Genomic DNA, 105,346 nt, shown 5'->3' with positions numbered 1-105,346 from the left:
ACGCGGACGCCCCCGCGGCGGCACCCGCCTCCGCCCCGCGGGCCACGGGTCGTGCGCAGCCTGAGGACGCGGCGCCGGAACCCGCACCCGTCCCGCGTGCGACCAACAGCGTCGAGGCACTGTTCTCCGCGGCTCAGCACGACGGCGAAGAGCGTGCCCGGATCGAGCGCCACCAGCGCGACCGGCGCAAGAGCCGCATCGCCGGGTGGGTGATCTTCGGGGTCGTCCTCGCGATCCTCGGTGGCATCGCCGGCGGGGGCCTGTACGTCTGGAACACCTACGAGGACAAGATCCGCGCCTTCATGGGCTGGGAGGAGCCGAAGGACTACGAGGACGGCATCGCCGAAGGCGACGCGTCTGTCACCATCGTGACGGGCGACACGGGGGCGACGATCTCCACGTCGCTGTACCAGGCCGGCGTGACGAAGACCGACAGCGCCTTCTACGACTACCTCATCAAGACCGCCCAGAACCCCGAGTTCCAGCCCGGCGTGTACACCCTCAAGCAGAAGATGTCCTCGGCCGCCGCCCTGACCCTCCTCAAGGACCCCGCGAGTCGTCGCGAGAACACCGCCCAGCTTCCCGAGGGGCTCACGCTGGAGTCGACCCTGACGCGGGTCTCCGACGGCACCGGCATTCCGCTGGCGGACCTCCAGGCCGCCGTCGCCGATCCGTCGGCGTACGGTGTCGCCGCGTCGTCGTTGGAAGGCTGGCTCTTCCCCGCGACCTACACGTTCGACCCGGGGACGACGCCCCAGCAGGTGATCCAGACCATGGTCGATCGCACCGTGCAGTCCCTCGACACGGCCGGGGTGCCCACAGACCAGCGCGAGCGGATTCTGACGGTCGCGTCGATCATCCAGCGCGAAGCGAGATTCACCGCGGACTTCTACAAGGTCTCGCGCGTCATCGAGAACCGGCTCGCGCCGGAGAACGACGAGACGCACGGCTTCCTCCAGATGGACTCGACCGCGCAGTACGGGTATAACGAGATCAACAAGGGGACCGCCAGTTCGTCCGCCGAGGCACTCGCGGACGACAACCCGTGGAACACGTACCTCCACCCGGGGCTCCCGGTCGGCCCGATCGCCAACCCGGGGGATCTCGCGATCGATGCCGCCATGCATCCGGCCGACGGTCCGTGGCTGTACTTCGTGACGGTCAACCTCGACACCGGCGAGACGGTCTTCACGAACACCTACGCGGAGCACGAGAAGGCCGTCGCGCAGTGGCAGGAGTGGTGCGCCGCCAATGCCAGCGACGACTGCTGACCTGCCGACCGGGACGACCGCGCCGACGGGGACGACCCTGGAGGTCTGGGGCGACCCCATCGCACACAGCCTCTCGCCGCGGATCCACGCGGCCGCGTACGCGCACCTCGGGTGGGACTGGTCCTATGGCCGCAGGCAGGTCGACGCTGCGGGCTTCCGCTCGGCGCTCGACGGCCTCGACGCGAGCTACCGCGGCCTGTCGCTGACCTTCCCGTTGAAGGCGGAGGCGTTCCGGGCGGCGACGGACCTCGACCCTGCGGCGGAGCTGACCGGCGCCGTGAACACCCTCGTCTTCGCCGGCGGTCGGCGCCTCGGTGTCAACACGGACGTCGGCGGGATCGTCGCCGATGTCCGTGCGCAGGGCCTCGACACCCTCGAGGTCGCCCGCATCGTCGGGGCGGGCGCGACCGCCACCTCGGCGCTGGTCGCCCTCGCGCAGCTCGGCGCCCGGGCGGTGGAGGTCGCGGCGCGGCGCCCGGATGCCGCGCAGCCCCTCGCCGCACTGGGGGACCGGCTCGGGGTGGCCGTGTCGGTCGCCCCACTCGAGACGGTGGCCCCGGCATCCGTGCCTCTCACGATCTCGACGCTGCCCGGCGGCGCGGCTCTGCCCGCGGAGGCGGCGGAGCGGCTCGCCACGGGCGGGGGGCTGCTGTACGACGTGGTCTACGGACACTGGCCGACCCCGCTCGCGGATGCCTGGCAGCGGGCGGGCGCGCCGGCCGTCAGCGGCCTGGGGATGCTGCTGCGGCAGGCCGTGCTCCAGATCCGCGCCTTCGCGACGGGCGATGTGGCCGAGCCGCTGCCCGACGAGGAGTCCGTCGTGGCCGTCATGCGCTCCGCGCTCGTGGGAGACTAGACGGATGCTCCGCGTGCTCACGGCCGGCGAATCGCACGGCCCCGAACTCGTCGCCTTCCTGGAGGGACTGCCCGCCGGCGTCCCCATCTCCCGCGCCGCGATCCAGGCGGATCTGGCGCGCCGCAAGCTCGGCTATGGCCGGGGATCGCGGATGAAGTTCGAAGAGGACGAACTGACCATCTCCGCCGGCGTGCGCCACGGCTTCAGCATGGGCAGCCCGATCGCCCTGCGCATCGGGAACACCGAGTGGCCCAAGTGGATCGAGGTCATGAGCGCCGAACCGGTGGAGCTGACCGAGAAGTCGCGAGGCCGCGGCGCCGCCCTGACGCGCCCGCGCCCCGGCCACGCCGACCTCGTCGGCATGCAGAAGTACGGCTTCGACGAGGCCCGCCCGATCCTCGAGCGCGCGAGCGCGCGTGAGACGGCGGCGCGGGTGGCGCTCGGCGCCATCGCCCGCGCCTTCCTCGCCGAGCTCGGCATCCGCCTGGTCAGCCACACCCTCTCGATCGGTCCGGTGCGCGTGCCCGACGGCGCGGCGCTGCCCGTGCCCGATGACGTCGACGCGCTCGACGCCGATCCGCTGCGCTGCTTCGACGCCGCGACGTCGGCCGCGATGGTGGCCGAGGTGGATGCCGCGAAGAAGGACGGCGACACCCTCGGCGGGATCGTCGAGGTGCTCGCCTACGGTGTGCCCCCGGGGCTCGGGTCGCACGTGCAGTGGGACCGGCGCCTGGACGGCAGGCTCGCGCAGGCCCTGATGTCGATCCAGGCGATCAAGGGCGTCGAGGTCGGCGACGGCTTCGAGACGACCCGCCGCCGTGGGTCCGCCGCCCACGACGAGCTGTTCGCGGCATCCGAGGGCATCACGCGCGCCTCCGACCGCGCCGGCGGTACCGAGGGCGGCATGTCCACGGGCACCGTCCTGCGCGTCCGCGCGGGGATGAAGCCGATCGCGACCGTTCCGCATGCCCTGCGCACGATCGACGTGGCCACCGGCGAGGAGGCGACAGCGCACCACCAGCGCTCCGACGTCTGCGCCGTCCCCGCGGCCGGCGTCGTCGCCGAGGCGATGGTCGCGGTCATCCTGGCCGAGGCGGTGCTGGAGAAGTTCGGCGGCGACGCCGTCGCGGAGACCCGTCGCAACCTCGAGGGATACCTCGCCGCCATCCCGGACACGCTCCGTACGTCGCCCGACAGCGACGACGCGCTCGGATGACGTCATCGATCGTCCTCGTCGGCCCGATGGGCGCGGGCAAGACGAGCGTCGGACGACGCGTCGCTCGGGCCCTCGGGCGACCCTTCGCCGACACGGACAAGGTCGTCGTGCGTGATCACGGGCCCATTCCGCGGCTGTTCGCCGAGCACGGTGAAGAGCATTTCCGCGCCCTCGAGCGCGCCGCCGTCGCCGAGGCGCTCAGCGCGGGCGGCGTCGTCGCGCTCGGCGGAGGGGCGGTCCTCGACCCGCAGACGCGCGCCGCGATCGCCGACCACCGCGTCGTCCTGCTGACCGTGTCGGACCAGGTGGTCGCCGGACGGATCGGCGGCGCCGGCCGCCCGCTCCTCGGTGGCGATGACGCCGGTGCGGAAGGCCCGATCGGACGGTGGACCCGCATCTACGACGAGCGCCGCCCGATCTACGAAGAGGTGGCCCACGTCACCTTCGACACCTCCTCCGGCCCCCTGATCGATGTCGTCACCCGCATCGTGGAGTGGGTGCGCGAGAACGAGACCCCCCAGGAGAGCGCATGACCGACACGACCGTCATCAGCGTCGCGGGCGATGCCCCCTACGACATCACGATCGGCCGCGGCATCCTCCCGCTCGTCGAAGGCGCTCTGCCGGACGCGGTGCGAAAGGTGCTGATCGTCCACCCGCCGACGCTCTCCGCCCAGGCCAGCGCGCTGCGCGAGCTCCTCCAGAGCTCCGGCCGGCGTCAGGTGCTGCTCGCCGAGATCCCGGATGCCGAGACCGGCAAGCGCGTCGAGGTCGCGGCATTCTGCTGGCAGGTCATGGGGCAGGCCGACTTCACGCGCACCGACGCGGTCGTCGGCTTCGGCGGGGGAGCGGTGACCGATCTCGCGGGCTTCGTCGCGGCGACGTGGCTGCGCGGAGTCGCCGTGGTGCAGGTGCCGACGACGGTGCTCGGCATGGTGGATGCCGCGGTCGGCGGCAAGACCGGCATCAACACCGCCGAGGGCAAGAACCTCGTGGGCGCGTTCTGGCCGCCGGTCGCGGTGATCTGCGACCTCGAGATGCTCGACACGCTGAGCCGAAATGAGCGCGTCGCGGGTTTCGCCGAGGTCGTGAAGGCGGGCTTCATCTGGTATCCGGAGATCCTCGACCTGATCGAGGCGGATCCCGAGGCGGCCGTCGACCCGGCATCCCCCGCCTTCCGGCGCTGCATCGAGCTCGCCATCGAGATGAAGGCGCGCGTCGTCGGCGAGGACCTGCGCGAGGCAGGGTTGCGCGAAGTGCTCAACTACGGCCACACCCTCGGCCACGCGATCGAGCACGCCGAGCGCTACCAGTGGCGCCACGGCGCGGCGATCTCGGTCGGCATGATGTTCGCGGCCGAGCTGTCGCGGCTCGCGGGGCGGCTGTCGGATGCCGCGGCGCAGCGTCACCGCGACATCCTCGAGCTGCTGGGCCTGCCGACGACGTATCGCGCGGGGGCGTTCCCCCAGTTGCTCTCCTCGATGCAGCGGGACAAGAAGACCCGCGGGTCGATGCTCCGCTTCATCGTCCTCGATGACATCGCCAAGCCGACCGTGCTGCAGGCGCCCGACGAGTCGCTGCTCTTCGCCGCGTACCAGGAGATCGCGGCGTCCTGACCTCTGGTCAGCCCGTCGTCCCACCCCGGCCACCCCTCGTCCCACTCCGAGTGAGGCATGTCCCTGAAACGGTCGGTTCTCACTGCGGGAAACAGCCGTAAAGGGGACACGCCGCCGCCCCGCCGCGGAGCGGGGGCAAGGGGGTTCCGGATGGTTGAGGGGAGCGGGGGAGCGAGGGCATAGGGTGTTCGCGTGACCGCGTCCCACCGCCTCCTCCTCGTCAACGGCCCGAATCTGAACCTCCTCGGCATCCGGGAGCCGGCGATCTACGGGCACGAGACGCTCGCCGACGTCGAACGCCTCGTCACCGACACCGCGGCCGAGCGCGGCGTCGAGGTCCGAGCGATCCAGAGCAATCATGAGGGCGTGCTGATCGACGCGATCCATGCGGCGCGAGAGGACTGCGCCGGGATCGTCATCAACCCGGGCGGGCTGACCCACACCTCGATCGTGCTGCGGGACGCGCTGTCCGGCGTCGCGCTGCCCGTCGCGGAGGTGCACATCTCCGACGTCCGAGCGCGCGAGGAGTTCCGGCACCACTCCTACGTCGCCGACATCGCCGTCGTGCACGTCATCGGTGAGGGAGTGGCGGGCTACGCGAGGGCGACCCGCCTGCTCCTGGACGTCATCGCGGGTGCCGCCGAAGGCTGAGCGGCTTGCACGCGGCGATCGTCGCCGCAAGGGGGAGTGGCCGCGGATGCCGCCGGCGTAGCATCGCGATGTCGCCCCGAGCGGCGCCATCCGACGCCCCGCGACGAGTCGGACGGGCCCGCGGCCGCGGGCGTGAGAGGAGCGATCATGCGCAGAAGGATCGCCCTCTGGGGCGTGCTGCTCGCCGCCGGATTGAGTCTTGCGGGGTGTGCGGGAGGGGGCGCTTCGGACGGCACGGCGACGGAGGCCGCGCCCCCGTCGGTCACCTCCCCGTCTCCGACACACGCGACGGCGTCCTCGACACCGACCTCCTCAGCGACACCGTCGGCATCGGCGACGCCGGCGCTCTCGCAGATCGGGGGCACGTGGTGCCGCGCGGATGACCCGGGCACCTGCATGACGGTCGGCACCGGCGGGGCGCCGATCGCCTCGGCGCCGGACGAGATGGGCGTCACGCCCTGCCTGGCGGTGATCGTGGGAGACGATGGAGGGGCGCGCGGAATCTACTGTCCTGCCGGCGCCCGGTCGGGCGCTCCGCTGACCACGACGTCGGACGACGCCCGCTACGACCGCCTCTTCACCTCGCAGGCGCCGCCGAACGAGCAGACGTGGTACCGCGAAGCGGACGTCCAGGCGGCCACACAGGGGTGATCCGTCGCCGCGCGCGACCGTCGGCGGGCCCCCCCTACCGGCGGGACGCCCGGCATCCCGTAGAATCGGATGTCGGCCGTTCGGTCGCTTCTCACACGAAACGGAAACTCCACACTCATGGCATCGACCGCAGACATCAAGAACGGCGTCGTCCTCAACATCGACGGACAGCTCTGGAGCGTCGTGGAGTTCCAGCACGTCAAGCCCGGCAAGGGTGGCGCGTTCGTCCGCACGAAGCTGAAGAACGTCATGACCGGCAAGGTCGTCGATCGCACGTTCAACGCGGGCGCCAAGGTCGAGCTCGAGAGCGTCGACCGCCGCGACTTCACCTACCTGTACAACGACGGCGACAGCTTCGTGTTCATGGACGTCGACAACTACGACCAGCTCTCCGTGGGCGCCGCCACCGTCGGCGATGCCGCGAACTTCCTGCTCGAGAACCAGCAGGTGCAGATCGCGCTGAACAACGAGAACCCCCTCTACGTCGAGATGCCCGCGTCCGTCGTGCTGGAGATCACCTACACCGAGCCGGGCCTGCAGGGCGACCGCTCGTCGGCCGGCACCAAGCCTGCGACGGTGGAGACCGGCTACGAGATCCAGGTGCCGCTGTTCGTCGAGCAGGGCACGAAGGTCAAGGTCGACACCCGCACGGGCGACTACCTCGGCCGCGTCAACTGATTCCCGGGGCCTGAAGCGATGAGCGCTCGGTCCAAGGCGCGCAAGCGCGCCCTCGACATCCTCTTCCAGTCCGACGTCCGCGGCGACGACCTCGCCGTCACGCTCGCCGCCGAGGCGAAGCGCGCCGCCAGCGAACCGGCGCGCGAGGCCTCCTGGCTCTACGCGCGCGAGGTCGTCGACGGCGTGATCGACAACCACGAGGCGATCGACGAGCAGATCGTGACGCATGCGCGCGATTGGAAGCTCGAGCGGATGCCGGCCGTCGACCGCGCCATCCTCCGCATCGGCGTCTGGGAGATCCTCTTCAACGACGAGGTCCCGACGGCCGTCGCGATCGACGAGGCGGTGGAACTCGCGAAAGAGTTCTCCACCGACGACTCGGGTTCGTTCGTCCACGGCGTGCTCGCCCGCATCGACCGCGCCGGCTGATCCCTCGGCATCCGCGCCGTGAGGAGCGGGATCGGAGGAACGCGCTCAGTTGAGGGCGTCGAACACCCCTCCGACAACCTCCAGCGCGTCGCCGCCGGAGGAGACGAGGTCGGCGACGGCGAAGCCGATATCGGCGAGATCGCCCAACGCCTCGGCGACCAGCAGGAGGTCGGAGGCGTGGGACAGGGTCTCCTCGATCAGGCGCCCGTCCACGTTCTGATAGGCGATCTTCAGGTGGGCGAGCCAGCGCCGCTCGATCCCGAAGATGACCGCGTACGGCAGCAGCTTCTCGTCGAGGACGTATGCCGCGAGCGCGCCATCGGCATCGGCTGCCGCCCCGGCGGCGATCGGCGCTGACAGCGCGCCCTCCGGCGACTGCAGGAAGCGGATCCGGTCGGCCTCGGCGAGGACCATGTACTGACGCAGCCCGTCGAGGTGGCGTCGTCGCCGATCGCCGTCGAGTGTCGGTCGCCGTCGTTCGCCGGGAGGGAGGAGCCAGAGCGCCGCCACGGCGAGGGCCACGGCGGACGCGCACAGCGCTCCGGGCAGCCACACCCCGGCGACGAGGAGGATCGCGGCCGCGGGGACGACGATCAGCAGCAGGATGCCGCACGCGACGCGCAGGACGAGGCGCGCGGGAACGCCGTCCGGGCGGAGGAGACCGCGACGTCTCAGCACCGCCGCGCGACGGTCGACGAAGGCGCGCACGCGCCGGCCCACCGCGCGCCGGTCCTTGGAGAACCGGCGCACCCTGCCCTGAGGATGTCCAGGGCCGAAGAGGGTCTCCAGGAGCTCCGTGTCCTCCTCGGTGAACTCCGCACCCTCCACCACCTCCACGCCGACCGCGGCTCGGCCGCGCGCGGTCGTCTCGGCGACGAGTCGCACCTTCCGCGAGGTGGCCAGATGCAGGAGGCCCGCGGCGACCGCGCGCCGATCCCGGCCCGCGAGGATGGCGTCGCCGACCGGGCCGGCCGCCCGCTTCGGGGGCTGCACGGGGGAGTACTCGGCGGTGAGCGAGCGGGGGAGGGCGAGTGCCCGGCGCCGTGCGATCGACGCACAGACGAACAGGACGAGCGCGATGAGGGCGAACGCGATCGCGAGGGGCATCCGCTCAGTGTAAGACGGGCAGGATGGATGTCATGGACTCCTGGCGCTCGGTGCTGCTGCCACCCGCAGCGGATGCCGGGGACACCCTCGCGCTGGGCGTCGAGCTCCGCCGTCGCGAGTCGGCGGCCACGGCCCACTGGGGGCCGCGCCGCGTCCGCGCGGCCACCGCGGAGGACCTCGGCGACCGCGATGCCGATCTCCTGGTGGGCCTGAGGCCGCTCGCACGCGGAGAGTCCTCGCGCGGGGATCCCTGGGGCCGGGACGGCGGCGCGTGGGTCCGCGGCGGGGTCTCGTGGGACCGGCTGCGGCGCGGGGCGGGGGCGGTCGCCGCGCGCCAGCGGGCGTGGTTCGTGGACCTGTACGGCCTCGCCCACGATGCGCGGCTGCTCGCGGCGCTCCGGGACGACTCGGAGTGGGTCACGCTCGACACCGTGACGTCGCCTCTCCTCTGGCCGCACCTCGCGTCCGCCCAGGCCCTCGGCATCCCGATCGTCTCCGCGGCGAAGGCGCAGCGCGTGCTGCTCGCATCCGATGCGGCGACGACCGTGCGGGTGGCGCCGGCGCGCGGCGGCGCGGTGACGGTGACCGCCGAGGTGCTGCTCTCCGGCGGCACCCTCGATCCGCGCAGCATCCACCCCGTCGGCGAGGCGGGTTTCTACGCGGCCGTCGCGGAGCGCCGCGGCATCTCGCTGACCCTCGCTCCCGCGGACCTGGGTGAGGGGTTCCGAGCGCTCCTCGCCGCGGAAGGAGGGCTCCGCGTCCCGGCGGCGGACGTGCCGGCCTTCGCCCGGGAGGCACTGCCGCGCCTGCGCCGGGAGAGCGCCGTCGCGACCGACGGGGGCCTCCGCCTGCCCGAGCCCGACCCCACGATCCTCGTCGTCACGGTGGCCTTCGAAGAGGACGACGTCCTCGACTATCGGCTCGAATGGCTGCGCGAGGGCATCGACCGGGACCCGTGGGCGGAGATTCGTCCGGACGACGTCGTCGAGGAGGAGCTGCGCGCGGCAGTCGACGCCGCGTGGAGGCTCGCACCGGAGGTCGACTTCGCCGCCGAAGCGCGCCTGGAGGGGGTGGATGCCGCGGAGTTCGTCGCGCGCATCCTTCCCGCCCTCGAGGAGAGCGACCTCGTCCGTGTGGAGACCCGCGGGCGGCGCCCCGCCTACCGCGAGCTGCTCGGCGACCCGCGCATCACCGTCTCGACCGTCGAGAGCCCGGACCCGGACTGGTTCGACCTGGGTGTCATCGTCGAGATCGACGGGCGGCGCATCCCCTTCAAGCCCCTGTTCACCGCGCTCGCTCAGCACCGCAAGAAGCTCCTGCTCGTCGACGGCAGCTACTTCTCCCTCGCGCACCCGGCGCTCGATCGCCTCCGTGATCTCCTCGAAGAGGCCGCAGAGATCGCCGAGTGGGAGACGGGGCCTCGTATCGGCCGGTACCACTTGCCGCTGTGGGAGGACTTCGAAGACCTCGCCGACGAGGCGGTTCCCGCCATCGCCTGGCGCGAGGCGGCGCGGGCGCTCCGCGAAGGAGGGGCTCCGACGCGGGTGCCGCTTCCGGCGGGGGTCGACGCGGAGCTCCGCCCCTACCAGCGCGAGGGCCTCGACCGGCTTGCGCTGTGGTGGCGGCATCGCCTCGGCGGCGTACTCGCGGATGACATGGGGCTCGGCAAGACGCTCCAGGTGCTGGCCTTCCTCGCCCACGTGCGCGCGGAGGGGGAGCGTCGCCCGTTCCTCGTCGTCGCTCCGACGTCGGTGATGGATGCCTGGAGGTCCGAAGCCGCACGGTTCACGCCCGGCCTCCGGGTGCACGTGCAGGGCGCGACCCTCGGGAAGACGAGAACGCGGCTCGCCGACCTCGACGCCGACATCGTGGTGACCTCCTACGGACTGCTCCGCCTGGACGAGGATGCCTACGCGGCGGCATCCTGGGCGGTGGTCGTGCTCGATGAGGCGCAGTTCGTGAAGAACGCGGCGACCCGTCAGCACCGCGCGGCGGCGCGGGTGCGTGCCGATATGGTGCTCGCTGTCACCGGAACGCCGTTGGAGAACTCGCTCACCGAGCTGTGGGCGATCCTTTCGCTCACCTGCCCGGGGCTCTTCCCTTCGCCGCGCCGCTTCCGCGAGGAGTACGTCGGGCCGATCGAGCGCGGGAAGGTCCCCGAGAACGCGGAGGGATCCGGCTATCGCGATGCCCGCCTCGCCCGGCTGCGCGCCCGGCTGCGGCCGTTCGTCCTGCGTCGGACGAAGGAGGTCGTCGCGCCCGAGCTCCCCGCGCGTCAGGAGCAGGAGTTGCGCGTGGAGCTGGGCGCCGCGCATCGGGCGATCTACGACGCGGTCCTCCAGCGCGAGCGCCGGAAGGTGCTCGGGTTGCTGGAGGATCTCGATCGGAACCGCTTCATCGTGTTCCGCTCGCTCACTCTCCTTCGTCGTCTGGCGCTGTCGCCGCTGCTGGTGGATGCCGCCCCGGCGACCCCGTCCGCGTCCCGAGGCCCGGGGGACGGCGGGGAGGGCGGTGACGGCGAACGTGGCAGTGCGCGGGCGCCGCGCGGCATCCGCTCGGCAAAGCTCGACGCCCTGCGCGAGCGCCTGCACGAACTCATCGCCGAGGGTCACCGCGCTCTCGTGTTCAGCCAGTTCACCTCGTTCCTCGACCTCGTGCGCGCCGACCTCGATGCGCACGGGATCGCGCACCAGGACCTCGACGGTGCCACGCGGCGGCGTGATCAGGTGGTACAGGCCTTCCGCGAGGGGGATGCGCCCGTCTTCCTCATCAGTCTCAAGGCGGGCGGATTCGGGCTGACCCTCACCGAAGCCGACTACGTCTTCCTCCTCGACCCGTGGTGGAACCCGGCGGCCGAGGCGCAGGCCGTGGACCGGACGCACCGGATCGGGCAGACGAACCCCGTCACGGTGTACCGCCTCATCGCCAACGGGACGATCGAGGAGAAGGTGCTCGCGCTCCAGCAGCGCAAGGCGCGCCTGTTCCGCTCGGTCATCGACGGCGATGACGGTCTGCTCGCGCGCGAACTCACCGCCGACGACATCCGGACCCTGCTCGAGCCCTGAACGGCAGGACGAGAACGGCGGCCGGCGGCGCCGCGGCGCTATTCCCGGCCAGCCGACAGGCTCCGCGCTCCGCCCCCGCGTAGACTCGTCGTCGCTCGTCCCCAGGAGGTCATCAATGCGCATCACAGGTCTCGGTCACGCAGGCATGTTCATCGAAACGGCCGGTGGATCGATCCTCTGCGACCCGGTCAAGGGGCCGAGCTTCTTCGGCTCGTGGTTCCCGTTCCCCGACAATCGGGGCCTCGACTGGGAGCGTTTCGGTCAGGCCGACTTCCTGTACATCTCGCACCGGCACCGCGATCACTTCGACCCGGCGCTGCTCGAGCGCTACGTCCCGAAGGACATCCAGGTGCTGCTCCCGGCGTACCCGACGGACGACCTCGAGAACGATATCCGCGCGCTCGGATACGAGAACATCGTCTACACGCAGCCCGGCGAGACGCTCGAGTACCCGGGCGGGCTGAAGATCATGGTCACGCCGCTGCGCGCGCCGAGCGACGGACCGATCGGCGACTCGTCCCTGTCCGTCGACGACGGCACCGCGTCGATCCTCAACCAGAACGACTCGCATCCGCTCGACCTGGAGAGGCTGCTGTCGTTCTCGAAGCCCGACGCCTACTTCACCCAGGTGTCCGGCGCGATCTGGTGGCCGATGGTCTACGACCTGCCGCAGGAGGCGAAGCAGAACTTCGCGCAGCTCAAGCGCGACGCGCAGAACAAGCGTGCGATGTACTACATCGAGAAGGTCGACGCCGAGCACGTCTTCCCGATGGCGGGGCCGCCGATGTTCCTGCGCGAAGAGCTCTTCCGCTTCAACGGGTACGGCACGGAGAACGACTCGATCTTCACCGACCAGCGCCAGTTCCTCGCGCACATGCGCGCCGAGCGCCCCGCGCAGAACGGCTATGAGTTCGTCCCGGGCACGCAGGTGGACCTCGATGGCGGCGCCCTCACGGTCACCCAGACGCTGTACACGGCCGAGGAGATCGACCGCATCTTCGACGAGAAGTGGGACTACCTGGCATCCCAGCGCGACGCGCGCCAGGACGAGGTCGCCGCGGAGGTCGCGCGCCGCGCCCCGATCCTCCCTCCGCAGGAGATGCTCACCGCGATCAAGGAGTGGTGGGAGCCCCTCCTGCGCCGCGCGCGGACGATCCGGATGGGTGTCGGCGGCAACGTCCGCTTCCGCATCGGCGAGCTCGACATGGTCGTCGACTTCCCCAAGGCGAAGGTCCGCGAGTACGCGGGGGAGGAGTGCATCTACTGGTACACGATTCCTGCCGACCTCGTCTCCACGAACATCGCCGACGGTGAGATCGACTGGTCGAACTCGATCTTCCTGTCCATGCAGTTCGAGGTGGGACGCTCGGGCAAGTTCAACGAGTTCCTGACCACCTTCCTGAAGTGCCTGTCGCGCGACCGGATCGAATACGTCGAGAACTGGTACGCGGAGCAGTCCGACCAGACCGAGGATGCCGAGATCGACGGCTGGACCGTGCAGCGCCGCTGCCCGCACCTGCGCGCCGACCTCACCAAGACCGGCAAGATCGAGGACGGCGTGCTCACCTGCGCGCTTCACGACTGGAAGTGGGACCTGGCGTCGGGGCAGTGCATCACGACGCCGGGACACCCGATCCGCGCGTCGCGGATCGTCGAGACCGCGTCCTCCGCCGCCTCCTGACCCGCCCCCTCGGTCCCCGAGCTCGTCGAGGGGTCGTCCCGGCCCCTCGCCCGGTCGCCGAGCTCGTCGAGGGGTCGTCCCGGCCGTCGCCGGTCCCCGAGCCTGTCGAGGGGTCGCCCCACCGCTCAGGTCTTCAGTAACCGCTTCCTGAGTCGCACCGGCGAGGTGGTGACGGCCCGCCATCGGTGATCGATACCGAACCATGGGGGTGCCTTGATCTCTGGGACACCCGCGTTCATCCGGAGCTGCCAGCCGATCCGATCGAGGAATCGATGGTGGTACCAGCAGAGCAGCACGCCGTTGTCCGTGTGGGTCGTGCCCCCTCTGGCGTGCTCGGCTACGTGGTGGATCTCGCACCAGCCCGCGGGGACGCCGCAGCCGGGGATCACACATCCGCCGTCACGGAGCGCGATCGCGCGACGCTGGTGCCGGTGGAAGACGCGCTCTTCCGTGCCGATCGCGACGATCCGTCCGTCGGGACGTGTGGAAATCCGCTGAATCACGCCACCACACGCGATGTGGCGGGCGACGCCGATGCTCACGGGCTGCTCATCGCCCTGCAGATGCGCGTACCCGCGGCCGGAGACGAGGTCCTCGGCGTCGACGGATACGACGAGCGTCGGCGCGTGCCCGCCGATCGTCGGCAGAAGACCGCTGGATGCCGCGACGGCGAGCGCCGCAGCGAGGGCATCGTGCTGCTTCTGCGGCCGGGTGCGCTCATCGCGGGGATACGGGGCCGGGCCGTCACCGCCCGAAGCATCCGCGCACGGGTCGTCGAACACGACGGCGGGGGCGAGGTGGGCGTCGAAGATCGTCTGCAGCTGCGCCGCCACCTCCGGCAACAGCGTGCCCCGCACTGCCCGCGCCGCGCGCTGCAGCCGCGCCGCGGACCGGCCGTCGTTCCGGGTCAGTGTCTGGAGCAGTTCGCCGACATCACGGCATCCGAGGTGCGAGGTCATCCGCTCATCGCGGACAGGATTCTCCGACCGCCGCAGGATCTCGCCGGTCGCCTCGACGAGGAGAGCCTCGATGAGACGCTGGATGCCTCCGATCGCGCCGAGCTGCTGCGCGAGCTCGCTCACTGAGGCGCGTCGCAGAGAGCGGGTCGACAGGCATCCGGCCAGCACCCCGGCGACCTGCGCGTGCAGATCGTCAAGCGGGTGCGTGAGGAGGTCCGTACCCCTCTTCTGCCGAGGCGGTCCGACACTCCAACGCGCAAGATAGACCTGATCAAGATCTGTAATTCGCCCGCCCTGCGCCCGCCCCGCACGCAACCGGATAAGGTGCACGCCATGAGGATCACCTCGCTGGATGTCGTCGACGTGTTCGTCTACGTCGTCATCCTGAACCTGGCCGTCCAGTTCGTGCCGGGCGTGATCTCCGAGAGCTTCGCGACGTCGCTGCTGACGGCGATCGTGCTGAAGCTCGTCCTCGAGGGCGTCCTGCGCCTGAAGAAGGCGGTGCTCTCGCGGCTGCGCGCAGCCTCGGGCCCGCTGCGGCGGGCGACGTCGCTCGTGATGCTCGTGCTTCTTCTGCCGGGAAGCAAGTTCGTCGTCCTGTGGCTCGAAGACCTCCTCTTCGGCGACGCCGTCAGCCTCGGCGGGTTCTGGTCGGTCACGCTGCTCTTGGTGACGCTGACCGTCTCGCGTGCCCTCGTCCGACGTCTCCTCGGCGCCCGCGACCCCGCCCTCTGAGTCCGGTCGGGCGACACTCCGACTCCCGGGGTCACACGGCCCCGTGGTCTGCCTGCCCGCCGCTATCGTGAGCCGCAGAACACCGGGGCATCCGCGCCGGCGTCGTCGCGAAGGAGTCGTCATGAGTGATCAGAACCCCCCGCCCATTCCCCCTCAGCCCGGATCCGGGTCCGGGCCTGCGGGACCCCCGACGCCGCCGCCGACACCCGGTCAGAACGAGTGGGAGAACGTCGCGAGCGGTGCGGCGCAGTCCTTCGGCAACACGATCTCGGGAGTGAGCACGCCCGGCTTCTTCGCGGGTCTGTTCGACTACAGCTTCTCCAAGTTCATCACCACGAAGGTCCTCGGCGTGCTCTACGGCCTCGTGACGGTGCTGATCGTGATCGGCTACATCATCGCGGTGATCTCCTCGTTCGCCGCGAGCGTCTGGCTCGGGCTCGTGGTGCTGATCCTCGGCCCGCTGATCGCCCTCGTCTACCTGATCTTCGCCCGCATCACGCTCGAGTTCTACGCGGCCGCGATCCGGACGGCGAGCAACACCACGACCCTCGTGGACCAGGGCGGACTCCGACGCTGATCCGATCCGCGTGGTCCGTGGCCGGTCGCCCTCGCCCTGCGCGCGGGGGCGACCGGCCACCCCGCTGGCGCCTCCGGCGGCAACCGGCCAGACTGGCCGGATGAGAGGCGCGGACAAGATCGTGACGTCAGCGGCGATCATCACGATGGACGATGACGCCCCGCGGGCGGAGGCGGTCGCTGTCGACACCCGGAGCGGGATGATCGTCCAGGTGGGGACCCGATCCGAGCTCGTGGCCGCGCATCCGGGCGCGGAGGCCGTCGATCTCGGCACGGCGGTCGTCGTCCCAGGATTCATCGACGCGCACAGTCATCCGCTGTTCAGCGGGATGGTCTGCATGCCGCCGACCCATTGGATCGCCCCCTACGTCGGCTACGGCAGCTACGACGAGGTGGCGGCGCTGTTCCGCACTCTCGACGCGCAGACGCCGGCGGGCAAGGCCCTCGTCTTCAACGGGCTCGACCGCATCCTCCAGTCCGCCCCGGAGATCGGGCGGGATGAGCTGGACCTGTTCTTCCCGTCGCGGCCCGTGCTCGTCCTCGACAACTCGGGCCACGAGGCCTACTTCAATACGGCGCACATCACGGCGCTCGGCTGGGACGGTGCCGAGCCGCCGGTCGACCCCACCGGAGGGCGCTACGGGCGCCGCGCGGACGGACGGTCCGACGGTCGTGCCTACGAGATGCCCGCGGTGATGGCGGTCGCTCTGCCGATGATCGCCGCCGCCGGGCTGGACCCCCTCGCCGGAGCGGCCAAGTGGTACCGCCTGATGGCCGAGAACGGCATCACGGCGACGACCGACCACACGTTCACGAGCGCCCTGCTGCCCCTCGTCGTGGCCCTCGGCGCGCACCACGACACGCCGCTGCGGCTCTCGCTGTACCACATGTCCACCGACAAGCGGGCGCTGCACGCGCTCCCGGGTCTCGTGCACTCGGACATGGTGCGGAAGGTCGGCATCAAGATCTGGGCCGACGGGTCGCCGTGGGTGGGGAACATCGCCTCGACGTATCCGTACGCCGACACCGAGACGGTCCGCGCAGCCGGCATCCCGATCGGTCCCTCGCGGGAGGCCGCGATGAACTACACACCCGCTGAGCTCGACGCGCTTCTGGAGCGGTTCGCGGGCACCGAGTGGCAGTTCTCGATCCATGTGAACGGCGACTATGCGCTGGATCGCGTGCTCGACGCCTACGAACGCGCCCTGGATGCCCGCTCGCTCCGCGGCACAGATCATCTCTGGCGCGTGGAGCATGTCGGCGGTGCCCGCGCGGATCAGTTCGCGCGCGCCGCTCGGCTCGGCATCGCGGTGTCCATGGCCCCGTTCCAATTCCTCTACTGGGGCGACGTCCTGGACGGAGAGCTGTTCCCCCACGAGATCGGCTCCCAGTGGCAGCGCTTCTCGGACGCGATCACGGCGGGTGCCTCGGTGAGCTTCCACAACGACGGATCGGTGAGCCCGCCCGTGCCGCTCCGCAACATCCAGGCCGCCGTGACCCGGCGCACCTCCTCGGGGCAGGAGCACGGACCGGAGCAGCGCATGAGCGTGGAGGACGCCCTGCGTGCGCACACCCGCGTCGCGGCCGCGCACATCCGCCGGCCCGACCTCGGCGTCATCGCCGCGGGCAGGCGCGCCGACTTCACCGTCCTCTCCGCCGACCCGACCGCCGTCGACCCGTTGCGCCTCACGGAGGACGTCACCGTCGTCGAGACGTGGCGCGACGGACGTCGCATCGACCTGGATGCCTTCGACGCGCAGGTCGCACGGCTCGATCGTCGCACCCATGTGCTCGAAGAGGTCGCCGTCGCGCTCCTCGGCACGATGGCCTCGCACAGGTCACGCTAGAATGGTCGTCATCAGCAACCTTTAACCCCGTCCCGTGAGGCGGAGAAGGGAGCAGCGCATGGTCTCGCCCGATTCGGTTCGGACCGTCATGCACGCCGCCGACATCGCCCGTGCCCTCACTCGGGTCTCCCACGAGATCCTGGAGTCCAACAAGGGCGCGGACGGACTCGTCCTCCTGGGCATCCCCACCCGCGGCGTCACCCTCGCCGAGCGCATCGGCGCGCTCCTGGCCGAGATCGCCGGGGCCTCCGTCCCCGTCGGGGCGCTGGATGTCACCATGTACCGCGACGATCTGCACCGCAACCCCACCCGGACGCCGCGACCGACGTCGATCCCGGCCGGGGGCATCGACGGCAAGACGGTCGTCCTGGTCGACGACGTGCTCTTCTCCGGCCGCTCGATCCGCGCCGCCCTGGACGCGCTCGGCGACATCGGCCGTCCCGCTGCGGTGCGCCTCGCGATCCTCGTCGACCGCGGCCACCGCGAACTGCCCATCCGTCCCGACTTCGTCGGCAAGAACCTGCCGAGCGCGCGCAGCGAGCGGGTCAACGTGCACCTCGCCGAGAACGACGGCATCGAGGAGGTGACGATCGCGTCATGAGGCATCTGCTCGACACCCGGACGCTCGGACGCGCGGAGGCGCTCCGCATCCTCGACGTCGCCGAGGACATGCGCGACACGCAGTCCCGGGAGATCAGGAAGCTCCCGACGCTCCGCGGCAAGACGATCGTGAACCTCTTCTTCGAGGACTCCACGCGCACGCGCATCTCCTTCGAGGCCGCGGCGAAGCGGCTCTCGGCCGACGTCATCAACTTCTCCGCGAAGGGCTCGTCGGTCAGCAAGGGGGAGTCGCTCCAGGACACCGCGCAGACGCTCCAGGCGATGGGGGCGGATGCCGTCGTCATCCGCCACGGCGCCTCCGGTGCGCCGCACACGCTCGCGACGAGCGGCTGGATCACCGCCGGCGTCGTCAACGCGGGCGACGGCACGCATGAGCACCCCACGCAGGCGCTGCTGGATGCCTTCACGATCCGCAAGCGCGCGTTCGGGCACGCCAGCCGTGGGCGCGATCTCTCCGGCATCCGCGTGACGATCGTCGGCGACATCCTGCACTCGCGCGTCGCCCGCTCGAACGTCTGGCTCCTCACGACGCTCGGCGCCGAGGTCACCCTCGTCGCCCCGCCCACCTTGGTCCCGCAGGACGTGTCGGCGTGGCCGACCTCGATCCGCTACGACCTCGACGAGGCGATCGCGGCGCGCCCCGACGCGATCATGATGCTGCGCATCCAGCTCGAGCGCATGAACGCCGCCTATTTCCCGACCGAGCGGGAGTACGCCCGTCGCTGGGGCCTCGACCCGGCACGCCTGAACGCGCTGCCGGAAGGTAGCATCGTCATGCACCCCGGGCCCATGAACCGAGGGCTGGAGATCTCCGCCGACGCCGCCGATTCCCCGCGGTCGACCGTGCTCGAACAGGTGGCGAACGGCGTCTCGGTGCGGATGGCGGCCCTCTACCTGCTGCTGGCCGGGGAGCGCGACGACCGGGACGACCAGGGCAGAGATGATCAGGGCGCCGCCGACGCGGCGGATGCACCGGGCCGGCCCGCACGAGAGGAGAGCGCACGATGACCCTTGGACAAGCGCAGGGATCGGAGTTCCTCATTCGCGGAGCGAGCATCGAGGGCGGGGATGCCGCGGACCTGGTGATCTCCGGCGGTGTCATCGTCGAGGTCGGCACGGGACTCAGCCGCGCCGGCGCGACCGTCGTCGACGCGGACGGCCTGATCGCGCTGCCGGGACTGGTCGACCTGCACACCCACCTGCGCGAGCCGGGGTCCGAGGCTGCCGAGACGATCCTCACCGGATCGCGCGCCGCGGCCGCGGGCGGCTTCACGACGGTGTTCGCGATGCCGAACACCTCGCCCGTCGCCGACACCGCGGGCGTCGTCGAGCAGGAGCTCGCGCTCGGCGAGGCGGCGGGCTATGTCCACGTGCAGCCGATCGGCGCCGTCACGGTCGGGCAGAAGGGCGAGCGTCTCGCCGAGCTCGGCGCCATGGCCTCCTCTCGCGCCCGCGTGCGCGTCTTCAGCGACGACGGCTCCTGCGTCTTCGACCCGCTCATCATGCGCCGCGCGCTCGAGTACGTGAAGGCGTTCGATGGCGTCGTGGCCCAGCACGCGCAGGACCCGCGTCTGACCGAGGGCGCCCAGATGAACGAGGGCACGGTGTCGGCCGAGCTCGGCCTCGCCGGCTGGCCTGCCGTCGCCGAGGAATCGATCATCGCCCGGGATGTGCTCCTCGCCGAGCACGTCGGGTCGCGGCTGCACGTCTGCCACCTCTCCACGGCGGGCTCCGTCGACATCATCCGGTGGGCGAAGAAGCGCGGCGTGAACGTCACGGCCGAGGTCACCCCGCACCACCTGCTGCTCACGGAGGAGCTGGTGCGCGGCTACGACGCGCGGTACAAGGTGAACCCGCCGCTCCGCCGCGATGAGGACGTCAAGGCCGTCCGCGAGGGCCTCGCCGACGGCACGATCGACATCGTCGCCACAGACCACGCCCCCCACCCCGACGAGAACAAGACGTGCGAGTGGCAGGCGGCGGCCCACGGCATGGTCGGGCTCGAGTCCGCCCTCCGGGTAGTCCACGCCGCGATGGTCGAGCCCGGCCTGCTCGACTGGGAGGGCGTCGCACGGGTCATGTCCCTCACGCCCGCCCGGATCGGCCGACTCGAGAACGCCGGCACCCGCCTCGTATCCGGGGCTCCGGCCTCGCTGACCCTGTACGACCCGTCCGCCGCGCGACCCTTCACGCGGGACGACCTGCGGGGTCGGAGCGTGAATTCGCCCTACCTCGGCCGCGAGCTGCCGGGCGAGGTCCGCTGGACCTTCTTCCGCGGCGCCGTCACCGTCTCGGACGGCGTCCTGACTCCCGAGATGGCCCCCGTGGGAGGCCGCGCATGAGTCGTGAGGGAGCGCTGCTGGTCATCATCGGCGTCGTCGTCGTCCTCATCGGCCTGGGCGTCCTCGCGTGGCGCCGTCGCACCCGCCGCGACGCCGAGTACGCCGCGCCACTGGGCGGCATCCCATCGGGGGCGCGGTCCCTTTCGGCAGCGTCCGGGTTCTACGTGGCCACGACGCGCCACGACGAGCCGCTCGAACGCCTGGCGATCTCGGGCCTCGCCTTCCGCGCCCGCGTCGATGTCACCGTGACCGACCGGGGCGTGGGCCTCGACCTCGCCGGGTCGGATCCGATCTTCCTCCCGGCCGCCCGCCTCGTGTCCGTCGACCTCGCACGCGTCGCGATCGACCGCGTCGTCGAGCCCGGCGGCCTCGTGCGCCTCACCTGGCGCGCCGATCGCAGCGCGGGGGAGACCGCGCTCGTCGACAGCTATCTCCGACCCCAGGATGCCTCGGCACGGGCCCTCGCCGACGCGATCGGCGCGACCCTGACGCCCCCCACCGAGGCATCCGGCCCCACGACCTCACCGACCGCCAGCCCGACGGGAACCGACGCATGACCCGCACCACCTCCTTCTCGACCGACCCCGCCGTCCTCGTCCTCGAGGACGGATCGCGCCACCCCGGCCGCGCCTACGGCGCGCGAGGAACGACGCTCGGCGAGGTCGTCTTCTCCACCGGGATGACCGGCTACCAGGAGACGCTGACCGACCCCTCCTACGCGGGGCAGATCGTCCTCCAGACGGCGCCGCACATCGGCAACACCGGAATGAACGGCGAAGACCCCGAGTCGCGCCGCATCTGGGTCGCCGGATACATCGTGCGCGACCCCTCGCGCGTCGTCTCGAACTGGCGCGCCGACGAGTCGCTCGACGACGCGCTCGTGCGCGACGGCATCGTCGGCATCTCGGGCGTCGACACGCGCGCGATCACGCGCGTGCTCCGCTCGGCGGGCTCGATGCGCGGCGGGGTCTTCTCCGGCGACGCCGCGGCCCTGGATGCCGAGGAGCAGCTGCGCATCGTCCGCGACGCGCCGGCGATGTCGGGGCAGAACCTGTCCGCGGCGGTCTCGGTGACCGAGGTCGAGATCACGCCTGCAGCCGATGGCGTCGAGCGCCTGGGCACGCTCGCCGTGCTCGACCTGGGCGTCAAGCGCGCCACCGTCCTGAACCTCGCCGCCCGCGGGTTCGACGTGCACGTGCTCCCGCAGTCGGTGACGATCGAGGAGGTCCGCGCGATCGATCCGGTCGCGGTGTTCTACTCGAACGGTCCGGGCGACCCGGCGGCATCCGATGACCACGTCGCCCTCCTGCGCGCCGTGCTGGATGACCGGACCCCGTTCTTCGGCATCTGCTTCGGCAACCAGCTGCTCGGCCGCGCCCTCGGATTCGGCACGTACAAGCTGCCCTTCGGTCACCGCGGCATCAACCAGCCGGTGCGCGACAAGCAGACCGGCCGCGTCGAGATCACGGCGCAGAACCACGGGTTCGCCGTCGACGCCCCCCTCGAGGGCGAAGTGGAAAGCCCGAACGGCTACGGCCGCGTCGAGGTGAGCCACATCGGCCTGAACGACAACGTCGTCGAGGGGCTCCGCGCCCTGGACCTGCCCGCGTTCAGCGTGCAGTACCACCCCGAGGCCGCCGCCGGGCCGCACGATGCCAACTACCTCTTCGACCGCTTCGCCGACATGGTGCGCGCGAATTCCCGGCAGCGTGTCCCAGAAGTGGGTGCTTCTGGGGGCCCGGAGCAACCGGAAGTGGGACAATCTGCGCCCGAAGTGGGACACGACGAGCTGAAGGACAAGAACTGATGCCCAAGCGCGACGACATCCACAGCGTCCTCGTCATCGGCTCCGGCCCGATCGTCATCGGCCAGGCCTGCGAGTTCGACTACTCCGGCACCCAGGCGTGCCGCGTGCTCCGCGAGGAGGGGGTCCGGGTCATCCTCGTCAACTCCAACCCCGCGACGATCATGACCGATCCGGACTTCGCCGATGCGACCTACATCGAGCCGATCACCCCCGAGGTGATCGAGACGATCATCGCGAAGGAGAAGCCGGACGCCATCCTGCCGACCCTCGGCGGCCAGACGGCTCTGAACGCCGCGGTGGCGCTGCACGAGCAGGGGATCCTCGAGAAGTACGACGTCGAGCTCATCGGCGCCAAGGTGGACGCCATCCGCAAGGGCGAGGACCGCCAGATCTTCAAGCAGCTCGTGCTGGATGCCGGGGCCGACGTCGCCCGCTCGGTGATCGCCCACACGATGGACGACCTGCTGGCCGGGGCCGACGAGCTCGGCTACCCGCTCGTCGTCCGCCCGTCCTTCACGATGGGCGGGCTCGGCTCGGGCTTCGCCTACGACGAGGACGACCTCCGTCGCATCGGCGGCGCGGGCCTGCGCGACTCTCCCACGACCGAGGTGCTCCTGGAGGAGTCGATCCTCGGATGGAAGGAGTACGAGCTCGAGCTCATGCGCGACACGGCCGACAACACGGTGGTCGTCTGCTCGATCGAGAACGTCGATCCGGTCGGCGTGCACACGGGCGACTCGATCACCGTCGCACCGGCGCTCACCCTCACCGACCGGGAGTACCAGAAGCTCCGCGACATCGGCATCGACATCATCCGCGCGGTGGGCGTCGACACCGGCGGCTGCAACATCCAGTTCGCCGTGGACCCCGCGACCGGGCGCATCATCGTCATCGAGATGAACCCGCGCGTCTCGCGCTCGTCGGCGCTCGCGTCCAAGGCGACCGGCTTCCCGATCGCGAAGCTCGCCGCGAAGCTCGCGATCGGCTACCGCCTCGACGAGGTGCCCAACGACATCACGAAGGCGACGCCGGCGAGCTTCGAGCCGACCCTCGACTATGTCGTCGTCAAGGTGCCGCGCTTCAACTTCGAGAAGTTCCCGAACGCCGACACGACGCTGACGACGACCATGAAGTCGGTCGGCGAGGCGATGGCGATCGGGCGCAACTACACGACGGCGCTCCAGAAGGCGCTCCGCTCGCTGGAGAAGCGCGGGTCGAGCTTCCACTGGGGCGACGAGACGCGCTCGGTCGACGAGCTGCTCGAGATCGCGAAGAAGCCGACCGACGGCCGGATCGTCGTGCTGCAGCAGGCCATGCGGTTCGGGGCGACCGTCGAGCAGGCGTTCGAGGCGACCGCGATCGACCCCTGGTTCCTCGACCAGATGGCGCTCATCAACGAGGTCGCCGCATTCGTCGCGGACGCGCCGGAGCTGGATGCGCAGACCCTGCGCATCGCGAAGGAGCACGGCTTCAGCGACGCGCAGCTCGCCCAGTTGCGCGGCGTCTCCGAGGCGGAGATCCGCGGCATCCGCCACGGTCTCGGCATCCGCCCCGTCTACAAGACGGTCGACACGTGCGCGGGGGAGTTCCCCGCGCTGACCCCGTACCACTACTCGAGCTACGACCACGAGACCGAGGTCACCCCGTCGGAGCGCACGAAGGTCGTCATCATCGGATCGGGCCCGAACCGCATCGGGCAGGGCGTCGAGTTCGACTACTCCTGCGTGCACGCGTCGTTCGCCCTGTCGGACGCCGGGTACGAGACGGTCATGGTCAACTGCAACCCCGAGACGGTCTCGACCGACTACGACACCTCCGACCGGCTCTACTTCGAGCCCCTCACCCTCGAGGACGTCCTCGAGGTGCTGCACGCGGAGGCGCAGTCCGGCACGATCCTCGGCGTCGTGTGCCAGCTGGGCGGTCAGACCCCGCTCGGTCTCGCGAAGGGCATCGAGGATGCCGGCTACACGATCCTCGGCACCTCTCCCGCCGCGATCGACATCGCCGAGGAGCGCGAGCTGTTCTCGCAGCTGCTCGACCGCGCCGGGCTCATCGCCCCGCGCCACGGCACCGCCACCGACGAGGCGGGCGCGATCGTCATCGCCGAGGAGATCGGCTACCCCGTCCTCGTGCGCCCGAGCTTCGTGCTCGGCGGGCGCGGGATGGAGATCGTCTACGACACCGAGAGCCTGCGGGACTACTTCGTGCGGACCGCCGGCGAGGTGATCATCGAGGAGGGCAAGCCGCTCCTGGTCGACCGCTTCCTCGACGACGCGGTCGAGCTCGACGTCGACGCGCTCTACGACGGGAACGAGCTCTACATCGGCGGCGTCATGGAGCACCTGGAGGAGGCCGGCATCCACTCGGGCGACTCCTCCTGCACGCTCCCGCCGATCTCTCTCGGCCGCACCGAGATCGACCGCGTGCGCTCGGCGACCCTCGCCATCGCCGAGGGCGTCGGCGTCCGGGGTCTCCTCAACGTCCAGTTCGCGGTCTCGGCCGGTGTGCTCTACGTCATCGAAGCGAACCCCCGCGCGTCGCGGACCGTGCCGTTCGTGTCGAAGGCCCTCGGCATCCCGCTCGCGAAGGCCGCGAGCCGGATCATGGCGGGCGCCACGATCGCGGAGCTGAAGGACGAGGGCCTGTTGCCCGCGCAGGACGGCTCGCGGGTGCCGCTGGATTCGCCCGTCGCCGTGAAGGAAGCCGTGCTGCCGTTCAAGCGGTTCCGCACCGCGGACGGGCACACCGTCGACTCGGTCCTCGGCCCCGAGATGCGCTCGACCGGCGAGGTCATGGGCATCGACCGCGACTTCCCGACCGCGTTCGCGAAGAGCCAGGCCGGCGCCTACGGCGGGCTCCCGACATCCGGCACGGTGTTCCTCTCGGTCGCCGACGACGACAAGCGCGCCGTCATCCTGCCGGCCCACCGCCTGCAGGAACTCGGGTTCCGGCTCCTCGCGACCGAGGGCACGGCCGAGATCCTCGCGCGCAACGGCATCCGGGTCGACATCGTGAACAAGTACTCGGCGACGCAGGAGACCGGGGAGCGCAACGTCGTGGACCTCATCAACGCCGGCGAGATCGACATGGTCGTGAACACCCCGTCGGGGGGCATCGCGCGCGCCGACGGGTACGAGATCCGCGCCGCGGCGGTCGCCGCAGACAAGGCGCTCTTCACCACCATGGCCGTCCTGGGTGCGGCCGTCAGCGCGCTGCCGGTCCTCCGCGAGGGCTTCGCGGTGAGGAGCCTCCAGGAGTACGCGGCGGATCGGGCCGCGGCTCTGGTCGGCACATGAGCGGCTTCGGGCAGCGCCTGCGCCAGGCGATCGATGCCTTCGGCCCCTTGTGCGTCGGCATCGACCCGCATGAGGCCCTGCTGCGCGCGTGGGGGCTGGATGCCTCCGCCGCCGGCGCCCGCGAGTTCGGTCTGCGCACCGTCGAGGCGGCGGCCGGCCGGGTGGGCATCGTGAAGCCGCAGGTCGCCTTCTTCGAGCGCTACGGGTCCGCCGGGTTCGCCGCTCTCGAGGACGTGCTGGCGGCCGGCCGCTCGGCCGGGCTCGTCGTCATCGCGGACGCGAAGCGCGGTGACATCGGGACGACGATGGACGGGTACGCCGCCGCCTGGCTCGAGCCCGGGTCGCCGCTCGAGAGCGACGCCGTCACGCTCAGCCCGTACCTCGGCACGGATTCGCTGCACGGTGCGCTCACGACGGCGCTCCAGCACGACAAGGGCGCGTTCGTGCTCGCCGCGACGAGCAATCCGGAAGCCGCGCTCCTGCAGCAGGCCCGCGTCGACGACGAGGAGAGCGTCGCCGAGCGCGTCGCCCACGATGTCGCGGCGCGGAACATCGGCGCGCCCGGATCCCTCGGACCGATCGGGCTCGTCGTCGGGGCGACCGTCGAGCGCCGGGCCTTCGGCCTCACGGACATCGTGCTCGCCGGCACCCCGATCCTCGCTCCCGGCTTCGGGGCGCAGGGGGCTGAGCCCGAGGACCTTTCCCGGCTCTTCGGCTACGTCGCCTCGCAGGTGGTCGCGAGCGAGAGCCGCAGCATCCTCGCAGCGGGCGCCGCCGGCCCCGAGGCCCTCGCCGCCCGCATCGACGAGCGCGCGGCCCTGTATCGGAGCCCGGCCGCGCGCTGAGCCCCCACCCTCCGGCGGTCGGGGTGTCCGGGCACGGCGGCGGAGCGACTACCGTAGAGGGTGATGACTGAGACGCGCCGCCCACCCGAGGTCGACCGCGCCGCGGCATCCCGACGTGCCGTCGCGGCCCGTCGGGAGAGAGCGGCCCTCAAGAAGGATGTCGCCACGCGCGTCCTGACGCCGCAGGCACTCCTGCGGCGCGCTGAGGAGCGCCCGGACACGCCCGCCGGCGCGATGCGCGTGACCGAGTTCCTGACCTCCCTGCCGGCCATCGGGGAGGGCAAGCGCGACCGGATCCTCGCCGACCTGGGGATCTCGCCGGTCAAGCGCCTGGGCGGTCTGGGGCCGCGCCAGCGCGCGGCGCTCTCCGGCTGGCTGGGGGAGCGCTTCCCGGTGCGCGTCCCGCGCGCGGGACGCAGCCGACTCGTGGTGCTCGCCGGTCCCACCGCCGTCGGCAAGGGGACCGTGGCCGCCCACGTCAAGGAGCACCATCCCGAGATCCTGCTGTCGGTCTCCGCGACGACGCGAGCGCCCCGCCCCGGTGAAGTCGACGGCGAGCATTACTTCTTCGTCGACGACGCCGAGTTCGACCGCCTCATCCGCGACGGCGAGCTCCTCGAGTGGGCGACCGTGCACAACGCGTTCCGCTACGGCACCCCGAAGGCGCCGATCGAGAAGGCCCTCGCCGAGGGGCGCACCGTGCTCCTGGAGATCGACCTCCAAGGCGCCCGGCAGGTGCGCCGGGCCGCGCCGGATGCCGCCCTCGTCTTCCTCCTCCCGCCGAGCTGGGACGAACTCGTCCAGCGCCTGGTCGGGCGCGGCACCGAGGACGAGGAGGAGCGCGCGCGACGCCTGCGCACCGCCCGCACCGAGCTCGCCTCGCAGGGCGAGTTCGACTACTTCGTCGTCAACGACGACGTCGCCCGCGCCGCTGCGGAGGTCGCGGCGCTTGCGCGCTGATAGAATGGTCGGATGCCGCGGCATCCTGCGGCCCGCGACTTTCTCGCCACCTGCTTTCCACCGCCATCCGATCCTGGAGGTTCATCATGGCCGGACGTGACAAGGGCATCATCGACCCGCCCATCGACGCGCTGCTCGACAAGGTCGACTCCAAGTACCAGCTGGTGATCTACGCGTCCAAGCGCGCCCGTCAGATCAACGACTACTACTCGGACCTGCACGAGGGGAACCTCTTCGACAACGTGGGCCCGCTCGTCGACTCGAGCGTCGAGGACAAGCCTCTGACGATCGCGCTCCACGAGATCCACGAGGACAAGCTGCGCCTGCGCCACGCCGAGTGATCTCCGCGTCCACGGCGGTCTGTGACCTCCCGTGGCGCGCTCCATGCCCGCGTTTCCCGTTGTGTCGGGAGCCGCGGGCATGATCGTGTGAGAACCCGTCCACCCCGACCTGCACCCTGGAGGATCCGATGAGCGGCCTGCGTCTGTTCACGTCCGAGTCCGTGACCGAGGGTCACCCGGACAAGATCTGCGATCAGATCTCCGACTCGGTCCTCGACGCGCTCCTGTCCGTCGACCCCACCAGCCGTGTCGCGGTCGAGACCCTCGTCACGACCGGCCTCGTCCACGTCGCCGGAGAAGTGCGCACCGACGGCTACGCCGACATCCCGGGAATCGTCCGTCGCGTGGTGAACGGCATCGGCTACACCTCCAGCGAGACCGGCTTCGACGGCGACTCGTGCGGTGTGACGGTCTCGATCGGCGAGCAGTCCGGCGACATCGCCGCGGGTGTCGACACCGCGATCGAGCACCGCGAGGGCGGCTCGATCGACCCGATCTCCGCGCTCGGGGCGGGGGACCAGGGCATCATGTTCGGCTACGCGACGACCGAGACGCCGCAGCTCATGCCGATGGCGATCTGGACGGCGCACCGCCTCGCGGAGCGGCTCACGGATGCGCGCCGGTCGGGCGCCCTCGGCTTCCTGCGCCCCGACGGCAAGACCCAGGTCACGCTCGGCTACGACGGACAGACGCCCCGCACCGTCGACACCGTCGTGCTCTCCACGCAGCACAATCCCGACATCTCCCTGCCCGCCCTGCGCGCCGCCGTGCAGGCCGAGGTCATCGACCCGGTGCTCGCGACGACGGGGCTCGACACCTCCAGCGTCCGCTACGTCATCAACCCCGCGGGCCCCTTCGTGATCGGCGGTCCCAAGGGCGACGCCGGGCTCACCGGCCGGAAGATCATCATCGACACCTACGGCGGAGCGGCGCGCCACGGCGGCGGGGCGTTCAGCGGCAAAGACCCGTCGAAGGTCGACCGCTCGGCCGCGTACGCCATGCGGTGGGTCGCCAAGAACGCCGTCGCCGCGGGGCTCGCGGAGCGGCTCGAGGTCCAGGTGGCGTACGCCATCGGGCGCGCGGAGCCCGTCGGCCTCTACGTCGAGACCTTCGGGACCGGCGCGGCGTCGGACGAGACCATCACGCGGGCGATCCGCGACGTGTTCGACCTGCGCCCGCAGGCGATCATCGACGAGCTGGACCTGTTGCGCCCGATCTACGCCAAGACCGCCGCGTACGGACACTTCGGCCGCGAGCTCCCCGAGTTCACGTGGGAGCGGACGGACCGCGTCGACGAGCTGCGCGCGGCCGCCCGGCTCTGACGCGGACCATGTCGCTCGTCGCGCGCGTCCTGATCGACTCGCCGCTGCCGCAGCTGGACCGTCTGTTCGACTACGCGATCCCGCCCGCCCTCGAGGCGGAGGCGGTCCCTGGCGTCCGCGTCAAGGTGCCGCTGCGGACCGCGGGACGCGTCGTCGAGGGGTACCTGGTGGAGACAGTGGATGCCGCCGATGCGGCGCGCACCTCCAAGCCGCTCTCCGAGGTGGACGCCGTGGTCTCTCCCGTCCCGGTCCTCCCGCCCGCGCTCTACGCCCTCGCCCGCAGGGTCGCCGACCGGGCGGCGGGGTCGGCCAGCGACATCCTGCGCCTCGCGGTCCCGAAGCGGATGGTGCGCGCCGAGAAGGCGTGGCTGATCGCGCAGGCGGAGGGGGGGCGCGAGGCCGCGCCGGAGGCGAGTGCGCAGGCGCAGGCGTGGGCCGCCGGCATCCTGGGCGCGTATCCGGACCTCGGCCCGGCGCTGACCGACGGTGGACGGGTCGCGGTGGACGCCCCGCCGCGACCGGCGACGGCTTCGGGGGAGGGGCGAGAGGTCCCCGTGGGGGCATGGGCTGAGCTCCTCGCCGCGATGGCCCTCGACACGCTCGCGCGCGGTCGCAGCACGCTCATCGTCGTTCCCGATCAGCGCGACGAGGACCAGGTGCTGCAGGTGCTCGAGGGCCGGGCCCCCGCGGGCGCCGTGGTGCGCGATGACGCCCGGCGGTCCGGTCCTGAGCGCTACGCGAGCTACCTCCGACTTCTCGGCGGCGTCCCCGCCATCGTCGTGGGGAACCGTTCGACCGTCTACGCCCCCGCGGCCGAGGTGGGCACGGTCATCGTCTGGGATGACGGGGACCCCCTTCTCGCCGAGCCCCTGAGCCCCGGGGTGCACGCCCGCGATGCGGCGCTCGTACGCCAGGAGCTCGAAGGGTCGGCGCTGGTGTTCGCCGGCCACACCCGCACCTCGGACGTCGAGCGTCTCGTCCAGCTGGGCTGGGTGCGCGAGGCACCCGCGCGGCGGCGCGAGAGCCCCGCCGTCGTCCTGTCCGCCACGCGCGAGGGCGAGTCGCGTGGCCAGCGGGTGCCATCGGCGGCCTTCGCCGCCGCACGCGCAGCGCTCGCGCACGGGCCCGTGCTGGTCCAGGTGTCCCGTCCCGGCTATGCCCCGGTCCTCGTCTGCGCCTCGTGCCGGATGCCCGCACGCTGCCCGCACTGCACGGGGCCCCTGCGCGCGCGACGTCCCGGTGCGGCGCCCGACTGCGGATGGTGCGGCCGCACCACGCTGTCGTGGACCTGCCCGCACTGCCAGGGGACCACCCTGCGGATGGCGTCATCGGGGAGCGAGCGCACGGCGGACGAGCTCGGCCGCGCCTTCCCCCACACCCGGGTCATCCTCGCCGACGGCGAACACCCCGTCACGAGCGTCGACGGGCGCCCCGCTCTCGTCGTCGCGACGCGCGGCGCGGAGCCGCAGGCCGCGGGCGGCTATCACGCCGTCATCCTCCTCGACGGCGACCGGATGCTGCTCGCCGAGCAGCTGCGGATCGGAGAGTCCGCCCTTCGCTGGTGGTCGAATGCCGCGGCGCTCGCGCGCCCGAAGGCTCCCGTGCATCTCGTGGGGGTGACCGGGCCCGTCGCCCGTGCGCTGGCCACCTGGACCCAGCCTGCCTACGCCCGCGCCGAGCTCGCTGATCGCGGCCCGCTGCACATGCCGCCCACCGTCCGCGTGGCCGCGGTGGAGGGAGCCGTCACGAGCGTGTCGACCGCGCTCGCGGCGCTCCGAGAGGCGGTGCCCTCGCTGGATGCCGCGGCGATCCTCGGGCCCGTCCCCCTCGCGGCGGGAGGCGTCCGCGCGCTCGTCCGCTTCGATTACGCCCACGGCGGTCCGGTTGCCGAGAGCCTGCGGGCCTCCGTCGTCGCCGACGCGCTGAGCGGGCGGCGGGCGCGCGCCCGGAGTGACCGCTCGGCGCCGCGGACTACGCTGAAAGTGCGACTCGACGTGCCCGAGCTCGACCTCTGATCATGCCGACACCCCCGAGGAGCCCCATGCGCATCGTCTTCGCCGGCACGCCGGCGCCCGCGGTCCCGAGCCTTCACGCCCTGGCAGCCTCCGCGCACGAGGTCGTCGCGGTCGTGACGCGCACCGACGCGCCGCGGGGACGCAAGCGCGTGCTCACCCCGTCGCCGGTCGCGGGCGCGGCCGAAGACCTCGGCATCCCGGTCATCAAGGCGGACCGGCTGGATGCCGCGGCGACGGCGGCGATCGCCGAGGCGGCGCCCGACATCGGTGTGATCGTCGCGTACGGCGGGCTCGTCCGCGAGCCGCTCCTCTCGCTCCCGCCGCACGGCTGGATCAACCTGCACTTCTCTCTGCTGCCCCGCTGGCGCGGCGCGGCCCCCGTCCAGCACGCGCTGATCGCGGGGGACCGGACGACCGGTGCCACGGTCTTCCAGCTCGTCCCGGCGCTCGACGCGGGGGACGTCTTCGCAGAGCTCCGTTACGACGTGCCGCGCGGTGCGACGGCGGGGGAGGTGCTGAACGCCCTCGCGGATCGCGGGGCCGACCTCGTCGCTGGCGTGGTCGGCGCGATCGCCGCAGGTGAGGCGCATCCCGTGCCGCAGGAGGGTGAGGTGACCCTCGCGCCGAAGCTGACGCTGGCTGACGGTGCCCTGGATCTCTCGGCATCCGCGGACGTCGTCCTCGACCGCTACCGCGGCACGACCCCGGAGCCGGGCGCGCACCTCGTCGTCGCGGGCCAGCGGCTGAAGGTCCTCGACGCGTTCCGCGGCCCCGACCTCGAGCTCGCCCCCGGGGCGTTCGTGCTCTCCGGGCGCGATGTCGTCGTGGGCGCGGGCGACGGCACGCTCGTCCTGAAGACGGTCCAGCCCGCCGGCAAGGGGGCGATGGCGGCCGCCGACTGGTGGCGGGGCCTGCGCGGGGACGCACCGCTGGCCGAACTCTCGGAGGGCGCACGATGAGCGCCGCATCGGGTCGCACACCGCGCTGGGTCGCCTATGACGTGCTGCGCGCCGTTCACTCGTCGGACGCATACGCGAACCTGCTCCTTCCCCGCTCCCTCGTGCGCGCCGGTCTGTCCGGCCCCGATGCGGCCCTCGCGACCGAGCTGACCTACGGCACGCTCCGGCGCGAAGGGACCTACGACGCGATCATCGCCGATGCGGCCGGCAGGCCCGTCTCGGCGATCGATCCGGCCGTCCTCGACGCGCTCCGGCTCGGCGCACATCAGCTGCTCGCGATGCGCACGCCCACCCACGCCGCCGTGAACGAGACCGTCCGCCAGGTGCGGATGGCGGCAGGGACCTCGGCGTCGGGGTTCGCCAACGCCGTCCTGCGGCGCGTGTCCGAGCGCAGCCGCGAGGAGTGGCTCGAGCGTCTCGATGCGTCCGCGCGGTCGGACGACGAGCGGCTCGCGCTCCGCTACGCCCACCCCGTCTGGGTCATCCGCGCCTTCCGTCGGGCCCTCGCAGCCGAGGGGCGGGCGGACGAGCTGGACGCGCTGCTCGAGGCCGACAACGTGTCGCCGATTGTCACCCTCGCCGCGCTCCCGGGGCTCGCCGAGAGGCCCGAGGATGCCGTCGCCACGCCGTACTCGCCGATCGGCTTCCGCTCCGGCGGGGGTGACCCGGGCACGGTCGTCGCGGCATCCGACGGTCGGGTGCGGGTGCAGGACGAAGGGTCTCAGCTCGCCGCGCTGGCCCTGTCGCGGGCCGTGCCGGTGCAGGAGGGCGAGGTGTGGCTTGACCTGTGCGCCGCCCCGGGCGGGAAGACCGCGGTGCTCGCCGCCGAGGCGCTCGCCCACGGCGCGCGCCTCGAGGCGAACGAGGTGTCGCCCGCGCGCGCCGGCCTCGTGCGGGACTCGGTCGCGGGGGTGCCGCTGCAGGTCCCGGTGTCCGAGGAGGACGGCCGCACGCGCGCCGGACGGGGGCGCTACGACCGGATCCTCGTCGACGCGCCCTGCACCGGCCTCGGCGCGCTGCGCCGCCGTCCCGAAGCACGGTGGCGCAAGCAGCCGGCGGACGTCCCGGCGCTCGCGGCGCTGCAGTCGGAGCTGCTGGATGCCGCGGTCGAGGCGCTCGCACCCGGCGGAATCGTCGCGTACGTGACGTGCTCGCCCCACCTCGCCGAGACGGCCGGCATCGTCGCCGAGACGCTCCGCACCCATCCCGGCGAGCTCGAGGAACTGGACGCCCGCGCGGTCGTGGCGCGCATCTCCGATGCCCCGATCGACCTCGCGGCGGGCGATGGCGAGGGCGCGGGCGGCGCTCGCGCGCAGCTCTGGCCGCACCGTCACGGCACCGACGCGATGTCGATCTCGCTGCTGCGACGGCGCTGAGTCCGCTCCGTCCCCTCGGGTCACGGGCGGTCGACCCTCGGGTCCGCCGCTCGAGGTCTGCCTCTCCTCGACTCCCGAGCACCGTATCGGCCGGTCTCGGCCGCGTCTCGGAGAGGCGCGTCGTGTGTGGATAATGGGCCCGTGGCGCGAATCAACCCCAGCATCCTGTCGGCCGACTTCGTCAACATGCAGACGGACCTCCAGCGGATCGCGAACGCGGACTTCGTGCATGTCGACGTGATGGACAACCACTTCGTCCCGAACCTCACCTTCGGCCCGCAGATGGTCGAGCGGATCCAGGCCACGAGCCCCGTGCCCCTGGACGTGCACCTGATGATCACCGATCCCGACCGCTGGGCCCCCGGGTACGCCGAGATCGGGGCGGCATCGGTCACGTTCCACCTGGAGGCGGCGGCCGACCCGATCAGCCTGGCGCGGCGTCTGCGCGACATCGGCGCGCGCGCGGGCGTCGCCGTCAAGCCCGCGACCCCGGTCGAGGGCCTGTTCGAGGTGCTCGACGAGTTCGATCAGATCCTCGTCATGACCGTCGAACCGGGCTTCGGCGGCCAGTCCTTCATGTCCGATCAGATGCCCAAGCTCGCGCGCCTCCAGGCCGAGGCGCGCCGCCGCGGATCGCAGGTGTGGCTCCAGGTGGACGGTGGGATCTCGGCGTCGACCATCGCGCAGGCGGCGGAGGCCGGTGCCGACACCTTCGTCGCCGGGTCGGCCGTGTTCGGCGCCGCCGACCCCGCCGCCGCCATCGCGGCGCTGCGCGAGGAGGCATCCGCCCACGCCCACTGATCAGTCGACGCGGACCTCACCGCCCAGGCGCCCCACCTGCGCGCGGAGCACCGCGAGCGCCGCAGGATGCAGCTGCGACAGGCCGCGGACGTCGACCACCAGGTGCGGCACGTCGGCAGCCACCTCGATCCCGCGCAGGGCTGCGAGGACCCGCTCGGCGCCGCTGAAGGACAACTCGCCCTCGAGGCCCACGCGCATCGTTCCGTCGGAGTCGTGCTCGACCGACACGCGCGGCGTCGCGATCGCCGTGTGCTGATCGAACACGTGCATCCCGAGCTCGTCCGACAGTCGCTCCAGCACAAGGCGCCCCCGGGTGCTGTTGCCGTGGACGTCGAGGCGGGGGCTCATCACCGCGACGCCGAACTGGGAGGGAGCGAGCGCCAGGATGCCTCCGGACACCCCGCTCTTGGCCGGGAGCCCGACCCGGAGGAGCCAGGACCCCGAACCGTCGTACATCCCGCAGCTGGTCATGAGGGAGACGACGTCGCGCGCGGTCCGGGCTGAGATCACCTTCTCGCCGGTCACGGGATTGCGCCCGCCGAAGGCGAGGGTCCCCGCCATCACCGACACGTCCGTGACGGTGACGAGGGTCGCGCACTGGCGGAAGTACGCCTCGACGCTCACGTGCGGATCGCCGTGGAGGATGTCGTACGACCGCAGGAGGTGGGCGAGCGCACGGTTGCGCTCCCCGGTGGCGGACTCGGACGCGTACACGTCCTCGTCGACGGTGAGGCTCCGCCCCGCGAAGGCGGAGAGCCCCGCGACGATGCGGGCGGAGCGCTCCTCGAGGTCCGTGCCCGGGACGAGACCCGTCACGGCGATCGCGCCCGCGTTGATGAGCGGGTTGGCCGGGCGCCCCGTGGACTCCTCGAGGCTGATGGCGTTGAACGGCTCGCCGCTGGGCTCCACCCCGACATGGCGCAGCACCTCGTCGCGGCCGAGGGCGTCGAGCACCAGCGCGAAGACGAACGGCTTCGAGATCGACTGGATGGAGAACTCCGCGTCCGCGTCGCCCACGGCGATCGTCCCGCCGGCGGGGCCGGTGACCGCGAGGGCGAGCCGGGAGGCATCCGCACGGGCGAGCTCGGGGATGTAGTCGGCGACCGCGCCGGCGTCTTCACCGCGGACATCGGCGAGCACGTCCTCCAGCAGCTGCGTCACGGGGTCCATAGGGCGACCATATCGCCGCGACCTCGGGAGGTCGCGCGGACCGGTAGCCTGTCAGAGTGAAGACGTTCGACGGACTGTTCGCGGAGCTGACCGCCACCGCCGCTGCCCGTCCCGAGGGTTCGGGGACGGTCGCCCAGCTCGATCGCGGCGTCCACGCGATCGGCAAGAAGATCGTCGAGGAGGCGGCCGAGGTCTGGATGGCGGCCGAGTACCAGTCGGATGCCGAGACGGCGGAGGAGATCTCCCAGCTGCTCTACCACCTGCAGGTGCTGATGCTGGCCAAGGGCCTGCGCCTCGAGGACGTCTACCGACATCTCTGAGCGCGCCCTCCGCTCACCGACGCTCCCACTACGAAAGCTCCCGCGACATGCTGCGAATCGCCGTGCCGAACAAGGGGTCGCTCGCCGACACCACCGCCGAGATGCTCGCGGAGGCCGGGTACACCGGCCGCCGCGATCCGAAGGACCTGCACGTCATCGACCCCGTCAACGAGGTCGAATTCTTCTACCTGCGTCCCAAGGACATCGCGACCTACGTCGGGTCGGGCGCGCTCGATGTGGGCGTCACCGGCCGTGACCTGCTGCTGGATGCCCGCATGCCGGGCGCCCGCGAGATCGAGAGCCTCGGCTTCGCCCGCTCGACGTTCCGCTTCGCGGGGCGTCCGGGGGCGTACACCGATGTCGCCGACCTCGAGGGGGTCCGCATCGCGACCTCCTACCCGGGGCTCGTGGATGCCTTCCTCGACGGCCACGGCGTCGCCGCCGACCTCGTCCCGCTCGACGGGGCGGTGGAGTCGGCGATCGAGCTCGGCGTCGCCGATGCGATCGCCGATGTCGTCGAGACCGGCACGACCCTCAAGCAGGCGGGCCTGGAGGTCTTCGGACCCGAGATCCTGCGCTCCGAGGCCGTCCTCATCGGGTCGCCCACCGTCGGCGCAGACGCCGAGACGCTCCTGCGACGCCTGCGGGGCGTGATGGTCGCCCGTCAGTACGTGATGATCGACTACGACCTCCCCGCGCACCTCGTCGACGAGGCGGTCGCCCTCGCGCCCGGCATCGAGTCGCCCACGATCTCGCCGCTCCGGGACGAGGGCTGGGTCGCGGTGCGCGTCATGAGCCCGCGCCGCACGGTGAACCAGGTCATGGACGCGCTGTACGCGATCGGCGCGCGCGCGATCCTCGTGACCCCGATCCACAACGCGAGGCTCTGATGACCCTCGCCCGTCGGGTCATCCCGTGCCTCGACGTCGCCGCGGGGCGCGTCGTGAAGGGCGTGAACTTCGAGAACCTGCGCGACATGGGCGATCCTGTGGAACTCGCCGCGCTGTACTTCGCGCAGGGGGCGGACGAGCTGACCTTCCTCGACGTGACCGCGACGGTCGATGACCGCGCGACGACGTACGACGTCGTCCGCCGCACCGCCGAAGAGGTCTTCATCCCCCTGACGGTGGGCGGGGGAGTGCGCTCGGCCGACGACGTGGCGCGCCTTCTCGCGGTCGGTGCGGACAAGGTCGGCGTCAACTCGGCGGCGATCGCGCGCCCGGCTCTCGTGGGAGAGATCGCCGACCGCTTCGGTGCGCAGGTGCTCGTCCTGTCGCTCGACGTCAAGCGCGCGCCCGGCACCCACTCGGGCTTCGTCGTCACGACGCACGGCGGACGCACGCTGACCGCGCTCGACGCGCTCGACTGGGCGTGCGAGGCCATCGACCGCGGTGCGGGCGAGCTGCTCGTCAACTCGATCGACGCCGACGGCACCAAGGACGGCTTCGACCTCGAGCTCGTCGCGCTGATGCGTGAGATCTCCTCGGTCCCGGTGATCGCCTCCGGGGGAGCGGGCGCGGTGGGGGACTTCGCTCCGGCGATCCACGCCGGCGCCGACGCCGTGCTCGCGGCATCCGTCTTCCACTCCGGGCAGCTCACGATCGGCGATGTGAAGGACGCGCTCGTCGCGGACGGCATCGAGGTGCGCGCATGAGCGACCCCACCTCCGCGCCGACCCCGCTCCCCGCGCCGACCCCGGCCCCCGCGCCGACCCCGGCCCCCGAGCTCGTCGAGGGGCGCGTGTCCTGGAACGCCGACGGCCTCGTCCCCGCGATCATCCAGCAGCACGACACCCGCGACGTGCTCATGCTCGGGTGGATGGATGCCGAGGCGCTCCGTCGCACGCTCACCGAGGGGCGCGTCACGTTCTGGTCCCGCTCACGGCGGGAGTACTGGCGCAAGGGCGACACCTCGGGCCACGCGCAGTACGTCAAGGGCGCACGCCTGGACTGCGACGGCGACACGCTGCTCATCAGCGTCGAGCAGATCGGCGCCGCCTGCCACACCGGGGATCGGACCTGCTTCGACGCCGACGACCTCGCGCCCGTCGAGGGGCACCCCGGCGACGCACGGTCCGCATCATGATCGCTCGCGCCCGCGTCCTGGCCGTCCTGGCGATCGTCCTCGGGGGAGCGATCGCCATCGTCTCCTCCACCCAGACCTGGCTCGAGGTCACCCTGCGCGCGGGCGCGACCGAGCCGCTGCCCGTCTCCGGCGCGGCGGCGATGCCGCTGCTGGCGCCGCTGAGCCTCGCCGCGCTCGCCCTCGGTCTGGCCCTCACGGTGGTCGGGCGGGTGCTGCGGTACGCCTTCGGCATCCTCGCCCTCGTCATCGGCGCGGCCCTCCTCATCGGCGCCGTGCGTGTCGGGACCCAGCACCCCGTGGACGCGGTCGCCTCCGTCGTGACCACGTCGACGGGCCTCTCCGGGGCGAAGGCGATCGGCGACCTCGTCGAGGGGATCACCGGCTCCGCGTGGCCGTTCGCCGCGGCCGTCGCGGGCCTTCTCATCCTGGCCGGCGGGGTGTTCACGCTCGTCACCGCGCACCGGTGGCGCGCGGGCGGCCGCCGCTACGAACGCGAGGGCGCGAGCGAGCACGTGTCGGCCGGCGCGCGCCCGCACGACGCCACTCGCGACCGGGCGATCGATTCGTGGGACGATCTGTCGCACGGAGACGATCCCACCGCCCGCTAGACTGGGGAGCGCACCCGCCCCACGCCTTTTCGGCAGAAGGAGAATCATGAGCAGCATCGACGACCCCGGCCACGGACACTCCCCGGCCGCCTGGACCGCCGTTGTGATCATGCTCCTGGCGGTGACGCTCGGCACGGTGTTCTTCTGGTTCGACATGCCGGTGCTCGTCTGGGCCTCCGCCGGTCTGCTGGTCGTCGGCGCGATCGTCGGCTGGGCCATGGCCAAGGCCGGCTACGGCGCCTACGGCGACAAGTACAAGCCGAAGCAGCACTGATCATGCTGGCAGGCCTCACCGCCGGCGCGGTGGAGGATGCCGAGGCCCGCGCCGCGGCCCGACCGCTCGCCGACGTGGAGCGCGACGCGCTCGCTCAGGCGCCGGCGCTCGACGCCCTCGCTGCCCTCGCCCCCGCCGATCGCGTGAAGATCATCGCGGAGGTCAAGCGCGCGAGCCCGTCGCGCGGCGACCTCGCCGACATCCCCGACCCCGCCCTCCAAGCGGCGCGCTACGAGAACGGGGGCGCCTCGGCGATCTCCGTCCTCACCGAGGGCCGGAAGTTCAAGGGCTCTCTCGCCGACCTCGAAGCGGTGAAGGCCCGCGTCTCGGTGCCCGTGCTGCGCAAGGACTTCATCGCGACGCCGTACCAGGTGCTCGAGGCCCGGGCATCCGGCGCAGACCTCGTCCTCCTCATCGTCGCGGCGCTCGAGCAGCCCCTTCTGCGTGAGCTCCACGGTCTCGTCCTCGATCTCGGGATGACGCCGCTCGTCGAGACGCACTCGCGCGACGAGCTCGACCGTGCCGGCGACCTCGGCGCTCGGCTCATCGGCGTGAACGCCCGCAACCTCTCCACCTTCGAACTCGACCGCGACCTCTTCGGCTCGCTGGCCGAGCACTTCCCGGCGGACGCCGTGAAGATCGCGGAGTCCGCCGTGCTCGCCCCCGCCGACGTCGCGCACTACCGTCGCGCGGGCGCCGACGTCGTGCTCGTGGGCGAGGCGCTGGTGACGAACGATCCGGTGACCACCCTGCATGCCTTCCTGGAGGCCGGATCCATGCCCGTACCGAGTGAGCGAATCGAGTCGACGTGACCACGAGCCTGCGCGATGAGCACGGCCCCTTCTTCGGCGAGTTCGGCGGGCGCTACATGCCCGAGTCGCTCATCGCCGCGATCGACGAGCTGACGGCAGAGTACGACGCGGCGAAGGTCGATCCGGCCTTCGCCGCCGAGCTGACCGCGCTGCTGCACTCGTACGCCGGGCGGCCGTCCGCGCTCACCGAGGTGCAGAGGTTCGCCGAGCACGCCGGGGGCGCGCGGGTCTTCCTCAAGCGCGAAGACCTGAACCACACCGGCTCGCACAAGATCAACAATGTGCTCGGCCAGGCGCTGCTCACCCGGCGCCTGGGCAAGACCCGCGTGATCGCCGAGACGGGCGCCGGCCAGCACGGCGTCGCGACGGCCACCGCCGCCGCCCTGTTCGGCTTCGAGTGCACGATCTACATGGGCGAGGTCGACACCGAGCGCCAGGCCCTCAACGTCGCGCGCATGCGCCTCCTCGGCGCGGAGGTCGTGCCCGTCACGACCGGATCGCGGACGCTGAAGGATGCCATCAACGAGGCCTACCGCGACTGGGTGGCCTCGGTCGAGACGACGAACTACATCTTCGGCACGGCGGCCGGCCCGCATCCGTTCCCGGCGATGGTGCGCGACTTCCAGAAGATCATCTCGGAGGAGGCCCGCGAGCAGCTGCTCAACGAGACCGGACGGCTCCCTGACGCCGTCGTCGCGTGCGTCGGCGGCGGGTCGAACGCGATCGGCATGTTCGATGCCTTCCTCGACGACGAGGACGTGAAGCTGTACGGCGTCGAGGCGGCCGGAGACGGCGTCGACACGGATCAGCACGCGGCATCGATCGAACGCGGGCGTCCGGGTGTGCTCCACGGCGCGAAGACGTACGTCCTGCAGGACGAGGACGGCCAGACGATCGAATCGCACTCGATCTCCGCCGGGCTCGACTACCCCGGCGTCGGCCCCGAGCACGCCTGGCTCTCCGACATCGGGCGCGCGGAGTACATCCCGGCCACCGACGCCGAGGCGATGGACGCGCTGCGCCTGCTGAGCCGCACCGAGGGCATCATCCCGGCGATCGAGTCCGCGCACGCCCTCGCCGGCGCCCTCCGGATCGGGCGCGAGCTGGGTCCGGATGCCATCATCGCCGTGAGCCTCTCCGGTCGCGGCGATAAGGACATGGACACCGCGGCGCAGTGGTTCGGCCTGTACGACGAGGGGGCGGATCCCGTGCAGAGCCCCCCGCCGGCCGACGGCGCCAAGGGCGAGGGGACCGAGCTGTGAGCCGGGTCCACGACGCCATCGCGGCCGCCCGCGCGGCCGGGCGTGGCGCGTTCGTCGGGTATCTGCCTCTCGGCTATCCCGACCTCCAGACCTCGATCGACGCCGCGGTCGCCCTCGCCGAGGCGGGCGCCGACGTCCTCGAGCTCGGGCCGCCGTATTCCGACCCCGTGATGGACGGCCCGGTCATCCAGGAGGCCACTCAGGCGGCCCTGGCGGCGGGTTTCCGCCTTCGCGACACGTTCACCGCCGTGCGGGAGATCGCCGCGCGCGTCGACGTCCCGATCCTCGTCATGACGTATTGGAACCCGGTCCTGCAGTACGGCGTGGACCGCTACGCCGACGAGCTGGTCGCAGCCGGCGGCGCCGGCCTCATCACCCCCGACATCACACCCGATGCGGCCGCCGAGTGGATCGCAGCGTCGGAGCGCACGGGCCTTGACCGCGTGTTCCTCGCGGCGCCGACCTCGACCGACGAACGGCTTGCGACCATCGCGCGCGCCTCGACCGGCTTCGTGTACACGGTCTCGACGATGGGGATCACGGGGGAGCGCGCCGAATTGGATGCCGCCGCCCGCACCCTCGTCGCGCGCCTGCGCGAGCACGGCGTCGAGAACGCGTGCGTCGGAATCGGCATCTCCACCCCCGACCAGGTCGCCGGGGTGGTGGAGTACGCGGACGGCGCGATCGTCGGCACCGCCCTCGTGCGCGCGCTGCGCGACGGCGGCATCGACGGGCTCGCGGCCGAGGCGCGCGCGCTGGCCGCGGGGACCGCTCGGGCGTCGAAGTAGACTTCCCCTCGTGCTTGCCTCCCTTTCCGTCGCCGCGTCGATTCCCAGCCCGCCGATCAGCTCGTTCCAGGTCGGGCCGCTGACGATCCACTTCTACGCCCTGTGCATCCTCACGGGCATCGTGGTCGCGGCGTTCCTGACGAACCGCCGTCTGACCGCGCGCGGCGCCGAGCCGTGGGTCGTGATCGACATCTGCCTCATCGCGGTGCCGCTCGCCATCATCGGCGCCCGCATCTTCCACGTCGTCACCCACTGGGGGTTCTACTTCGGCGAGGGCAAGGACATCTGGGCGATCTTCCGCATCTGGGAGGGCGGCATCGCCATCTTCGGCGCCCTCATCGGCGGTGCGATCGGCGCCTGGCTCGGCTGCAAGTGGACCGGTATCCGCTTCTGGACCTTCGCCGACGCCCTCGCTCCGGGACTGCTGCTCGCGCAGGCGCTCGGGCGCTTCGGCAACTGGTTCAACCAGGAGCTCTACGGCCTCCCCACGAACCTCCCCTGGGGCCTCGAGATCGCCTACCCGAACCCGGCATGGCCCGCGGGACTTCCCGAGGGCACGCTCTTCCACCCGACGTTCCTCTACGAGGTCATCTGGAACAGCCTCGGCGTCCTCTTCCTCCTCTGGGCCGGGAAGCGCTTCACCCTGCAGTGGGGGCGGCTGTTCGCTCTCTATCTCATCTGGTACGGCGCGGGCCGCATCGTGTGGGAGTCGATCCGCATCGACCCGAGCGAGGTCTTCTTCGGCCTTCGCACCAACGTGTGGGCCGCGATCTTCGGCGTCGCGGTGGGCATCGTCATCTTCTTCGTGCAGAAGCGCCGCCACCCGGGGCTCGAGCCCTCGCCCTACCAGCCCGGGCGCGAGGGGAACCGCAGCGGGAATGTACAATCACAGAACACCGACGAGTTCGTCGACGTCAGCGCACCCCCGACGTCCGAGCTCGCTGCGGACACCGCCACAAGCGCCGTCGCCTCGAAGTAACACGCTAGACACCCTGCTTGACATACACCCTGCTTGATTTCGGGCCGACGTCGTCCCCAGCTTCAGCAAGATCATTGAGGACGGTTGGTATGGCACCGAGTACCCGTCGTGAGTCGACAATCCCCGGCGGTTTCCCCGCCAAGCAAGGGATGTACAACCCCGCATTCGAGAAGGATGCCTGTGGGCTCGCCATGGTCGCGACCCTGCGCGGCGAGCCGGGCCACGACATCGTGTCCCTCGCGCTCGAGGCTCTGCGCAACCTCGAGCACCGTGGCGCGATCGGTTCGGATGCGGGCACCGGCGACGGTGCGGGCATCCTCACGCAGATGCCGGACGCCTTCCTGCGCGAGGTGACGGACTTCGACCTGCCGCCCGTGGGCGAGTACGCCGCCGGACTCGCGTTTCTTCCGTTGGAGGAGGAGGCGCGTGCGGCCGTCAAGGCCGGTGTCGAGACGATCGCGGCATCCGAAGGGCTCACGGTCCTCGGCTGGCGGGACGTGCCGACCGAGGAGGAGCACCTCGGCAAGCTCGCGCACGCCGCGCGGCCCGCATTCGAGCAGCTCTTCGTCTCGCGCCCCGCCGTCGGCGACGCGCCGGCCCTGAGCGGGATCGAGCTCGACCGCCGCGTCTACCGGCTGCGCAAGCGCGCCCGCCGCGAGCACGACGCGTACTTCGTCTCGCTGAGCTCTCGCACTCTCGGGTACAAGGGCATGGTCACGACCCTGCAGCTCGAGCCGTTCTATCCCGACCTCTCCGACGAGCGCTTCGCCTCGGAGCTCGCGGTCGTCCACTCGCGCTACTCCACGAACACGTTCCCGTCGTGGCCGCTCGCTCAGCCGCTGCGCATGCTCGCCCACAACGGCGAGATCAACACGGTGGGCGCCAACCGCAACTGGATGCGCGCCCGCCAGTCCCAGCTCGAGTCCGAGCTGGTCGGCGACATCCGCCCGCTCCTTCCCATCTGCACGGGGGGCGCGAGCGACTCGGCATCCTTCGACGAGGTGCTGGAGCTGCTGACCCTCACCGGTCGCAGCCTGCCCCACGCGGTCATGATGATGGTGCCCGAGGCCTACGAGAAGCAGGCCGATATGGACCCCGACCTGCGCGCCTTCTACGAGTACCACTCGATGCAGATGGAGCCGTGGGACGGGCCGGCCGCGCTCATCTTCACCGACGGCACCCTCGTGGGCGCCACCCTCGACCGCAACGGGCTGCGCCCCGGACGCTGGACTGAGACGACCGACGGACTCGTCGTGATCGGCTCCGAGACGGGCGTCCTCGACTTCGCCCCTGAGCGCATCAAGCGCCGCGGGCGCCTGCGCCCCGGACGCATGTTCCTCGTCGACACGGCGCAGCGCCGCATCATCGAGGACGAGGAGGTCAAGCGCGACCTCTCCACCCTGCAGCCCTGGCAGGAGTGGCTGGATGCCGGTCGCGTCCGCCTCAAGGACCTTCCCGAGCGCGAGCACATCGTCCACCCGATCGCCTCCATCACCCGTCGCCAGCGCACGTTCGGGTACACCGAGGAGGAGGTTCGGATCCTCCTGACCCCGATGGGGCAGAACGGCGCCGAGCCGCTCGGTGCGATGGGCTCCGACGCGCCGATCGCCGTCCTCAGCGAGCGGCCCCGCCTGCTGTTCGACTACTTCGTTCAGCAGTTCGCGCAGGTGACCAACCCGCCGCTCGACTCCATCCGCGAAGAGGTCGTCACCTCCCTCGCCCTCGGGCTCGGTCCCGAGCGGAACCTGCTGGAGTGGGGGCCGGACCACACGCGCACGATCACGCTGGACTTCCCCGTGATCGACAACGACGAGCTGGCCAAGCTCCAGAACATCGACAAGGCCCTGCCGGGTCGACGGTCGGCGACGATCCGCGGGCTCTACCACCTCGACAAGACGACGGATGCCCTGGAACACCGCCTCGACGAGATCTGCGACGAGGTCGACGAGGCGATCGCCCAGGGCGCCGAGTTCCTCATCCTGAGCGACCGCGACTCGAACAAGGATCTCGTCCCGATCCCGTCGCTGCTCATGCTCTCCGCCGTGCACCACCACCTCATCCGCCGCGAGAACCGCATGAAGGTCGGACTCGTGGTCGAGGCGGGCGATGTGCGCGAAGTGCACCACGTCGCGACGCTCATCGGGTACGGGGCCTCCGCCGTGAACCCGTATCTCGCGATGGAGACCGTCGAGTACCTCGTGCGCGCCGGCTTCATCACCGGCGTGACGCCGGAGAAGGCCGTGAAGAACCTGATCTACGCGCTCGGCAAGGGCGTCCTGAAGATCATGTCGAAGATGGGCATCTCGACCGTGTCCTCGTACGCCGGCTCGCAGGTGTTCGAAGCGGTGGGCCTGTCGCAGGACGTCGTTGAGAAGTACTTCACCGGCACCGAGACGAAGCTCGGCGGCATCGGCATCCGCGAGATCGCGGCGGAGAACGAGGCACGTCACGACTACGCCTACCCGGAGGACGGAGCGGCGCGCGCCCACGAGCGGCTGTGGACCGGCGGCGAGTACCAGTGGCGTCGCGACGGCGCCCCGCACCTGTTCACGCCGGACACGGTCTTCCGCCTGCAGCATTCGACGCGCGCCCGGCGGTACGACATCTTCCGCGAGTACACGAAGCTCGTCGACGACCAGGCGGCGGAGCTGAAGACGCTGCGCGGCATGTTCCGCCTCAAGACGGGGGAGCGCACCCCGGTCCCGATCGACGAGGTCGAGCCGGTGGAGTCCATCGTCAGGCGCTTCTCGACCGGCGCGATGAGCTACGGATCGATCTCCAAGGAAGCGCACGAGACGCTCGCCATCGCGATGAACTCAATCGGTGCGAAGTCGAACACGGGCGAGGGCGGTGAGGACGTCGAGCGACTGCTGGACCCCGAGCGCCGCAGCGCGATCAAGCAGGTCGCCTCGGGGCGCTTCGGCGTCACGAGCATGTACCTGACACACGCGGAGGACATCCAGATCAAGCTCGCTCAGGGGGCGAAGCCCGGCGAGGGCGGCCAGCTGCCCCCCGGGAAGGTCTATCCGTGGATCGCGCGCACCCGCGGCGGCACACCCGGCGTAGGCCTCATCTCGCCGCCGCCGCACCACGACATCTACTCGATCGAAGACCTGAAGCAGCTGATCTTCGACCTCAAGCGCGCGAACCCCGAGGCCCGCGTGCACGTCAAGCTCGTGAGCCAGTCGGGCATCGGCGCGGTCGCGGCCGGCACCGCCAAGGCCCTCGCCGACGTCATCCTCGTCTCGGGGCATGACGGCGGCACCGGCGCGAGCCCGTTGAACTCGCTCAAGCACGCGGGGACGCCGTGGGAGCTCGGCCTCGCCGAGACCCAGCAGACGCTCATGCTCAACGACATGCGCGACCGCGTCGTCGTCCAGGCCGACGGCCAGCTCAAGACGGGACGCGACGTCATCATCGCCGCCCTGCTGGGCGCCGAGGAGTACGGGTTCGCCACGACGGCTCTCGTCGTGGAGGGGTGCATCATGATGCGCGTCTGCCACCTCGACACCTGCCCCGTGGGCGTCGCCACCCAGAACCCCGTGCTGCGCAGCCGCTTCACCGGCAAGCCGGAGTTCGTCGTCACCTTCATGCAGTACCTCGCGCAGGAGGTGCGCGAATACCTCGCCGAGCTCGGGTTCCGCTCCCTCGACGAGGCGATCGGGCGGAACGATCTGCTGGATGTGAACGGCGCGATCGAGCACTGGAAGGCGAGCGGTCTCGACCTCGCACCGATCCTCGACGGCCCCGCGTTCGCGTCCGACGTGCCCCGTCGCCACGCGCGTGACCAGGATCACGAGCTCGACAAGCACTTCGACGTGCCGATCATCGCGCAGGCGCAGGATGTGATCGCGCACGGCGGTCACTTCCGCGTCGACCTTCCGATCCGCAACACGGAGCGCGCGGTGGGCACCATGCTCGGCAACCGCGTCACCCTCGCGCAGGGCGAGCACGGGCTCCCGGCCGGCACGATCGAGGTGAACCTCACCGGTTCGGCGGGGCAGTCCTTCGGCGCCTTCCTGCCGGCGGGCATCACGCTCCGCCTCGAGGGAGACTCCAACGACTACGTCGGCAAGGGTCTCTCGGGCGGACAGATCGTCGTCCGCCCGCCGCGGGATGCCTCCTTCGACGCCTCCCAGAACGTCATCGCGGGCAACGTCATCGGCTATGGCGCGACCCAGGGCACCCTGTTCCTGCGCGGCGTCGTCGGCGAGCGGTTCCTCGTGCGCAACTCCGGTGCGACCGCGGTCGTGGAGGGCGTGGGCGACCACGCTCTGGAGTACATGACGGGTGGACTCGCCGTCATCCTCGGACCGACCGGCCGGAACCTCGGCGCGGGGATGTCGGGCGGCGCGGCGTACATCTACAAGCTCGACGAGGACCTCGTCAACCGCGATGCCCTCGCCTCGGGCGAGCTCGAGCTCCTGGAGCTCGGATCGGGCGACGTCGAGATGCTCCGCGATCTGCTCGAGCAGCATGTCGCCGAGACCGGCTCGACGCTCGCGGCATCCCTGCTCGAAGACTTCGAGACCGAAGCGGACAACTTCGTCCGCGTCCTGCCGCGCGACTACGCCGCGGTGCTGAAGACCCGTACCGACGCCGTCGCCGAGGGGCTCGACCCCGACGGCGACGTCGTCTGGACCCGCATCCTGGAGGTGACCGGTGGCTGACCCGAAGGGCTTCCTGAAGAACACCGAGCGCGAGCTCCCGCCGCGCCGACCCGTCCCCGTCCGCATCATGGACTGGAAAGAGGTGTACGAGCCGGGCGATTCGGCCGTGCTCCGTCGCCAGGCCGGCCGGTGCATGGACTGCGGCATCCCGTTCTGTCACAAGGGCTGCCCGCTGGGCAACCTCATTCCGGAGTGGAACGACCTGATCTGGCGCGGGGAGGGACGTGCGGCCATCGAGCGGCTGCACGCGACCAACAACTTCCCCGAGTTCACCGGACGCCTGTGCCCGGCGCCCTGCGAGAGCTCGTGCGTGCTCGGCATCAACCAGCCCGCCGTCACGATCAAGCAGATCGAGGTCGCGACGATCGACGATGCGTTCGCGAACGGGTGGGTCGAGGCGGAGCCGCCCGCGCGCCTCACCGGCAAGACGGTCGCCGTCGTCGGGTCCGGTCCCGCCGGTCTCGCCGCCGCCCAGCAGCTCACGCGCGCGGGCCACACCGTCGCCGTGTTCGAGCGCGACGACCGGATCGGCGGACTCCTGCGCTACGGCATCCCCGACTTCAAGATGGAGAAGCGCCACCTCGAGGCGCGGCTGCGTCAGATGCAGGACGAGGGCACGCGCTTCCGCGCCGGGGTCGAGATCGGCAAGGACATCACGTGGGAGGACCTCCGGGCGCGTTACGACGCCGTGGTCATCGCGACCGGCTCCACCGTGCCGCGCGAACTCGGGATCCCCGGGCGCGACTTCGACGGCGTGCACTTCGCGATGGAGTACCTCATCGAGTCGAACAAGGCCGTCGCGGGCGACCAGGTCCCGCACCAGATCCACGCCGAGGGCAAGCACGTCATCGTGATCGGCGGTGGCGACACCGGGGCGGACTGCATCGGGACGGCGCACCGACAGGGCGCCCTCAGCGTGACGAACCTCGCGATCGGCAAGCAGCCGCCCGCCGAGAGGCCCGACCACCAGCCGTGGCCGATGATGCCGACGCTCTTCGAGGTCGCTTCGGCGCACGAGGAGGGCGGTGAGCGTGCCTACCTGGCATCCACCGTCGAGTTCCTGGGCAACGACGCCGGTGAGGTGCGCGCGCTGCGCCTCGCCGAGACGGAGTACCTCGCCGACGGCAGACGCGTCCCCAAGAGCGGCACGGAGCGCGAGATCCCCGCAGACCTCGTCCTCATCGCGATGGGTTTCACCGGCCCGGAGCGCAGCGCCCTCGAGAGCCAGCTGGGTACCGTGTTCACGGGCCGCGGCAACGTCGAACGCGGTGACGACTACCAGTCGACCGCTCCCGGAGTGTTCGTCGCCGGCGACGCCGGTCGTGGCCAGTCCCTGATCGTCTGGGCGATCGCCGAGGGACGTGCCGCGGCGGCCGCCGTGGACGAGTACCTCATGGGCCGGACGAACCTGCCGTCCCCGGTCCGTCCGGGCGACATCGCCCTCGGCCTGCAGCCCGCGTAGGCTGAGACCACCCCCGATAACAACCCGAAAACAGACCGGAGACAGTCAGTGAGACGCGCGAAGATCGTCGCTACCCTGGGTCCCGCCACTGAGTCGTACGAGATGATCCGAGCGATCATCGACGCCGGCGTCGACGTGGCCCGCCTCAACCTGAGCCATGGCTCCTACGCCGAGCACGAGGTCCGTTTCGCGAACGTGCGGAAGGCCGCGGATGACGCCGGCCGTGCCGTCGCCATCCTCGTCGACCTGCAGGGCCCCAAGATCCGTCTGGGCAAGTTCTCCGACGGACCCCACGACCTCGCCGTCGGCGAGACGTTCCGCATCACGACCGAGGACGTCGTGGGCACCCGCGACCTCGTCGGGACGACGTTCAAGGGCCTCGCCGGGGACGTCAAGCCGGGCGACTCCCTCCTCATCGACGACGGCAAGGTCCGCGTCGAGGTCGTGAGCGTCGACGGTCCTGTCGTGACCACCAAGGTCGTCGTGGCCGGCACCGTGTCCAACAACAAGGGCATCAACCTCCCGGGTGTCGCCGTCAGCGTCCCCGCCCTGTCCGAGAAGGACGAGGAGGACCTGCGCTGGGGTCTGAACGCCGGCGCAGATCTCATCGCCCTCTCCTTCGTGCGCGATGCGTCCGACGTGACGCGCGTGCACGAGATCATGGCGGAGGAGGGTCGCAAGATCCCCGTCATCGCGAAGATCGAGAAGCCGCAGGCCGTGGACAACCTCGAGGAGATCATCGACGCCTTCGACGGCATCATGGTCGCCCGCGGCGACCTCGCCGTCGAGCTGCCGCTGGAGGCCGTCCCGGTCGTCCAGAAGCACGCGGTCGAGATGTGCCGCCGTATGGCGAAGCCGGTCATCGTCGCGACGCAGATGCTCGAGTCGATGACGTATGCCCCGGTGCCCACGCGCGCCGAGGCATCCGACGTCGCCAACGCCGTCCTCGACGGCGCCGACGCGGTCATGCTGTCCGGTGAGACGAGCGTCGGGGAGTACCCGGTGGTCACCGTCCAGACGATGGCCCGCATCGTCGAGTCGACCGAGGAGCACGGCCTCGAGCGCATCCGCCCGTTCAGCGCCAAGCCGCGCACGCAGGGCGGCATCCTGACCCTCGCCGCGAACGAGGTCGCCGAGTTCATCGAGGCGAAGTACATCGCCATCTTCACGGAGTCCGGTGACACCGCCCGGCGCATGTCGCGTCTGCGCCCCGGCATCCCGATGATGGCCTTCGCCGCGGACCCGGCGATCCGCCGCCGCATGGCACTCACGTGGGGCGTCCAGTCGACCCTCGTCGAGCACGTCGCGCACACGGACATGATGTTCATGCAGGTCGACGAGTTCTTCCTCGGTCGCGGCCTGGCGCAGGAGGGCGACAAGGTCGTGGTGATCTCCGGGTCCCCTCCGGGAATCATCGGATCGACGAACGACATCCGCATCCACAAGATCGGCGACGCCGTCAACGGCAACGCGCCGATCTACAAGGCCGAGAAGTAGGCCGGACGAGCGGAAAAGGGCGGATGCCTCGGGGAGTCCCGGGGCATCCGCCCTTGTTCGTGCCGGTGGTGGGAGTCGAACCCACACGTCCGAAGACAACCGAGTTTGAGTCGGTCGCGTCTGCCATTCCGCCACACCGGCGCACGCGCATTCGAGACTATCGCAAGGTGCACCTCCCTCCTGGCTCTAGGATGGACGGGTGACTGAGCAGGAACTGAACCCCGTATCGAGCCCGGCGAGCCCGCGACGGGTCGTCGTCGCCGAGGACGAATCGCTGATCCGCCTCGACATCGTGGAGATCCTCCGCGACAACGGGTTCGACGTCGTCGGTGAGGCCGGTGACGGTGAGACCGCCGTCCAGCTCGCCACCGAGCTGCGCCCCGACCTGGTGATCATGGACGTGAAGATGCCCGTTCTGGACGGGATCTCCGCGGCGGAGAAGCTCAGCAAGAACCACGTCGCCCCCGTCGTGCTGCTCACCGCGTTCAGCCAGAAGGAACTCGTCGAGCGCGCCAGCGAAGCCGGCGCCCTCGCCTACGTCGTCAAGCCCTTCACGCCCAACGACCTCCTGCCCGCGATCGAGATCGCCCTCGCCCGCTACGAGCAGATCATCACGCTCGAGGCCGAGGTCGCCGACATGGTCGAGCGCTTCGAGACCCGCAAGCTCGTCGATCGGGCCAAGGGCCTGCTCAACGAGAAGATGGGTCTCAGCGAGCCCGAGGCCTTCCGCTGGATCCAGAAGGCGTCGATGGATCGCCGCCTGACGATGCAGGACGTCGCCAAGGCGATCATCGAGCAGCTCTCGCCCAAGAAGGCGTGAGCCGTCGGCCGCTCCGCGGCCCGGTGATGCCGCTCAGCGGTCCTTGATCATGTTCGTGATGCGGATCGTCGAGCAGCGGCGGCCCTGATCGTCGGTGACGGCGATCTCGTGCACGGTGAGCGAGCGCCCGAGGTGCACGGGCGTGCAGACGCCCGTGACGATCCCGCTCGTGGCGGATCGCGTGTGCGTCGCGTTGATGTCCACCCCCACTGCGAGGCGGTCGGGGCCCGCGTGGAGGTTCGCGGCCATCGAGCCGAGCGATTCGCCGAGCACGACGTACGCACCGCCGTGCAGGAGCCCGACGGGCTGCGTGTTGCCGGCGACGGGCATGGTGGCCACGGCCCGCTCGATCGAGAACTCGACGAACTCGATCCCCATCTTCTCCGCCAGAGCGCCCATTCCGCGCTCGTGGACCCAGGTCATGGGGTCTCGGCCGGGGGCGGGGCTCGGAGCGGTCATCGTCCACCTTCGGAAGCGATCGGAGCGGGGGAGTGGGTGTCCGCACCCGCGTCTAGGCTGGCAGGGTGACGGACTCCGGAAAGCCTACCCTCCTCGTCGTCGACGGCCACTCGCTCGCGTACCGTGCGTTCTTCGCGCTCCCGGTGGACAACTTCTCCACGAAGGACGGGCAGCACACGAACGGCATCTACGGGTTCCTCTCGATGTTCGTGAACCTCGTGAAGGCGGAGAAGCCGACCCACCTCGCGGTCGCGTTCGACACCTCGCGGCACTCGTTCCGCACCGATGAGTACCCCGAGTACAAGGCGAACCGTTCCGAGTCGCCGGCCGAGTTCAAGGGACAGATCCCCCTCCTGCAGGACTGCCTCGCGGCGATGAACGTGCAGGTGCTGACGAAAGAGGGCGTCGAAGCCGACGACATCCTCGCGACGCTCGCGACGGAGGGCGCGGCGGAGGGTTTCGATGTGCTCGTCTGCTCCGGCGACCGCGACACGATCCAGCTCGTCACCGAGGACGTGACGCTCTTGTACCCCAGCGTGCAGGGCGTCTCCCAGCTCAAGCGATACACCCCGGACTCCGTCGTCGAGAAGTACGGACTGCCGCCGGCCAACTACCCCGACATCGCGGCGCTGGTGGGGGAGACGAGCGACAACCTCCCGGGCGTCCCGAAGGTCGGCGAGAAGACCGCCGTCAAGTGGATCACCCAGTGGGGGAGTCTCGATGCCCTGCTGGAGAACGCAGACAAGATCACCGGCGTCGTGGGCGGCAATCTGCGCGCCCATCTGGACGATGTCCGTCGCAACCGGGCTCTGAATGCGCTGCTCCGCGACGTCGAGCTGCCCGTGGAGCCCGCCGACCTCGAGGTCCGGCCCATCGACGCGCAAGCCGTGCGCGACATCTTCGCGCGACTCGAGTTCCGGACGCTCCTGCCGCGCGTGTTCGAGGCCATGGCGACGGATGCCGACGATATGGCCGCGGCATCGGCGCCCGCCGTCGCCGCCCCGGTCCCCGCGGAGCTCGCCGCCGACGACCTCGCCACGTGGGTGGCGGAGCGGCCCGGCGAGATCGCGCTCACCGTGACCGTCGAGGGCGGCAGACCGAGCCGGGTCGGCGTCGCAGTGGCCGATGCCGCGGCGGAGGCGACCTGGACCGACGAGGTCGCCGCGGCGCTCGGGCCCTGGCTCGCGGGGCAGAGTCCTAAGATCCTCACGGACGCGAAGCCGCAGGTGAAGGCACTCCGCCGCGCCGGCATCCGCCTCGGCGGGCTCGCATTCGACCCGATCCTCGCCGGCTGGCTCCTCCGGCCGAGCTTCCCCGACAAGGGGCTCGGCGACCTCGTCGACCGGTATCTCGACGAGAAGCTCCCCGAGGCCGACCCGACCCAGCTCGTGCCCGAGACCGAGGGAGCGACGCCCGCGCAGCTGGCCTGGTACGCGCTCCGGGTCACCGGGGAGATCCGCGCGGAGATGCCGGATTCCGTGGCATCCGTTCTCGAGGGCATCGAGCTGCCCACCCTCGACACCCTCGCCGACATGGAACTCGCGGGCGTCGCGATCTCGCACGAGAAGCTCTCCGCCTTCTCCGCCGAGCTCGCCACGCGGTCCGACGACATCGCCCAGCGCGCCTTCGCGGAGATCGACCGCGAGGTGAATCTCGGGTCGCCCAAGCAGCTGCAGGAGGTGCTCTTCGAGCAGCTGCAGCTGCCGAAGACCCGCAAGACCAAGACGGGCTACTCGACGGATGCCGCGGTCCTCGCGGACTTGCAGGATTCGAACCCGCATCCCTTCCTCGATCTCCTCCTCCAGCACCGCGAGGCCACGAAGCTCCGCCAGATCATCGAGTCCCTCGACGTCTCCCTCGGCGAGGACGGTCGCACGCACACGACCTACCTCCAGACCGGGAGCCAGACGGGGCGTCTGTCGAGCACCGACCCGAACCTGCAGAACATCCCGATCCGGAACGAGGAATCGCACCGCATCCGCGCCGCCTTCGAGGTCGGCGACGGATACGAGACGCTCCTGACGGCGGACTATTCGCAGATCGAGATGCGCATCATGGCGCACCTGTCCGGCGACTCCGGGCTCATCGAGGCGTTCAACTCGGGCGAGGATCTGCACCGGTTCGTCGGAGCGCGCGTGTTCGGCGTCGACCCATCGGAGGTCACTCCCGCGATGCGCACGAAGGTCAAGGCGATGAGCTACGGCCTCGTCTACGGCCTTTCCGCCTTCGGCCTGTCCAAGCAGCTGCGCATCGACCAGTCCGAGGCGAAGCAGCTGATGTCGGAGTACTTCGCCCGGTTCGGCGCTGTGCGCGACTACCTGCGCGAGTCCGTCCAGCGCGCCCGTATCGACGGCTACACCGAGACGATCTTCGGCCGACGTCGTCCCTTCCCGGACCTCGGCAGCCCGAACCGCGTTCTGCGCGAGAATGCCGAGCGTGCGGCGCTCAACGCGCCCATCCAGGGGTCCGCGGCGGACATCATGAAGATCGCACTTTTCCACATCCACGATCAGCTGGTCGAGGACGGGCTGCGCTCCCGCGTTCTGCTGCAGATCCACGATGAGCTCGTCGTCGAGGTGGCGCCCGGCGAGACGGCCGCCGTCGAGGACATCATCCGGGAGCGGATGGGCGACGCCGCGGAGCTCACCGTTCCCCTCGACGTGCACATCGGCCGAGGGCCGAACTGGGACGTGGCCGGTCACTGAGCCGAGGAGCAGCTCCGCCGGACCGGCGCCGGGCGCGCCGGTCCGTGCTGGATTAGTCTCTGAGCATGACTGACGAACAGCGGACCCCGACGCAGATCGATCGGATCGCGGAGGAATGGGTCGACACGATCGCCGACCTCGCCCCTTCGCTGGCCACCTACATCGGCCGGAGCGAGCACAACCGCCGCCTCGACGACCTCTCCCCATCAGGGCACCTCGCACGCCGTGACGCGGCGCGCGCGACGCTCGCGGCGCTCGAGGGCGCAGAGCCGGTCGATGAGGTGGATGCCGTGACGAAGGCCGACCTCACCGGTGAGCTCCGCCTGCAGCTCGAGCTCTTCGACGCGGGTGCACATCTGCGTGACGTCAACGTGATCGCGTCGCCCGCACAGGACGTGCGGAGCGTGTTCGACCTCATGCCGACCGACTCGGTCGAGGACTGGAGCGTCATCTCCGACCGCCTGCGTCAGGTCCCCGTGGCGCTCGGCGGCTACGTCGAAACGCTCCGCGAGGGGATCCGCACGGGTGTCGTCCCCGCCCGTCGACAGGTCCGCGAGGTGGTGGCGCAGATCGCCCGGTACACCTCGGACACCGGCTTCTTCGCCGAATTCGCGCACGAGGCCGCGCCCGCCGAGGGACACCTGCCGGCATCTCTCGCTCGCGCGGTCTCCGAGCACGCCGGTGCGGCGCGGGTCGCCTACGACGAGCTGGCCGCCTTCCTGCGCGAGGAGCTCGCCCCCGCGGCGAGCGACGAGGACGCCGTCGGCCGCGAGCTGTACGCGCTCCACTCGCGACAGTTCCTCGGGGCGGAGATCGACCTCGACGAGACGTACGAGTGGGGCGTCGCCGAACTCGCGCGCATGGTGGCCGAGCAGGAGGCGATCGCGAACGAGATCCTCCCCGGGGCCAGCGTCGAGGAGGCCGTCGCCTTCCTCGAACAGGACGAGGACCGCAAGCTCCGCGGGACCGAGGCGCTCCAGAAGTGGATGCAGGCCACGAGCGATCGTGCGGTCGAAGAGCTCGGTCGCACGCATTTCGACATCCCGGAGCAGATCCGCCGCCTCGAGTGCATGATCGCACCGACGAACGAGGGCGGGATCTATTACACCGGGCCGACGGACGACTTCTCGAGGCCCGGTCGCATGTGGTGGTCCGTTCCGGAGGGCGTCGACTCCTTCGACACGTGGCGCGAGCTCACCACCGTGTACCACGAGGGTGTTCCCGGCCACCATCTGCAGATCGCCCAAGCGGTCTACAACCGCGCCGAGCTGAACTCCTGGCGGCGCCTGCTGGCAGGCTCCAGCGGGCACGCGGAGGGATGGGCCCTGTACGCCGAGCGCCTGATGGAGCAGCTGGGCTACCTCGACGATCCCGCCGACCGCCTCGGCATGCTCGACGGGCAGCGAATGCGGGCCGCGCGCGTCGTCCTCGATATCGGCGTGCATCTCGGAAAGCCCCGCTTGGACGGGACCGGGGTCTGGGATGCGGACTACGCGCTCGAGTTCATGCGGCGCAACGTCAACATGTCCGACGAGTTCATCCAGTTCGAGGTGAACCGGTACCTCGGCTGGCCCGGTCAGGCACCGTCATACAAGGTCGGACAGCGCATCTGGGAGCAGATCCGCGATGAGGCGGCCGAGCGCGAGGGCGACGACTTCGACATCAAGCGCTTCCATATGCGTGCTCTGCGGCTCGGCGGGGTCGGGCTCGACACGCTGCGGATGGCGCTGGCGGAGTAACTCGGGAATGCGGCGACGCGTGCGCGGGTTTCCATTCGCATGAATGTGAAATTGGGCCTCGACACCTTCGGTGACATCACCTTCGACGACGCCGGCGAGCGCACGAGCGACGCGCAGACCATCCGTGACATCGTCGATGAGGCGGTGCTGGCCGACGAGGTGGGGCTCGCGTTCTTCGGGGTGGGGGAGCACCATCGGCACGAGTTCGCGGTCTCGAGCCCCGAGATCGTGCTGGCGGCCGCCGCCGGTCGGACGAAGGACATCCACCTCGGCACCGCCGTGACCGTGCTCTCCAGCGACGATCCGGTGCGTGTCTACGAGCGCTTCGCGACCCTGGATGCCGTCTCCGGAGGCCGCGCCGAGGTCATCCTCGGGCGAGGGTCGTTCATCGAATCCTTCCCGCTGTTCGGCTACGACCTGGGCGACTACGAGGTGCTCTTCGAGGAGAAGCTCGACCTCTTCTCCCAGCTCATGCTCGAGAAGCCGGTGACGTGGCAGGGCACCACGCGAGCCGCGCTGGAGAAGGCCGATGTCTTCCCCAAGACCGAGAACGGGCTGACGGCGTGGGTCGGAGTCGGGGGCTCGCCCGAATCCGTCGTGCGCACCGCGCGCTATGGCTACGGGCTCATGCTCGCGATCATCGGCGGCTCCGCGGCACGGTTCCGGCCCTACGTCGACCTCTATCACCGGTCGCTCGACTCGTTCGGGCGTCCGCAGCTGCCCGTGGGCATCCATTCCCCGGGACACATCGCCGACACCGACGAGCAGGCGTGGGAGGAGCTCTACCCCGCGATGGAGGCGAACCGCAACACGATCGGCAAGGAGCGGGGATGGCCGCCCTACAGCCGTCTGCAGTTCCAGAACGACCTCGGTCCGGAGGGCGCGATCTACGCCGGGTCGCCGGAGACCGTCGCGCGCAAGATCGCCGCGACCGTGAAGACTCTGGGAGCTGACCGGTTCGATCTGAAATACGCCAACGGAACCCTCTCGCACGGCAAGCTCCTGCATTCGATCGAGCTGTACGGGACCCGCGTCGCACCGATGGTGCAGGACCTGCTGGCGTCCGCCTGAGTAGCATGCATCCATGACGGATGCCCCCGCCCGCGACGACACCTCGATCTCGAGCCGCCTCGACGCTCTGCCGTTCACCCGTGCGCACCTGAAGGTCCTCACGGGTTCCGGCCTCGGATGGGCGCTGGATGCCATGGATGTCGGGCTCGTCTCCTTCGTCCTGGCGGCGCTGATCGCCGAGTGGTCGCTGACGGGGGAGCAGGCCTCGTGGATCGCTTCCGCGGGATTCGTCGGGATGGCGGTCGGCGCGACCCTCGGCGGTCTTCTCGCCGACCGGTTCGGACGTCGGTCGGTGTTCGCGATCACCCTGCTGATCTACGGCGTCGCGACCGGTGCGAGCGCCCTCGCGGGCGGACTGGCCGCCCTGATCGTGCTGCGGGTCATCGTCGGACTCGGGCTCGGCGCCGAGCTCCCGGTCGCGAGCACCTACGTCAGCGAGTTCGCGCCGGCGCGCATGCGCGGGCGCCTCATCGTGATCCTCGAGGCGTTCTGGGCGATCGGCTGGACGGCCGCCGCGCTGATCGGCTTCCTCGTCATCCCGAACCTCGCGGAGGGGTGGCGCTGGGCGTTCGCACTCGGCGCCATCCCCGCGGCATATGCCCTCGTGGTGCGGTGGGGGCTGCCGGAATCGGCCCGCTGGCTCGACCGCCAGGGGCGACGCGCGGAGGCCGAGGCCGTGGTGGCGCGGTTCGAGGCGTCGGCGTCCGTCGACGGGTCGGGCCGGCGGCGCCGAGATGCCGACGTGCCCGCGCCTGCGCCTGCCGCCGACTCGGAAAGCCTTCGCGGGCGGCTCGGTGTCCTCTGGTCTGCGGAGTTCCGCGTCCGCACGGCGGCCCTCTGGACGGTCTGGTTCTGCGTCAACTTCGCGTACTACGGCGCGTTCATCTGGATCCCCTCGATCCTCTTCGGTCAGGGCTACGACCTCGTCAAGTCCTTCGGGTTCACCCTCATCATCACTCTCGCGCAGCTTCCCGGATACGCGGTGGCCGCGTGGCTCATCGAGGTGTGGGGGCGCCGCACGACCCTCTCGGTGTTCCTCGTCGGGTCGGCGATCGCCGCGGTGTTCTTCGGGACGGCGACGACCGAGGGTGCGGTCATCGGAGCAGGCATGGCACTCTCGTTCTTCAACCTCGGCGCCTGGGGTGCGCTCTATGCGGTCACGCCCGAGAACTACCCCACCTCGTCGCGCGCCACCGGCTCGGGGTGGGCGGCCGGCGTCGGGCGCATCGCCTCCATCGTCGCGCCGCTCACGGTGCCCGGTCTGCTGGCCGTCGGCGGCTCGCCTCTCCTGTTCGCCGTGTTCGCGGGGTTCTTCCTCGTCGCCGCCGCGGCGGCATGGGGACTCGCCGACCGACGCGGGGCAACGCTGGACGACCGCTGATCGCCCGGACCTGTTCGCGGGTAGGCTCGTCGGGTGGCATCCGTTCGCTTCGTCGCCATCGGCGACTCCTTCACCGAGGGCGTGGGCGACGAGCAACCCGACGGGCATGTCCGCGGGTGGGCGGACCTGACGGCACAGGGGTGGGCGCGCTCGCGGGGTGAGAGCATCGAATACGCGAATCTCGCGATCCGCGGCAAGCTGGTCTGGCCGATCGTGGAGCAGCAGCTCGAACGCGCGCTCGCGCTGGAGCCGACGCACCTGTCCTTCAACGGCGGCGGCAACGACATGCTCCGGCCCCGCACCTCCATCGCGCACATCGCCGACGCCTTCAGCCAGGTGCTCCGCCGCTGCGACGAGGAGGGGGTGACGCTGCTCCTCCTCTCGGGGGCCAACCCGTCGGCGCAGCTCCCTCTGAGTCGCGTGATCCAGCGCCGCGGCGACCTCATGTCCGCGGCTGTCGTGGAGCGACTGGGGGAGCGCGAGGATGTCGTCCGCGCTCTCAACTGGCCCGACGCCGAGCTGTCCGACCCGTCATTCTGGTCGGAGGATCGGCTGCACATGAATGCGCGTGGTCATCATCGGGTGGCGGCACGCGTGCTCGACGCGCTGGGGGAGCGGGTGCCCGAGGGCTGGTGGTCGCTGCCCGAGCTCCCGGCCTCGGCACAGCTCGCGCGCGGCGAATACTTCCGCGAGCACCTCGGGCCCTGGGTGAAGCGGAGGGTGACGCGCACGTCCTCGGGCGACGGGCGAGAACCGAAGTTCGGTGGCGGCTGGGTCGAGGTGCGACCCGACTGAGCGGTCGCAGGCGCAGAAAGCATGCGTCGGCATGCAGCACACCGGCGCGCGCCGTGTCAAGGGTGTCGTCCGGCTCGCGCGCATACGCGACGATGGGTCGTCACCCCCGTTTCACGAAGGAGCATCCCCATGAGCATCGGAGCAGGCATCGCCCTCTTCGTCATCGGCGCCATTCTGGTCTTCGCCGTCAATGTCGACACCAGCCAGTTCGTCGACCTCGATCTGATCGGGTACATCCTGATGGGCGCCGGCGCCCTCGTCTTCCTGATCGGTCTCATCTTCATGTTCCGCCGCCGCTCGACGGCGCAGGTCACGCGCACCGTCGACCCTGTGGGAGGCGAGCGGATCACTCAGACCGAGTCGCGCACGTCGGGCGACGGGGTCGTCTGACGCCGCTCACCGCCGCCCGGAAGACCCGCGGGGCTGCTCGAGTCCGAGCAGCACGCGGGTCTTCCGTCGTTCGATCACGATGAAGGTCCAGCCGAGCGCCCAGAGGGGGAACTGCAGGAGGAAGGCCAGGCGGAAGGCGTCCAAGCGGTAGGTGCCGGGCGTCCCGGCGCCCTGGAGGTCGAGCGCGAGCCCGATCGCGAAGATCGCCACGAGTGCGGCGAGGAACCCGCCCACGTTCGTGATGCCGGTGGCGGTCGACAGGCGATGGGCGGGATTGTGCGTGCGCGCGTGATCGAACGCGATCATCGAGGCCGGTCCGCCCATCGCGAGCGCTACCGCCAGCCCGTACATCAGCCACAGCGGCGCGGGGCCCGGCCAGACGATGACGACGGTCCAGGCCACGACCTGCGTCGCGACGGCGGGGAGGACGAGGGCGCGCGAGCGCAGGTGCGGGATGCGGCGGGACAGGTCGCCCATGATCGGTCCGAGGGCCATGCCGACGACGACATATACCGACAGGACGCCGGCCGCCTGTCCCTTCTCGAGCCCCTCGCCCGCAGTCAGGAACGGCATGCCCCAGAGGAGGACGAAGGCAGTGCCGGCGAAGGGCGCCGTGAAGTGCGACCAGAACGCGAGCCGAGTTCCCGGATGCGCCCATGCGGCGCGGATGCCGACGCCGGTGTCGATCGATGACCGCACGATGCGGATCGCCCCGGTGTCGGTATCGACCGAGACATCCGCGGGGAGTTCCGCGGGGTGGTTGCGGACCACCGCGTAGACGAGCACGGCGAAGAGCACGCAGAGGCCGGCGATGCCGCCGAAGACGAGCTCCCAGCTCGTCGCGTGCAGCAGGATCGCCAGAGGCGCGAGCGCGAGGAGCTGACCGGATTGGCCGACGAGGCCGGTCAGCTGGCTCATCAGCGGTCCTCGCTGCGCGGGGAACCACGTGGCGATCAGCCGGAGGACGCCGGGGAAGACGGCCGCATCGCCCGCCCCGAGCAGGACGCGGGCGAAGATGGCGACACCGACGCTGGGGGAGAAGGCCAGCGTGAGCTGCCCCACGGCCATCAGAAGCATGCCGATCGCCATGATCGGGCGGGCGCCGTAGCGGTCCAGGAGGAGGCCCACCGGGATCTGCATTCCGCCGTACACCGCGAGCTGGACGACCGCGAACATCGAGAGCGTCGCGGCGTCCGCCCCGAACCGCTCGGCCGTGTCGATGCCCACGGCCGAGAGAGAGGAGCGGTTGACGACCGCGAGCATGTAGGCCGCGACCCCCACGCCCCAGACGACCCACGCCTGCCATCCCGGACTGCGAGCGGCGGATCGGAGATGGTCGAGGGTCACCCGTCCACGCTACCCGCGCCGACGCACCCATCCGCCCACGGGTCGGGCGCGAGGAGGGGCGCGGCGCCTCAGTGCGCCGCGCCGAGCTCGCCGCTCAGTCGCTGGTGGAACCGGCTCGTGGCCTCATTCATGCCTTCGATGGTCACGACGGTGCCCAGGTGCGCGTACTTCGTGTGGATCGCGTCGAGTGCGGCGACCGTCGAGGCGTCCCAGACGTGCGAGTGGGACATGTCGATCACGACGCGAGCGGGATCGTGCGTGTAGGCGAACTGGGTGGTCAGGTCGTTGCTGGAGGCGAAGAACAGCTCGCCGTCGACCGTGTACCGGGCGATGTCGCCGAGATCGTCGGCGATCACCTCCCGCGTCACGGTCGTGAAGTGGGCGACGCGCCGTGCGAAGAGGATCATCGCGGCGACGACTCCCGCCCCGACGCCGAGCGCGAGGTTGTGCGTCCACACCGTGATCGCGACGGTGACGACCATGACGAGGGTCTCGCTCTTCGGCATCCGTCGGAGGGTCGCGAGCCGGATGCTGTGCCAGTCGAAGGTCGCCACCGACACGACGATCATCACGGCGACGAGGGCGGCCATGGGGATGACGGCGACGACGTCGCCGAGGGCGAGGACGAGGATCAGGAGGAACACCCCGGCGAGGAACGTGGAGATCCGCGTGCGTGCGCCGGATGCCTTGACGTTGATCATGGTCTGGCCGATCATCGCGCAGCCACCCATGCCGCCGAACGCGCCGGAGAGGATGTTCGCCACGCCCTGGCCCCATGCTTCGCGGGTCTTGCGGGAGTGGGTGTCGGTGATCTCGTCGACGAGCTTCGCGGTCATGAGCGACTCGAGGAGGCCGACGACGGCCATCGCGGCGGCGAAGGGGAAGATGATCCCGAGCGTCTCCCACGTCAGCGGAACGTTCGGGAGGAACAACTGGGGGAGGCTCTCGGGGAGCGCGCCCTGGTCGCCGACGGTGGGCACGGCGATGCCGAAGACGACGGCGGCTCCCGTCAGCAGAACGATCGCGACGAGGGGAGCCGGAACGACCCGGGTCAGACGCGGCATCAGATACATGATGAGCAGTCCGACCACGACCAGCGGGTAGACCATCCACGGCACGCCGATCAGCTGCGGGACCTGTGAGACGAAGATGAGGATGGCGAGCGCGTTGACGAAGCCGACCATGACGCTGCGGGGGATGAACCGCATGAGCTTCGCCACCCCGAGGAGGGCCAGCACAACCTGGATCGCGCCGCCGAGGAGGACGGTGGCGATGAAGTAGTCCATGCCGTGCTCGCGGGCGACCGGGGCGATGACGAGCGCGATCGCGCCCGTGGCCGCGGTGATCATGGCGGGACGGCCGCCGAGGAACGAGATCGCGACGGCCATGATGAAGGAGGAGAAGAGTCCCAGCCGCGGGTCGACGCCGGCGATGATCGAGAACGCGATCGCTTCGGGGATCAGCGCGATCGCGACGACCAGGCCGGCCAGGACTTCGCGGGTGAGGATGCGGGGGCTCCGCAGGGCCTGCAGCACGGTGGGTTCGATGCGGTAGCGGCTGCGCGGGTCGGTGGTGAGCGGGGCGGCAGTCATGGCGCTCCTTCTGTGCATGCGGGCGGTTCCGCGGGGGAGTCCACATCGTCCGGCCCGATGGGGCTCGGAGGATGGGAGAAGATGGAGGGCGCCGCCGACGGCACGGCGCATACCGAGCAACTCTAACGTAACGTTAGGTTTGACCGAAACCGGGAGTCGGATGACCAGCGCGGACACGATGCACATCGGCGAGCTCGCCGAGCGGACCGGGCTGTCGCTGCGCACCCTGCGGCACTACGACGAGATCGGCCTGCTGACCCCGAGCGGTCGCACGGACGGCGGGTTCCGGCTGTACACGCCGGGGGATGAGTCGCGCCTGCTGCTGATCCGTCGGATGAAGCCGCTCGGCTACAGCCTGGAGCAGATGGGGGAGCTCCTCGCCGTCATCGACGGCCTCGCGGACGCTCCGACCGACACGGGCCTGCGGGATCGCCTGGCGGCCATCACGGACGAGGCGCTCGAACGCCGCGAGCGACTCCGCACGCAGCTGGATGCCGCGGACGAGTTCCTCGCACAGCTGCGCAGTCGGTGACCGTATCGTGAGGTGTCAGGGGAGGAGCTCGGCGATGAGCGCCCGGACGCGAGCGCGGATGTCGTCGCGAATGGGCCGGACGGCGTCGATGCTCTGGCCAGCGGGGTCGTCGAGTTCCCAGTCCTCGTAGCGCTTGCCGGGGAAGATCGGGCAGGCATCGCCGCACCCCATCGTGATCACGACATCGGCCTGCTTCACGGCATCCACCGTCAGGAGCTTCGGCGTGTTCGCGGTGATGTCGATGCCGTCCTCGGCCATCGCCGCCACCGCCACGGAGTTGATCTGGTCCTTCGGCTCGGACCCCGCGGAGCGGACGTCGATCCGGTCGCCGGCCAGGTGCTGCAGATAGCCCGCGGCCATCTGGGAGCGGCCCGCATTGTGGACGCAGACGAACAGGACGGTGGGGGTGGTCATCGGGATCCTTCTTCGTACGTGGCTCGGAGATAGTCGTCGAGGTGTCGAAGCGCGGGCTGGGCCGCCGCATCCGTCACCGCGTCCGAACCGGCCGCGCACGCCGCGGCGAGTGCGGCCGTCGGGGAAAGGCCTCGGACGAGACCGAGGACGAGAGCGGCGGAGAACGCGTCTCCGGCGCCCACGGTGCTGACAGCGACAACTTTCGGCGAGGTCGCGCGGGCGATCTCGACGCCGGCGGCGAGCAGCGTGGCACCCCGGGCGCCGTCCGTCACGGCAACGAGCCGCGCCGAGCGCAGCCCGGGAATCTGCTGATACTCACCGGCGTTCGCGATGAACAGGTCCGTGCGCTCGATGACCTCCTGCGGCAACTGTTGCGCGGGAGCGGTGTTGATCGCGAGGAACCCGCGCGCGGCGCTGGCGAGGTCGACGACGGTGTCGAGGGGAACCTCGAGCTGCGCGAGGATCGGATCCGTCCACAGCTCGACACCGCGATGGGAGACGAGATCGTTCGCGCCCGGGCAGACGACGATCTGGTTCTCGCCGGCGTCGTCGACGAGGACCACCGCGGTACCCGTCGCGGCCGCGGAGCTGCGGACGACGCCTGCCGTGCTGACGCCGACTCGCTCGAGGTTCGCGCACGCCCACGAGCCGTCAGCGTCTTCGCCGACGGCTCCGACGAGGGTGACCGATGCACCGAGTCGCTGGAGCGCCACCGCCTGGTTCGCGCCCTTGCCACCCGGTTCGCGGGTCAGTGTGCCGGCACCGACGGTCTCGCCGGGGCCCGGGAGCCGGGACACGCGGATCGTGAGGTCGACGTTGATGCTGCCGACGACGGTCACGGCAGGAGAGGGCGTCACGTAATCGTGCTCCCGTCCTGAATCGTCGCGGCGAGGTACAAAGGAGATGAAACCACAAAGTCGTCGGGAGTGTGCCTCGAGCGCGCGGACAGACGTTCAGGGGACTGCGCCGTGTCGAAGGGTGGATACTCGTCAATAAGCTGACATAATGTGCATTATCGGCGATATCGCCGATGCTCGCGACGGCCCCATAGAGTCGAGGTGTGTGGGAGACGCTGACCGGGTTCGTGGTGGTCGGCGTCGCGATCGGGGTCGGCTACGTGATCGGCAGGATCGACCTGCTCGGTCCGCACGCGCGCCACGTGCTGAGCCGGTTGACGTTCTTCGTCCTGTCGCCGTTCCTGCTGTTCGTCGTCCTCGCGCAGGCCGATGTCCACACGCTCTTCTCCGCGCTCCTCCCGGTGTCGGCGATCGCGGCCGTCGTCGTCTTCATCGCCTATGGACTCGTCGCAAGGCTGCTGTGGCGACGCAGCGTTGCGGAGACGCTCATCGGCACACTGTCTGCGGGCCAGGTCAACTCGAACAACATCGGCATCCCGCTCTCGCTCTACCTCCTCGGCAGTGCCGCGTACCCGGCCCCCGTCATCCTTCTGCAGCTGCTGGTGTTCACGCCGATCACCATGGCGATCTTCGAGTCGATCACCACGGGTCAGCGCCGCCCGTTCCCGATCCTCCAGCGCACGTTCACCAACCCGATCGTCGTCGGTTCCGTGCTCGGCGTCCTGGTCTCGCTGTCGGGCTGGCGGATGCCTCCGATCGTCCTCGATCCCGCGCAGCTCATCGCGAACGCGTGCGTGCCCGTCCTGCTCATCAGCTACGGCATCTCGCTCCACGGTCAGCGGGTGCTGGCCCCGTCGGGGCGACGCCGCGACATCCTGCTCGCCACCGGGCTGAAGCTCGTGCTCATGCCCGTGGTGGCGTGGGTCGTCGCCGCTTTCGTCTTCCACCTGACGCCCAACGATGTCCTGATCGTCACCGTGCTCGCGGCGCTGCCGACCGCTCAGAATGTCTTCAACTACGCCCAGCGCTTCAGCATCGGCGAGACCATCGCGCGTGACACGGTCTTCCTCACGACCGTCGGCTGCGTTCCTGTCCTCATCGGCATCACCCTCATCCTGGGCTGATCCGTCCTCGTGCACCGCCGCGCGTCATGTCCGCTCCCCCGCCACGTGTGCCGCTAGCCTGAAAGCATCTCCGTTCTCAGGAGATACTCAGAAAGGGGTCCCCATGACCGCTGAACCATCCATCGAGAAGACCGCGACCAACGGCATCCGCACCGCGCTCGGTGTCGGGGGCGTGCTCTCCCTCATCCTCGGAATCCTCATCCTGGTGTGGCCAGGCAAGACAGCAATGGTCGTCGCGGCGATCATTGCGATCTACGCGATCGCGGCGGGCCTGGTCTACGCGGGCCTCGGCATCTTCGCCGCCGGAAAGGGCGGCTGGGCGCGTCTGGGACACATCCTCCTCGGCGTCCTGTTCGTCATCGCCGGCATCGTGGCGTTCACGAACCTCGGTGCCACCGCCGTGACGCTCGCTGCGTTCCTCGGCATCCTCGTCGGCATCATGTGGATCATCGAGGGCGTCGTCGCGCTCACGACGCTCGACCTCGCGGTGTCCAAGGGCTGGACGGTGTTCTACGCGATCATCTCCCTGCTCGCCGGCATCACGCTCCTGTTCTCCCCGCTGTGGGGAGCGCTCGTGCTGTGGTGGCTGCTCGGAATCTCGGCGGTCGTCATGGGCGTCATCCAGATCGTGCGTGCGTTCTCGTTCGGCAAGTGATGTGACGACGAAGCGCCCCGCAGCCTCGGCCGCGGGGCGCTTCGTCGTGGTCGCGGACTACTCGCCGCCGAAGGAGCTGACGTCGCCCACGAGGCGCGTGTTGTCCGCCGGAATCGGCTCGACCGCGGCGAGGGCGACCTCGGCGGCGAACTCCGACACGTTGTAGAGCTTGCCGGCGGATTCGCGCCGCTCCGCGATCGCCCCGGGGTTCGCGCGCTCGAGCAGGGTCGCTGTGATGGTGCCCTCGATCATGTCGCCGGAGACGACCACGAAATCGATCCCGTGCTCCATCAGGCCCGGGATCCGCTCGCGCAGGGCGTCCTCGCCCGCACGCTTGGAGAGGGCGACGGGCTCGTACTCCGGCATGGTCGGCGTCGTGCGGATGAAGTGCGCCTGGTGGCTCGTGACGAACACGACGCGCGACCCATCGTGCAGGAGCGGGGCGGCGGCATCCAGCACGTTCAGCTGCGCATCGCGGTTGAGGACCAGCGCGTAGTCCTCGCCCATGCCGCCCTCCATGCCGCCGGAGGCGTTCAGCACGAGAAGATCGAGAGCACCGAAGGTCTCCTTCACCTGCGACATCATGTCCGCGACGGATGCCGGATCGGTGAGATCGGCGCCGACGACGAGAACGTCGACGCCGAGCTCGCGCAGCTGCGTCGCGAGCTTCTCGGCGCGCGGCGCCTTGTTGCGGAAGTTGATGACGACGTTCGCGCCGCCCTGCGCGAGATAGGCGGCGGTGTCGGCGCCGATGCCGCGGGATGATCCCGTGACGAGAGCCGTCTTTCCGCTGAGCGAACCGGCGGGGATGGGCTGGGACATGGGAACTCCTGCGGTGATCGGGGGCCGGACGCGGCGTCCGGCGGCGCTTCGACACTACCAATCCGCGTCGTGTGGGACCGTCTCGGTGTCCCACGGGAATGTTAGTGTTCAGGCAAGCCCCGAAAGGAGCAGAGCGATGTTGCCGGATCTGACGCAGTACCTCTGGATCGCCTGGTTGGTGCTCGCGCTGGTCTTCGTGATCATCGAGCTGCTGACCCTCGAGTTCACCTTTCTGATGCTGGCAGGCGGCACGCTGATCGGCGGCCTCGGGATCAATCTGCTGGGCGGTCCGTGGTGGCTCCAGGTCATGGGCGCAGCGGCCGTCTCGGCGCTGCTCCTGTTCACGATCCGACCGCTTCTGCTGCGGGCGCTCCATCGCTCGAGCGCGCTGCAGCCCACCAATGTCGACGCGATCCGCGGCCTCGGCGGACGGCTGGCCGCTCCGTTCGCCGGCGACGTCGCGGCGGCACGGCTGGACAACGGCGAGCTGTGGTCGGTGACGCGGAGTCCCGGCAGCGACGGACTCGCCGTCGGCGATCGGATCGTCGTGACCGCCGTCCGCGGTGCGATGGTCGAGGTCGCCCTCGCCGCCCCGGCCGACTCCCCCCTTCCCACTGACAGGAGCACCGACTGATGGTCGATATCGGAGCGTTCGCCGGACAGATCTTCGTGATCGTCCTGCTCATCGTCCTGGCGATCTTCGTGATCGTCGTCCTCTTCCGTTCCATCCGGATCATCCCGCAGGCCTATTCCGGGGTGGTGGAGCGGCTGGGTCGCTACCAGCGCACGCTCTCCCCCGGGCTGAACCTGCTGGTGCCCTTCATCGACCGTCTTCGCCCGCTCGTCGACATGCGCGAGCAGGTCGTCTCCTTCCCGCCGCAGCCCGTCATCACCGAGGACAACCTCGTGGTGTCGATCGACACCGTCGTCTACTTCCAGGTGACCGACGCCCGTGCTGCGACGTACGAGATCGCGAACTACCTGTCCGCGGTCGAGCAGCTGACGACCACGACGCTCCGCAACGTCGTCGGTGGACTCAATCTGGAGCAGGCGCTCACGAGCCGCGACAACATCAACGGGCAGTTGCGTGTCGTGCTCGACGAGGCGACCGGCAAGTGGGGCCTGCGCGTGTCGCGCGTCGAGCTGAAGGCCATCGATCCGCCGCACTCGATCCAGGACTCCATGGAGAAGCAGATGCGCGCCGAGCGCGAGCGTCGCGCCACCATCCTCACGGCGGAGGGCTCGAAGCAGTCGCAGATCCTCGAGGCGGAGGGGCGCCGCCAGGCCGCGATCCTGGGCGCTGAAGGCGAGAAGCAGGCCTCCATCCTGCGCGCCGAGGGTGAGGCGGCAGCGATCAAGAACGTCTTCGACGCGATCCACGAAGGACGCCCCGACGACAAGCTCCTCGCGTACCAGTACCTGCAGACCCTGCCGAAGATCAGCGACGGGGCAGCGAACAAGCTCTGGATCATTCCGAGCGAGTTCACCGAGGCGATGAAGGGCATCGGCACGGCGTTCGCCGCCGGCGCCGCGGGTGCGGCCGGTGTGGCAGGGGGACGCGGAGGATCACAGCCGGGAGGTGCGGCTGCAGTGCCGGGCGCCGCCCCCACGACGCCGGATGCGGGTGGCGCAGCTGACTCCTGATCGCCTGCCTGGCGCGACGCATCCCTGGTTCCTCGGTGTGCGGACCCCTCGGGTCCTCGCCCACCGAGGCTTCGTTCCTGCTGGATCCGGCGGCATCGTGGAGAACACGTTCGCTGCCATCGCCGCCGCCCATGCCGAAGGCGCCGATTACGTCGAGTCCGACTGCCATCTCACCCGCGATGGGGTCGTCGTTCTCTTCCACGATTCCGATCTGTCTCGCGTCGCCGGCGATCCGCGGAAGCTCTCTGAGATCCGGCACGACGACCTCGCGCAGCTCATGGCGGACCGCGGCGGTCTCGTCACGGCGGCCGACGCGCTGGAGGGCTTCCCGGAGCTGCGCTTCAACTTCGACGTCAAGGCCGAGGACGCCGCGCTCCCCCTCGGACGCATCGTGGCTCGCCACGCCGATCGGGTGCTTCTGACGAGCTTCTCCGACGGGCGTCGCGTCACCGCGCTGGAGGCCGCACGCGCTGCAGGCGGGAGTCCGGCGACATCGGCCGGCCAATCCACGATCGCTCGCCTCCTCGGAGCGGTCCGCCTGCGGTCGCTCCCCCTCGTCCGACGGACCCTCGCCGGGATCGACGCCCTCCAGGTCCCCGAGCGGGTCGGCGCGGTGCGGATCGTCACTCCGCGCCTCATCACCGCCGCGCACGCCTGCGGCGTCGAAGTGCACGTGTGGACGGTCAACGATCCGGACCGGATGGATGCGCTTTTCGGGCTGGGTGTCGACGGCGTCGTCACCGATCGCACCGACGTCGCGCTGCTGGCGGCGCAGCGGCGGCGTGTCTGATCCGCGAGCGGCGTACGATAGCCCCCAGCGCCCGCGAATCCGCCCCCGAAGCGGCCAGCCGACCCGACCGGCATGGGCCTGAGCATCGGCTGTGAAAGCCGCTTCCGCGCACGTCCTTCGGATGATGCACACAGGTGCGCGCGTTATACCTGACAAGACGAGAGGACCACACAATGGCAGATCGCAGCCTGCGCGGCATCCGACTCGGCGCTTCCAGCCTACAGAGCGAGGAAGGCGTCGTGTTCCATGAGCGCGCCAACCACACGTACGTCTGCACGCAGTGCGCGCGCGAGACGGTGATGACCTTCGCGGCCGACGCCGACGTCCCGGATGCCTGGGAGTGCCGCACCTGCGGCGCCGAGGCCGTCCTCCGGGTCGGCGACACCGTGGCCGAGGTCGACCACTCGGGTGACAAGGTCGCCCGCACCCACTGGGACATGCTGCTGGAACGTCGCACGATCCCCGAGCTCGAAGAGCTCCTCGAGGAGCGTCTCGCTCAGCTGCGCTCCCGTCGCGGCGGCGATTCCACACGACTCAGCGCCTGAGTCCGCACCGCGTCGACGATCCCCCGGACGCCGGTCTCCGCATCAGCCGGAGGCCGGCGTCTTCGTCGTCCCCGCGATGCGGGGGCGGGAGGGGCTGCGGATGGAGCGCCGTCTCACCCACACGCCGATGAGGGCCAGGGCGAGGACACTCCCCCACCCGAGAAGGCTCTGGATCGCGGCTCCCGCAACGACCGCGGGCGTGAGGCCGGTGCGCAGCGGCACAGTCGTCACCATCGCCCCGGGCTCGTCGGCGGGGAGCGCGTCGATCGTCGCGCCGTCCGGGCCGATGACCTGACTCGTGCCGACGGTCGACAGGTTCACGACCGATCGTCCGGTCTCGATCGCGCGCATCCGCGCGAACGCGAGCTGCTGCAGGTTCTCATCGGTTCCGCGGAAGTCGGCGTTGTTGGTCTGGAACATGTACACCTGGGCACCTGCCTGAGCCCCGTCGCGGATCACGTCGTCGTAGATCACGTCGAAGCAGATCGCGAGCCCGACCGGCACTCCCCCGATGTCCACAGCCGGGGTCACCGTCCCCGGGGTGTACTCGCGCTGGATGAGGTCGATGAGGTCGGGCGCGAACATCCGGTAGAACCACCGGTCCGGCACGTACTCGCCGAAGGGGACCGGGTGCCGTTTGTCGTACGTCTGGACCGGGTTCTGGGCGCCCTGCTCCCAGACGAGTGACGAGTTGAAGTACTCGTCGCCGCGCTGCGTGACCGCGCCGAGCAGCAGAGGCGCGTCGACGCGTCGGGCGAGGGCGTCGAGTTCGCGCGCGACGGAGGTGTTGTGCGTCGGGTCGGCGTCGACCCCGCCTTCGGGCCAGAGCAGCACATCGAGGTCCTCGCCCTCGATGGGCTTCGTCGCGGCGAGCTGCGCGCGGAACACGTCGTAGGGCGCGCGCTGATCGAAGTAGCCGGCCGGACCGTTCCCCTGCACGGCCCCCACCCTCATCGTCCCCGCGTCCGTGGTGGGGAACTGCGGCAGGGCGAGGAGGAGGACCACGGTCGCCGCCGCGGGCGCGAGCCCCCACCCTCCGCGGAGCCGCCCGTGCCGCGCAACCTCCACCGCGCTCGCGCAGAAGAAGACGATGAGGAACGACAGACCGCTCATCCCGGTCCACGAGGCGACGTCGGCGAGCGGCGAGGACGCCTGGGTCACCCCGATCCGCGCCCACGGGAACCCGCCGTAGGGGAAAGTGCCCAGGAGCTCCTCCCGTGACACCCAGAGGCCGGCGACGAGCGCGGGAAGGGCGACGGTCCGCCCCCATGCTCCGGGGGCGAGGCGCGGCACCCACCGGTACGCCCACGCGATGGGTGCGGCCATCGCCGCGGTGAGAGCCGCTTCCAGCACGGAGAGGGCGATCCACGGCACCGGGCCGAGGTAGCGCGCCGTGAACGACAGGTTGACGAAGAAGAGCGCGGCGCCGAAGACGAAACCGACGAGGACCGCGCTCCATCCCCGACGGCCGATGAGACCCACGAGGGCGAGCGGCACCGCGACGAAGACCGCAGGCCACCACGACAGCCCCGGGAACGCGAGCGTGAGGACGAGACCGCCGGCGGCCGCCGCGACGAGGGCGCCCCAGAGCGGGAGGCCGCGCGGGGATCGGTGCGGCGTCGTGCCGACGCTCACTGCGACCCGTAGACGACGATGCCGCGCCGCACGGCGTCGAGCGCCCGGCGTGCCGTGACGGCCACCGGCCCGGCGGCCACCATCGAGAGCTGGTCGAGGAGGTCGATCGTCTGCTTGCTCCAGCGCACGAAGTCGCCGGCTGCGAGGTCCGCCTCGTCGAGCACGCGATCGAGCGAGGCGCCGCGCGCCCAGGAGTGCATCGCGCGCGCGAGCCCCGTCGCGACCGGTTCGCTGCCGGGGAGACGATGATCCTGCTCGAGATCGTCGAGACGAGACCACAGGATCTGAGTGGCGCCGAGCGCCTCGCGGAAAGGGCCCCGCGGGAGGCCGTGCTCCCCCGCCCCGGCCTCATCGCGGCGCGGCTCGTACACGAGGCAGCTGGCGAGAGCGGCGAGCCCGGGGGCATCCAGCGACGTCCACAGTCCCTGCCGCAGCGCTTCGGCGACCAGAAGGTCGCGCTCCCCGTAGATGCGCTTCATCGTCGCGCCCGCCGGCGTGAGCACGGTGCTCCCGTCGGCTTCGACCCGCACATAGTCCAGGGCCGCGAGGACGTCGACGACCCGGTCGAACACACGCGCCACCGTCCCCGTGCGCGCGTCGATCTGCCGTCGGATCTTCTCGACGCGTCGATCGAGCTTCGCGTACCGCTCGCCCCAGCGGGCGTGGGCCTCGCGGTCGGGGCAGGTGTGGCAGGGGTGGCGCTGCAGGCGGGTGCGCAGGGACTGGATCTCGTGCTGGCGCCGGTCGCGGATGCGGGCGGGAGCCGGGCGGTCGGCGCGATTCAGCTTCTCCAGGTCACTGAGTTCGCGGCGCAGCCCGGCGTACTCGACGAAATCGCCGCGATCGCATGACATGGCCTTCGCGTACCCGGCGAGGGACTCCTCGGCATCCTTCACCTCTCGCGCGAGGCCCACGACGGCGCGATCCGCCTGGAACTGGGCGAAGGAGGATTCGAGGATCTCCCGCGCCTGCTCGCGGCCGAACCGGTCGATGAGGTTGACCGCCATGTTGTAGGTGGGGCGGAAGCTCGAGTTCAACGGGTAGGTGCGCCGCGAGGCGAGCGCGGCGACCGCCTGCGGATCCAGCGCCTCCGTCCACTGGATGACCGCGTGCCCCTCGACATCGATGCCGCGGCGGCCGGCGCGCCCGGTGAGCTGGGTGTACTCCCCCGATGTGATCGCGACGCGGGCCTCGCCGTTGAACTTCTCGAGCTTCTCGAGCACCACCGTCCGGGCGGGCATGTTGATGCCGAGGGCGAGGGTCTCGGTGGCGAACACGACCTTCACGAGCTTCCTGCGGAAGAGCTCTTCCACGACCTCTTTGAACGCCGGCAGGAGGCCGGCGTGATGCGCAGCGATGCCGCGCTCGAGGTTCTCCCGCCACTCCCAGTACCCGAGGACATGCAGGTCGTCCTCCGCGAGGGTGCGTGTGCGCTCGTCGACGACGCGGCGGATCTCGTCGCGCTCCTCGCGGGAGGTGAGCCGCAGCCCCGATCGGCGCACCTGCTGGACGGCGCCGTCGCACCCGGCGCGGCTGAAGATGAAGAAGATGGCGGGCAGGAGGTTGGCGCGCTCGAGGAGCTGGACGACCTGCGGGCGGTCCATCCGCTCGATGCGCTGCACGTTCGCCGTGCGGACCGGACGGCGCCCGCCCCGCGGGGGGCGGCGCTCCCCCGCGGCGTACCCGCCGCGCGAACGGAATTCTTGCGCCTGACGATTGTTCTCGTAGCGCGATCCACTGCCACCGCGGATGCGCATGAGCTCCTGGTTGACCTGCGCCGTCGCGATCCCCGCGCGGTCATCGAACAGCGGCAGCAGATCGTTCCGGACGAGGACGTGCTGTTCGAGCGGGACCGGACGGATCTCGGAGACGATTACCTCGGTGTCACCGCGCACCGTGTCCAGCCAATCGCCGAACTCCTCCGCGTTGGACACGGTGGCGGAGAGGGACACGAGGCGAACCTGCGGCGGGAGGTGGATGATCACCTCTTCCCACACGCCGCCGCGGAACCGGTCGGCCAGATAGTGGACCTCGTCCATGACGACGTAGCGCAGGCCCGCGAGCGCCGGCGAGTCGGCGTAGAGCATGTTGCGCAGGACCTCGGTGGTCATCACCACGACCCGAGCGCTGCCGTTGATGTTGGTGTCGCCGGTGAGCAGGCCCACCTGGTCCTCGCCGTAGACCTCCTGCAGCTCGCGGAACTTCTGGTTCGACAGCGCCTTCATCGGCGTCGTGTAGAACGCCTTCTCGCCCGCAGCGAGCATCGCGAGGTGGATCGCGAACTCCCCGACGATCGTCTTGCCGGCACCGGTGGGCGCCGCGACGAGGACGCTGCGCCCGTCTTCGAGCGCCTGGCACCCGGCGATCTGGAAGGGATCCAGCTCGAAGCGCTGCGCGGCGGCGAACGCGGCCGTGAGCGGATGCGCGCGCCGGGACTGCGCCTCGGCGTACCGCGCGGCGGGGTCGGTCATCCGGCGGTCGTCCCCGCCTCGCCTGTGCACCTGCGTCCTGTCACCGGGCGCCACGACCTCATGGTCCTCGACGTCATGCTCCTCGACCTCATGCGCTCGTGCCGAGTTCGGCGCGGGCGCGCTTGGCGCGACGGCGATCGAACAGCATCGACAGTCCGGCGGCGGCGAAGAAGAGGACGATGAGGATGCCGGCGAGCAGCAGCATGCTCACGATGTCGGCGGCCGGGGTGGCGAGACCGGCGAACCCGACCGCGATCAGCACGGCAACGCGCCAGGACTTCAGGATGGCCATGCCGCTCATGATGCCCGCGAGGTTCAACGCCACGAGGAAGACCGGGACGACGAAGGAGACGCCGACGACGAGGATCAGCTTGAAGACGAAGTCGTAGTAGTACTTCGCCTCGTACAGGTTGTCGGCGCCCTCCGCGGAGAAGGTCGCCATGATCTCGACGATGTGGGGCATGACCCACCAGCCGACGAAGCACCCGGCGAAGAAGAGCGGCACGGCGGCCGAGACGAAGCCGACGGTGTAGCGCACCTCTTTGCGGGTGAGTCCCGGCATGAGGAATGCCCACAGCTGCCAGAGCCACACCGGCGCCGACAGGATGATGCCCACCGCGAAGGAGATCCGCAGGCGCAGGTCGAACGGCCCCGTGATCGTGGAGTACATGAGGCTCACCGCGGAGCCCTCCCCGCGCTGCTCCGCCACCATGCGGATCGGCTCGGTCATCGCCCAGATGATCCAGTCGGTGAGGAGGTACGCGAGGACCATCCCCACCACGAGGGCGATGAGCCCGATGATGAAGCGTCTGCGCAGTTCGGTGAGGTGCTGCCCGAGCGACATGCGCTTGTCGCGACGAGGGGGGTCGTCCGTTCCGAGCGACGGGTGTTCGGCCGTGGCCACGATCCCGGTCAGGGCTTGAGGTCGGGAGCGCCCGGCTCGACCCGCGTCACGTCGACCGGAGCCTGCACGGACGTGGGGGCCGGTGCGACGGGAGACTCGGGTGCGACGACGGAGGCAGCGGTGCCGGCCGATGCGGCGTCCGCATCTTCATTCTTCATGGCCTTCATCTCGCCCTTGAAGATGCGCGCGGACTGACCCATGCTCTTCGCGAGCGCCGGAAGCTTGGCGGCGCCGAACAGGAGCAGGATCACGATCAGGAGGATCCACAGGTGCGGACCGGCGAACAGGTTTCCCATTGTGTCCTCTTCTCGGAAGCTTTCCGTCAGTCTACCCGCGGATCCCGGCGAAGCGGTGAGCGCCGCTCAGCGATACAGTTGCAGGCCCTCGCGGGCCCACTGCGCGGCCGCGGCGCGCACGTCGGCGGGCGCGACGATCTCCAGATCGCCGCCCAGGCGCGCCGCCTCCCGCTTGAGGCTGCGGGCGTCGCCGAGCCGGATGCGGGCGGAGCGGGCATCCCCGTCGTCGGGCCCGCTCTCGAGCACGAAGTCCTGCAGGAGCGCGGCCGCCCGCGAGCGGTACCGCACGTCCACGGCGACGTCGGTGTCGGCCGGTCCGAACAGCTCCGGCACCGCGTCGGCGCCGTGCGTGATCGGGATGTCGGTGAGGCGCACCCCCGACACCCGGTCCAGGTGGAACGTGCGCATCGCCTGGCGCAGATGGCACCACCCCTGCAGATACCACTGCCCGTTGGCGATGTGGACCTTCACCGGGTCCACCGTGCGCGTCGTCGCAGGGGCATCCGGAGCGCGGTAGTCGAACGACACCGCGACGCCCCGCCGAGCGGCGTCGGCGACAGCGACACGCACCTCGTCGACCGCCTGGGGGGCCACGATCACGTCGACGGGTGCGCTCGAGGCGCCCCGGGAGAGCTTCGCGAGCAGCCCCTGCACGATGCCGGAGTCGCCCACGCCGGGGAGGGACGCCGCCACCTGCAGACCCGCGAGCAGCGCGGCGGCCTCGCGGGCGCTGAGCCGGGGTGTGCGCTCCAGTCCGACCGAGTTCGTGATGACGATGGTGTCCTGCTGGTCGAGGAGGTCCCAGTCGATGTCGAACAGGTCGTTCGCCATCTGCCAGAAGCCCCCGTCGCCGGGCAGGCCGATGACGGTCAGCTTCTCCACCATCGTGCGCATCTGGTCGGGGGTGACGTCGAAGTCCTCCGCCGCCTCGGCGAGTGTGACCTCGCCCTTGCCGATGAGGTACGGGACGAGCTGCAGGATGAGCGCCGCGCGATCGGTCGCGAGGAGGGGGCGTGTCCGGGTCATCGGGAGGACGCCTCCGTCCCGTCCGACTCGCCGCCGTGCAGAGCGAGCACCCGCTCCAGCCGCGCGATGACCGCGTCGCGGAGCGGGGCGGGCTCGACGACTCGCACCTCCGGGCCGTAGGAGGCGAGCTCGTCGGCGAGGATGTGCAGGTCGACGAACGGCACGAGGAAGCCCTGGTCTGCCGGCTCCGCGCGTCGCTGCAGCCGGAGCGCCGCCTCCGTGCCGGGGGTGATCTCCACGAGCGCACGCTGGCGGCCGGCGAGATCCGCGAGCCCGGCGAGCGCCCGGTCCCCCGCACCGTCCCGCTCCGCCAGGTCGAACGAGGTGCGGGTGATCTCGACGTCGGACACGATCCGCGAGAGCAGGAACGTGCGGGGTTCGCCCTGGTCGAGGTCGAAGCCGTAGACGTGCCATCGCGCCTCGTACTCGACGAGGGCGAGCGGGCGGATGCGGCGGCGACGCGCGGCATCCTCGCCCGCCTTCAGATAGGAGAAGTGGACCACGCGCCCCTGCTCGATCGCGCTCTGCAGCGGGCGGAACGCGGTCTCGCGCAGGCTGATGCGCGGCGAATAGCCGATGATCGGCGCGTCCACATCGATGCCGAGCGCCCGGATCTTGCGCAGTCCGCTGCGTGCGTCGGCGGACATGGAGCTCTCGCTCCACACGCCTCCGGCGAGGTTCAGGACGGCGAGTTCCGCGGGGCTGAACTGGATGTCGGCGGGAAGCTCGTACTCCGCCGTCGGGATCCGGTAGCGCGCCTCGCGCAGGTCGTCGGGGTCGGCGTAGTCGCCGATCGTCTCCACCTGGATCCCGAGGCCGCGGAGGGTCTGCTTGTCGCGCTCGAACATCTTCTCGAGGGCGTCCTTGGACGCCCCGGCGCTGGACTGCTCGCGGTAGCCGGTGACCGAGGAGAGGATCGTGTCCTTCGTCAGCCCCTGCTCGGTCGCCATGAGGGCGACGACGAGGTTCACCAGGCGCTCCTCGGGCGCGGTGCGGGACGGGGACTCGGTGGGCACCCGCCCATCCTAGAGGCGACTCAGCGGGTACCGGCGGCGGCGGCGGGCGGGTCGATGCCGAGGATGTCGACGACGTAGACGCTCGCCGCGGAGCCCGCGCCGTCGGCGGGGACGACGACGAGGAGCTGCGATCCGACGGTCGCTCCGACGAGCTCGGCGGCGAAGGGCACGCGCGACTGAGAGGTGATCGGCACCGACGCGCCGTCCTCCCAGGTCGACTTCGTCACCTTGCGGGTCGCCCAGTCGACGGCGGTGAACTGCACACGCGCCGTGTCGTCCGCCGTGATCTCCGGCCCGGTGCCCTTCAGGAGGGTCTCGGTGACGAGCTCCTCCGGCGCGGCGGCGTCGGGCACGATGATGCCGGGGCGTCCTCCGGGGGCGACGACGACCGACGGCATGCCGGGGCGGTCGTTGTACTGCGAGGCGCCGTCCGCGGCGGCGAGGTACACCTTCGTCAGGTCGATGGCGACGACGATCGACTGGTCGGCGCCCACCCCCCAGCTCTGCGCCGCCTGCTCGGACAGACCCGACGCCGGGATGGTCGCGAGGATGCGCGAGCCCTCGGTCGCACACATCATCGCGTCCGCGAGGCCGGCGTAGTTCTCGCGCCAGTCGGTCAGCGCCTGCGGCGGGGTGGCTCCCCCGGCGACCTGCTGGCCCGACGCCCCGCTGAGGATTGACACGCTGAAGATGACATCCTGAGCGTCGGTCGTGAGCCGGGTGCCGTCGCCGACGGTCTCATCGACGTGCTGGGTCGCATCGACGGTGATGGGCGCGTCGATCTTCACCTGCGGCGTCCCGAAGTCACCGGAGGCATGGATGACGTCGAACACCGACGACGACGAGTCGGTGCGCTCGCAGGTCGCCTCCGCGGGGCCGGCGGCGCACGCGGCGAGGGTCAGAGCGGACAGGCCGAGGACGGCCAGGACGGCAGGGATCCGATGCACCGGATCAGTCTACGTCCGCGTCCGGTGTCGCCCTGTCCGCAGCGACCCGTGCGCCGTCGACGGCGCGCTGGGCCTCGCGGACCCGCTTGCGGAGATTCTTGTCGGTGATCTCCCGATCACCGACCGCCCCCGGCGTCCAGGCCTCGACATCAACATCCGCGTAGCTCGGCTTCTTCAGAGCGCGCTTGCGGACGTCGGGCGGCACGGCGCCCGGAGCGAGCCGGCGTGCGGTGATGAGGAAGCCGGTGTGGGCGACCATCCGGTGGTCGGGGCGCACGGCGAGGCCCTCGACGTGCCATCCGCGCACCATCGTCTCGTTCGCCTCCGGGTCGGTGAACAGTCCGGTGGCCCGGATGTACTCGGCGACGCGACTCAGCTGGGTGGCGGTGGCCACGTAGCAGAGCACGACGCCGCCGGGGGTGAGCACGTCGGCCACGGCATCGATGCACTCCCAGGGCGCGAGCATGTCCAGGACGACCCGGTCGACCGTCCCGGGCTGGGCGGCGCCGGGGAGCTCCTCGACGAGGTCGCCGACGACGACCTCCCACGAGGCGGGGTCGTCCCCGAGGAACGTCTCCACGTTGGCGCGCGCGACCTGTGCGAACTCCTCGCGGCGCTCGAACGAGATGAGCCGCCCCGACGGCCCGCTCGCGCGGAGCAGCCAGAGCGAGAGCGCACCGGATCCGACACCGGCCTCGACGACGGTCGCGCCCGGGAAGATATCGGCGGATGCCAGGATCTGCGCGGCATCCTTCGGGTAGACGATCGCCGCGCCGCGCGGCATCGACATCACGAAGTCGCGCAGGAGCGGGCGGAGGGCGAGGTACTCATGGCCGCCGGAGTTCGTCAGCACCGATCCGTCGGGCTGCCCGACGATCTGCGCGTGCTTCAGAACGCCGTGGTGGGTGTGGAGCTCGCCCGCGTCGCGAAGCGTGACGGTGTGCATGCGCCCTTTCGGGCCGGTGAGCTGGACGCGGTCACCGAGGCGGAACGGGCCGCTGGGTCGGAGGTCGGCGTTCACGCGGAGACCCTTTCGTCGGGAGCGGCGCCCGGGGTGGGGTGGCCGGCGCGTCGCGCCTCGTGCGCCCGGATGAGGTCGTCGAGGGTGCGGTCTTCGAGCGTCGCCCACAGGGCGTGCGCGCCGGTTCCGTCCAGAGGCACCATGAGCGGCACGCCGATCGTGGTGACCCCGGCGGCGGTCGCTGCGCGCACTCCCGTCGGCGAGTCCTCGATCGCCAGCGCATCGTCGGGGTTGACGCCGAGGGCGGCGCAGGCCTGCAGGTAGGGGTCGGGGAAGGGCTTCGGGCGGGTCACGTCGTCCCCCGCCACGACGAGGTCGAACGCGTCGAAGCCCATCTGGTCGGCGACCGTCGTCGCCATGCTGCGCAGCGACATGGTGACGAGGGCGGTGGGCACTCCGGCGCGGCGAAGGCCCTGGAGGAGGGCGACGGCGCCGGGGCGGAAGGGGTTGCCCTCCGTCGCGAGGCGATCCTGCACCGTGGCCGTGAGGTGGTCGACGATGTCTCGGACCGACATCCGCACGCCGGCATCCTGCAGGATCTCGGCGGAGCGGTCCAGGCCGCTGCCGACGAGGGTGAGGGCCTGCTCGTGGGACCACGAGCCGCCGAAACTCTCCACCAGGGCCGTCTCGGCATCCATCCAGAAGTGCTCGGTGTCGACGAGGGTGCCGTCCATATCCCACAGCACGGCGGCGGGCAGGCCCCGCCGGTCGTGATTCGGAGGCGCGGCGGAGTCGGGCGTGGAACCGGTCGAGGACATCGTTCCATGCTACGGCGTCGCCGCGCGCGTCCCCCGGCCCGCGCGTATCGTAGGGGGGATCGGATTCACGGACGGCGAGGAGCGGTGTGGACGAACTGGGTCAGCGGGTGCTCGTGGTCGCGTTCGACGGATGGAACGACGCGGGCGAGGCGGCCTCGGCCGCCGTCGCGCACATCCGGGAGACCGGGGACTACCGCGAGGTGTTCGCCGTCGACCCCGAGCTGTACTTCGACTACCAGTACACGCGTCCGCAGGTTCGGCTCGACGCCGACGGCTCGCGCCGGCTCGTCTGGCCGGATGCCACGGTGTGGCGCCCCGGCGAAGAGGCGGACGGCGCTCGGCTGTGGCTGCTCAGCGGGTTCGAACCGGCGCGGGCATGGCAGGCGTTCGTCTCCGAGCTGATCGACGCGGCGCTGCAGGAGGACATCACCGGCATCATCGCCCTCGGCTCGATGATGTCGGACGTCCCCCACACGCGTCCGATCTCGGTGTTCGCGGGGAGCGAGAACGACGCGCTGCGCACCGCCCTCGGCCTCGAGAAGCCCACGTACGAGGGACCCGCCGGCATCCTCACCGTCCTCTCGACCGCCGCGGAGGCGGCAGGGATCCCGTGCGCGGCGCTCTGGGCCAGCGTGCCGCACTACGTCGCAGGGCACTCGCCGTCGCCGAAGGCCACCCTCGCGCTCCTCGATCGACTCACCGAGCTGACCGGGGCCGTCATCCCGCGCGGTGAGCTCCCCGCCCAGTCGCTCGCCTGGGAGGCATCCATCGACGCCGCCGCGTCGGATGACGAGGAGATGACGGAGTACATCCACCAGCTCGAGCAGACACGGGACACGTGGGACTCGCCCGAGGCGTCGGGCGACGCGATCGCGCAGGAGTTCGAGCGCTACCTCCGTCGTGGCGGCGACGGCCACGGCCACGGCAAGGGCCCCGGGGGGCCGAGCCGCGACTCGGACGGCCCGCGTCGTCAGTAGGCCTGCAGCACCCCGAGGCTCAGCAGGACGATCAGCACGATCCCGAGGACCAGTCGGTAGAGGACGAACGGCAGGAAGCTGCCGCGCTTGAGGTACTGCATCAGGAACGCGATGACCGCGAGGCCGACGACGAAGGCGATCACGGTCGCGACGGCTGTCTCCGCGCCCGTGAACACGGACGAGCCCGGCTCCTTGATCGAGTGGTACAGCTCGTAGACGCCGCTGCCGAAGACGGCGGGCACCGCGAGCAGGAAGGCGACCTCCGCGGCGACGGGGCGCGTGTACCCGAGCGCGAGCCCCATCGTCGTCGTGGCGCCCGAACGCGACACGCCCGGGATGAGGGCGAGGGACTGGGCGAGTCCGAGTGCGAGGCCGTGCGGGTAGGTGAGGTCCTCCTCGTTGCGCGTGCGCCGGCCGAGGGCATCGGCGGCGCCGAGGATCAGGCCGAAGACGATGAGGACGATCGCGACGAGCCAGAGGTTGCGGAACGTGTCACGGATGACGTCCTGGAACAGGAAGCCGAGGATGCCGATCGGGATCGTGCCGATGATGACGATCCAGCCCATCCGCGCGTCGGCGTCGCCCCGGGGTACGCGGCCGGTCAGCGACCCGAACCAGCGCCCGATGATCCGGACGATCCGCTTCCAGAAGTAGACGAGGACGGCAAGCTCCGTGCCCAGCTGGGTGATGGCGGTGAACGTCGCACCGGGGTCGACCGCAGAGGGCAGGAACTCGCCGATGATGCGCAGATGGGCGCTCGAGGAGACCGGCAGGAACTCGGTGAGTCCCTGCACGATGCCGAGGATGATCGCGTCGAACAGCATGGATGCCTCTCGGAGGACGTCAGTAGGAACGGAGGAGGTCGGTCAGCACCTGCTGCCCGAACACGAGCGCGTCGACGGGGACACGCTCGTCCACCCCATGGAACATACCGGTGAAGTCGAGGTCTGCGGGAAGGCGCAACGGCGCGAACCCGTACCCGACGATCCCGAGCTCCGCGAGGGCCTTGTTGTCGGTGCCGCCCCCCATGAGGTACGGCACGACCGGGACACCCGGGTCGTGCCGCTCGAGCGCCTCGACCATCGCCGTCACGAGCTCCCCCGCGAACGGCACCTCGAGTCCGATGTCGCGGTGCGAGATCTCGACCGCGATGTCGTCGCCGACGATGCGCTGGATCTCCGCGAGGACGCCGTCCTCCTGCCCGGGAAGCGTGCGCACGTCGATCGTCGCGACGGCGGTGTCGGGGATGACGTTGTGCTTGTACCCGGCGGTCAGTCCCGTGGGGTTCGTCGTCGTGCGGAACGTCGAACGTAGGAAGCCCGCAGCAGGGCCGGTCGCCTCGGCGACCGCGTCCGGATCACCGGGGTCGGCGCCGCAGATCTCGGCGAGGCCGTCGACCGTCTGTCGTGTGGTCTCGGTGAGCTCCACCGGCCAGACGGCACGCCCGAGCGCCGCAACGGCCTCTGACAGGCGCGTGACGGCGTTGTCGGGGTGGAAGCGGCTGCCGTGGCCGGCGATGCCGCGCGCGCGCAGACGCATCCAGACGAGCGCCTTCTCCCCCACCTGGAGCAGGTAGGCCCGGCCGTCCCCGACGGCGATCGAGTACCCGCCGACCTCGCTGATGGCCTCGGCCGCGCCGGCGAACCACTCCGGGCGGTCGCGGACGACCAGCTGCGAGCCTTCGACGCCGCCGTTCTCCTCGTCGGCGAAGAAGACGAGGATGAGGTCGCGCGCCGGGCGCTCCCCTGCCCGGAGGATCTCCGCGACAGAGGCCAGGATCATGGCATCCATGTCCTTCATGTCGACCGCGCCGCGGCCCCACAGCATGCCGTCCGCGATGACCCCGGCGAACGGGTCGACGCTCCAATCCTCGGCGACGGCGGGGACGACGTCGAGGTGGCCGTGCAGGATCAGCGCCGGTGCGCCCGGGGTGCGCCCGGCCACACGGGCCATCACGTTCGTACGCCCGGGGATCGGCTCGTAGTACTCCGGTTCGAGTCCGAGTGACACGAGGAATGCGCCGACGTACTCCGCCGCTTCGCGCTCGCCGTTGCTGCGGCCCTCACCGTAGTTCGTCGTGTCGAAGCGGATGAGGTCGCGCGCGATGCGCACGACCTCGGGGAGGGCCTCGTCGGGGGTGTGCGCCATGGCGACCACGCTACCCCCGAGGCCGGGTGCCGACCGACGAGAACGGCCCCCGACCCGGGTACTTCACCCCGGGTCGGGGGCCGATCTGCTCTGTGCGCGAGGGGGGACTTGAACCCCCACGCCCGTTAAAGGGCACTAGCACCTCAAGCTAGCGCGTCTACCTATTCCGCCACCCGCGCAAGGTGGTTTCGGTGCTTTCGCAACCGAGGATCGACACTACCACGTCCCACACGGAACCTGGAATCGAGGCCACGCTTCGGGCGCGTCACCGCCCCCGACGACCCGCGCTCACGCCGCCGACACGCCGAACAGCAGGCCCAGCAGGTACGTGACGGCGGCCGCGCCGAACCCGATCGCGAGCTGTCGCAGGCCCCGTCGCAGCGGCGGAGCACCCGAGAGCAGCCCGACCATCGCACCCGTCGACAGGAGCGCGACGCCTACCAGGACGAGCGCGAGCGTGACGGCGGCCAGTCCGCTGAGCCCGAAGATCCACGGGAGCACGGGGATGATGGCGCCCGAAGCGAAGAACAGGAAGCTCGAGACCGACGCCCCCAGCGCGCTCCCGACGACGTCGTGGTCGCGCTGCAGGGGAACGGGCCCCGTGACCGGATCGGGGCCGGCGGTGCGGGATGCCTCGAGCACGCGCCGGGCGCGCTGTTCGGCTTCGGGCTCGGGCATCCCGCGGGTGCGGAACACGAGGGCCAGTTCGTTCGCGTCGAGGTCGAGGTGCGGGAAGGCGGCGTCGGCGTAGTCGCTCGGTTCCGTGGCATCCAGCATCTCCCGCTGCGAGCGGACCGAGACGTACTCCCCCGCACCCATGGACAGTGCGCCGGCCAGGAGGCCTGCGATGCCGCTGAACAGGACGAACTGCGGGGCGACACCCGTCGCGCCGATGCCCATCACGAGGGCGAGGTTGGAGACCAGGCCGTCGTTCGCGCCGAACACCGCCGCGCGGAACGTGCCCGACAGCCGCCGCCGACCGCGCGCCGCGAGCCCGCGCACGACTTCGCGGTGCACACGCTCGTCGGCGGCCATCTGCGCGGTCGCATAGGGCTCGGTGTCGTACGGCGAGCGGTCCTCCGCGTTCTGCGCGAGCGCGAGCACGAAGATCGAGCCGAAGCGGCGCGCCATCCAGCCGAGCGACCGCGAGGAGAGGCTCGGGGCCGGCAGGCGCGCCGGCTCGCCGCCGAGGAGGTCGAGCCAATGCTGCTCGTGACGACCCTCGGCATCCGCGAGCGCCAGCAGGATCTCCCGCTCCTCGCCCTCGCGTCGCCGGGCGAGCTCGCGGTACACGCGCGCCTCGGCGCGCTCATCGGCGAGGTAGTGCGCCCAGCGGCGTCGGTCGGCAGCGGTCGGCGCCCGGGGCGCGGAAGACGTCGGGGAGGGGGTCGCGTTCACCGCTCCACGCTAACGAGCCGGACGCCTCGGGGGGCTGCGCGCGGCGGTATTGCCAGCATTTCGGGCCTCCGAACCGGACCCTGCGCGGGGCGGCCCGTCGTCGTCGTCAGGAGTGAACGCGGCGGCGGAGGACCTCGATGCGCGCCTGCAGCTGCGCCACAGTCGCACGGGCGACCTCGGGACCGCCGCAGATCCGGCGGAGCTCGGCGTGCACCTGCCCGTGTCCCTCGCCGCTCTGGCGCGCGTACAGCCCGACGAGACTGTTCAGGAGCTGCCGCTGTTCGCGCAGGGTCCGGTGGAGGGCGGGCGGCAGCGACGCGTCCAGGCCGCCACCCGCGGGCGCCGCCTCGACCGTGCCGCCGGCGCCCGATGCCGCCCCCTCGCCTGCGCCCTCGCGCGCCTCGCGGACGCGTCGGTGGCGGCTCTGCCGAGCCTGACGCTGCATGAGGAGTTCGTGCACGTGCTCGGGTTCGAGCAGGCCCGGAAGGCCGAGGAACTCCTCCTCTTCGGGTGTGCCCGGAACCGCCAGCTCGCCGAACTCGCGACCGTCGAACAGGACGCGGTCGAAGTGGGCGACAGAGCCTAGCGCCTGATAGCGGAACTCCTGCTCCAGCTCATCGGAGGCCTTGTCCTCGCGCTCGGCGTCGGCGAGCAGCGTGTCCTCGAGGCCGTCGTCGTCGCCCGACTCGCGGTCCAGGGCGTGGTCGCGCTCACGCTCCAGCTCGCCGGCGAGGGCGAGGAGGACGGGCACATTCGGGAGGAACACGGACGCCGACTCGCCGCGCCGGCGCGCGCGCACGAAGCGGCCGACGGCCTGGGCGAAGAAGAGCGGCGTCGAGGCGCTGGTGGCGTACACGCCGACGGCGAGGCGGGGGACGTCGACGCCCTCCGAGACCATCCGGACGGCGACCATCCACCTGCTCGTCGCGTTCGCGAACTGCTCGATGCGCCCCGACGCCGCGGTGTCGTCGGAGAGGACGACGGTGGGCGCCTCGCCCGTGAGTCGATGCAGGATCGCGGCGTAGGCCCGCGCGGCGGTCTGATCCGTCGCGATCACCAGCCCCCCGGCATCCGGGACGTCCTGGCGCACCTCGGACAGGCGCCGGTCCGCGCTGCCGAGGACGGCGGGGATCCAATCGCCCTCGGGGTCCAGGGCCGTCCGCCAGGCCTGTGCGGTGACGTCCTTCGTGTTGTCCTGGCCGAGGTGGGCCTCGAGCTCATCGCCCGCGTTCGTCCGCCACCGCATCTTGCCCGCATAGACGAGGAACAGGACGGGACGCACCACGCCGTCCGCCAGTGCGCGCCCGTAGCCGTAGTTGTAGTCCGTGCGCGAGAGCCGGATGCCCTTCTCGTTCGGGTGGTACTCCACGAACGGGATCGGTGCGGTGTCGCTGCGGAACGGGGTGCCGGAGAGGAGGAGCCTTCGCGTCGCGCGCCCGAACGCCTCCCGCAGGGCGTCGCCCCAGCTGAGCGCGTCCCCTCCGTGGTGCACCTCGTCGAGGACGACGAGCGTGCGCCGCTCGTCGGCGAGGTGGCGGTGGACTGACGCCTTCACGGCGACCTGCGCGTAGGTCACTGCGACGCCGTGGAACTGGCGGGCATGGGTGCGCTGGCGGTTGCTGAACCGGGGGTCGAGGCGGATGCCGACGCGCGCCGCGGCATCCGCCCACTGCGTCTTCAGGTGCTCCGTCGGCGCGACGACGATGATCCGCTCGATGACCCCGCGCCGCAGGAGCTCGGAGGCGAGGCGCAGGGCGAACGTCGTCTTGCCGGCGCCGGGTGTGGCCGCGGCGAGGAAGTCGCGCGGGCCGCGCCCGACTCCTTCCGGGCCGTCGGCGGAGAAGTAGGTCTCCAGCGCTTCGGCCTGCCAGGCGCGGAGGTTCTGCGCGGTGCCCCACGGCGCGCGCTGGGGGAAGGCGGGTGAGAGGTGCTCGGCGGCGAAGCTGCCGAAGTGCTCCTGCTCGGTGCTCTCCTCCGGCCGCTGTTCATCACCCCGTTCGTCCCCTGTCACGAGTGACCACCCTAAACGACCCCGCCGACAGGGCGGCCCGGGTAGCCTCGAGACGGACCACGAGTCATCTCGGAACGGACCACGAGTCAGGGAGAGTCATGCGAGGCAACGAACCGGCCCCCGACGAGCATCGCTCGCCGTACGTCCCCAACGAGAGCGCCCACCCCTGGCGACGGATGGTCGCGATCGGGGATTCGTTCACGGAGGGGATCGGGGACCCGATCCCCGGGACCTCCGGCGACCACCGAGGCTGGGCCGACCGCGTCGCCGAGGTGCTCGCCCGGCAGGTGGACGATTTCGCCTACGCGAACCTCGCCGTCCGCGGCAAGCTCATCGGCCAGATCGTGGCAGACCAGGTGGAGCCGGCACTCGCCCTCGCGCCCGACCTCATCACGTTCTCCGCAGGGGGCAACGACGTCATCCGACCCGGAGGCGACCCCGATGCGGTCGCCCAGCAGTTCGAGGATGCCGTCGCCCGCCTGAGCTCGCAGGGGGCCACCGTCGTGGTGTTCACCGGCGTCGACACCGAATTCACGCCGGTGTTCCGCGGCATCCGGGGCCGCGTCGCCATCTACAACGAGAACATCCGCGCCATCGCGGATCGCTACGACGCGATCGTCGCCGACCAGTGGGCGCTCAAAGAGGTGCAGGACATGCGCTTCTTCGACGATGACCGCCTGCACTACAACGCCCTGGGGCATCACGAGATCGCGCGGATGGTGCTGCGCGCGCTCAACGTGCCGAACGACCTGCAGCCCCTGCAGCCGGATCCCCTCCCCGCCCTCACGTGGCGCGAGGCGCGGGGGAACGACCTCGTCTGGGCGCGCGCGCACCTGGTGCCCTGGGTGCTGCGGCGACTCCGGCACCAGTCCTCGGGCGACAACATCACCGCGAAGCGGCCCGACGCCCTCCCGGTGATGACTGAGGCCCCCGGCCGCGACCGCACCGAACGTCCGGGCTCGATCGTCTGAGTCCGCCGCGGCTCAGCGCAGCGCCAGCGTCACCGGAGCGTTGCGCTCAGCGCAGCGCCCAGAGTGCGACGGCGGCCGCCGACGCGACGTTGAGCGAGTCCACTCCCCCGGACATCGGGATGGTCACGACCGTGTCGGCCGCCTCGATCGCGCGGCGCGAGAGACCATCGCCCTCCGTTCCGAGGACGAGCGCCACCCGCTCCGGGCGATCCGCCGCGAACACATCGAGCGGGACCGCTCCCTCCGCCAGCGCGAGCGAAGCCAGATGGATGCCGGCGTCGCGGAACACCTCGCGGTTGGCGACCCACGGTCCCCCGCGACCGTCCGGCATCCGCGTCCAGGGCACCTGGAAGACGGTGCCCATGCTGACCCGGACGCTCCGTCGATACAGGGGGTCGGCGCACCGCGGGCTCACGAGGACGGCGTCGGCGCCGAGGCCGGCCGCGGCGCGGAAGGCCGCGCCGACATTCGTGTGGTCGACGATGTCCTCGAGGATCAGCACGAGGCGCGCGCCGGCGATGACATCCGCCACCGGGGGCAGGGCGGGACGGTGCATCGCGGCGAGGGCGCCCCGGTGCACGGCGTAGCCGGTCAGCTCCTCGGCCACGGCATCCGAGACGACGTACACGGGCGCGTCCGGGGCGAGACCCTCGGCATCCTCCCGCCACTTCTCCTGCACGAGGAAGGAGCGCGGGCGGTGACCGGCCTCGATCGCCCGGGCGATCACCTTGGCGGACTCGGCGATGTAGAGGCCTTCGGCGGGCTCGCGCACGCGGCGCAGCGCGACGTCGGTGAGATCCCGGTAGTCGCCGAGTCTCGGGTCGGCGGGATCGTCGATCAGGACGGCGGGCATGCGTCCATGCTCGCACGCGTATCCACGGCGGCGCGTAACCTGCCCGCAAAGCGAGGGGCGTAGGCTTCACGGCGGAGGCCCGCCATGACGACCGTCTGGGAGTTCGATACGCCCACGGAGGCGGCCCTCGGCCGCGCCGTGGATGCGCTCGCCGGGCGCCGTATCGCCGTCCTCACCGGCGCCGGGATGTCGACGGACTCCGGCATCCCGGACTACCGCGGTAAGGGGGCGCCGACGCGGACCCCGATGACCGTTCAGCAGTTCCTCTCCAGCGACGCGGCCCGCCGCCGCTACTGGGTCGGCAGCCATCTCGGATGGAAGGCGTTCGCCGCCGCCCGCCCGAACCGCGGCCACGAGGCGCTCGCCGCCCTCGAGCTCGCGGGGCTCGCGACGGGCGTCATCACCCAGAACGTCGACGGCCTGCACGTGCGCGCGGGCAGCCGACGCGTCGTCGAGCTCCACGGCACCATGCGACGCGTGCTGTGCACGCACTGCGGACAGGTGTTCGACCGCCGCGATCTCACCCTGCGCGTCGAGCGCGACAACCCGTGGATCACCGTCCCGGATGCCGTCGAGCTCGGGCCTGACGGCGATGTGCTGCCCGCCTCGAGCGACGGCTTCGTCGTGCCCACCTGCAGCGTGTGCGAGGGGATGCTCAAGCCCGACGTCGTGTTCTTCGGCGAGTACATCCCGCTCACGATCTTCGCCGAGGCCGAGCAGCTCGTCGCCGCGAGCGACGCCCTCCTCGTCGCCGGCTCCTCGCTGGTCGTCAACTCCGGCATCCGACTCCTCGAACGCGCCCGCCGGCGGAAGCTCCCCGTCGTGATCGTCAATCGCGGGCAGACCCGCGGCGACACCCGCGCGACCGTCAAGATCGACGCGGGCACCACCGAGGTGCTGCAGGCGCTCGCGGAAGCTCTGCCGGCCGCGCGCTGACCCTGACCGGCCGCCCGGCGATCGTCCAGCCGCGCCGCCGTAGGCTCGAGGGGTGACGACTCTCCTCCTCGTGCGCCACGGCGAGACCGACTGGAATGCCGCGCGGCGCATCCAGGGCTCGACCGACATCCCCCTCAACGACACCGGGCGTGTGCAGGCCGCCGAGACCGCGGCGCAGCTCGTCGCCCGGTTCGACGAGATGCTCGGTGGAGCCCATCCGCTCATCGTCTCGAGCGACCTCTCCCGCGCGCGCGAGACCGCGCAGATCATCGCGGCCGCCTTCGGCGCAGACGAACCCCGCCTCTATCCGCACCTGCGTGAGCGCGCGTACGGCATCGCCGAGGGGATGACGGTCGAGGACTACCGCGCTCGGTACGGCGAGTTCAACCGCGACAACGTCCCCGGCGCGGAAAGCGACCTCCAGCTGCGCATCCGTGCCGTCGATGCCGTGCGCCGCGTCGTACGGGACGCCCGCCGGCGTCACGCCCCCCTCGACGTCCCGGTCATCGCCGTCGCGCACGGCGCTCTCATCGGACAGCTCATCCGCCACGCGAGTGCGGGAGAGCTGCCGCTGCCGGGCGAACGGCTGGCGAACGCGTCGACGCATGCCTTCCTCGTCGAACGGGACCGGCTCAGCGTCCAGTCCTACGCGGCGGTGCCGATCGGCTGACTCTCAGCGCGCCCCGCGGGAGAGGAGCGCCCGCGCGTGGCGGAGCACCGGTTCGTCGACCATCCGCCCCTCGAAGCGGAAGACGCCCCGCTCCTCGGCGGCGGCATCGAGCACCCCGCGAGCCCACCGCAGCGCCGCCTCGTCCGGACGGTAGGCGGCGCGGATCGCTTCGACCTGGCCCGGATGGATGCAGGCGGATGCCGCGAAGCCGCTGGCGGCGGCATCCCGCGCCTCGCGGCGCAGGCCCTTGTCGTCGGCGATGTCGACGTGCACCGCGTCGATCGCTCCCTTTCCCGCCGCCGCGGCGGCCAGCAGCACGCGGGAGCGGGCGTAGCGGGCGACGTCCCGATAGGCGCCGGCGACGCGCCCCGGCTTGGGCGCCTTGCGGCTCGACGTGCCCCCGATCGCGGCGACGAGATCCTCCGCGCCCCACATGAGCGCGACGACGTTCGCGGCGTCCGCGATCTTCTCCGCCGTCGTGACGCCCCGCGGGGTCTCGCACAGGGCGATGACGTCGAAGCGCCGGTCGATCCGGGCGATCTTCTTCGCCGACTCCGCTTTGGGGACCATGATGAGACGGAAATCGGTGTGCGAGAGCGTCGCCATGTCGGCGTCGAAGTCCGCTGAGTCGACGGCGTTCACCCGCACGATGACGCGCGCGGGATCCACGTGCGCATCGATGAGCGCACCACGCGCGGCGGCCTTGTGGTGCGGAGCGACCGCGTCCTCGAGGTCGAGGATCGCGGCGTCGGCGCGGGAGAGGGCGGACGCGTACCGGTCCGGCCGATCGGCGGGGCAGAACAGCAGCGCCGGGCCGAGGGTGAACGTCATGTCTCCTCCGTCGGGGTCGCCCACATCAGCGCGACGCGCGTCGCCTGCGCGACGACGTCGCCGTCTTGGTTACGACCAGTGTGCCGCATCGTGACGACCCCCTGACCCCTGCGGGACGAGGACGGTCGCGCGCCGAGGATCTCCGTCGAGGTGTACAGCGTGTCGCCGGTGAACAGCGGGTGCGGGAAGGAGATGTCATCGAGACCGAGCTGCGCGACGAGGGTGCCCTGAGTGAGCTGCGCGACCGATGCGCCGACCATGGTCGCGAGCGTCCACATCGAATTCATGAGCGGGCGGCCGAAGGGCTGGGTCGCGGCGAACGCGGCATCCAGGTGCAGGGCCTGCGTGTTCATGGTGAGCGAGGAGAAGAGGACGTTGTCGGCGTCCGTCGCCGTGCGTCCCGGCCGGTGCGCGTAGACCGCGCCGACCACGAACTCCTCGAGGTAGAGCCCGCGCTGGACGATCTCGCTCACGCCGCACTCCCCATGAGCCCGAGACCGCGCGCGAGGACGAGGAGCTGGACCTCGGTGGTGCCCTCGCCGATCTCGAGGATCTTCGAGTCTCGGAAGTGCCGGGCCACGGGGTACTCGTTCATGAAGCCGTTGCCGCCGAAGATCTGCGTGGCGTCGCGGGCGTTGTCCATCGCGGCGTCGGATGCCGTGAGCTTCGCGATCGCGGCCTCCGCGCCGAACGCGCGGCCCGCGTCGCGCAGCCGCGCGGCGTGGAGCCAGGCGAGCCGCGCGGTGTGCACCCGGGCCTGCATGCGGGCGATCATGAACTGGATGGACTGGCGTGACCCGAGCCGGTCGCCGAACACCTGACGCGTCTGCGCGTAGCCGAGCGCGGCTTCGAGGCATCCCTCGGCGGCTCCGGTCGCGAGCGCGGCGATCGCAACGCGTCCCTCGTCGAGGATGCTGAGGAAGTTCGCGAACCCGCGTCCGCGCTCCCCCAGGAGGTTCGCCTCGGGCACGCGGGCCTGATCGAACGACAGCGGGTGGGTGTCGGAGGCATGCCAGCCGACCTTGTCGTACGCGGGGCCGACCGTGAAGCCGGGGGTGCCGTTCGGGACGATGATCGTCGAGATCTCTTTGCGGTCGCCACGGCGCCCGGTGACGGCGGTGACGGTGACGAACCGGGTGATGTCGGTGCCGGAGTTCGTGATGAACTGCTTCGCGCCGTCGATCACCCACTCGCCCTCCTCGAGCCGCGCGGTCGTGCGGGTGCCGCCGGCATCCGACCCCGCCTCGGGCTCGGTGAGCCCGAACCCGGCCAGTGCGCGGCCCGCGAGCAGATCGGGCAGCAGCTCGTCGCGCTGTGCGTCGGTGCCGAAGCGGAAGACGGGCATGGCGCCGAGACTGACACCCGCTTCGAGCGTGATCGCGATCGACTGGTCGACGCGGCCGAGCGCCTCGATCGCAAGCCCCAGGGCCACGTAGTCGCCGCCCTGGCCCCCGACCTCCTCGGGGAAGGGCAGGCCGAACAGGCCGAGCTCCCCCATCCCCCGGACGACCTCCAGCGGCAGTGTCTTGGTGCGGTCGGCCTCGTACGCGCGCGGCGCGACCTCTTCGTCGGCGAAGGCGCGCACCATCGCGGCCAGTTCGCGCTGCTCTTCGGTCAGTCCGTAGGCCGAGAGGTCCAGAACACCCATGCCATCTCCTTCGATGCGGTCCGCGTCACGATCAGGTCACAGGCGCCACGCCGCGCTTTTCGAGCGTCGACACACCGGGTTAGTGTTCCTTAACCGAATGACATCAGGTTAGCGAGGATTAACTGGGATGGCAATGCACCCCTCCACGACCGCGGCGACCGGTCGTGACCGCGCGAAGGCCGAGCGGCACGACTCGCTCCTGCACGAGGCCGCTGCCCTGTTCGCCGAGCGCGGGTTCGACGGCGTGAGCCTGGAGGACATCGGCTCGTCGGTCGGGATCACCGGGCCCGCGGTCTACCGTCACTTCCCGAGCAAGCGGGCCCTGCTCGGAGCCATCCTCCGGCGTGCCAGCGAGCGGCTGCTCACCGGGGGGCGCCGCGTCCTCGCGCGCGAGGCCGGCCCGCGCGACCAGCTGCGGGAGCTCATCGACTTCCACGTCGAGTTCGCCCTCGCGGATGCGGAGGTCATCCGCGTCCAGGATCGCGACTTCGCGCGCCTGAGCGACGATGACCGTCACGTCGTACGGCGGCTGCAGCGCGAGTACGTGGAGCTGTGGACCGATGTGCTCGCCCGCCTGCACCCCGACCGCGCCGCCGCGGACCTGCGGGTCCGCGCCCACGCGGGGTTCGGCCTCATCAACTCGACCCCGTACTCGGTGCGAGCGCTGCGGGACGTCCCGAGCGACGACGCCGTCCACGACATCCTGTCCGACATGGCCTTCGCGGCTCTGGCCGCCCACTGACGGGGCCGAGGGCGGTGCACCCGAGGCGGCGGGTCGGGCGCCCCCGCGCCCGACCCGACACCCTCACGCCAAGAGCATCGCGCGGCCCGGCTCGCGCAGGATGTCCCCGACCGCGGCGAGGAAGCGCGACCCCTGTTCGCCGTCGACGAGTCGGTGGTCGAACGACAGACTGAGGGTCATGACGTCGCGCAGCGCGACGGCGCCCTCGTGCTCCCACGGGCGGGGCCGCACGGCTCCGAGTCCGAGGATCCCGGCCTCCGGAGGGTTCAGGATGGGGGTTCCCGCATCCACCCCGAACGTGCCGAAGTTCGTGATCGAGAAGGTGCCGCCGGTGAGGGCGGCCGGCGCCGCGCGCCCGGAGCGGGCCGTCTGCGTCAGGTCGCGGATCGCGTCGGCGAGGGCGGCGAGTCCGAGCTCGTGCGCGTCCTGCACGTTCGGGACGATGAGCCCCCGCTCCGTGGCGGCGGCGATCCCGAGGTTCACGTAGTGGAACTGCACGATCTCCCCCGCCTCCTCGTCCCACCGCGAGTTCAGCGACGGCTCCGCGCGCAGCGCCAGGCAGACCGCTTTCGCGACGACGGCGAGGATGCCGATACGGTGATCGGCCAGGCGGCGGTCGGCGCGGAGGCCGGCGACCAGGCGCGTTGTCTCGGTGACGTCGACCTCGAGGAAGCACGTGACGTGCGGCGCCGTGAACGCGCTGCGCACCATCGCCGCCGCCGTCGCCTTCCGGACGCCGCGGATCGGCATCCGCGTCTCGCGGTCCGGGTGACTCCCCGGGTCGCGGCGCGCGGCATCCGCGGATCCGCTCTGGCGGACATCCGCCGGGGGCGCCGACGCCGGCGCGCCACCCGGGACGCGCGCAGCGAACCGTTCGACGTCCTCGCGCCGGATGATGCCCTCCACACCCGATGCCTCGACGAGCGCGAGGTCGACCCCGAGCTGCTTGGCGAGCTGCCGCACCGGCGGGGTGGACCGGGGGCGCTCGTGGCGGACGTCGAGCGGCGGCGCCTCATCGACGGCGTCGTGCGGCGCGGCCTCCAGGATCGAGGAGTCGAGGGCGGCGCCCGCGGATGCCGCCGGGCTCCCGGCGCGCGCGCGGCGCTGCGGTCGCTGCGACCCCCGTGGGGCGGCGCCGTAGCCGACGAGGTTCGGCACGGCCGTCTCGGCCTCATCCGCAGCGGATGTCCGGCTCGCGCGCGAGTCCTCGGTCCCGGCCGCCTGCGCGAGGGTCGGGCCTGAGGCCCCGGCATCCTCCGCCGCGGCACCCTGGGGCTGCGGCACCTCGATCGCGATCAGCGGGCTCCCCACCTCGACGACGGCGCCCGTGTCCGCGTGCAGCTGGTGGACAGTGCCGGCGAACGGCGAGGGCAGCTCGACGATCGCCTTGGCGGTCTCCACCTCCGCGATCGGCTGGTTGAGAGTGACGGTGTCGCCCTCCGCGACGAGCCACTGGACGATCTCGGCCTCGGGCAGACCCTCGCCGAGATCGGGCAGACGGAACTCCGAGATCACTGGGCCACCCCCGAGAGGCTGTTCGGGCGGTCGAGGACCCGGTCGACGGCGTCGAGGATCCGATCGAGGTCGGGCACGTGGTGCCGCTCGAGCTTGGCGGGCGGGTAGGGGATGTCGTGCCCCGTCACCCGCACGGGGGGTGCCTCGAGGTAGTGGAAGCACTGCTCCGTGATGCTCGCGATGACCTCCGCGCCCACGCCGGCCTCGCCACCGGCTTCGTGTGTGATGACCACGCGCCCCGTCTTGCGGACGGACGCGGTGAGCGTGCGATAGTCGACCGGTGAGAGCGAGCGGAGGTCGATGACCTCGATCGAGATCCCCTCGTCCTCGGCTGCGGCGGCGGCATCGAGCGCCGTCACGACCTGAGCGCCGTACGCGAGCAGCGTGACGTCGGAACCCTCTCGGGCGACCCGCGCGAGACCCATCGGCGGGGCGTCGGCGACATCGGCGTCGGTGTCGACCTCGCCCTTCGTGTGGTACAGCCGCTTCGGCTCCAAGAAGACGACCGGGTCGTCGCAGGCGATCGCCTGCTGGAGCACCGTGTAGGCATCCTGCGGGTTCGACACCGCGACGACGCGCAGTCCCGCCGTGTGCACGAAGTAGGCCTCCGGCGACTCGGAGTGGTGCTCGGCGGCGCCGACGCCGCCCGCCCACGGGATCCGGATCGTGATCGGCATCTTCACGCGGCCCCGGGTGCGGTAGTGGAGCTTGGCGACCTGGCAGACGATCTGGTCGAAGGCGGGGTAGACGAATCCGTCGAACTGGATCTCCACGACGGGACGGAAGCCGCGGTATGCGAGCCCCACCGCGGTGCCCACGATGCCCGACTCCGCCAACGGGGTGTCGATCACCCGCTGGGGTCCGAACGAGTCCAGCAGCCCATCGGTGATGCGGAACACGCCGCCGAGCTTGCCGATGTCCTCCCCCATCACGAGGACGCGGTCGTCGCGGCGCATCGCGGAGGCGAGGCCGGCGTTCAGGGCCTTGCCCATGGTCAGCTGAGCCATCTCAGGCCTCCTCGTCTGCGAAGCCGTCGAGGTAGGACGCGAACCGCTCGCGCTGCCGGCTGATGCCCGAGTGCGGCTCGGCGTAGACGTCGTCGAGCACCTCGATCGCCGGGCGCGTGCGGGCGGTGAGGACCGCGTCGCGCATCGAGGCGGCGACCCGGTCGGCGGAGGCGGTGACCTCGGCGTCGAACGCATCGTCGTAGGCGCCGATGCGGCGCAGGTGCGCTTCGAGTCGGAGCAGCGGATCGCGGGCGCGCCAGCGCTCCACCTCCTCCTTGTCGCGGTAGCGGGTGGGGTCGTCGGAGGTCGTGTGCGGACCCATCCGGTAGGTGACCGCCTCGATGAACACGGGACCCTGTCCGGTGCGGGCATGATCGAGCGCCCACCTCATGGCGGCGGCGCACGCGAGGACGTCGTTGCCGTCGACGCGCAGGCTCGGGATGCCGAAGCCCGGCGCCCGCCCGGCGATGGGGTAGCGCGACTGCACGGTCACCGGCTCGGAGATCGCCCATTGGTTGTTGGAGCAGACGAACACGACGGGTGCCGAGAAGGAGGAGGCGAAGATCATCGCCTCGTTGACGTCGCCCTGGCTGGTCGCGCCGTCGCCGAAGTAGCAGACCGCGACCTGGTCCCCGCCGTCGCGCTGGATGCCCATGCCGTAGCCGACGGCGTGGAGCGTGTGCGCGCCGATGATGATCTGCTGAGGGGCGAGGTTCAGCTCGCGCGGGTCGTAGGTCGAGTGGACCTCTCCGCGCCACGCGAGGACGAGATCGGCGGGGCGGGCGCCGCGGGCCAGCAGCACCCCGACTTCGCGGTAGGAGGGGAACAGGAAGTCGCCGGCGCGGCATACGCGGGCACTGCCGATCTGGATCGCCTCCTGCCCCTGCGCGGGCGCCCACAGACCCAGGTGCCCCTGGCGCTGCAGCGCGACGCCCTCGAGGTCGGCGCGGCGGGCGACCGCCATCTCGCGGTACAGCTCGCGCAGCTCGTCGACGTCGATCGCCTCGGCCCACGCATCCAGTCGGGCGTCGCTCACGCGTTCGCCGTCGGGGGTGAGGAGCTGGGCGAGCTCGTCGATGTCCTGCGCGTGCGCAGTCTCGGTGATCAGGGTGTGCATCGTCGTCATCCCTTCGGGTCGTACCGAGGTCTCGTGGACCTCGGCACTTCCGGCCGCCGGCATCGTCGCCGACTGGCTCGAGGCTACGGCGGACTCGCACCTCGCTCAAGCATTCGAGTGGCCGCTGAGCATGTTGCGCAATGGAAGGGTGGCGGGACTGCTAGCATTCAGCACTATGAGTTCCCTCGATCGCGTCGATCTGGAGTTGCTGAACGCTCTCGCCGACGACCACCGCGCCACCGTCGTCGCTCTCGCCGACCGCCTCGGACTGTCCCGCAACACCGTGCAGGCTCGCATGCTGCGACTCGAGCGCGCGGGGGTCTTCCACTCCTACGAGCGGGCGATGTCGACGAAGGCGCTGGGGCTGCCGATCGAGGCCATGGTGAGCGTCATGGTGCGCCAGGCGGACCTGCCGCGCATCACCACGGCGATCGCCGAGATCCCCGAGGTGGTGCAGGCGCACGGGATGAGCGGCCAGGTCGACCTCCTCGTGCGCGTCGTGGCGCGCGACACGCAGCACCTCTTCGACGTCGACGCCCGGATCCTCGCGATCGAGGGTGTCGAGCGCACCGAGACCTCGCTCGTGATGGGCGAGGTCATCGGCTACCGGGTGCGTCCCCTCCTGGAGGCATCGGCGTCCCCATCGGGTCTTCGCGGGGAGCATCGGGCGGAACATCCTGCAGACCCGCGGGGAGAGGTTCGGCGGGAATCGTAGCGGCGCGCGCGAGCGCGGCATCCGAGTCTGCGGCATCCAGCCGCACGAGGACGACGCCGACGAGTAGGACCGCGCCGCCGACGAACTGGATCGGCGCAGGCGTCTCGCCGAGCAGCAGCCAGGCGAACCCGAGCGCGAACAGCACCTCGCTCAGTCCGATGAACGATGCCAGTCGCGATCCGATGCGCGGGACGGCGGCGACCCCGAAGCCGTAGCCGAGCGTCGTCGCCACCGCACCGACCCAGAGGATCGGCAGGAGGGCCGGCACATCGACGCCGCGGAAGTCGACCGACACATCGGGGGCAGCGAACGGGATCGCCCCGGTCGCGCCGATGACGGCCATGATCGCGCCGCCCACGAGCAGGCCCCCGGCGGCGAGGGCGAGAGGCGGGAGGTCGTCGCCCGTGCGCTCGCTCATCACGAAGTACGCGCACACCGTCACCGCGGCTCCGAGGGCGAGGAGCGTCCCGATCAGGTCGAAGCGCGCACCGGAGACGTCCACCACGAGCACGAGCCCGACGATCGCCACCACGGAGCCCACGACGACCAGGCGGGAGGGGGCGCGACGGGTGCGCAGCCAGACGAAGCCGACCAGGAGGACCGGGGCGAGGTATTGGATGAGGAGGGCGACGGCCACCGGCATCCGCTGCATCGCGGAGAAGAACAGGAGCTGGCAGCCCGCGACGGGCACGAGGCCGAACAGGAGCAGCGACCACCCGTGGCGGCGCAGGAAACCGCGCTCACGCCGTAGGGCGGCGATGAGGGCGGGCGAGAGCACGAGTCCCGCGATGGTCATCCGGAGCACGAGCGCGCTCGAGAGCGACCATCCCGCCTCGAGCAGCGGCTTGACGAGCGGGCCGCTCGACGAGAACGCGAGCGCCGACGTGACGGCCATCGCGATCCCCGCGGTGCGGGTGCGGGCGATCGTGCGCGGGAGGGCGGCATCGCGACCGGGTGCGGCGAGGGGTGCGATGATCTGGAGCGGGGCGGTATGAGTCACCGGCGACCCTTCAGCTGGTCATGACGGTGTGTCATGAGTGACCGATGTTTACACTGGTGACAGTACGGCAGGACAACGTCAGGAGTCAACATGGTATTCATCCATGACACGGAGCAGTCCTTGCGCGCGGCGGCCGCCCTCGTCAACTCGCTCCCCGAGACCGACAGCGAGCGCGTCGACACGCTCGTGACGCAGGAGGATTTCGACGCCTACCTGGACGAGTACGCCTATACGGGCACCTTCCACCGCGACGACGAGGAACTGGACGCCGTGCGCGCCAACCGGCCGCGGCTGCGCGCACTCTGGGACGTCGACCGCGAGGGCGCCGTCCCTCTCGTCAACGCGATGCTGCGCGACGGTCGGGCGCTCCCCCAGCTCGTCATCCACGACGAGTTCGACTGGCACATCCACGCGACCGAGCCCGATGCGCCGCTGTCGGTGCGGATGCTCGTGGAGGCGGCGATGGCGTTCGTGGACGTCATCCGCTCGGATCAGTGGGACCGGGTGCGCATCTGCGAGGCCGACGACTGCGAGTCGGTGTACGTCGATTTCTCCAAGAACGGCTCGAAGCGCTACTGCGACACTGGCAACTGCGGGAACCGGATGAACGTCATCGCGTACCGCCGGCGGAAGGCCGCAGAAAGCGCGTGATCTCGGTGGCGGCCTGCCACGGTGTCTCGTAGTGGATCAGGTGGCCGACGTGCGGGATCTCGACCAGTTCGGCGTCGGGGAACAGCGTCCGCAGGTGCCGTTCCGCCTCGATCGGGGTGATGTCGTCCTTCTCCGCCGCGATGAGGAGCGTCGGGACGGCGATCGAGGGCGCGAAGCGGCGCACATCGTTGGAGACGGAGGCGACGAACCCCTCGTGCAGGACGTCGCGGTCGCGGAACCCGGAGAAGTAGCGATCGTGCTGATCGTGGATGAACGCCCGGAGCCTCGCGTCGCGGGTCTTCGCCATCGAGATGCTCATGACGCGGACGATGACACGGTTGCGCAGCAGGGCCTCGCCCAGACGGCGGGGCAGTCTCGCCCCCGCCCAGTAGTAGAAGACGGCGAGGCGGGTGAGGACGCCGCGCGGGCCCTCGAGCGCGGGGGCGCCGATCGGGTTCACGAGGATCATCCGCGGGGTCGGAAGGCCCCCCGCGACGGCGGCCGCGACCACGATCGATCCGAACGAATGACCCAGGATGGGCGCGCCGGGGGCGACAGTCGCGGCGAACGCGCGGAGCCAGTCCGCGTACGCGTCGAGGTCGTGGGTGCGGATACCCTCGGGGCCGGCGAGCGGGGCTGTCTCGCCGAAGCCGGGGAGGTCGGGTGAGATGACCCGGATGCCGCTCAGGTGCGCGACCACGGGCTCGAGACCGTGGTGATCCCCGCGGTAGCCGTGGACGACGAGCAGGGTGGTCGCGGCATCCGCGTCGCCGTACTCCCAGTAGACCGTGGCGCCGCCGGGGAGGTCGACGGAACGCCGGACGACCGGGATCTCCGCGAGGCGCGCGGCGTAGGGAGAGGCGACGGTCATTCCCCGAGTCTACGAGCCCCGCGTGGCGACGCCGGACTGTCGGAACCCTGTCATACCGTCGAAGGCATGGATCAGTGGCAGCCTCTGCTCCCCCTCTGGGGCGACGACGCTCTCGACCCTGTCGCGGACCTCGCGCCCGACCGCGCCGAGACGGTCGGCGACGGATGGGAACCGCGTGAGGCGCCCCCATCCTGGGCGGATGCCGTCGGTGTGTTCGATCTCGAGACCACCGGAATCGACGTGCTGACGGACCGGATCGTGACCGCGCACGTCGGGCTCTTGGGCCCCGATGGGACGGTGCAGCGCGCGAGGTCGTGGATCGCCGACCCGGGCGTCGAGATCCCCGAGGGAGCCACCGCCGTCCACGGGATCACCACGGAGCACGCTCGCGCACACGGGAGGCCCGCCGCCGACGTCGTCGCCGAGATCGTGGCGGAGCTGAGGGACCTCTTCGCCGGCGGCGTTCCCGTCGTCGCCTACAACGCACCGTACGACTTCTCACTGCTCAAGTACGAGGCGCTGCGCCACGGGATCTCGGCGATCGAGACCCCGGCCCCGGTCATCGACCCGCTCGTGCTCGACAAGGCCCACGACCGCTATCGCCGTGGCAAGCGCACCCTCGAGGTCGTCGCGGCCCACTACGAGGTCGCGCTCGTCGGAGCCCATGATGCCGCGGCGGATGCGATTGCCGCCGGCCGGGTCGCGCAGGCGCTCGCGCGCCGGTTCGCGCTCACGGGTCCGGCGTGGGAGCTGCACACCCAGCAGGTCGCGTGGGCGCGGGCGCAGGCCGAGAGTCTGACCGAGTACTTCGTGCGCATCGGCCGGATCGACGCCGAGACGCCGCTGGACGGCCGGTGGCCGATCCGCTGACCCTTCGACAAGCTCAGGGACCGGCAACGACGACGAAAGCCCCGCCGAAGCGGGGCTTTCGCGTATGCGGCTTACTTGGAGCCGAAGTTCTTGAAGCGCTGGTTGAACTTCTCGACGCGACCGGCCGAGTCCATGATGCGCTGCTTGCCCGTGTAGAACGGGTGCGAGGCGGAGGAGATCTCGACGTCGATGACGGGGTAGGTCTCGCCGTCCAGCTCGATCGTCTTGTCGCTCGACACCGTCGAACGGGTGAGGAAGGTCTCGCCGGAGCCGAGGTCGCGGAACACGACAGCGCGGTACTCGGGGTGGATGTCAGTCTTCATGGGGTTCCTTACGTGGTGCCCTGGATTTTGCCAGGGCGAGGGAAGTCTGCGGTGCGGAGAGCACCAACAGAAGATTCTATCAGCCCTTCGACGAGCTCAGGAACCGCTGCTCGCGCGAGCCGAGAACCGGCCGTCCTCGGTGCTGAGGACGATCGGCATCCCGAACGTCTCGGTGAGGTTCTCCGCGGTGAGCGTCTCGGCGATCGTGCCGGCGGCCACCACTCCCCCGTCGCGCAGCAGCAGGACGTGGGTGAATCCGACCGGGATCTCCTCGACATGGTGGGTGACCATCACCATCGCGGGGGTCGTCGGCGCCTGGGCGTACCCGCCGAGGAGCGAGAGCAGCTCCTCGCGGGCGCCGAGGTCGAGACTCGCGGTCGGCTCGTCGAGAAGCAGCAGCTCGGGATCGGTCATCACCGCGCGGGCGATCTGAACCCTCTTCTGCTCCCCGTCGGAGAGCGTCCCGAAGGTGCGCTCGGCGAGGTGATCGAGCTTCCACTCCGAGAGGACCCGGTGGGCGCGCTTCTCGTCGATCGCCTCGTACTGCTCGTTCCAGCGGCCCATCACCGAGAAGGCGGCGGTCATGACGGCGTCGAGGACGGTCTCCTCCGGCGGCATCCGCCGCGCCATCGCCGATGATGCGAACCCGATGCGAGGGCGCAGTTCGAACACGTCCGCACGGCCGAGGGTCTCGTCGAGGATCGACACGCGCCCGGACGTCGGGTGCAGGAGCGTCGCCGCCAGCTGGAGGATCGTCGTCTTGCCTGCGCCGTTGGGTCCGAGGACCACCCAGCGCTCGTCGTCAGAGACGCTCCAGTCGATGTGATCGACGATGTTGCGGGCGTTGCGGCGGACGACGACATCGGCGAATTCGAGGACCTGGGGCATGCCCCCAGCCTATCGGGACGAGTCCGCCACCTCGCGGTACAGCGCCTCCGTGGCGTCGGCGATCGCCTGCCAGCTGAAGGCCGTCGCCGCGCGTTCCCGGCCGGCCTCGCCGTAGGCGCGCGCACGCTCGGGATCGGAGACCACCTCGGTGAGAGTCGCCGCGAGGTCGGCGACGAACCGATCGGGATCGGTGGGCGTGCCCGTGCCGTCCTGGACCTGCTCGATCGGCACGAGACGCCCCGTCACGCCGTCGACGACGACCTCCGGGATGCCCCCGGTCGCGGTGCCGACCACGGCCGCGCCGCACGCCATCGCCTCGAGGTTCACGATCCCGAGGGGTTCGTACACGCTCGGGCACACGAAGGTCGTGGCGGACGTGAGGATCGCGCAGAGCTCGTCGCGCTGGAGGAATTCGTCGATCCAGACGACGCCGTCGCGCCCCTGCTGGAGGTCGCGGACGAGGCCTTCGACCTCCGCCATGATCTGCGGGGTGTCGGGCGCGCCGGCGCAGAGGACGATCTGGACGTCCGTCGGCAGGAGCGCGGCTGCGCGCAGGAAGTACGGCAGCCCCTTCTGGCGGGTGATCCGGCCGACGAACACGACCGAGGGCCTGTTCGGGTCGATGCCGAAGCGCTCCAGGAGGGCGTGGTCCGTGCGAGGCTGCCATGCCTCGACGTCGATGCCGTTGTAGATCACGCGGACCTTGTCCGGGTCGAGGCTCGGGTAGCTCCGCAGGATGTCACGGCGCATCCCGTCGCTCACGGCGACGACGGCGGCGGCGCCCTCGTAGGCCGTCTTCTCGATGTAGCTCGACACGGCGTATCCGCCGCCGAGCTGCTCGGCCTTCCACGGGCGCAGGGGCTCGAGGGAGTGCGCGGTGACCACGTGCGGGATCCCGTGCAGGAGCGAAGCGAGGTGTCCGGCGAAGTTCGCGTACCAGGTGTGCGAGTGGACGACATCGGCCCCCGCCACGTCACCGACGATCTCGAGGTCGACGCCGAGCGTCTGCACGGCGGCGTTCGCCGCGTCGAGCTCTGCGGGGACCGGATAGGACGTCGTGCCGTCCTCGTCTCGGGGGGCGCCGAACGCGCGGACACGCACGTCGAGGCGTTCGCGGAGGGCCTTCACCAGCTCGGTGACGTGGACACCCGCACCGCCGTAGACCTCGGGCGGGTACTCCTTTGTGACGATATCGACGCGCATGTGACGAACGGTAGTACAACCGCGGGCGAGGCCATAGTGTGGGGGCATGCCTGCAGCGCCGAAGGTCTTCGGAATCATCCTCGCCGGCGGCGAGGGCAAACGCCTCATGCCACTGACGGTGGACAGAGCGAAACCGGCTGTGCCGTTCGGCGGCCAGTACCGTCTGATCGACTTCGCGATCTCCAACCTCGTCAACTCGGGGCTGCGGCAGATCGTCGTGCTGACGCAGTACAAATCGCACAGCCTCGATCGACATGTGTCGCAGACCTGGCGCATGTCGGCGCTGCTGAACTCCTACGTGACCTCGGTCCCGGCGCAGCAGCGTCTCGGCAAGCGATGGTTCTCGGGATCGGCGGATGCGATCCTCCAGTCCCTGAACCTCATCCAGGACGAGAAGCCGGACATCGTCGTCGTCATCGGCGCCGACCACGTCTACCGGATGGACTTCGAGCAGATGATCGACGCGCACATCGCGTCGGGTGCGAAGGCCACGGTCGCCGGCATCCGTCAGCCGATCGCGCTGGCGAACCAGTTCGGCGTCATCGACCTCGACCCGGAGGACCAGCTCACGATCCGCGACTTCCTCGAGAAGCCGCAGGATCCGACCGGTCTTCTCGACGACCCTTCCCAGGTCCTCGCCTCGATGGGCAACTACGTCTTCGACGCCGACGCTCTCGTGGCGGCCGTGGAGGCGGACGGGGAGCTCCCCGGATCCGGTCACGACATGGGTGGCGACATCATCCCCTACTTCGTGGGACGGGGTGAGGCGGCGGTCTACGACTTCAAGCGCAACGACGTCCCCGGATCGACCGATCGCGACCGCGACTACTGGCGGGACGTGGGCACGATCGACTCGTTCTTCGACGCGCACATGGACCTGATCTCGACGCTGCCGATCTTCAACCTGTACAACATGGACTGGCCGATCCACTCGCAGGCGGTCAATTCGCCGCCCGCGAAGTTCGTCCGCGACGGCGTCGGGCGCATGGGCAACGCGATCGACTCGATCGTCTCGCTCGGATCGGTGCTGTCGGGCACGCATCTGGAGCGGTCCGTCGTCGGTCCGTGGACGCTCGCGGCAGGGGGTGCGACGATCACCGACTCGGTGCTCTTCGACCATGTCGACGTCGGCGCGGGAGCCCGGGTGCATCGGGCGATCCTCGACAAGAACGTCGTCTTGGAGCCGGGGGCCACGGTGGGCGTCGATCGCGCCCACGACCTGGCGCGCGGGTTCACGGTGACCGACAGCGGGCTCACGGTCGTCGCGAAGAACGTCCACATCGCCCGGTGACGGCGCGTCTCCGGGCGGCGCGGTCGACCGGATAGGTTGGTCGGGTGGCTGACCCTCGCTTCCTCGTCGTGTTCGACGCCGACTCCACTCTCCTGTGCAATGAAGTCATCGAACTGATCGCCGACGAGGCGGGGCGTGGGCCGGAGGTCGCTGCGGCGACCGAAGCGGCGATGCGGGGAGAGGTCGACTTCGCGACGAGTCTGCGCTCGCGGGTGCAGGCGCTGCGCGGAGTGCCGGTCGAGGCCTTCGCGCGCGTGCTCGCGCGGGTCGAGCCGACCCCCGGCGCCGCTGAGCTCATCGCGGAGATCCACGCCCGCGGCGGCATCGCTGCCGTCGTCTCGGGCGGCTTCCACGAGGTCCTCGACACCGTTGCGCCGTCGCTCGGCGTCGACCGCTGGCGGGCGAACCGGCTGGAGGTCGCGGACGGGGCGCTGACCGGGGTCGTCGACGGCGACATCGTGGATGCCGCCGCGAAGGCCGACGCGCTGCGCGCGTGGGCGTCGGCGTCCGGCATCCCCCTCTCGCGCACGATCGCCGTCGGCGACGGCGCCAACGACCTCCGGATGATGGCCGCCGCCGGGCTCGGGCTCGCATTCAACGCGAAACCCGCCGTGCGCGCCCAGGCCGACCTCGTCATCGACCCCGTGGACCTCCGCGAGATCATCCCGCTCCTCCCCTGAGGTCTGGCCGCCTCGCGCGTGTCCGTGCCCGGCGCTAGCGTCGGGACATGGACATCATTCTGGTTCCCGGCTTCTGGCTCACCGCGTCCTCGTGGGACCCCGTGCTGCCCGCGCTGCGCGCCGCGGGCCACGAGCCCCGTCCGCTGACCATGCCCGGCGTGGGGGCGGATGCTGCGGAGAGCGGCGACATCACGATCGATGACTGGGTCGGAGCGGTCGTCGCCGAGATCGATCGGGTCGACGGACCCGTCGCCCTCGTCGGGCACAGCGGGGGCGGGAACGTCGTGTGGGGTGCTGCGGCGGCGCGCCCCGAGAAGGTGAGCCG

Annotated in this window: 100 protein-coding genes and 2 tRNA genes (1 of these 102 only partly in view); 66 read left to right on the top strand and 36 right to left on the bottom strand. The window is 70.9% G+C overall.

The annotated features are described in order from the left end of the window. From mltG to nusB, 9 genes are all read left to right on the top strand, one after another. Nucleotides 1-1,271 (top strand): endolytic transglycosylase MltG (gene mltG, locus J0P97_RS11135; protein ID WP_215487856.1); only part of this gene is annotated, 1,271 nt, incomplete at its 5' end. Next, nucleotides 1,252-2,127, top strand: coding sequence for a shikimate dehydrogenase (locus J0P97_RS11130; RefSeq protein WP_215487855.1), 876 nt, complete (start codon nt 1,252-1,254; stop codon nt 2,125-2,127). The genes mltG and J0P97_RS11130, both read left to right, overlap by 20 nt. A 4-nt stretch (nt 2,128-2,131) precedes the next feature. Beyond that, nucleotides 2,132-3,343, top strand: coding sequence for a chorismate synthase (gene aroC / locus J0P97_RS11125; RefSeq protein WP_215487854.1), 1,212 nt, complete (start codon nt 2,132-2,134; stop codon nt 3,341-3,343). Beyond that, nucleotides 3,340-3,876, top strand: coding sequence for a shikimate kinase (locus tag J0P97_RS11120; RefSeq protein WP_215487853.1), 537 nt, complete (start codon nt 3,340-3,342; stop codon nt 3,874-3,876). Before aroC ends, J0P97_RS11120 begins: the two co-directional genes overlap by 4 nt. After that, the gene (aroB, locus tag J0P97_RS11115; RefSeq protein WP_215487852.1) at nt 3,873-4,958 is read left to right on the top strand and encodes a 3-dehydroquinate synthase; all 1,086 of its coding nucleotides are present in this window, start codon (nt 3,873-3,875) and stop codon (nt 4,956-4,958) included. The genes J0P97_RS11120 and aroB overlap by 4 nt, the downstream gene beginning before the upstream one ends. Before the next feature lie 192 nt (nt 4,959-5,150). Further along, nucleotides 5,151-5,609 (top strand): type II 3-dehydroquinate dehydratase, encoded by a 459-nt coding sequence (aroQ, locus tag J0P97_RS11110; RefSeq protein WP_215487851.1) that lies wholly within the window; start codon nt 5,151-5,153, stop codon nt 5,607-5,609. 147 nt (nt 5,610-5,756) lie between these two features. After that, the gene (locus tag J0P97_RS11105; protein ID WP_215487850.1) at nt 5,757-6,260 is read left to right on the top strand and encodes a hypothetical protein; all 504 of its coding nucleotides are present in this window, start codon (nt 5,757-5,759) and stop codon (nt 6,258-6,260) included. A gap of 117 nt (nt 6,261-6,377) precedes the next feature. Continuing rightward, complete coding sequence (gene efp / locus J0P97_RS11100; protein ID WP_215487849.1) at nt 6,378-6,938, top strand: elongation factor P; 561 nt, start codon at nt 6,378-6,380, stop codon at nt 6,936-6,938. An 18-nt stretch (nt 6,939-6,956) separates the two neighbouring features. Beyond that, nucleotides 6,957-7,367: a transcription antitermination factor NusB gene (gene nusB, locus J0P97_RS11095; RefSeq protein WP_215487848.1), complete on the top strand. Its 411-nt coding sequence runs from the start codon at nt 6,957-6,959 to the stop codon at nt 7,365-7,367. A 45-nt stretch (nt 7,368-7,412) separates the two neighbouring features. Here the strand turns inward: nusB and J0P97_RS11090 are convergent, their stop codons facing one another. Then, on the bottom strand, nt 7,413-8,474 hold the full coding sequence (locus tag J0P97_RS11090) for a DUF2207 family protein (RefSeq protein WP_215487847.1): 1,062 nt from the start codon (nt 8,472-8,474) through the stop codon (nt 7,413-7,415). Between the two features lie 32 nt (nt 8,475-8,506). Between J0P97_RS11090 and J0P97_RS11085 the strand changes: the two genes are divergently transcribed. Both J0P97_RS11085 and J0P97_RS11080 read left to right on the top strand, forming a co-directional pair. Continuing rightward, on the top strand, nt 8,507-11,539 hold the full coding sequence (locus J0P97_RS11085; RefSeq protein WP_246540243.1) for a DEAD/DEAH box helicase: 3,033 nt from the start codon (nt 8,507-8,509) through the stop codon (nt 11,537-11,539). Between the two features lie 115 nt (nt 11,540-11,654). Continuing rightward, entirely contained in the window at nt 11,655-13,220 is a 1,566-nt protein-coding gene (locus tag J0P97_RS11080; RefSeq protein ID WP_215487845.1) for a Rieske 2Fe-2S domain-containing protein, read from the top strand. Between the two features lie 125 nt (nt 13,221-13,345). Here J0P97_RS11080 and J0P97_RS11075 read toward each other — a convergent pair whose 3' ends face one another. After that, complete coding sequence (locus tag J0P97_RS11075; protein ID WP_215487844.1) at nt 13,346-14,302, bottom strand: HNH endonuclease signature motif containing protein; 957 nt, start codon at nt 14,300-14,302, stop codon at nt 13,346-13,348. Nucleotides 14,303-14,512: 210 nt separating this feature from the next. Between J0P97_RS11075 and J0P97_RS11070 the strand changes: the two genes are divergently transcribed. The 17 genes from J0P97_RS11070 to rpe all read left to right on the top strand — a co-directional run bounded on the left by J0P97_RS11070 (nt 14,513) and on the right by rpe (nt 34,022). Further along, complete coding sequence (locus J0P97_RS11070; protein WP_215487843.1) at nt 14,513-14,914, top strand: hypothetical protein; 402 nt, start codon at nt 14,513-14,515, stop codon at nt 14,912-14,914. Nucleotides 14,915-15,035: 121 nt separating this feature from the next. Next, complete coding sequence (locus J0P97_RS11065; RefSeq protein ID WP_215487842.1) at nt 15,036-15,491, top strand: DUF4282 domain-containing protein; 456 nt, start codon at nt 15,036-15,038, stop codon at nt 15,489-15,491. A gap of 100 nt (nt 15,492-15,591) precedes the next feature. After that, nucleotides 15,592-17,337: an amidohydrolase gene (locus J0P97_RS11060; RefSeq protein ID WP_215487841.1), complete on the top strand. Its 1,746-nt coding sequence runs from the start codon at nt 15,592-15,594 to the stop codon at nt 17,335-17,337. A 58-nt stretch (nt 17,338-17,395) separates the two neighbouring features. Then, nucleotides 17,396-17,938, top strand: coding sequence for a bifunctional pyr operon transcriptional regulator/uracil phosphoribosyltransferase PyrR (gene pyrR / locus J0P97_RS11055; protein ID WP_215487840.1), 543 nt, complete (start codon nt 17,396-17,398; stop codon nt 17,936-17,938). Beyond that, nucleotides 17,935-18,966, top strand: a complete 1,032-nt coding sequence (locus J0P97_RS11050) for an aspartate carbamoyltransferase catalytic subunit (RefSeq protein ID WP_246540242.1) — start codon at nt 17,935-17,937, stop codon at nt 18,964-18,966. The genes pyrR and J0P97_RS11050 overlap by 4 nt, the downstream gene beginning before the upstream one ends. Beyond that, on the top strand, nt 18,963-20,300 hold the full coding sequence (locus J0P97_RS11045) for a dihydroorotase (protein ID WP_215487839.1): 1,338 nt from the start codon (nt 18,963-18,965) through the stop codon (nt 20,298-20,300). Before J0P97_RS11050 ends, J0P97_RS11045 begins: the two co-directional genes overlap by 4 nt. Beyond that, a complete protein-coding gene (locus J0P97_RS11040; RefSeq protein WP_215487838.1) occupies nt 20,297-20,857 on the top strand; it encodes a PH-like domain-containing protein in 561 nt (186 codons plus the stop codon). Before J0P97_RS11045 ends, J0P97_RS11040 begins: the two co-directional genes overlap by 4 nt. After that, a complete protein-coding gene (gene carA / locus J0P97_RS11035; protein WP_246540241.1) occupies nt 20,854-22,107 on the top strand; it encodes a glutamine-hydrolyzing carbamoyl-phosphate synthase small subunit in 1,254 nt (417 codons plus the stop codon). The genes J0P97_RS11040 and carA overlap by 4 nt, the downstream gene beginning before the upstream one ends. After that, complete coding sequence (carB, locus tag J0P97_RS11030) at nt 22,107-25,403, top strand: carbamoyl-phosphate synthase large subunit (protein WP_215487837.1); 3,297 nt, start codon at nt 22,107-22,109, stop codon at nt 25,401-25,403. Before carA ends, carB begins: the two co-directional genes overlap by 1 nt. Continuing rightward, nucleotides 25,400-26,248: an orotidine-5'-phosphate decarboxylase gene (pyrF, locus tag J0P97_RS11025; protein WP_215487836.1), complete on the top strand. Its 849-nt coding sequence runs from the start codon at nt 25,400-25,402 to the stop codon at nt 26,246-26,248. The genes carB and pyrF overlap by 4 nt, the downstream gene beginning before the upstream one ends. A gap of 63 nt (nt 26,249-26,311) precedes the next feature. Further along, nucleotides 26,312-27,208: a guanylate kinase gene (gmk, locus tag J0P97_RS11020; RefSeq protein ID WP_215487835.1), complete on the top strand. Its 897-nt coding sequence runs from the start codon at nt 26,312-26,314 to the stop codon at nt 27,206-27,208. An 86-nt stretch (nt 27,209-27,294) separates the two neighbouring features. Continuing rightward, nucleotides 27,295-27,549: a DNA-directed RNA polymerase subunit omega gene (rpoZ, locus tag J0P97_RS11015; protein WP_215487834.1), complete on the top strand. Its 255-nt coding sequence runs from the start codon at nt 27,295-27,297 to the stop codon at nt 27,547-27,549. A 128-nt stretch (nt 27,550-27,677) separates the two neighbouring features. After that, on the top strand, nt 27,678-28,871 hold the full coding sequence (gene metK, locus J0P97_RS11010; protein ID WP_215487833.1) for a methionine adenosyltransferase: 1,194 nt from the start codon (nt 27,678-27,680) through the stop codon (nt 28,869-28,871). Nucleotides 28,872-28,879: 8 nt separating this feature from the next. After that, nucleotides 28,880-30,886, top strand: coding sequence for a primosomal protein N' family DNA-binding protein (locus J0P97_RS11005; RefSeq protein WP_215487832.1), 2,007 nt, complete (start codon nt 28,880-28,882; stop codon nt 30,884-30,886). A 26-nt stretch (nt 30,887-30,912) separates the two neighbouring features. Further along, on the top strand, nt 30,913-31,845 hold the full coding sequence (gene fmt / locus J0P97_RS11000) for a methionyl-tRNA formyltransferase (RefSeq protein ID WP_215487831.1): 933 nt from the start codon (nt 30,913-30,915) through the stop codon (nt 31,843-31,845). After that, nucleotides 31,842-33,221: an RsmB/NOP family class I SAM-dependent RNA methyltransferase gene (locus tag J0P97_RS10995; RefSeq protein WP_215487830.1), complete on the top strand. Its 1,380-nt coding sequence runs from the start codon at nt 31,842-31,844 to the stop codon at nt 33,219-33,221. The genes fmt and J0P97_RS10995 overlap by 4 nt, the downstream gene beginning before the upstream one ends. Nucleotides 33,222-33,362: 141 nt before the next feature. Further along, nucleotides 33,363-34,022, top strand: coding sequence for a ribulose-phosphate 3-epimerase (rpe, locus tag J0P97_RS10990; protein WP_282836627.1), 660 nt, complete (start codon nt 33,363-33,365; stop codon nt 34,020-34,022). Here rpe and glsA read toward each other — a convergent pair whose 3' ends face one another. Beyond that, complete coding sequence (glsA, locus tag J0P97_RS10985; RefSeq protein WP_215487829.1) at nt 34,023-35,192, bottom strand: glutaminase A; 1,170 nt, start codon at nt 35,190-35,192, stop codon at nt 34,023-34,025. Nucleotides 35,193-35,248: 56 nt separating this feature from the next. On the opposite strand from glsA, the gene J0P97_RS10980 reads away from it, so the two are divergent. The 13 genes from J0P97_RS10980 to pyk all read left to right on the top strand — a co-directional run bounded on the left by J0P97_RS10980 (nt 35,249) and on the right by pyk (nt 49,949). Further along, nucleotides 35,249-35,512 carry a phosphoribosyl-ATP diphosphatase gene (locus tag J0P97_RS10980; protein ID WP_215487828.1) on the top strand — a complete coding sequence of 88 codons (264 nt, stop codon included), beginning with the start codon at nt 35,249-35,251 and terminating at the stop codon, nt 35,510-35,512. Nucleotides 35,513-35,559: 47 nt separating this feature from the next. Further along, nucleotides 35,560-36,402 (top strand): ATP phosphoribosyltransferase, encoded by an 843-nt coding sequence (hisG, locus tag J0P97_RS10975; protein ID WP_215487827.1) that lies wholly within the window; start codon nt 35,560-35,562, stop codon nt 36,400-36,402. Beyond that, nucleotides 36,402-37,166 (top strand): imidazole glycerol phosphate synthase subunit HisF, encoded by a 765-nt coding sequence (hisF, locus tag J0P97_RS10970; RefSeq protein WP_215487826.1) that lies wholly within the window; start codon nt 36,402-36,404, stop codon nt 37,164-37,166. Before hisG ends, hisF begins: the two co-directional genes overlap by 1 nt. After that, complete coding sequence (gene hisI, locus J0P97_RS10965) at nt 37,163-37,597, top strand: phosphoribosyl-AMP cyclohydrolase (RefSeq protein WP_246540240.1); 435 nt, start codon at nt 37,163-37,165, stop codon at nt 37,595-37,597. The genes hisF and hisI overlap by 4 nt, the downstream gene beginning before the upstream one ends. Continuing rightward, nucleotides 37,594-38,205, top strand: a complete 612-nt coding sequence (locus tag J0P97_RS10960) for a Trp biosynthesis-associated membrane protein (protein ID WP_215487825.1) — start codon at nt 37,594-37,596, stop codon at nt 38,203-38,205. The genes hisI and J0P97_RS10960 overlap by 4 nt, the downstream gene beginning before the upstream one ends. Nucleotides 38,206-38,251: 46 nt before the next feature. Continuing rightward, on the top strand, nt 38,252-38,479 hold the full coding sequence (locus J0P97_RS10955; RefSeq protein ID WP_246540239.1) for a DUF6704 family protein: 228 nt from the start codon (nt 38,252-38,254) through the stop codon (nt 38,477-38,479). Between the two features lie 2 nt (nt 38,480-38,481). Then, nucleotides 38,482-39,291: an indole-3-glycerol phosphate synthase TrpC gene (gene trpC / locus J0P97_RS10950; RefSeq protein ID WP_215487824.1), complete on the top strand. Its 810-nt coding sequence runs from the start codon at nt 38,482-38,484 to the stop codon at nt 39,289-39,291. After that, complete coding sequence (trpB, locus tag J0P97_RS10945) at nt 39,288-40,553, top strand: tryptophan synthase subunit beta (protein WP_308163544.1); 1,266 nt, start codon at nt 39,288-39,290, stop codon at nt 40,551-40,553. Before trpC ends, trpB begins: the two co-directional genes overlap by 4 nt. Beyond that, entirely contained in the window at nt 40,550-41,341 is a 792-nt protein-coding gene (gene trpA, locus J0P97_RS10940) for a tryptophan synthase subunit alpha (protein WP_215487823.1), read from the top strand. Before trpB ends, trpA begins: the two co-directional genes overlap by 4 nt. Nucleotides 41,342-41,351: 10 nt before the next feature. After that, complete coding sequence (gene lgt, locus J0P97_RS10935) at nt 41,352-42,320, top strand: prolipoprotein diacylglyceryl transferase (protein WP_215487822.1); 969 nt, start codon at nt 41,352-41,354, stop codon at nt 42,318-42,320. 89 nt (nt 42,321-42,409) lie between these two features. Continuing rightward, a complete protein-coding gene (gene gltB / locus J0P97_RS10930; RefSeq protein ID WP_215487821.1) occupies nt 42,410-46,990 on the top strand; it encodes a glutamate synthase large subunit in 4,581 nt (1,526 codons plus the stop codon). After that, complete coding sequence (locus J0P97_RS10925; protein WP_215487820.1) at nt 46,983-48,452, top strand: glutamate synthase subunit beta; 1,470 nt, start codon at nt 46,983-46,985, stop codon at nt 48,450-48,452. Before gltB ends, J0P97_RS10925 begins: the two co-directional genes overlap by 8 nt. A 48-nt stretch (nt 48,453-48,500) precedes the next feature. Beyond that, nucleotides 48,501-49,949 carry a pyruvate kinase gene (gene pyk, locus J0P97_RS10920; RefSeq protein ID WP_215487819.1) on the top strand — a complete coding sequence of 483 codons (1,449 nt, stop codon included), beginning with the start codon at nt 48,501-48,503 and terminating at the stop codon, nt 49,947-49,949. Between the two features lie 60 nt (nt 49,950-50,009). Here the strand turns inward: pyk and J0P97_RS10915 are convergent. Beyond that, a tRNA-Leu gene (locus tag J0P97_RS10915) sits at nt 50,010-50,090 on the bottom strand. 58 nt (nt 50,091-50,148) lie between these two features. On the opposite strand from J0P97_RS10915, the gene J0P97_RS10910 reads away from it, so the two are divergent. Further along, the gene (locus tag J0P97_RS10910) at nt 50,149-50,769 is read left to right on the top strand and encodes an ANTAR domain-containing response regulator (RefSeq protein WP_215487818.1); all 621 of its coding nucleotides are present in this window, start codon (nt 50,149-50,151) and stop codon (nt 50,767-50,769) included. Nucleotides 50,770-50,802: 33 nt separating this feature from the next. Here the strand turns inward: J0P97_RS10910 and J0P97_RS10905 are convergent, their stop codons facing one another. Further along, the gene (locus J0P97_RS10905) at nt 50,803-51,228 is read right to left on the bottom strand and encodes a hotdog fold thioesterase (protein ID WP_215487817.1); all 426 of its coding nucleotides are present in this window, start codon (nt 51,226-51,228) and stop codon (nt 50,803-50,805) included. A 65-nt stretch (nt 51,229-51,293) separates the two neighbouring features. Between J0P97_RS10905 and polA the strand changes: the two genes are divergently transcribed. The 6 genes from polA to J0P97_RS10875 all read left to right on the top strand — a co-directional run bounded on the left by polA (nt 51,294) and on the right by J0P97_RS10875 (nt 59,309). Then, the gene (gene polA / locus J0P97_RS10900) at nt 51,294-53,933 is read left to right on the top strand and encodes a DNA polymerase I (protein ID WP_215487816.1); all 2,640 of its coding nucleotides are present in this window, start codon (nt 51,294-51,296) and stop codon (nt 53,931-53,933) included. 65 nt (nt 53,934-53,998) lie between these two features. Then, entirely contained in the window at nt 53,999-55,672 is a 1,674-nt protein-coding gene (locus J0P97_RS10895) for a DUF885 domain-containing protein (RefSeq protein WP_215487815.1), read from the top strand. Between the two features lie 39 nt (nt 55,673-55,711). After that, nucleotides 55,712-56,743, top strand: coding sequence for an LLM class flavin-dependent oxidoreductase (locus J0P97_RS10890; RefSeq protein WP_215487814.1), 1,032 nt, complete (start codon nt 55,712-55,714; stop codon nt 56,741-56,743). 13 nt (nt 56,744-56,756) lie between these two features. Then, entirely contained in the window at nt 56,757-58,124 is a 1,368-nt protein-coding gene (locus J0P97_RS10885) for an MFS transporter (RefSeq protein WP_215487813.1), read from the top strand. 33 nt (nt 58,125-58,157) lie between these two features. Beyond that, on the top strand, nt 58,158-58,919 hold the full coding sequence (locus J0P97_RS10880) for an SGNH/GDSL hydrolase family protein (RefSeq protein ID WP_215487812.1): 762 nt from the start codon (nt 58,158-58,160) through the stop codon (nt 58,917-58,919). 129 nt (nt 58,920-59,048) lie between these two features. Then, nucleotides 59,049-59,309, top strand: coding sequence for a DUF6458 family protein (locus tag J0P97_RS10875; protein WP_215487811.1), 261 nt, complete (start codon nt 59,049-59,051; stop codon nt 59,307-59,309). Between the two features lie 6 nt (nt 59,310-59,315). Here the strand turns inward: J0P97_RS10875 and J0P97_RS10870 are convergent, their stop codons facing one another. Further along, nucleotides 59,316-60,572: an MFS transporter gene (locus tag J0P97_RS10870; protein ID WP_215487862.1), complete on the bottom strand. Its 1,257-nt coding sequence runs from the start codon at nt 60,570-60,572 to the stop codon at nt 59,316-59,318. Nucleotides 60,573-60,724: 152 nt separating this feature from the next. Beyond that, a complete protein-coding gene (locus tag J0P97_RS10865) occupies nt 60,725-62,248 on the bottom strand; it encodes a SulP family inorganic anion transporter (protein WP_215487810.1) in 1,524 nt (507 codons plus the stop codon). A 160-nt stretch (nt 62,249-62,408) separates the two neighbouring features. Between J0P97_RS10865 and J0P97_RS10860 the strand changes: the two genes are divergently transcribed. Next, nucleotides 62,409-62,780, top strand: coding sequence for a MerR family transcriptional regulator (locus J0P97_RS10860; protein ID WP_215487809.1), 372 nt, complete (start codon nt 62,409-62,411; stop codon nt 62,778-62,780). Nucleotides 62,781-62,795: 15 nt separating this feature from the next. Here the strand turns inward: J0P97_RS10860 and J0P97_RS10855 are convergent, their stop codons facing one another. Then, nucleotides 62,796-63,194, bottom strand: a complete 399-nt coding sequence (locus J0P97_RS10855) for an arsenate reductase ArsC (RefSeq protein WP_215487808.1) — start codon at nt 63,192-63,194, stop codon at nt 62,796-62,798. Beyond that, nucleotides 63,191-64,051 (bottom strand): ribokinase, encoded by an 861-nt coding sequence (locus tag J0P97_RS10850; RefSeq protein ID WP_215487807.1) that lies wholly within the window; start codon nt 64,049-64,051, stop codon nt 63,191-63,193. Before J0P97_RS10850 ends, J0P97_RS10855 begins: the two co-directional genes overlap by 4 nt. 203 nt (nt 64,052-64,254) lie before the next feature. Between J0P97_RS10850 and J0P97_RS10845 the strand changes: the two genes are divergently transcribed. Continuing rightward, a complete protein-coding gene (locus tag J0P97_RS10845) occupies nt 64,255-65,175 on the top strand; it encodes an AEC family transporter (protein WP_215487806.1) in 921 nt (306 codons plus the stop codon). 103 nt (nt 65,176-65,278) lie between these two features. Next, a complete protein-coding gene (locus tag J0P97_RS10840) occupies nt 65,279-65,830 on the top strand; it encodes an HdeD family acid-resistance protein (protein ID WP_215487805.1) in 552 nt (183 codons plus the stop codon). 57 nt (nt 65,831-65,887) lie between these two features. On the opposite strand, the gene J0P97_RS10835 is transcribed toward J0P97_RS10840, so the two are convergent. Continuing rightward, on the bottom strand, nt 65,888-66,652 hold the full coding sequence (locus tag J0P97_RS10835; protein ID WP_215487804.1) for an SDR family oxidoreductase: 765 nt from the start codon (nt 66,650-66,652) through the stop codon (nt 65,888-65,890). 136 nt (nt 66,653-66,788) lie between these two features. On the opposite strand from J0P97_RS10835, the gene J0P97_RS10830 reads away from it, so the two are divergent. The 4 genes from J0P97_RS10830 (at nt 66,789) to J0P97_RS10815 (ending at nt 69,631) form a co-directional block, all read left to right on the top strand. After that, the gene (locus J0P97_RS10830; RefSeq protein WP_215487803.1) at nt 66,789-67,286 is read left to right on the top strand and encodes an NfeD family protein; all 498 of its coding nucleotides are present in this window, start codon (nt 66,789-66,791) and stop codon (nt 67,284-67,286) included. Then, the gene (locus J0P97_RS10825) at nt 67,286-68,296 is read left to right on the top strand and encodes an SPFH domain-containing protein (RefSeq protein WP_246540238.1); all 1,011 of its coding nucleotides are present in this window, start codon (nt 67,286-67,288) and stop codon (nt 68,294-68,296) included. The genes J0P97_RS10830 and J0P97_RS10825 overlap by 1 nt, the downstream gene beginning before the upstream one ends. Next, nucleotides 68,271-69,086 (top strand): glycerophosphodiester phosphodiesterase family protein, encoded by an 816-nt coding sequence (locus J0P97_RS10820; RefSeq protein WP_215487802.1) that lies wholly within the window; start codon nt 68,271-68,273, stop codon nt 69,084-69,086. Before J0P97_RS10825 ends, J0P97_RS10820 begins: the two co-directional genes overlap by 26 nt. A gap of 173 nt (nt 69,087-69,259) precedes the next feature. Continuing rightward, nucleotides 69,260-69,631 (top strand): RNA polymerase-binding protein RbpA, encoded by a 372-nt coding sequence (locus tag J0P97_RS10815; RefSeq protein ID WP_215487801.1) that lies wholly within the window; start codon nt 69,260-69,262, stop codon nt 69,629-69,631. 42 nt (nt 69,632-69,673) lie between these two features. Here the strand turns inward: J0P97_RS10815 and lnt are convergent, their stop codons facing one another. The 9 genes from lnt to J0P97_RS10770 all read right to left on the bottom strand — a co-directional run bounded on the left by lnt (nt 69,674) and on the right by J0P97_RS10770 (nt 79,705). Beyond that, nucleotides 69,674-71,266, bottom strand: coding sequence for an apolipoprotein N-acyltransferase (gene lnt / locus J0P97_RS10810; protein WP_215487800.1), 1,593 nt, complete (start codon nt 71,264-71,266; stop codon nt 69,674-69,676). Further along, nucleotides 71,263-73,737 (bottom strand): DEAD/DEAH box helicase, encoded by a 2,475-nt coding sequence (locus J0P97_RS10805; protein ID WP_215487799.1) that lies wholly within the window; start codon nt 73,735-73,737, stop codon nt 71,263-71,265. The genes lnt and J0P97_RS10805 overlap by 4 nt, the downstream gene beginning before the upstream one ends. Before the next feature lie 88 nt (nt 73,738-73,825). Next, nucleotides 73,826-74,581: a twin-arginine translocase subunit TatC gene (gene tatC, locus J0P97_RS10800; RefSeq protein WP_215487861.1), complete on the bottom strand. Its 756-nt coding sequence runs from the start codon at nt 74,579-74,581 to the stop codon at nt 73,826-73,828. A 68-nt stretch (nt 74,582-74,649) separates the two neighbouring features. Next, nucleotides 74,650-74,937 carry a Sec-independent protein translocase subunit TatA gene (tatA, locus tag J0P97_RS10795; RefSeq protein WP_215487798.1) on the bottom strand — a complete coding sequence of 96 codons (288 nt, stop codon included), beginning with the start codon at nt 74,935-74,937 and terminating at the stop codon, nt 74,650-74,652. A gap of 66 nt (nt 74,938-75,003) precedes the next feature. Further along, nucleotides 75,004-75,963 carry a helix-turn-helix transcriptional regulator gene (locus J0P97_RS10790; RefSeq protein WP_215487797.1) on the bottom strand — a complete coding sequence of 320 codons (960 nt, stop codon included), beginning with the start codon at nt 75,961-75,963 and terminating at the stop codon, nt 75,004-75,006. Further along, on the bottom strand, nt 75,960-76,979 hold the full coding sequence (locus J0P97_RS10785) for a helix-turn-helix transcriptional regulator (protein ID WP_215487796.1): 1,020 nt from the start codon (nt 76,977-76,979) through the stop codon (nt 75,960-75,962). The genes J0P97_RS10790 and J0P97_RS10785 overlap by 4 nt, the downstream gene beginning before the upstream one ends. A 20-nt stretch (nt 76,980-76,999) precedes the next feature. Continuing rightward, on the bottom strand, nt 77,000-77,926 hold the full coding sequence (locus J0P97_RS10780) for an FKBP-type peptidyl-prolyl cis-trans isomerase (RefSeq protein WP_215487795.1): 927 nt from the start codon (nt 77,924-77,926) through the stop codon (nt 77,000-77,002). 4 nt (nt 77,927-77,930) lie between these two features. Then, complete coding sequence (locus J0P97_RS10775) at nt 77,931-78,947, bottom strand: tRNA (adenine-N1)-methyltransferase (RefSeq protein ID WP_215487794.1); 1,017 nt, start codon at nt 78,945-78,947, stop codon at nt 77,931-77,933. Then, nucleotides 78,944-79,705 carry an HAD family hydrolase gene (locus J0P97_RS10770; RefSeq protein ID WP_344185122.1) on the bottom strand — a complete coding sequence of 254 codons (762 nt, stop codon included), beginning with the start codon at nt 79,703-79,705 and terminating at the stop codon, nt 78,944-78,946. Before J0P97_RS10770 ends, J0P97_RS10775 begins: the two co-directional genes overlap by 4 nt. Before the next feature lie 86 nt (nt 79,706-79,791). On the opposite strand from J0P97_RS10770, the gene J0P97_RS10765 reads away from it, so the two are divergent. Next, nucleotides 79,792-80,682, top strand: coding sequence for a PAC2 family protein (locus tag J0P97_RS10765; RefSeq protein ID WP_215487793.1), 891 nt, complete (start codon nt 79,792-79,794; stop codon nt 80,680-80,682). Here J0P97_RS10765 and J0P97_RS10760 read toward each other — a convergent pair. The 5 genes from J0P97_RS10760 to J0P97_RS10740 all read right to left on the bottom strand — a co-directional run bounded on the left by J0P97_RS10760 (nt 80,676) and on the right by J0P97_RS10740 (nt 86,239). Next, nucleotides 80,676-81,506: an undecaprenyl-diphosphate phosphatase gene (locus J0P97_RS10760; RefSeq protein ID WP_215487792.1), complete on the bottom strand. Its 831-nt coding sequence runs from the start codon at nt 81,504-81,506 to the stop codon at nt 80,676-80,678. The genes J0P97_RS10765 and J0P97_RS10760 overlap by 7 nt on opposite strands. 19 nt (nt 81,507-81,525) lie before the next feature. Next, nucleotides 81,526-82,830 carry a M20/M25/M40 family metallo-hydrolase gene (locus J0P97_RS10755; RefSeq protein ID WP_215487791.1) on the bottom strand — a complete coding sequence of 435 codons (1,305 nt, stop codon included), beginning with the start codon at nt 82,828-82,830 and terminating at the stop codon, nt 81,526-81,528. A 93-nt stretch (nt 82,831-82,923) separates the two neighbouring features. Continuing rightward, nucleotides 82,924-83,009, bottom strand: a tRNA-Leu gene (locus J0P97_RS10750). 109 nt (nt 83,010-83,118) lie between these two features. Then, nucleotides 83,119-84,228 carry a VIT1/CCC1 transporter family protein gene (locus J0P97_RS10745; protein ID WP_215487790.1) on the bottom strand — a complete coding sequence of 370 codons (1,110 nt, stop codon included), beginning with the start codon at nt 84,226-84,228 and terminating at the stop codon, nt 83,119-83,121. Between the two features lie 106 nt (nt 84,229-84,334). Further along, entirely contained in the window at nt 84,335-86,239 is a 1,905-nt protein-coding gene (locus tag J0P97_RS10740) for a DEAD/DEAH box helicase (protein ID WP_215487789.1), read from the bottom strand. A gap of 98 nt (nt 86,240-86,337) precedes the next feature. On the opposite strand from J0P97_RS10740, the gene J0P97_RS10735 reads away from it, so the two are divergent. Beyond that, entirely contained in the window at nt 86,338-87,210 is an 873-nt protein-coding gene (locus J0P97_RS10735) for an SGNH/GDSL hydrolase family protein (RefSeq protein WP_215487788.1), read from the top strand. Between the two features lie 46 nt (nt 87,211-87,256). Here J0P97_RS10735 and J0P97_RS10730 read toward each other — a convergent pair whose 3' ends face one another. Then, nucleotides 87,257-88,063, bottom strand: a complete 807-nt coding sequence (locus tag J0P97_RS10730) for a TrmH family RNA methyltransferase (RefSeq protein ID WP_215487787.1) — start codon at nt 88,061-88,063, stop codon at nt 87,257-87,259. Between the two features lie 84 nt (nt 88,064-88,147). On the opposite strand from J0P97_RS10730, the gene J0P97_RS10725 reads away from it, so the two are divergent. Then, nucleotides 88,148-88,999: a Sir2 family NAD-dependent protein deacetylase gene (locus J0P97_RS10725; RefSeq protein ID WP_215487786.1), complete on the top strand. Its 852-nt coding sequence runs from the start codon at nt 88,148-88,150 to the stop codon at nt 88,997-88,999. Between the two features lie 52 nt (nt 89,000-89,051). Further along, complete coding sequence (locus J0P97_RS10720; RefSeq protein ID WP_215487785.1) at nt 89,052-89,669, top strand: histidine phosphatase family protein; 618 nt, start codon at nt 89,052-89,054, stop codon at nt 89,667-89,669. A gap of 3 nt (nt 89,670-89,672) precedes the next feature. On the opposite strand, the gene J0P97_RS10715 is transcribed toward J0P97_RS10720, so the two are convergent. The 3 genes from J0P97_RS10715 to J0P97_RS10705 are packed head-to-tail and all read right to left on the bottom strand — an operon-like array spanning nt 89,673 to nt 92,148. Beyond that, nucleotides 89,673-90,500 (bottom strand): HpcH/HpaI aldolase/citrate lyase family protein, encoded by an 828-nt coding sequence (locus tag J0P97_RS10715; protein ID WP_215487784.1) that lies wholly within the window; start codon nt 90,498-90,500, stop codon nt 89,673-89,675. Beyond that, nucleotides 90,497-90,973: a MaoC family dehydratase gene (locus J0P97_RS10710; RefSeq protein WP_215487783.1), complete on the bottom strand. Its 477-nt coding sequence runs from the start codon at nt 90,971-90,973 to the stop codon at nt 90,497-90,499. Before J0P97_RS10710 ends, J0P97_RS10715 begins: the two co-directional genes overlap by 4 nt. Beyond that, nucleotides 90,970-92,148: an acyl-CoA dehydrogenase family protein gene (locus J0P97_RS10705; protein WP_215487782.1), complete on the bottom strand. Its 1,179-nt coding sequence runs from the start codon at nt 92,146-92,148 to the stop codon at nt 90,970-90,972. The genes J0P97_RS10710 and J0P97_RS10705 overlap by 4 nt, the downstream gene beginning before the upstream one ends. 127 nt (nt 92,149-92,275) lie before the next feature. Between J0P97_RS10705 and J0P97_RS10700 the strand changes: the two genes are divergently transcribed. Further along, nucleotides 92,276-92,890, top strand: a complete 615-nt coding sequence (locus J0P97_RS10700; protein WP_246540236.1) for a TetR/AcrR family transcriptional regulator — start codon at nt 92,276-92,278, stop codon at nt 92,888-92,890. Between the two features lie 63 nt (nt 92,891-92,953). Here the strand turns inward: J0P97_RS10700 and J0P97_RS10695 are convergent, their stop codons facing one another. The 3 genes from J0P97_RS10695 to pdhA are packed head-to-tail and all read right to left on the bottom strand — an operon-like array spanning nt 92,954 to nt 96,538. Next, entirely contained in the window at nt 92,954-94,405 is a 1,452-nt protein-coding gene (locus tag J0P97_RS10695; protein WP_215487781.1) for a dihydrolipoamide acetyltransferase family protein, read from the bottom strand. Next, complete coding sequence (locus tag J0P97_RS10690; RefSeq protein WP_215487780.1) at nt 94,402-95,412, bottom strand: alpha-ketoacid dehydrogenase subunit beta; 1,011 nt, start codon at nt 95,410-95,412, stop codon at nt 94,402-94,404. The genes J0P97_RS10695 and J0P97_RS10690 overlap by 4 nt, the downstream gene beginning before the upstream one ends. A gap of 1 nt (nt 95,413) precedes the next feature. Beyond that, nucleotides 95,414-96,538 carry a pyruvate dehydrogenase (acetyl-transferring) E1 component subunit alpha gene (gene pdhA / locus J0P97_RS10685; protein WP_372449699.1) on the bottom strand — a complete coding sequence of 375 codons (1,125 nt, stop codon included), beginning with the start codon at nt 96,536-96,538 and terminating at the stop codon, nt 95,414-95,416. A gap of 166 nt (nt 96,539-96,704) precedes the next feature. On the opposite strand from pdhA, the gene J0P97_RS10680 reads away from it, so the two are divergent. Continuing rightward, entirely contained in the window at nt 96,705-97,244 is a 540-nt protein-coding gene (locus J0P97_RS10680; RefSeq protein ID WP_215487778.1) for an Lrp/AsnC family transcriptional regulator, read from the top strand. Here J0P97_RS10680 and J0P97_RS10675 read toward each other — a convergent pair. Beyond that, a complete protein-coding gene (locus J0P97_RS10675; RefSeq protein WP_372449698.1) occupies nt 97,126-98,244 on the bottom strand; it encodes an EamA family transporter in 1,119 nt (372 codons plus the stop codon). The genes J0P97_RS10680 and J0P97_RS10675 overlap by 119 nt on opposite strands. A gap of 90 nt (nt 98,245-98,334) precedes the next feature. Here J0P97_RS10675 and J0P97_RS10670 point away from each other — a divergent pair, with 90 nt between their 5' ends. After that, nucleotides 98,335-98,895, top strand: a complete 561-nt coding sequence (locus tag J0P97_RS10670; RefSeq protein WP_215487777.1) for a CGNR zinc finger domain-containing protein — start codon at nt 98,335-98,337, stop codon at nt 98,893-98,895. Here J0P97_RS10670 and J0P97_RS10665 read toward each other — a convergent pair. Further along, nucleotides 98,855-99,766 (bottom strand): alpha/beta fold hydrolase, encoded by a 912-nt coding sequence (locus tag J0P97_RS10665; RefSeq protein ID WP_215487776.1) that lies wholly within the window; start codon nt 99,764-99,766, stop codon nt 98,855-98,857. The two genes, J0P97_RS10670 and J0P97_RS10665, sit on opposite strands and share 41 nt — an antisense overlap. Nucleotides 99,767-99,832: 66 nt before the next feature. Between J0P97_RS10665 and J0P97_RS10660 the strand changes: the two genes are divergently transcribed. After that, nucleotides 99,833-100,636, top strand: coding sequence for an exonuclease domain-containing protein (locus J0P97_RS10660; RefSeq protein ID WP_215487775.1), 804 nt, complete (start codon nt 99,833-99,835; stop codon nt 100,634-100,636). Between the two features lie 71 nt (nt 100,637-100,707). Here the strand turns inward: J0P97_RS10660 and J0P97_RS10655 are convergent, their stop codons facing one another. The 3 genes from J0P97_RS10655 to glgA all read right to left on the bottom strand — a co-directional run bounded on the left by J0P97_RS10655 (nt 100,708) and on the right by glgA (nt 103,050). After that, nucleotides 100,708-100,959: a type B 50S ribosomal protein L31 gene (locus J0P97_RS10655; RefSeq protein WP_018186539.1), complete on the bottom strand. Its 252-nt coding sequence runs from the start codon at nt 100,957-100,959 to the stop codon at nt 100,708-100,710. A 96-nt stretch (nt 100,960-101,055) separates the two neighbouring features. Next, nucleotides 101,056-101,847: an ABC transporter ATP-binding protein gene (locus J0P97_RS10650; protein WP_215487774.1), complete on the bottom strand. Its 792-nt coding sequence runs from the start codon at nt 101,845-101,847 to the stop codon at nt 101,056-101,058. A 9-nt stretch (nt 101,848-101,856) separates the two neighbouring features. Then, complete coding sequence (gene glgA, locus J0P97_RS10645) at nt 101,857-103,050, bottom strand: glycogen synthase (protein ID WP_215487773.1); 1,194 nt, start codon at nt 103,048-103,050, stop codon at nt 101,857-101,859. A gap of 46 nt (nt 103,051-103,096) precedes the next feature. Here glgA and J0P97_RS10640 point away from each other — a divergent pair, with 46 nt between their 5' ends. The 3 genes in view from J0P97_RS10640 to J0P97_RS10630 are tightly spaced (at most 47 nt apart) and all read left to right on the top strand, a layout consistent with a single transcriptional unit that may run on beyond the window. Then, nucleotides 103,097-104,341 carry a glucose-1-phosphate adenylyltransferase gene (locus J0P97_RS10640; protein WP_215487772.1) on the top strand — a complete coding sequence of 415 codons (1,245 nt, stop codon included), beginning with the start codon at nt 103,097-103,099 and terminating at the stop codon, nt 104,339-104,341. A gap of 44 nt (nt 104,342-104,385) precedes the next feature. After that, on the top strand, nt 104,386-105,021 hold the full coding sequence (serB, locus tag J0P97_RS10635; protein ID WP_215487771.1) for a phosphoserine phosphatase SerB: 636 nt from the start codon (nt 104,386-104,388) through the stop codon (nt 105,019-105,021). 47 nt (nt 105,022-105,068) lie between these two features. Then, on the top strand, nt 105,069-105,346 hold the start of the coding sequence (locus J0P97_RS10630) for an alpha/beta fold hydrolase (protein WP_215487770.1). It continues 415 nt past the right edge of the window; the window shows 278 of its 693 coding nt (coding positions 1-278); the start codon lies at nt 105,069-105,071; the stop codon falls past the right edge of the window.

It is taken from the genome of Microbacterium flavum, from assembly GCF_018717645.1.
Classification (GTDB): domain Bacteria; phylum Actinomycetota; class Actinomycetes; order Actinomycetales; family Microbacteriaceae; genus Microbacterium; species Microbacterium flavum.
This window is presented reverse-complemented; position numbering and strand designations above follow the sequence as displayed.

Coding starts and splice junctions, on each gene's coding strand:
- J0P97_RS11130 (WP_215487855.1), top strand. CDS start 1,252: ATGCCAGCGACGACTGCTGACCTGCCGACCGGGACGACCGCGCCGACG.
- aroC (WP_215487854.1), top strand. CDS start 2,132: ATGCTCCGCGTGCTCACGGCCGGCGAATCGCACGGCCCCGAACTCGTC.
- J0P97_RS11120 (WP_215487853.1), top strand. CDS start 3,340: ATGACGTCATCGATCGTCCTCGTCGGCCCGATGGGCGCGGGCAAGACG.
- aroB (WP_215487852.1), top strand. CDS start 3,873: ATGACCGACACGACCGTCATCAGCGTCGCGGGCGATGCCCCCTACGAC.
- J0P97_RS11105 (WP_215487850.1), top strand. CDS start 5,757: ATGCGCAGAAGGATCGCCCTCTGGGGCGTGCTGCTCGCCGCCGGATTG.
- efp (WP_215487849.1), top strand. CDS start 6,378: ATGGCATCGACCGCAGACATCAAGAACGGCGTCGTCCTCAACATCGAC.
- nusB (WP_215487848.1), top strand. CDS start 6,957: ATGAGCGCTCGGTCCAAGGCGCGCAAGCGCGCCCTCGACATCCTCTTC.
- J0P97_RS11090 (WP_215487847.1), bottom strand. CDS start 8,474: ATGCCCCTCGCGATCGCGTTCGCCCTCATCGCGCTCGTCCTGTTCGTC.
- J0P97_RS11085 (WP_246540243.1), top strand. CDS start 8,507: ATGGACTCCTGGCGCTCGGTGCTGCTGCCACCCGCAGCGGATGCCGGG.
- J0P97_RS11080 (WP_215487845.1), top strand. CDS start 11,655: ATGCGCATCACAGGTCTCGGTCACGCAGGCATGTTCATCGAAACGGCC.
- J0P97_RS11070 (WP_215487843.1), top strand. CDS start 14,513: ATGAGGATCACCTCGCTGGATGTCGTCGACGTGTTCGTCTACGTCGTC.
- J0P97_RS11065 (WP_215487842.1), top strand. CDS start 15,036: ATGAGTGATCAGAACCCCCCGCCCATTCCCCCTCAGCCCGGATCCGGG.
- J0P97_RS11060 (WP_215487841.1), top strand. CDS start 15,592: ATGAGAGGCGCGGACAAGATCGTGACGTCAGCGGCGATCATCACGATG.
- pyrR (WP_215487840.1), top strand. CDS start 17,396: ATGGTCTCGCCCGATTCGGTTCGGACCGTCATGCACGCCGCCGACATC.
- J0P97_RS11050 (WP_246540242.1), top strand. CDS start 17,935: ATGAGGCATCTGCTCGACACCCGGACGCTCGGACGCGCGGAGGCGCTC.
- J0P97_RS11045 (WP_215487839.1), top strand. CDS start 18,963: ATGACCCTTGGACAAGCGCAGGGATCGGAGTTCCTCATTCGCGGAGCG.
- J0P97_RS11040 (WP_215487838.1), top strand. CDS start 20,297: ATGAGTCGTGAGGGAGCGCTGCTGGTCATCATCGGCGTCGTCGTCGTC.
- carA (WP_246540241.1), top strand. CDS start 20,854: ATGACCCGCACCACCTCCTTCTCGACCGACCCCGCCGTCCTCGTCCTC.
- carB (WP_215487837.1), top strand. CDS start 22,107: ATGCCCAAGCGCGACGACATCCACAGCGTCCTCGTCATCGGCTCCGGC.
- pyrF (WP_215487836.1), top strand. CDS start 25,400: ATGAGCGGCTTCGGGCAGCGCCTGCGCCAGGCGATCGATGCCTTCGGC.
- gmk (WP_215487835.1), top strand. CDS start 26,312: ATGACTGAGACGCGCCGCCCACCCGAGGTCGACCGCGCCGCGGCATCC.
- rpoZ (WP_215487834.1), top strand. CDS start 27,295: ATGGCCGGACGTGACAAGGGCATCATCGACCCGCCCATCGACGCGCTG.
- metK (WP_215487833.1), top strand. CDS start 27,678: ATGAGCGGCCTGCGTCTGTTCACGTCCGAGTCCGTGACCGAGGGTCAC.
- J0P97_RS11005 (WP_215487832.1), top strand. CDS start 28,880: ATGTCGCTCGTCGCGCGCGTCCTGATCGACTCGCCGCTGCCGCAGCTG.
- fmt (WP_215487831.1), top strand. CDS start 30,913: ATGCGCATCGTCTTCGCCGGCACGCCGGCGCCCGCGGTCCCGAGCCTT.
- J0P97_RS10995 (WP_215487830.1), top strand. CDS start 31,842: ATGAGCGCCGCATCGGGTCGCACACCGCGCTGGGTCGCCTATGACGTG.
- glsA (WP_215487829.1), bottom strand. CDS start 35,192: ATGGACCCCGTGACGCAGCTGCTGGAGGACGTGCTCGCCGATGTCCGC.
- hisG (WP_215487827.1), top strand. CDS start 35,560: ATGCTGCGAATCGCCGTGCCGAACAAGGGGTCGCTCGCCGACACCACC.
- hisF (WP_215487826.1), top strand. CDS start 36,402: ATGACCCTCGCCCGTCGGGTCATCCCGTGCCTCGACGTCGCCGCGGGG.
- hisI (WP_246540240.1), top strand. CDS start 37,163: ATGAGCGACCCCACCTCCGCGCCGACCCCGCTCCCCGCGCCGACCCCG.
- J0P97_RS10960 (WP_215487825.1), top strand. CDS start 37,594: ATGATCGCTCGCGCCCGCGTCCTGGCCGTCCTGGCGATCGTCCTCGGG.
- J0P97_RS10955 (WP_246540239.1), top strand. CDS start 38,252: ATGAGCAGCATCGACGACCCCGGCCACGGACACTCCCCGGCCGCCTGG.
- trpC (WP_215487824.1), top strand. CDS start 38,482: ATGCTGGCAGGCCTCACCGCCGGCGCGGTGGAGGATGCCGAGGCCCGC.
- gltB (WP_215487821.1), top strand. CDS start 42,410: ATGGCACCGAGTACCCGTCGTGAGTCGACAATCCCCGGCGGTTTCCCC.
- J0P97_RS10905 (WP_215487817.1), bottom strand. CDS start 51,228: ATGACCGCTCCGAGCCCCGCCCCCGGCCGAGACCCCATGACCTGGGTC.
- J0P97_RS10895 (WP_215487815.1), top strand. CDS start 53,999: ATGACTGACGAACAGCGGACCCCGACGCAGATCGATCGGATCGCGGAG.
- J0P97_RS10890 (WP_215487814.1), top strand. CDS start 55,712: ATGAATGTGAAATTGGGCCTCGACACCTTCGGTGACATCACCTTCGAC.
- J0P97_RS10885 (WP_215487813.1), top strand. CDS start 56,757: ATGACGGATGCCCCCGCCCGCGACGACACCTCGATCTCGAGCCGCCTC.
- J0P97_RS10875 (WP_215487811.1), top strand. CDS start 59,049: ATGAGCATCGGAGCAGGCATCGCCCTCTTCGTCATCGGCGCCATTCTG.
- J0P97_RS10870 (WP_215487862.1), bottom strand. CDS start 60,572: ATGCTCGCGGTCGTCAACCGCTCCTCTCTCTCGGCCGTGGGCATCGAC.
- J0P97_RS10865 (WP_215487810.1), bottom strand. CDS start 62,248: ATGACTGCCGCCCCGCTCACCACCGACCCGCGCAGCCGCTACCGCATC.
- J0P97_RS10860 (WP_215487809.1), top strand. CDS start 62,409: ATGACCAGCGCGGACACGATGCACATCGGCGAGCTCGCCGAGCGGACC.
- J0P97_RS10855 (WP_215487808.1), bottom strand. CDS start 63,194: ATGACCACCCCCACCGTCCTGTTCGTCTGCGTCCACAATGCGGGCCGC.
- J0P97_RS10840 (WP_215487805.1), top strand. CDS start 65,279: ATGACCGCTGAACCATCCATCGAGAAGACCGCGACCAACGGCATCCGC.
- J0P97_RS10835 (WP_215487804.1), bottom strand. CDS start 66,652: ATGTCCCAGCCCATCCCCGCCGGTTCGCTCAGCGGAAAGACGGCTCTC.
- J0P97_RS10830 (WP_215487803.1), top strand. CDS start 66,789: ATGTTGCCGGATCTGACGCAGTACCTCTGGATCGCCTGGTTGGTGCTC.
- J0P97_RS10825 (WP_246540238.1), top strand. CDS start 67,286: ATGGTCGATATCGGAGCGTTCGCCGGACAGATCTTCGTGATCGTCCTG.
- J0P97_RS10820 (WP_215487802.1), top strand. CDS start 68,271: ATGCGGGTGGCGCAGCTGACTCCTGATCGCCTGCCTGGCGCGACGCAT.
- J0P97_RS10815 (WP_215487801.1), top strand. CDS start 69,260: ATGGCAGATCGCAGCCTGCGCGGCATCCGACTCGGCGCTTCCAGCCTA.
- J0P97_RS10805 (WP_215487799.1), bottom strand. CDS start 73,737: ATGACCGACCCCGCCGCGCGGTACGCCGAGGCGCAGTCCCGGCGCGCG.
- tatC (WP_215487861.1), bottom strand. CDS start 74,581: ATGTCGCTCGGGCAGCACCTCACCGAACTGCGCAGACGCTTCATCATC.
- tatA (WP_215487798.1), bottom strand. CDS start 74,937: ATGGGAAACCTGTTCGCCGGTCCGCACCTGTGGATCCTCCTGATCGTG.
- J0P97_RS10790 (WP_215487797.1), bottom strand. CDS start 75,963: ATGACCCGGACACGCCCCCTCCTCGCGACCGATCGCGCGGCGCTCATC.
- J0P97_RS10770 (WP_344185122.1), bottom strand. CDS start 79,705: ATGTCCTCGACCGGTTCCACGCCCGACTCCGCCGCGCCTCCGAATCAC.
- J0P97_RS10760 (WP_215487792.1), bottom strand. CDS start 81,506: ATGCTGTTCGACGCGATCATCCTCGGCATCGTGCAGGGACTCACCGAG.
- J0P97_RS10755 (WP_215487791.1), bottom strand. CDS start 82,830: ATGGCGCACACCCCCGACGAGGCCCTCCCCGAGGTCGTGCGCATCGCG.
- J0P97_RS10735 (WP_215487788.1), top strand. CDS start 86,338: ATGCGAGGCAACGAACCGGCCCCCGACGAGCATCGCTCGCCGTACGTC.
- J0P97_RS10730 (WP_215487787.1), bottom strand. CDS start 88,063: ATGCCCGCCGTCCTGATCGACGATCCCGCCGACCCGAGACTCGGCGAC.
- J0P97_RS10725 (WP_215487786.1), top strand. CDS start 88,148: ATGACGACCGTCTGGGAGTTCGATACGCCCACGGAGGCGGCCCTCGGC.
- J0P97_RS10715 (WP_215487784.1), bottom strand. CDS start 90,500: ATGACGTTCACCCTCGGCCCGGCGCTGCTGTTCTGCCCCGCCGATCGG.
- J0P97_RS10705 (WP_215487782.1), bottom strand. CDS start 92,148: ATGGGTGTTCTGGACCTCTCGGCCTACGGACTGACCGAAGAGCAGCGC.
- J0P97_RS10700 (WP_246540236.1), top strand. CDS start 92,276: ATGGCAATGCACCCCTCCACGACCGCGGCGACCGGTCGTGACCGCGCG.
- J0P97_RS10690 (WP_215487780.1), bottom strand. CDS start 95,412: ATGGCTCAGCTGACCATGGGCAAGGCCCTGAACGCCGGCCTCGCCTCC.
- pdhA (WP_372449699.1), bottom strand. CDS start 96,538: ATGACGACGATGCACACCCTGATCACCGAGACTGCGCACGCGCAGGAC.
- J0P97_RS10680 (WP_215487778.1), top strand. CDS start 96,705: ATGAGTTCCCTCGATCGCGTCGATCTGGAGTTGCTGAACGCTCTCGCC.
- J0P97_RS10670 (WP_215487777.1), top strand. CDS start 98,335: ATGGTATTCATCCATGACACGGAGCAGTCCTTGCGCGCGGCGGCCGCC.
- J0P97_RS10665 (WP_215487776.1), bottom strand. CDS start 99,766: ATGACCGTCGCCTCTCCCTACGCCGCGCGCCTCGCGGAGATCCCGGTC.
- J0P97_RS10660 (WP_215487775.1), top strand. CDS start 99,833: ATGGATCAGTGGCAGCCTCTGCTCCCCCTCTGGGGCGACGACGCTCTC.
- J0P97_RS10655 (WP_018186539.1), bottom strand. CDS start 100,959: ATGAAGACTGACATCCACCCCGAGTACCGCGCTGTCGTGTTCCGCGAC.
- J0P97_RS10650 (WP_215487774.1), bottom strand. CDS start 101,847: ATGCCCCAGGTCCTCGAATTCGCCGATGTCGTCGTCCGCCGCAACGCC.
- glgA (WP_215487773.1), bottom strand. CDS start 103,050: ATGCGCGTCGATATCGTCACAAAGGAGTACCCGCCCGAGGTCTACGGC.
- J0P97_RS10640 (WP_215487772.1), top strand. CDS start 103,097: ATGCCTGCAGCGCCGAAGGTCTTCGGAATCATCCTCGCCGGCGGCGAG.